The 112,412-nt window shown below is 75.4% G+C and carries 103 protein-coding genes, 1 tRNA gene and 1 pseudogene (1 of these 105 cut by a window edge); 43 read left to right on the top strand and 62 right to left on the bottom strand.

What is annotated here, in order from left to right:
- The 7 genes from LPU61_RS02650 to LPU61_RS02620 form a co-directional block, all read right to left on the bottom strand.
- A protein-coding gene (locus LPU61_RS02650; RefSeq protein ID WP_229403968.1) for a SulP family inorganic anion transporter crosses the window boundary here: on the bottom strand, positions 1 to 1,272 show its 5' portion. 417 nt of this gene lie to the left of the window's left edge; the window shows 1,272 of its 1,689 coding nt (coding positions 1-1,272); its start codon is at positions 1,270 to 1,272; its stop codon lies beyond the left edge, outside the window.
- Entirely contained in the window at positions 1,269 to 1,664 is a 396-nt protein-coding gene (locus tag LPU61_RS02645; protein ID WP_229403966.1) for a helix-turn-helix transcriptional regulator, read from the bottom strand. Before LPU61_RS02645 ends, LPU61_RS02650 begins: the two co-directional genes overlap by 4 nt.
- A 90-nt stretch (positions 1,665 to 1,754) precedes the next feature.
- A complete protein-coding gene (locus LPU61_RS02640) occupies positions 1,755 to 3,770 on the bottom strand; it encodes an FAD-dependent oxidoreductase (protein WP_229403965.1) in 2,016 nt (671 codons plus the stop codon).
- Positions 3,771 to 3,931: 161 nt separating this feature from the next.
- The gene (locus LPU61_RS02635; protein WP_229403964.1) at positions 3,932 to 6,367 is read right to left on the bottom strand and encodes a glycoside hydrolase family 2 protein; all 2,436 of its coding nucleotides are present in this window, start codon (positions 6,365 to 6,367) and stop codon (positions 3,932 to 3,934) included.
- Complete coding sequence (locus LPU61_RS02630) at positions 6,364 to 7,206, bottom strand: carbohydrate ABC transporter permease (protein ID WP_229404550.1); 843 nt, start codon at positions 7,204 to 7,206, stop codon at positions 6,364 to 6,366. Before LPU61_RS02630 ends, LPU61_RS02635 begins: the two co-directional genes overlap by 4 nt.
- A gap of 65 nt (positions 7,207 to 7,271) precedes the next feature.
- The gene (locus LPU61_RS02625) at positions 7,272 to 8,279 is read right to left on the bottom strand and encodes a carbohydrate ABC transporter permease (RefSeq protein ID WP_043962254.1); all 1,008 of its coding nucleotides are present in this window, start codon (positions 8,277 to 8,279) and stop codon (positions 7,272 to 7,274) included.
- 138 nt (positions 8,280 to 8,417) lie between these two features.
- Complete coding sequence (locus LPU61_RS02620; protein ID WP_043962252.1) at positions 8,418 to 9,701, bottom strand: extracellular solute-binding protein; 1,284 nt, start codon at positions 9,699 to 9,701, stop codon at positions 8,418 to 8,420.
- Positions 9,702 to 10,005: 304 nt separating this feature from the next.
- Here LPU61_RS02620 and LPU61_RS02615 point away from each other — a divergent pair, with 304 nt between their 5' ends.
- The gene (locus LPU61_RS02615; RefSeq protein WP_229403963.1) at positions 10,006 to 11,025 is read left to right on the top strand and encodes a LacI family DNA-binding transcriptional regulator; all 1,020 of its coding nucleotides are present in this window, start codon (positions 10,006 to 10,008) and stop codon (positions 11,023 to 11,025) included.
- Between the two features lie 33 nt (positions 11,026 to 11,058).
- On the opposite strand, the gene LPU61_RS02610 is transcribed toward LPU61_RS02615, so the two are convergent.
- Positions 11,059 to 13,710: a GGDEF domain-containing phosphodiesterase gene (locus LPU61_RS02610; RefSeq protein WP_229403962.1), complete on the bottom strand. Its 2,652-nt coding sequence runs from the start codon at positions 13,708 to 13,710 to the stop codon at positions 11,059 to 11,061.
- Between the two features lie 289 nt (positions 13,711 to 13,999).
- Here LPU61_RS02610 and LPU61_RS02605 point away from each other — a divergent pair, with 289 nt between their 5' ends.
- The gene (locus tag LPU61_RS02605) at positions 14,000 to 14,374 is read left to right on the top strand and encodes a PH domain-containing protein (RefSeq protein WP_199485988.1); all 375 of its coding nucleotides are present in this window, start codon (positions 14,000 to 14,002) and stop codon (positions 14,372 to 14,374) included.
- Positions 14,375 to 14,397: 23 nt separating this feature from the next.
- On the opposite strand, the gene LPU61_RS02600 is transcribed toward LPU61_RS02605, so the two are convergent.
- Complete coding sequence (locus tag LPU61_RS02600) at positions 14,398 to 15,324, bottom strand: 2-hydroxyacid dehydrogenase (RefSeq protein ID WP_229403961.1); 927 nt, start codon at positions 15,322 to 15,324, stop codon at positions 14,398 to 14,400.
- A gap of 63 nt (positions 15,325 to 15,387) precedes the next feature.
- Here LPU61_RS02600 and LPU61_RS02595 point away from each other — a divergent pair, with 63 nt between their 5' ends.
- Positions 15,388 to 16,560: a sorbosone dehydrogenase family protein gene (locus LPU61_RS02595; protein WP_043962248.1), complete on the top strand. Its 1,173-nt coding sequence runs from the start codon at positions 15,388 to 15,390 to the stop codon at positions 16,558 to 16,560.
- Positions 16,561 to 16,630: 70 nt separating this feature from the next.
- A complete protein-coding gene (locus LPU61_RS02590) occupies positions 16,631 to 18,157 on the top strand; it encodes a metallophosphoesterase (protein WP_229403960.1) in 1,527 nt (508 codons plus the stop codon).
- A 530-nt stretch (positions 18,158 to 18,687) separates the two neighbouring features.
- On the opposite strand, the gene LPU61_RS02585 is transcribed toward LPU61_RS02590, so the two are convergent.
- From LPU61_RS02585 to LPU61_RS02525, 13 genes are all read right to left on the bottom strand, one after another.
- Positions 18,688 to 21,045, bottom strand: a complete 2,358-nt coding sequence (locus LPU61_RS02585) for a pyruvate dehydrogenase (RefSeq protein ID WP_229403959.1) — start codon at positions 21,043 to 21,045, stop codon at positions 18,688 to 18,690.
- Between the two features lie 116 nt (positions 21,046 to 21,161).
- The gene (gene gatB / locus LPU61_RS02580; RefSeq protein ID WP_043962246.1) at positions 21,162 to 22,658 is read right to left on the bottom strand and encodes an Asp-tRNA(Asn)/Glu-tRNA(Gln) amidotransferase subunit GatB; all 1,497 of its coding nucleotides are present in this window, start codon (positions 22,656 to 22,658) and stop codon (positions 21,162 to 21,164) included.
- Between the two features lie 13 nt (positions 22,659 to 22,671).
- On the bottom strand, positions 22,672 to 24,147 hold the full coding sequence (gatA, locus tag LPU61_RS02575; RefSeq protein WP_043962245.1) for an Asp-tRNA(Asn)/Glu-tRNA(Gln) amidotransferase subunit GatA: 1,476 nt from the start codon (positions 24,145 to 24,147) through the stop codon (positions 22,672 to 22,674).
- Entirely contained in the window at positions 24,144 to 24,449 is a 306-nt protein-coding gene (gatC, locus tag LPU61_RS02570; RefSeq protein ID WP_007075103.1) for an Asp-tRNA(Asn)/Glu-tRNA(Gln) amidotransferase subunit GatC, read from the bottom strand. The genes gatA and gatC overlap by 4 nt, the downstream gene beginning before the upstream one ends.
- A gap of 148 nt (positions 24,450 to 24,597) precedes the next feature.
- A complete protein-coding gene (locus LPU61_RS02565) occupies positions 24,598 to 26,997 on the bottom strand; it encodes a bifunctional diguanylate cyclase/phosphodiesterase (RefSeq protein ID WP_043962243.1) in 2,400 nt (799 codons plus the stop codon).
- A gap of 180 nt (positions 26,998 to 27,177) precedes the next feature.
- Entirely contained in the window at positions 27,178 to 29,313 is a 2,136-nt protein-coding gene (ligA, locus tag LPU61_RS02560; protein WP_229403958.1) for an NAD-dependent DNA ligase LigA, read from the bottom strand.
- A gap of 783 nt (positions 29,314 to 30,096) precedes the next feature.
- Positions 30,097 to 31,110, bottom strand: coding sequence for an ADP-ribosylglycohydrolase family protein (locus LPU61_RS02555; RefSeq protein WP_043962242.1), 1,014 nt, complete (start codon positions 31,108 to 31,110; stop codon positions 30,097 to 30,099).
- Positions 31,111 to 31,158: 48 nt separating this feature from the next.
- Complete coding sequence (locus LPU61_RS02550) at positions 31,159 to 31,527, bottom strand: VOC family protein (protein ID WP_229403957.1); 369 nt, start codon at positions 31,525 to 31,527, stop codon at positions 31,159 to 31,161.
- A 36-nt stretch (positions 31,528 to 31,563) separates the two neighbouring features.
- Positions 31,564 to 32,568 (bottom strand): methionine synthase, encoded by a 1,005-nt coding sequence (locus tag LPU61_RS02545; protein ID WP_229403956.1) that lies wholly within the window; start codon positions 32,566 to 32,568, stop codon positions 31,564 to 31,566.
- Between the two features lie 96 nt (positions 32,569 to 32,664).
- Positions 32,665 to 33,738 carry a tRNA 2-thiouridine(34) synthase MnmA gene (gene mnmA, locus LPU61_RS02540; RefSeq protein WP_229403955.1) on the bottom strand — a complete coding sequence of 358 codons (1,074 nt, stop codon included), beginning with the start codon at positions 33,736 to 33,738 and terminating at the stop codon, positions 32,665 to 32,667.
- Positions 33,739 to 33,768: 30 nt separating this feature from the next.
- On the bottom strand, positions 33,769 to 34,944 hold the full coding sequence (locus LPU61_RS02535; protein ID WP_043962237.1) for a cysteine desulfurase family protein: 1,176 nt from the start codon (positions 34,942 to 34,944) through the stop codon (positions 33,769 to 33,771).
- Positions 34,945 to 35,033: 89 nt separating this feature from the next.
- Positions 35,034 to 35,699, bottom strand: a complete 666-nt coding sequence (locus LPU61_RS02530) for a class F sortase (RefSeq protein WP_229403954.1) — start codon at positions 35,697 to 35,699, stop codon at positions 35,034 to 35,036.
- Complete coding sequence (locus LPU61_RS02525) at positions 35,696 to 36,529, bottom strand: DUF4397 domain-containing protein (protein WP_043964116.1); 834 nt, start codon at positions 36,527 to 36,529, stop codon at positions 35,696 to 35,698. The genes LPU61_RS02530 and LPU61_RS02525 overlap by 4 nt, the downstream gene beginning before the upstream one ends.
- Positions 36,530 to 36,717: 188 nt before the next feature.
- Between LPU61_RS02525 and LPU61_RS02520 the strand changes: the two genes are divergently transcribed.
- Both LPU61_RS02520 and LPU61_RS02515 read left to right on the top strand, forming a co-directional pair.
- Positions 36,718 to 37,374: an RNA polymerase sigma factor gene (locus LPU61_RS02520; protein ID WP_176734048.1), complete on the top strand. Its 657-nt coding sequence runs from the start codon at positions 36,718 to 36,720 to the stop codon at positions 37,372 to 37,374.
- Positions 37,328 to 38,107, top strand: coding sequence for an anti-sigma factor (locus tag LPU61_RS02515; protein WP_229403953.1), 780 nt, complete (start codon positions 37,328 to 37,330; stop codon positions 38,105 to 38,107). The genes LPU61_RS02520 and LPU61_RS02515 overlap by 47 nt, the downstream gene beginning before the upstream one ends.
- A 124-nt stretch (positions 38,108 to 38,231) precedes the next feature.
- Here the strand turns inward: LPU61_RS02515 and LPU61_RS02510 are convergent, their stop codons facing one another.
- The 4 genes from LPU61_RS02510 to LPU61_RS02495 all read right to left on the bottom strand — a co-directional run bounded on the left by LPU61_RS02510 (position 38,232) and on the right by LPU61_RS02495 (position 41,403).
- Positions 38,232 to 39,191 carry an electron transfer flavoprotein subunit alpha/FixB family protein gene (locus tag LPU61_RS02510; RefSeq protein WP_043964114.1) on the bottom strand — a complete coding sequence of 320 codons (960 nt, stop codon included), beginning with the start codon at positions 39,189 to 39,191 and terminating at the stop codon, positions 38,232 to 38,234.
- Between the two features lie 12 nt (positions 39,192 to 39,203).
- Complete coding sequence (locus LPU61_RS02505) at positions 39,204 to 39,983, bottom strand: electron transfer flavoprotein subunit beta/FixA family protein (protein WP_043962233.1); 780 nt, start codon at positions 39,981 to 39,983, stop codon at positions 39,204 to 39,206.
- A 212-nt stretch (positions 39,984 to 40,195) separates the two neighbouring features.
- Positions 40,196 to 40,609 carry a hypothetical protein gene (locus LPU61_RS02500; protein WP_043962232.1) on the bottom strand — a complete coding sequence of 138 codons (414 nt, stop codon included), beginning with the start codon at positions 40,607 to 40,609 and terminating at the stop codon, positions 40,196 to 40,198.
- A complete protein-coding gene (locus LPU61_RS02495; protein WP_043962231.1) occupies positions 40,606 to 41,403 on the bottom strand; it encodes a GNAT family N-acetyltransferase in 798 nt (265 codons plus the stop codon). Before LPU61_RS02495 ends, LPU61_RS02500 begins: the two co-directional genes overlap by 4 nt.
- A gap of 11 nt (positions 41,404 to 41,414) precedes the next feature.
- Between LPU61_RS02495 and LPU61_RS02490 the strand changes: the two genes are divergently transcribed.
- Genes LPU61_RS02490 through LPU61_RS02480 form a run of 3 tightly spaced genes read left to right on the top strand, consistent with a single transcriptional unit; the run spans position 41,415 to position 42,583 of the window.
- Positions 41,415 to 41,837 (top strand): YidH family protein, encoded by a 423-nt coding sequence (locus LPU61_RS02490; RefSeq protein WP_255704076.1) that lies wholly within the window; start codon positions 41,415 to 41,417, stop codon positions 41,835 to 41,837.
- Positions 41,834 to 42,151 (top strand): DUF202 domain-containing protein, encoded by a 318-nt coding sequence (locus LPU61_RS02485; RefSeq protein ID WP_043962229.1) that lies wholly within the window; start codon positions 41,834 to 41,836, stop codon positions 42,149 to 42,151. The genes LPU61_RS02490 and LPU61_RS02485 overlap by 4 nt, the downstream gene beginning before the upstream one ends.
- A 27-nt stretch (positions 42,152 to 42,178) precedes the next feature.
- Entirely contained in the window at positions 42,179 to 42,583 is a 405-nt protein-coding gene (locus LPU61_RS02480; protein WP_043962228.1) for a PLD nuclease N-terminal domain-containing protein, read from the top strand.
- Positions 42,584 to 42,603: 20 nt separating this feature from the next.
- Here the strand turns inward: LPU61_RS02480 and LPU61_RS02475 are convergent, their stop codons facing one another.
- The 4 genes from LPU61_RS02475 to LPU61_RS02460 form a co-directional block, all read right to left on the bottom strand.
- Positions 42,604 to 43,413, bottom strand: coding sequence for an ABC transporter permease (locus tag LPU61_RS02475; RefSeq protein WP_043962227.1), 810 nt, complete (start codon positions 43,411 to 43,413; stop codon positions 42,604 to 42,606).
- Positions 43,410 to 44,402, bottom strand: coding sequence for an ATP-binding cassette domain-containing protein (locus tag LPU61_RS02470; protein ID WP_077936539.1), 993 nt, complete (start codon positions 44,400 to 44,402; stop codon positions 43,410 to 43,412). The genes LPU61_RS02475 and LPU61_RS02470 overlap by 4 nt, the downstream gene beginning before the upstream one ends.
- Positions 44,403 to 44,523: 121 nt before the next feature.
- On the bottom strand, positions 44,524 to 46,146 hold the full coding sequence (locus LPU61_RS02465; protein ID WP_229403952.1) for an acetolactate synthase: 1,623 nt from the start codon (positions 46,144 to 46,146) through the stop codon (positions 44,524 to 44,526).
- A 70-nt stretch (positions 46,147 to 46,216) separates the two neighbouring features.
- On the bottom strand, positions 46,217 to 46,990 hold the full coding sequence (locus LPU61_RS02460) for an enoyl-CoA hydratase/isomerase family protein (RefSeq protein ID WP_043962224.1): 774 nt from the start codon (positions 46,988 to 46,990) through the stop codon (positions 46,217 to 46,219).
- A 99-nt stretch (positions 46,991 to 47,089) separates the two neighbouring features.
- On the opposite strand from LPU61_RS02460, the gene LPU61_RS02455 reads away from it, so the two are divergent.
- The 3 genes from LPU61_RS02455 (at position 47,090) to LPU61_RS02445 (ending at position 49,297) form a co-directional block, all read left to right on the top strand.
- Positions 47,090 to 47,608: a DUF6232 family protein gene (locus LPU61_RS02455; RefSeq protein WP_043962223.1), complete on the top strand. Its 519-nt coding sequence runs from the start codon at positions 47,090 to 47,092 to the stop codon at positions 47,606 to 47,608.
- A 438-nt stretch (positions 47,609 to 48,046) separates the two neighbouring features.
- On the top strand, positions 48,047 to 48,529 hold the full coding sequence (locus tag LPU61_RS02450; RefSeq protein WP_043962222.1) for a DUF6232 family protein: 483 nt from the start codon (positions 48,047 to 48,049) through the stop codon (positions 48,527 to 48,529).
- Positions 48,530 to 48,577: 48 nt separating this feature from the next.
- On the top strand, positions 48,578 to 49,297 hold the full coding sequence (locus LPU61_RS02445) for a hypothetical protein (RefSeq protein ID WP_077936534.1): 720 nt from the start codon (positions 48,578 to 48,580) through the stop codon (positions 49,295 to 49,297).
- Between the two features lie 35 nt (positions 49,298 to 49,332).
- Here LPU61_RS02445 and LPU61_RS02440 read toward each other — a convergent pair whose 3' ends face one another.
- The gene (locus LPU61_RS02440; RefSeq protein ID WP_043962220.1) at positions 49,333 to 50,232 is read right to left on the bottom strand and encodes a ribokinase; all 900 of its coding nucleotides are present in this window, start codon (positions 50,230 to 50,232) and stop codon (positions 49,333 to 49,335) included.
- Between the two features lie 46 nt (positions 50,233 to 50,278).
- Positions 50,279 to 51,121 (bottom strand): ABC transporter ATP-binding protein, encoded by an 843-nt coding sequence (locus LPU61_RS02435; RefSeq protein WP_043962219.1) that lies wholly within the window; start codon positions 51,119 to 51,121, stop codon positions 50,279 to 50,281.
- Between the two features lie 124 nt (positions 51,122 to 51,245).
- Between LPU61_RS02435 and LPU61_RS02430 the strand changes: the two are divergent.
- Together LPU61_RS02430 and LPU61_RS02425 are read left to right on the top strand one after the other, a co-directional pair.
- Positions 51,246 to 52,006, top strand: a pseudogene (locus tag LPU61_RS02430) (ABC transporter ATP-binding protein).
- Positions 52,003 to 53,004 carry an ABC transporter permease subunit gene (locus LPU61_RS02425; RefSeq protein WP_229403950.1) on the top strand — a complete coding sequence of 334 codons (1,002 nt, stop codon included), beginning with the start codon at positions 52,003 to 52,005 and terminating at the stop codon, positions 53,002 to 53,004. Before LPU61_RS02430 ends, LPU61_RS02425 begins: the two are co-directional and overlap by 4 nt.
- A gap of 76 nt (positions 53,005 to 53,080) precedes the next feature.
- On the opposite strand, the gene LPU61_RS02420 is transcribed toward LPU61_RS02425, so the two are convergent.
- Entirely contained in the window at positions 53,081 to 54,256 is a 1,176-nt protein-coding gene (locus LPU61_RS02420; protein ID WP_043962217.1) for an ROK family transcriptional regulator, read from the bottom strand.
- Between the two features lie 162 nt (positions 54,257 to 54,418).
- Here LPU61_RS02420 and LPU61_RS02415 point away from each other — a divergent pair, with 162 nt between their 5' ends.
- The 4 genes from LPU61_RS02415 to LPU61_RS02400 all read left to right on the top strand — a co-directional run bounded on the left by LPU61_RS02415 (position 54,419) and on the right by LPU61_RS02400 (position 57,781).
- Complete coding sequence (locus tag LPU61_RS02415) at positions 54,419 to 55,870, top strand: glycoside hydrolase family 3 N-terminal domain-containing protein (RefSeq protein ID WP_229403949.1); 1,452 nt, start codon at positions 54,419 to 54,421, stop codon at positions 55,868 to 55,870.
- A 195-nt stretch (positions 55,871 to 56,065) separates the two neighbouring features.
- On the top strand, positions 56,066 to 56,632 hold the full coding sequence (locus LPU61_RS02410) for a hypothetical protein (RefSeq protein ID WP_229403948.1): 567 nt from the start codon (positions 56,066 to 56,068) through the stop codon (positions 56,630 to 56,632).
- Positions 56,629 to 57,141, top strand: a complete 513-nt coding sequence (locus LPU61_RS02405; RefSeq protein ID WP_229403947.1) for a thiol-disulfide oxidoreductase DCC family protein — start codon at positions 56,629 to 56,631, stop codon at positions 57,139 to 57,141. The genes LPU61_RS02410 and LPU61_RS02405 overlap by 4 nt, the downstream gene beginning before the upstream one ends.
- Entirely contained in the window at positions 57,083 to 57,781 is a 699-nt protein-coding gene (locus LPU61_RS02400; protein WP_229403946.1) for a TetR family transcriptional regulator, read from the top strand. The genes LPU61_RS02405 and LPU61_RS02400 overlap by 59 nt, the downstream gene beginning before the upstream one ends.
- 210 nt (positions 57,782 to 57,991) lie before the next feature.
- Here LPU61_RS02400 and LPU61_RS02395 read toward each other — a convergent pair whose 3' ends face one another.
- Positions 57,992 to 58,654: a GNAT family N-acetyltransferase gene (locus LPU61_RS02395; RefSeq protein ID WP_199485984.1), complete on the bottom strand. Its 663-nt coding sequence runs from the start codon at positions 58,652 to 58,654 to the stop codon at positions 57,992 to 57,994.
- Positions 58,655 to 58,888: 234 nt separating this feature from the next.
- Here LPU61_RS02395 and LPU61_RS02390 point away from each other — a divergent pair, with 234 nt between their 5' ends.
- Positions 58,889 to 59,083, top strand: coding sequence for a DNA repair protein (locus LPU61_RS02390; RefSeq protein WP_229403945.1), 195 nt, complete (start codon positions 58,889 to 58,891; stop codon positions 59,081 to 59,083).
- A gap of 31 nt (positions 59,084 to 59,114) precedes the next feature.
- On the opposite strand, the gene orn is transcribed toward LPU61_RS02390, so the two are convergent.
- Positions 59,115 to 59,711, bottom strand: coding sequence for an oligoribonuclease (gene orn, locus LPU61_RS02385; protein WP_229403944.1), 597 nt, complete (start codon positions 59,709 to 59,711; stop codon positions 59,115 to 59,117).
- Positions 59,712 to 59,778: 67 nt separating this feature from the next.
- Between orn and LPU61_RS02380 the strand changes: the two genes are divergently transcribed.
- Positions 59,779 to 61,068, top strand: a complete 1,290-nt coding sequence (locus tag LPU61_RS02380) for a glycosyltransferase 87 family protein (RefSeq protein ID WP_043962210.1) — start codon at positions 59,779 to 59,781, stop codon at positions 61,066 to 61,068.
- A 181-nt stretch (positions 61,069 to 61,249) separates the two neighbouring features.
- Here LPU61_RS02380 and LPU61_RS02375 read toward each other — a convergent pair whose 3' ends face one another.
- The 4 genes from LPU61_RS02375 to LPU61_RS02360 all read right to left on the bottom strand — a co-directional run bounded on the left by LPU61_RS02375 (position 61,250) and on the right by LPU61_RS02360 (position 65,092).
- The gene (locus LPU61_RS02375) at positions 61,250 to 61,876 is read right to left on the bottom strand and encodes a hypothetical protein (protein WP_043962209.1); all 627 of its coding nucleotides are present in this window, start codon (positions 61,874 to 61,876) and stop codon (positions 61,250 to 61,252) included.
- Positions 61,877 to 62,031: 155 nt separating this feature from the next.
- Positions 62,032 to 62,760 (bottom strand): YcnI family protein, encoded by a 729-nt coding sequence (locus LPU61_RS02370; RefSeq protein ID WP_229403943.1) that lies wholly within the window; start codon positions 62,758 to 62,760, stop codon positions 62,032 to 62,034.
- Positions 62,761 to 62,774: 14 nt separating this feature from the next.
- Positions 62,775 to 64,436 carry a copper resistance CopC/CopD family protein gene (locus tag LPU61_RS02365; protein ID WP_229403942.1) on the bottom strand — a complete coding sequence of 554 codons (1,662 nt, stop codon included), beginning with the start codon at positions 64,434 to 64,436 and terminating at the stop codon, positions 62,775 to 62,777.
- On the bottom strand, positions 64,433 to 65,092 hold the full coding sequence (locus tag LPU61_RS02360) for a zf-HC2 domain-containing protein (RefSeq protein WP_082106217.1): 660 nt from the start codon (positions 65,090 to 65,092) through the stop codon (positions 64,433 to 64,435). The genes LPU61_RS02365 and LPU61_RS02360 overlap by 4 nt, the downstream gene beginning before the upstream one ends.
- A gap of 108 nt (positions 65,093 to 65,200) precedes the next feature.
- Between LPU61_RS02360 and LPU61_RS02355 the strand changes: the two genes are divergently transcribed.
- From LPU61_RS02355 to LPU61_RS02340, 4 genes are all read left to right on the top strand, one after another.
- Positions 65,201 to 65,815, top strand: coding sequence for a sigma-70 family RNA polymerase sigma factor (locus LPU61_RS02355; RefSeq protein ID WP_043962206.1), 615 nt, complete (start codon positions 65,201 to 65,203; stop codon positions 65,813 to 65,815).
- 68 nt (positions 65,816 to 65,883) lie between these two features.
- A complete protein-coding gene (locus tag LPU61_RS02350) occupies positions 65,884 to 66,405 on the top strand; it encodes a MauE/DoxX family redox-associated membrane protein (RefSeq protein WP_043962204.1) in 522 nt (173 codons plus the stop codon).
- Positions 66,398 to 67,114 (top strand): thioredoxin domain-containing protein, encoded by a 717-nt coding sequence (locus tag LPU61_RS02345; RefSeq protein WP_043962203.1) that lies wholly within the window; start codon positions 66,398 to 66,400, stop codon positions 67,112 to 67,114. The genes LPU61_RS02350 and LPU61_RS02345 overlap by 8 nt, the downstream gene beginning before the upstream one ends.
- Positions 67,111 to 68,268, top strand: coding sequence for a hypothetical protein (locus tag LPU61_RS02340; RefSeq protein WP_229403941.1), 1,158 nt, complete (start codon positions 67,111 to 67,113; stop codon positions 68,266 to 68,268). The genes LPU61_RS02345 and LPU61_RS02340 overlap by 4 nt, the downstream gene beginning before the upstream one ends.
- Here the strand turns inward: LPU61_RS02340 and LPU61_RS02335 are convergent.
- The 4 genes from LPU61_RS02335 to LPU61_RS02320 are packed head-to-tail and all read right to left on the bottom strand — an operon-like array spanning position 68,258 to position 70,957.
- Positions 68,258 to 69,016 (bottom strand): energy-coupling factor ABC transporter ATP-binding protein, encoded by a 759-nt coding sequence (locus LPU61_RS02335; RefSeq protein WP_229403940.1) that lies wholly within the window; start codon positions 69,014 to 69,016, stop codon positions 68,258 to 68,260. The two genes, LPU61_RS02340 and LPU61_RS02335, sit on opposite strands and share 11 nt — an antisense overlap.
- Positions 69,013 to 69,783 carry a cobalt ECF transporter T component CbiQ gene (cbiQ, locus tag LPU61_RS02330; protein WP_043962201.1) on the bottom strand — a complete coding sequence of 257 codons (771 nt, stop codon included), beginning with the start codon at positions 69,781 to 69,783 and terminating at the stop codon, positions 69,013 to 69,015. Before cbiQ ends, LPU61_RS02335 begins: the two co-directional genes overlap by 4 nt.
- Before the next feature lie 11 nt (positions 69,784 to 69,794).
- Positions 69,795 to 70,241 (bottom strand): PDGLE domain-containing protein, encoded by a 447-nt coding sequence (locus LPU61_RS02325; protein WP_229403939.1) that lies wholly within the window; start codon positions 70,239 to 70,241, stop codon positions 69,795 to 69,797.
- Entirely contained in the window at positions 70,238 to 70,957 is a 720-nt protein-coding gene (locus LPU61_RS02320; protein ID WP_043962199.1) for an energy-coupling factor ABC transporter permease, read from the bottom strand. The genes LPU61_RS02325 and LPU61_RS02320 overlap by 4 nt, the downstream gene beginning before the upstream one ends.
- A gap of 330 nt (positions 70,958 to 71,287) precedes the next feature.
- Here LPU61_RS02320 and bcp point away from each other — a divergent pair, with 330 nt between their 5' ends.
- The 4 genes from bcp to LPU61_RS02300 all read left to right on the top strand — a co-directional run bounded on the left by bcp (position 71,288) and on the right by LPU61_RS02300 (position 73,465).
- Positions 71,288 to 71,764, top strand: a complete 477-nt coding sequence (gene bcp / locus LPU61_RS02315; RefSeq protein ID WP_043962198.1) for a thioredoxin-dependent thiol peroxidase — start codon at positions 71,288 to 71,290, stop codon at positions 71,762 to 71,764.
- A gap of 237 nt (positions 71,765 to 72,001) precedes the next feature.
- The gene (locus LPU61_RS02310; protein ID WP_043962197.1) at positions 72,002 to 72,583 is read left to right on the top strand and encodes a pyridoxamine 5'-phosphate oxidase family protein; all 582 of its coding nucleotides are present in this window, start codon (positions 72,002 to 72,004) and stop codon (positions 72,581 to 72,583) included.
- A gap of 80 nt (positions 72,584 to 72,663) precedes the next feature.
- A tRNA-Leu gene (locus tag LPU61_RS02305) sits at positions 72,664 to 72,751 on the top strand.
- A 162-nt stretch (positions 72,752 to 72,913) separates the two neighbouring features.
- A complete protein-coding gene (locus LPU61_RS02300; RefSeq protein WP_229403938.1) occupies positions 72,914 to 73,465 on the top strand; it encodes a GNAT family N-acetyltransferase in 552 nt (183 codons plus the stop codon).
- A gap of 103 nt (positions 73,466 to 73,568) precedes the next feature.
- Here the strand turns inward: LPU61_RS02300 and LPU61_RS02295 are convergent, their stop codons facing one another.
- Both LPU61_RS02295 and LPU61_RS02290 read right to left on the bottom strand, forming a co-directional pair.
- Entirely contained in the window at positions 73,569 to 74,600 is a 1,032-nt protein-coding gene (locus LPU61_RS02295) for an expansin EXLX1 family cellulose-binding protein (RefSeq protein ID WP_229403937.1), read from the bottom strand.
- 69 nt (positions 74,601 to 74,669) lie between these two features.
- A complete protein-coding gene (locus LPU61_RS02290) occupies positions 74,670 to 75,503 on the bottom strand; it encodes a class I SAM-dependent methyltransferase (RefSeq protein WP_229403936.1) in 834 nt (277 codons plus the stop codon).
- A gap of 115 nt (positions 75,504 to 75,618) precedes the next feature.
- On the opposite strand from LPU61_RS02290, the gene LPU61_RS02285 reads away from it, so the two are divergent.
- From LPU61_RS02285 to LPU61_RS02270, 4 genes are all read left to right on the top strand, one after another.
- Positions 75,619 to 76,686 carry an LCP family protein gene (locus LPU61_RS02285; RefSeq protein WP_082106216.1) on the top strand — a complete coding sequence of 356 codons (1,068 nt, stop codon included), beginning with the start codon at positions 75,619 to 75,621 and terminating at the stop codon, positions 76,684 to 76,686.
- A 108-nt stretch (positions 76,687 to 76,794) separates the two neighbouring features.
- Positions 76,795 to 78,105, top strand: a complete 1,311-nt coding sequence (locus LPU61_RS02280) for a histidine kinase (protein WP_043962192.1) — start codon at positions 76,795 to 76,797, stop codon at positions 78,103 to 78,105.
- On the top strand, positions 78,093 to 78,755 hold the full coding sequence (locus LPU61_RS02275) for a response regulator transcription factor (protein WP_043962191.1): 663 nt from the start codon (positions 78,093 to 78,095) through the stop codon (positions 78,753 to 78,755). The genes LPU61_RS02280 and LPU61_RS02275 overlap by 13 nt, the downstream gene beginning before the upstream one ends.
- 66 nt (positions 78,756 to 78,821) lie before the next feature.
- Positions 78,822 to 79,619 (top strand): DUF4253 domain-containing protein, encoded by a 798-nt coding sequence (locus LPU61_RS02270; RefSeq protein WP_229403935.1) that lies wholly within the window; start codon positions 78,822 to 78,824, stop codon positions 79,617 to 79,619.
- 28 nt (positions 79,620 to 79,647) lie between these two features.
- On the opposite strand, the gene LPU61_RS02265 is transcribed toward LPU61_RS02270, so the two are convergent.
- The 5 genes from LPU61_RS02265 to LPU61_RS02245 form a co-directional block, all read right to left on the bottom strand.
- Positions 79,648 to 80,775: an endo-1,4-beta-xylanase gene (locus LPU61_RS02265; RefSeq protein ID WP_229403934.1), complete on the bottom strand. Its 1,128-nt coding sequence runs from the start codon at positions 80,773 to 80,775 to the stop codon at positions 79,648 to 79,650.
- A gap of 94 nt (positions 80,776 to 80,869) precedes the next feature.
- The gene (locus tag LPU61_RS02260) at positions 80,870 to 82,039 is read right to left on the bottom strand and encodes a polysaccharide pyruvyl transferase family protein (protein WP_144420193.1); all 1,170 of its coding nucleotides are present in this window, start codon (positions 82,037 to 82,039) and stop codon (positions 80,870 to 80,872) included.
- Positions 82,029 to 83,360 carry a lipopolysaccharide biosynthesis protein gene (locus LPU61_RS02255; RefSeq protein ID WP_229403933.1) on the bottom strand — a complete coding sequence of 444 codons (1,332 nt, stop codon included), beginning with the start codon at positions 83,358 to 83,360 and terminating at the stop codon, positions 82,029 to 82,031. The genes LPU61_RS02260 and LPU61_RS02255 overlap by 11 nt, the downstream gene beginning before the upstream one ends.
- A gap of 91 nt (positions 83,361 to 83,451) precedes the next feature.
- Complete coding sequence (locus LPU61_RS02250; protein WP_229403932.1) at positions 83,452 to 84,312, bottom strand: glycosyltransferase; 861 nt, start codon at positions 84,310 to 84,312, stop codon at positions 83,452 to 83,454.
- Positions 84,278 to 85,765, bottom strand: coding sequence for a hypothetical protein (locus tag LPU61_RS02245; protein ID WP_229403931.1), 1,488 nt, complete (start codon positions 85,763 to 85,765; stop codon positions 84,278 to 84,280). The genes LPU61_RS02250 and LPU61_RS02245 overlap by 35 nt, the downstream gene beginning before the upstream one ends.
- A 147-nt stretch (positions 85,766 to 85,912) precedes the next feature.
- Between LPU61_RS02245 and LPU61_RS02240 the strand changes: the two genes are divergently transcribed.
- Positions 85,913 to 86,770, top strand: a complete 858-nt coding sequence (locus LPU61_RS02240; protein ID WP_043962186.1) for a glycosyltransferase — start codon at positions 85,913 to 85,915, stop codon at positions 86,768 to 86,770.
- Positions 86,771 to 86,848: 78 nt separating this feature from the next.
- Here the strand turns inward: LPU61_RS02240 and LPU61_RS02235 are convergent, their stop codons facing one another.
- Positions 86,849 to 88,825 carry a trypsin-like peptidase domain-containing protein gene (locus tag LPU61_RS02235; RefSeq protein WP_229403930.1) on the bottom strand — a complete coding sequence of 659 codons (1,977 nt, stop codon included), beginning with the start codon at positions 88,823 to 88,825 and terminating at the stop codon, positions 86,849 to 86,851.
- Between the two features lie 105 nt (positions 88,826 to 88,930).
- Here LPU61_RS02235 and LPU61_RS02230 point away from each other — a divergent pair, with 105 nt between their 5' ends.
- Genes LPU61_RS02230 through hutH form a run of 6 tightly spaced genes read left to right on the top strand, consistent with a single transcriptional unit; the run spans position 88,931 to position 96,822 of the window.
- Positions 88,931 to 89,788 carry a MurR/RpiR family transcriptional regulator gene (locus tag LPU61_RS02230; RefSeq protein ID WP_229403929.1) on the top strand — a complete coding sequence of 286 codons (858 nt, stop codon included), beginning with the start codon at positions 88,931 to 88,933 and terminating at the stop codon, positions 89,786 to 89,788.
- A 13-nt stretch (positions 89,789 to 89,801) separates the two neighbouring features.
- A complete protein-coding gene (hutU, locus tag LPU61_RS02225) occupies positions 89,802 to 91,499 on the top strand; it encodes a urocanate hydratase (RefSeq protein ID WP_043962184.1) in 1,698 nt (565 codons plus the stop codon).
- On the top strand, positions 91,493 to 92,734 hold the full coding sequence (locus LPU61_RS02220) for an allantoate amidohydrolase (protein WP_374199568.1): 1,242 nt from the start codon (positions 91,493 to 91,495) through the stop codon (positions 92,732 to 92,734). The genes hutU and LPU61_RS02220 overlap by 7 nt, the downstream gene beginning before the upstream one ends.
- Positions 92,735 to 92,750: 16 nt before the next feature.
- Complete coding sequence (locus LPU61_RS02215) at positions 92,751 to 94,118, top strand: formimidoylglutamate deiminase (protein WP_229403927.1); 1,368 nt, start codon at positions 92,751 to 92,753, stop codon at positions 94,116 to 94,118.
- The gene (hutI, locus tag LPU61_RS02210) at positions 94,118 to 95,296 is read left to right on the top strand and encodes an imidazolonepropionase (RefSeq protein ID WP_229404549.1); all 1,179 of its coding nucleotides are present in this window, start codon (positions 94,118 to 94,120) and stop codon (positions 95,294 to 95,296) included. The genes LPU61_RS02215 and hutI overlap by 1 nt, the downstream gene beginning before the upstream one ends.
- Positions 95,284 to 96,822, top strand: coding sequence for a histidine ammonia-lyase (gene hutH / locus LPU61_RS02205; RefSeq protein WP_043962181.1), 1,539 nt, complete (start codon positions 95,284 to 95,286; stop codon positions 96,820 to 96,822). The genes hutI and hutH overlap by 13 nt, the downstream gene beginning before the upstream one ends.
- A gap of 73 nt (positions 96,823 to 96,895) precedes the next feature.
- On the opposite strand, the gene LPU61_RS02200 is transcribed toward hutH, so the two are convergent.
- The 11 genes from LPU61_RS02200 to LPU61_RS02150 form a co-directional block, all read right to left on the bottom strand.
- Entirely contained in the window at positions 96,896 to 97,816 is a 921-nt protein-coding gene (locus tag LPU61_RS02200) for an AEC family transporter (RefSeq protein WP_229403926.1), read from the bottom strand.
- A gap of 34 nt (positions 97,817 to 97,850) precedes the next feature.
- Positions 97,851 to 98,468, bottom strand: coding sequence for an RdgB/HAM1 family non-canonical purine NTP pyrophosphatase (rdgB, locus tag LPU61_RS02195; RefSeq protein WP_043962179.1), 618 nt, complete (start codon positions 98,466 to 98,468; stop codon positions 97,851 to 97,853).
- Positions 98,465 to 99,190: a ribonuclease PH gene (rph, locus tag LPU61_RS02190; RefSeq protein WP_229403925.1), complete on the bottom strand. Its 726-nt coding sequence runs from the start codon at positions 99,188 to 99,190 to the stop codon at positions 98,465 to 98,467. The genes rdgB and rph overlap by 4 nt, the downstream gene beginning before the upstream one ends.
- A 147-nt stretch (positions 99,191 to 99,337) precedes the next feature.
- Positions 99,338 to 100,486, bottom strand: coding sequence for a glycosyltransferase family 1 protein (locus tag LPU61_RS02185; RefSeq protein ID WP_043962177.1), 1,149 nt, complete (start codon positions 100,484 to 100,486; stop codon positions 99,338 to 99,340).
- Between the two features lie 98 nt (positions 100,487 to 100,584).
- Positions 100,585 to 101,331: an MBL fold metallo-hydrolase gene (locus LPU61_RS02180; protein ID WP_043962176.1), complete on the bottom strand. Its 747-nt coding sequence runs from the start codon at positions 101,329 to 101,331 to the stop codon at positions 100,585 to 100,587.
- A gap of 265 nt (positions 101,332 to 101,596) precedes the next feature.
- Positions 101,597 to 102,562, bottom strand: coding sequence for a PLP-dependent cysteine synthase family protein (locus tag LPU61_RS02175; RefSeq protein ID WP_043962174.1), 966 nt, complete (start codon positions 102,560 to 102,562; stop codon positions 101,597 to 101,599).
- Between the two features lie 11 nt (positions 102,563 to 102,573).
- On the bottom strand, positions 102,574 to 102,942 hold the full coding sequence (locus LPU61_RS02170) for a MoaD family protein (protein WP_043962173.1): 369 nt from the start codon (positions 102,940 to 102,942) through the stop codon (positions 102,574 to 102,576).
- Positions 102,943 to 103,018: 76 nt separating this feature from the next.
- Complete coding sequence (locus LPU61_RS02165) at positions 103,019 to 103,507, bottom strand: Mov34/MPN/PAD-1 family protein (RefSeq protein WP_043962172.1); 489 nt, start codon at positions 103,505 to 103,507, stop codon at positions 103,019 to 103,021.
- A 54-nt stretch (positions 103,508 to 103,561) separates the two neighbouring features.
- Entirely contained in the window at positions 103,562 to 104,056 is a 495-nt protein-coding gene (locus tag LPU61_RS02160; protein ID WP_198956472.1) for a DUF2017 domain-containing protein, read from the bottom strand.
- Between the two features lie 2 nt (positions 104,057 to 104,058).
- Complete coding sequence (gene clpS, locus LPU61_RS02155; RefSeq protein WP_043962170.1) at positions 104,059 to 104,349, bottom strand: ATP-dependent Clp protease adapter ClpS; 291 nt, start codon at positions 104,347 to 104,349, stop codon at positions 104,059 to 104,061.
- Positions 104,350 to 104,476: 127 nt separating this feature from the next.
- Positions 104,477 to 106,042 (bottom strand): hypothetical protein, encoded by a 1,566-nt coding sequence (locus LPU61_RS02150; RefSeq protein ID WP_229403924.1) that lies wholly within the window; start codon positions 106,040 to 106,042, stop codon positions 104,477 to 104,479.
- 198 nt (positions 106,043 to 106,240) lie between these two features.
- On the opposite strand from LPU61_RS02150, the gene LPU61_RS02145 reads away from it, so the two are divergent.
- The 4 genes from LPU61_RS02145 to LPU61_RS02130 all read left to right on the top strand — a co-directional run bounded on the left by LPU61_RS02145 (position 106,241) and on the right by LPU61_RS02130 (position 112,310).
- Complete coding sequence (locus tag LPU61_RS02145) at positions 106,241 to 108,997, top strand: LuxR C-terminal-related transcriptional regulator (RefSeq protein WP_229403923.1); 2,757 nt, start codon at positions 106,241 to 106,243, stop codon at positions 108,995 to 108,997.
- A 16-nt stretch (positions 108,998 to 109,013) separates the two neighbouring features.
- Positions 109,014 to 110,300 carry a nicotinate phosphoribosyltransferase gene (locus LPU61_RS02140; protein ID WP_043962169.1) on the top strand — a complete coding sequence of 429 codons (1,287 nt, stop codon included), beginning with the start codon at positions 109,014 to 109,016 and terminating at the stop codon, positions 110,298 to 110,300.
- 45 nt (positions 110,301 to 110,345) lie between these two features.
- Positions 110,346 to 110,927, top strand: a complete 582-nt coding sequence (locus tag LPU61_RS02135) for an isochorismatase family protein (protein ID WP_229403922.1) — start codon at positions 110,346 to 110,348, stop codon at positions 110,925 to 110,927.
- 72 nt (positions 110,928 to 110,999) lie between these two features.
- Complete coding sequence (locus LPU61_RS02130) at positions 111,000 to 112,310, top strand: MFS transporter (protein WP_229403921.1); 1,311 nt, start codon at positions 111,000 to 111,002, stop codon at positions 112,308 to 112,310.
- Positions 112,311 to 112,412: the final 102 nt, after the last annotated feature.

Here is a 112,412-nt window from a genome sequence, read left to right as displayed (position 1 = left end):
GGCCACCGCGCGCAGCGCGATGACGATCGCGACGGCGATGCCGACGGCCACGGCGGTCACCAGGTCCCAGATCACGGTGACGGCGAAGGTGAGCACGAGCACCAGCGCGTCGCCCCGGGTGGCGCGCGCCAGCGCCAGGAGCGAGGCGGCCTCGACCATCCGTACGGTGGTGGCGAGCAGCACCCCGGCGAGCGCCGCGAGGGGGATGCGGCCGACGAGCGGCGCGGCGGCGAGCACGATCGCGGCGAGTGCGACGGCGTGGGTCAGCGCGGCCAGCTTCGACGACGCCCCGGCGCGCACGTTCACGGCGGTGCGGGCGATGGCGGCGGTGGCCGGGATGCCGCCGAACAGCGGGGAGGCGAGGTTGGCCAGCCCCTGCCCGAACAGCTCCTTGTCGGGGTCGTGCCGTTCGCCGACGGTCATGCCGTCGGCGACAGTGGCCGACAGCAGGCTCTCCAGGGCGGCGAGGGCGGCGACGGCGAGCGCGGAGGGCAGCAGTACGCCCACCGCGCCGAGGTCGAGGAAGCCCAGCGACGGCGCGGGCAGCCCCTGCGGCAGTGCGCCGATGCGGACCAGGTCGACCGGCGCGGTCTCCGCGAGGATCGTCGCGGCGGCGACCCCGAGCAGGGAGAACGGCACGCCGGGCCGCCAGCGGCCGCCGAGCAGCATCAGCGCCGCGACGCCGAGGGCCACCGCGAGGGCCGCCGGCCGGGGGTGTACGACGAACCGGGCGACCGCGTCGGCGGCCACCGCCCACACCCGGTCGCCGTGCGCGTCGGTCACGCCGAGCGCGGCGGGCACCTGTTGCAGGGCGATGACCACGGCGATGCCGGCGGTGAAGCCCTCGATGACGGGGGTGGGCAGGTAGCGGACGTACCGGCCGAGGCGGGCCAACGCGAGGGCGATCAGGACGAGGCCGGCCAGCGCGCCGACCATCAGCACCCCGGTCGGGCCGAACTGCTGCACCACGGGCACCAGCACCACGGTCATCGCGCCGGTGGGGCCGGAGACCTGGAGGTTGGAGCCGCCGAAGACGGCGGCCACGGCACCGGCGACGACGGCGGTGACCAGCCCCGCCTGTGCGCCGAGCCCGGAGGTGACGCCGAAGGCGAGGGCCAGCGGCAGGGCGACGATCGCCACGGTGAGGCCGGCGAGCAGGTCGCGGCGGGGCGAGCGGCGTACGGCGTGCCAGTCGGCGCGGCCGGGCAGCAGGCCGAGGACGCGCTCGCGGACGGCGACTGCCGCGGAGGTGGCGGCTGTGGCGGCGCTCACCGGGCCGCACCGGGCCGCGAGCCGGTCTCCCCGCTGGCGGCCGGAGCCGAGCCGGCAGCCGGCACGGCGTCGGCGCGCAGCTCGTCGAGGAGGGCGTCGCGGTCGGTGAGGACCGCGCCGAGGATGCGCCGCCCGGCGGCCAGCAGGTCGGCCACGTCGGGGGTGCTGAGGGAGTACATGACCAGGGGGCCGTCGCGGTGGGAGGCGACCATGCCGGCGCGGCGCAGCACGGCGAGCTGCTGGGAGAGGTTGGACGCCTCGACGTCGATGGCGGCGAGCAGGTCGCGGACGGGCTTCGGCCCGTCCTGGAGCAGTTCGAGCACGCGGATGCGGACGGGGTGCCCGAGGGTGCGGAACAGCTCGGCCTTGGCCTGGTACAGCGGCACGGACACCTGGGGACCCCCGGCTCGACGACCCATACGTGAAGACTTTACCACTTGCAGAAGTCTTCAAGTCGCGAGCCGGGGCACCCCGCGCCCCGGTCAGGCCGCCGGGACGAACCGGACCGCGTCGGCCACCACGTACCCGTCGGTGGCCTCCGTGCGGATCAGCACGCTGCCCGCCGAGCCCGCCGCGAACTCGTACGCCCCGAGCGACACCCACTGGCCGCCCGAGCCGCGCTGGTCCACCGTGCGGGTGGTCACGCCCCCGGCGTGCGCCACGTCCACCGGGACGTTGCTCGCCCGGTTCGCGTCGGCCGTCCAGCGCAGGTGGACCGTCCACGTGCCGGCCGCCGGCAGCGCCGGGGTGAACCGCAGCCGGTTGACGCCCTTGCCGGTGTTGCCGTCGTGCTCGTAGTCGGTGCCGTAGTAGCCGCCGACGGCGGTGCTGCCCACCCAGGCGCCGCCCCGGGTCACCCCGGCCGAACGGTTGTCGACCACGATCTCGCCCTCGGTGACGGGCGGCCAGGTGAGGATCTGCCCGTCGGCGCGCAGCCGGGCCTGGAGTGCGCCGACGTCGACCCGCTGCGCCGGCACGCCCGCGTCCAGGGCCAGCTTCGCCGCCGTCGCGGCGGACTGGGCGAGGATCATGAACACCGGCTCCATCCGGATCGAGCCGTACGCGATGTGGCTGGCCGCCAGGCAGACCGGGACGAACAGGTTGGTGCACTGCCCCTGCGCGGGCACGATCGACCGGTAGCTGACCGGGTACGGCCCCGGCACCCCCACCTGCACGTCGCCCTCGTTCTTCACCACCCCGTTCACCACCACGCGCTGGCAGTTGTGCGAGTCCATCGTGTAGCTGGCCAGGCCGACCGAGTCGGCGACCCGCACCGCGCCCCGGCAGTCCCGCTCCGTCATCACGTAGTCGGCGAGCATCCGCCGCGCCTCGCGGACGTACAACTGGGGTGGCCAGCCGCCGGTGGCGGTGAACTCGTCGGCGGCCAGGCCCCAGGCGGCGGTGTCGGCCCGGACCGACGCCGGCAGCCGGGGGTCGTTGGCCAGGAACCACAGCAGGCCCTGCTGGTACGCCCGGTGCTCGGCCACCATGCTGTCCCGCTGCGCCCAGGTGGCCGTCGGATACCCGTGGCTGGCCCCGATGAAGTCGGTGGAGAACGCCCCGGTGTTGTTCGAGTCGGTCTTGCCGCCGCCGACGCTCTGCGTGGTGAAGAACGGGCCGGTGTAGCCGGCCTGCACGTAGCGCAGCAGCAGTTCGTAGTCGGCCGGGTCGTAGCCGGCCGGCTTCGGGAACGGGATCCGGTCGGCGGCCCGGGTGAGGCACATCCGGAAGTTGTACGCCTGGATCCGGTCGTCGCCGGTGCCGTTGGGCGCGACGGGGGCGGCGGAGATGCCGGGGAGCAGGCCGCTCGCCGCGTTGCCCGGCACCACGTACGGGTCGACGGGCAGGGTGAACTGGTGCGCCCCGCGCAGCTGCACCCCGTTGATCGTCTCGCCGTACACCGAGTTGGCCTCCCGGCCCACCGTGTACGACACCCCGGCCGCCGCCATGAGGTCGCCCTCGTAGGTGGCGTCGACGTACATGCCGCCCGCGAAGAGCTGCCCGTTGTCGGTGGCCAGGCCGGTGAGCCGGTCGCCGGCGCGGGTCACGGAGGTGAGCCGGGCGTCGAGGTAGACCGGGATCGCGTGCTCGGCGAGCAGGTCGGCGAAGACGGCGGCGGCGACGTGCGGCTCGAAGACCAGCCGCATCGGGGAGGTGGGGGTGACGGCCGTGCCGGCGTACTTCGCGTGGACCCGGCGGTAGAACTCCCCGGCGAGGCCGCCGATGGCGGCGCTGGTGCCGCTGTCGGTGTAGCCGAGGCCGCCGGTGGTCAGCCCGCCGACGTGGCCGCCCGGCTCCACGATCAGCGCGGTGCGCCCCAGCCGGCGCATCTGCACGGCGGCCATGATCCCGGCCGACGTCGCGCCGTAGATCACGAGGTCGGCGGTGACCGTGGCGGCGGCGAGGGCGGGCAGGCCGAGGCCGGTGGCGGGGGCGGCGACGAGGAGGGTGGCGCCGCCGAGGCGCAGCAGGTGGCGGCGGTCGAACGAGAGCGGCATCGCGCAGGCCCTTCGGGGAAAGGGGAAGGCGCGCGCCGCCGCACCTCGGGAACGCATCGACTCTCATGCATGCGCCTGCCCGTTGTCAAGCACCCCGCCCGGGGTGTTTGGAGGGGCCCCTTCCTATACAGGAAGCGTCAACAGGGGCCCCTCCTTGCACCTCAGTTCACCGTGCGCAGGACCGGGCGCGCGGTGAGGGCCGCCGCGGGCAGCGGGCGCGCAGCCCGCACCGTGAACGTCGCCGACTCCCCCGGCAGCAGCGTCACCAGGGCCTCGTCGACCTCGGCGGCCGGGTCGAGCCGGTCCGGGAACAGGGTCAGGTCGCGCAGGAACGTGCGGGCGGTGACGCGTACCCGCTGCCCGCCGTCGACCTCCTCGACCGTGGCGTCGTACTCGGCCGCCGGCCAGTCGGCGTCGCGGTCCTCGGCGAAGAACCAGAACGCCCGCCCGGCGTCGCCGTCGGCCTCGGCGACCAGCAGCTCCCGCCGGGCCTGCTCCGGCCGGGCCAGGTCCGCCGGCAGCGCCAGCTCCACCGTCGCGTACGCGGGCACGTCGAGGTCGTACGTCGACTTCGCCCTCGGCTCGCCGTCCGCCGTGACCCGGGTGACGGCGGCGGGGGCCCGCCACGGCTGCCCGGTCTCGTTGACGGCCACCAGCGCCAGCCCGCCGTCGCGGGGCTGGACGGTGAGCAGCCGGTCGGCGTACGCGCGGCGCAGCGCGTACCACAGCGGTTTGCGCCGGCCGTCGCCGTCGACGGCCGCCCAGGAGGTGACGGGCCAGCAGTCGTTGAGCTGCCACACGATGGTGCCCATGCACACCGGCCGGTACGAGCGGAAGTGCTCCACCCCGAGCTGGATGGCGCGGGCCTGGTTGAGCTGCGTGAAGTAGTGCCACTCGGCGAAGTCGGCCGGCGGGGGCAGGTGCGCGTCCAGGCCCCGCTGGAGCTTCGCGTCGCCGTCGATGGCCTTCTGGTGGTGGGCCATCCCGGGCGAGTCGGGGGCGAGCGGGTCGTCGGAGATGGCCCGGCGCAGCGTCGCGTACGCCGGGGGCGCCTGGTAGCCGAACTCGGCGACGAATCGGGGCAGGTACTCGCGGTACTTCGTGTAGTCGTCGGTGTTCCACACGTCCCAGATGTGCATGCTGCCGCGCGCCGGGTCGTTGGGGTGGACGTCTTCGCTGCCCGACCAGGGGCTGCCCGGCCAGTACGGGCGGGTCGGGTCCAGCTCGGCGACGACGCGGGGCAGCAGCTCCAGGTAGTAGCCCCGGCCCCAGGTGCGGCCGGCGAGGCGCTCCTGCCAGCCCCAGTCGTGCCAGGCCCAGATGTTCTCGTTGTTGCCGGTCCACAGCACCAGCGACGGGTGGGCGGCCAGCCGGGTGACCTGTTCGCGCGCCTCGGCCTCCACCTCGGAGCGGAACGGTTCCTCCTCCGGATACGCCGCGCAGGCGAACAGGAAGTCCTGCTGCACCAGCAGCCCGAGGGAGTCGGCCAGCTCGTAGAAGTCCTCCGACTCGTACCGGCCGCCGCCCCACACGCGCAGCAGGTTGATGTTCGCCCCGACGGCCTGGTCGAAGCGGTGCGCCAGCCGCGCCCGGGTGACCCGGTTCGGGAACGCGTCGTCGGGGATCCAGTTGACCCCCCGGGCGAACACCGGCACGTCGTTGACGACCAGGGTGAACGCGGAGCCGTGCGCGTCGGGTGCGGTGTCCAGGCGCACGGTGCGGAAGCCGATCCGGCGGGACCAGGCGTCCAACTCCCGGCCGTCGGCGGCGTGCAGGGTCACGTCGAGGGGGTGCAGCGGCTGGTCCCCGTACCCCCGGGGCCACCACAGCGCGGGGTCGCGGACCTCGACGGTCAGCGCGGCCGTGCGCTCCCCCGCCGCGACGACGGTCTCGGCGGCGGACCCGGCCACCGTCGCGCGGACGGTGACGGGCTCGTCGGCGGCGCGCTCGACCTCGACGACCACCTCGACCCGGCCGACGCCGTCGGCGACGGTGACCAGCGGCCGGACCGTCGCGAGCCGGGCCGTGGACCAGGCGTGCAGGCCGATGTCCTGCCAGATGCCGGCGGTGACGACCGTCGGCCCCCAGTCCCAGCCGAAGTTGCAGGCCGTCTTGCGGATGAAGTTGAAGGGCTCGGGGTACGCGTTGGGCCGGTCGCCGAGCCGGTCCCGGTGCGCCTCGGCGTAGCGGTACGGCGAGTCGAACCGGACGGTCAGCGTGTTGGCCCCCGGCCGCAGCGCGTCCGCCACGGCGAACCGGTAGCCCCGGTGCATGTTCTCGGCGCGGCCGACCTCGACGCCGTTGACGGCGAGCGTGGCGACCGTGTCGAGGCCGGCGCAGACCAGGTCGACCCGGTCGGCGTCGCCGGTCGGCGCGTCGAACGTGGTCTCGTAGACCCAGTCGGTGCGCCCGATCCACGCCAGCGCCGTCTCGTTGTCGTCGAGGTACGGGTCGGGGATCAGCCCGGCGGCGAGCAGGTCGGTGTGCACGCAGCCGGGCACGGTCGCCGGGACCGACCGGCCGGCCACCTGCGGCGGCACCTGGCCGCCGGCGACGGCCCGCAGCAGCCAACCCTCGTGCAACGATTGCCGGATCAAGACTTCACCGCGCCTTCCATGATTCCGCGGACGATCTGACGCCCGCCGACGAACAGCATGACCAGCAGGGGGATCGTGGCGACGAACGCGCCGGCCAGCACCCGCCGGTAGATCACGTAGTTGCCGCTGGCCAGGTCGGAGATGGCCACCATCGAGGTGGGGAAGTCGGTGCCGCTGAGCGTGATCAGCGGCCACTGGAAGTCGTTCCAGGTGGCCACGAACGTGAGCAGGCCGAGCACCGCGAGCGCGGGCCGGATCGCCGGCAGCACCATGCTCCAGTAGATCCGCATGGTGGTCGCCCCGTCCACCCGGGCCGACTCGACCAGCTCGTCGGGGACGGAGTTGACGATGAACTGCCGCATGTAGAACACGCCGAACGCGGTGACCAGGCCGGGCGCGATGACGGCGAGCAGGGTGCCGTTCCAGCCGAGCTTGCCCATCACGATGTAGAGCGCCACGATGCCGAGCTGGTTGGGCACGGTGAGGGTGAGCACCACGAACAGCATCAGCCACCCACTGCCCTTGAAGCGCAGCTTGGCGAACGCGAACCCGGCCAGCGAGCAGAAGAACAGCACCGAGGCGGTGACCACGGTGGAGACGATGAAGCTGTTGATCAGGCCGGCGGCGAAGAAGACGTCCTGGAGGGAGAAGACCTCGTCCAGGTTGACCAGGAACTGGTTGCCGGGCACGACCGCCGGGGGGATCTTCGCGAGGGCCTCGTCGTCGCTGGTGGCGATGACGAACATCCAGTACAGCGGGAAGACCGAGAACAGGATCGTCACGGCCAGCAGCAGGTACGTCCCGAGGCCCGCCGGGGTGTCCTGCGGGGCGCGGCCCATCAGCCGGGCCCGGCTGCCCCGGGGCGCGGGGGCCTGCTCCACGGGCCTCGGCGCGGTGTCGACACTCATTTGCGCCCTCCGGACAGGCGGCTCGTCAGCCAGGTGTTGATGCCGGCGACGACGAGGATGATCAGGAACAGGGCCCAGGACATCGCGGCGGCGTAGCCGAGGTTGAGGTCCTTCCAGCCCACCTTGTAGATGAGCTGGGCGATGGTCTGCCACTCGCCGTTCGGGCCGCCGGTGGCCGCCTGCGCGTTGAGGTCGAACAGCATCGGCTCGGTGAAGAGCTGGAGTCCGCCGATGGTGGAGAGCACGACGGTGAACACGACGACCGGCTGGATCATCGGCACGGTGATCCGCCAGAGCTGCTTCCACGGGCCCGCGCCGTCGATGGCCGCCGCCTCGTAGACGTCGCGCGGGATGGACTGCATCGCCGCCAGGTAGAGCAGCGCGTTGTAGCCGATCCACTTCCAGTTGACCATGGTGGCGACGGCGATCCAGGAGTGCAGCTTGTCGGCCCGCCAGTCGATCGGGGCGTCGCCCCCGCCGAACGGGCCGAGCAGCCAGTTGGCCATGCCGAAGTCGCGGGAGAAGAAGACGCTGAACACCATCGTGGAGGCGACGATCGGCGTGACGTACGGCAGCAGGATGCCGACCCGCCACCAGGTCTGGGCGCGCAGCCTGCGGTTGAGCAGCGAGGCGATCACCAGGGCGAGCAGCAGCTGCGGCAGCGAGGAGAGCAGGAAGATGCCGAACGTGTTGTAGAGGGCGTTCCAGAAGTCCTCGTCGCCGGCGAGCCGGGCGAAGTTGTCGAACCCGGCCCAGTACGGCAGCGTCGGGTCGTCCAGCTCGTAGTTGCGCAGCGACACCACGCCGTTGAACAGCAGCGGGAACAGGCCGAAGACGGCGAACAGCAGGAAGAACGGCGCGATCATCAGGTACGGCATGTAGCGCATGTCGAAGCGGTACAGCCGGTTGCGCCAGGTGAGCCGCCGCTCGTCGGCCCCGGATCCGCCGGTGCCGCGCTCGGGCGCGGAGCGGGGGGACGGTGGCGCGGCGCGGGTCGTGGACATGGGGACGCTCCAGGGCCGGTCGGACTGTCGGGGGTGTCGGGGAGGGCGTCGCCCCGGCCCCGCGCCGGGGGGCGACGCGGGGGCCGGGGCGGCGACCGGTGGCGGGGCCGGGCCGCCCCGCCACCGGTCGCCGGGGCGTCAGGACCTGCTGGCCTTCTCGGCCTCCTTGACCGCCTCGGCCCAGGCGGCGTCCGGCTTCAGCGTCCCGTTCTCCACCCGCCGGATGACGTTCTCCACGTTCACCCGCGTCGGGCCGTTCTTCTTGCCCTGGTACTGCGGGGTGAGGCCCTGCGCCATCTTCGGGAAGATCTGCCCGACCGGGGCGTCGTTGAAGAACGGGTTCTTGAACTCGGCGATCGCCGGGTCGGCGTAGAGGGCCGGCTGCGACGGCAGGTTGCCGACCTTCTTGAAGATCTCGATCTGCTGCTCCGGCTGCACCAGCCACTCCAGCAGCTTGTACGCCTCGTCGACGTTCTTGCTCTGCTTGGGGATGGTCAGGAACGAGCCGCCCCAGTTGCCGCCGCCGCCGGGCACGGCCGCGATGTCCCACTTGCCCTCGGTGCCGGGGGCGGTGTCCTTGATGTGGCCGAGCATCCACGCCGGGCAGGCGAGGACGGCGAACGCGCCGCTGGTGAAGCCCTTGTCCCAGTCGGCCTGGAAGCTGACGAGCTTGGCGGAGATGTCGGCCTGCAGCGCCTTGACGGTGTAGTCGAAGGCGACCTTCGGGCCGCCGTCCATCTGGAGCTGCTCCTGCTCGTTGTAGAAGCCGGCCTGCTGCTGGCCGAGGATCGGGTTGAACAGGTTCGTGCCCGAGTCGATGAACTTCTTCTTGGTCTTGCCGGTGTACTGCTGGCCGACCTCGATGAACTTGTCCCAGGTGGGCCACAGCGCGGAGACCTGGTCGCGGTCGGTGGGCAGCCCGGCGGCGGCGAACAGGTCGGTGCGGTAGCACATGGCCAGGCCGCCGACGTCGGTGCCGAGGCCGATCTGGGTCTTGCCGTCGGCGGAGAGCGTCTGCTTCCACTTCCACGGCAGGTACTTGCTCTCGAACGAGCCGGCGCCCTTGTCGAGCAGGTTGACGAACTTGTCGGACTGGCTGCGGAACTGCACGACGTAGCCCTCGTCGATGGCGGCGATGTCCGCCGCGCCCGAGCCGGCGACCAGCTTCTTCTGCAGGTCCTCGTGCTGGGCGTTGTACTCGCCCGAGTTGAGCTGGATCTTGACGTTGGGGTGCTCGGCCTCGTACTTGGTCTTGAGGTCCTGGAGCCCGAAGTCGCCCCAGAAATTGATCTTCAGGGTGACCGTGCCGCCACCCGCGTCGTCACCGCCGGTGGTGCTCCTGCCGCTGCACGCGGCCACCATGGTCAGGCCGACCGCCCCCACGGCGACCGCGCGGGCCCAGTGGCTCCAGGACCGTCTCATGTCTTCCTCCGAGCAAGATGGAAACGCTCCCGACATCGAGAGACGTTGACTGAACCGGATAAGTGACGCCACCGTACGGGCCGACCCCACCAGTGTCAACGGCCGGTTAACTGGGTGCCTGTTCCGTAACCTTTCGGTGCCCTGCGCAGGCTTAACCGCGCAAGCGCAGCCCCGGGGCCGCGCCACGCACGGGGCCCGGCCCCGACCGCCGGCCCCACCCGGTTGCAGTAGCGTGAGGGCCGCCGGCCACCCCGGCACCGTGCACCCGCCCCGGGGCGGGCCGAGCAAGTGGAGGAACACGCCGGTGAAGCGGCCGACCATCGCCGACGTCGCGCGGCGGGCCGGGGTCTCCAAGGGCGCGGTCTCGTACGCGCTGAACGGGCAGCCCGGCGTCTCCGAGGCGACCCGCCAGCGCATCCTGGCCATCGCCGCGGAGATCGGGTTCAGCCCGAGCAGCGCCGCCCGGGCGCTCTCCGGCGCCAGCGCCAACGCCGTGGGCCTCACCCTGTGCCGCCCGGCCCGGATACTCGGCATCGAGCCGTTCTTCATGGAGCTGATCAGCGGCGTCGAGGCCGAGCTGTCCGCCCGCTCGTACGCGCTGACCCTCCAGGTGGTCGCCGACCCCGACGCCGAGATCGCGGTCTACCGCCGCTGGTGGGCCGAGCGCCGCATCGACGGGGTCTTCGTCTGCGACCTGCGCACCGACGACCGGCGGGTGCCGGCGCTGGAGGAGCTGCAACTGCCGGCCGTGGTGATCGGCGGCCCCGGGCACACCGGCGGGCTGGCCCACGTCTGGTCCGACGACGCCACGGCGCTCGTGGAGACCGTGGAATACCTGGTCGCCCTGGGGCACCGCCGCATCGCCCGGGTCGGCGGCCTGCCCTCGCTGCTGCACACCGAGGTCCGCAGCGACGCCTTCACCGAGGTGTGCGCCCGGCTCGGGCTCGACGAGTCGGTCACGGTCTGGTCGGACTACACCGGCGAGGAGGGGGCCCGGGCCACCCGGCGGCTGCTCAGCTCCCCGCACCGCCCCACCGCCGTCATCTACGACAACGACGTGATGGCGGTGGCGGGCCTGTCCGTGGCCCAGGAGATGGGCCTCACGGTCCCCGGCGACCTGTCCATCGTGGCCTGGGACGACTCGCCCCTGTGCCAGCTCGTGCACCCGCCGCTGACGGCGCTGGGCCGGGACATCCCCGCGTACGGCGCGCACGCCGCCCGGCAGCTGCTCCAGGTGATCGCGGGCGAGCCGGTCAGCGGCGTGCAGGGCGAGACGGCGCACCTCACCCCCCGGGGCAGCACGGCACCGCCCCGGGCGCGGTGAGCAGGGCCAGGGCCGACTGAACCGGTTAAGCAGTCACCGGGACGCCGACGGGAACTCCTCGAAGTACGCCTCCACCCGCTCGGCGGTCGCCGGGCGGGCCAGCGCGTGGCCCTGCCCGTACCGGCAGCCGGCCCGCGCCGCCGCGTCCACCTGCGCCGGGGTCTCCAGCTCCGCCGCGACGACCTCCAGACCGAGGCGTTGGCCGAGGCCGACCACCACGTCGGTCAGCGGCGGTCGCACCGGCCCGCCCGCACCGGCCGCGTCGGGTCGGTGCGCGGACGACGCCGCCGGGGCCAGCTTCAACAGGTCGACCGGGAGCCGGCGGAGCTGGGCCAGCGAGGCGTGCTCGGCCCGGAACCCGTCCAGGGCCGTGCGGACGCCGAGCGACCGCAGCCCGGCGAGCCGGGCCACCACCGCCGGCAGCTCCGGGCCGACGCGGGGCTCGGCCACCTCGACCACCAGCCGGTCCGCCGGCACCCCGTGTGTGGCCAGCACCGCCGCCGTGCGGGGCAGGAAGTCCGGCGCGGTCAGCTCCCCCGGGGTGACGTTCACCGACATCCACAGCCGCCGGTCGCCGGCCGACCAGTCGGCGAGCTGACGGCACGCCCGGTCCAGCACCCAGCGGCCCACCTCGCCGATCAGGTCCAGGTCCTCGGCGACCGGCAGCAGCTCGGCCGGCAGCACCGTGCCCAGCACCGGGCTGCGCCAGCGCAGCAGCGCCTCCGTGCCCACCGGCAGCCGGTCGGCCAGCCCCAGCACCGGCTGGTAGACCAGGTCCAGCTCGCCCCGGGCCACCGCGCCGGGCAGCTCCCGCTCCAGGTCGAGCCGGCGCACCAGCTGCTCCTCCAGGTACGCGTCGTACCACTCGATGCGGTCCCGCCCGAGCTGGGCGGCCCGGCGGCGGGCCAGGTCCGCCTGGCGCAGCACGTCGTCGGGCCCCGCGCCGCCGACCTCGGCCAGGCCGACGTTCGCCTGCAACCGGACCGCCTCGTCGCCCGCCATCCGGTACGGCTCCGCCAGCGCCGCCAGCAGCCGGGTGCCCAGCCCGTACGCGAGCACGGGGCCCACGTCGGTGAGCACCGCGAACTCGTCGCCCACCAGACGGGCCACCAGGTCCTCCGGGCCGGCCACCGCGCGCAGCCGGCGGGCCACCTCGACGACGACCGTGTCGCCGAACGCGTGCCCGCGGCCGTCGTTGACCGCGCCCAGGCCGTGCAGGTCGACCACCAGCAGCGCCCCCGACCCGCCCCGGCGGGCGCGCAGCTCGCGCAGCAGCTCCCGCCGGTTGGCCAGCCCGGTGAGCTGGTCGGTCGCGGCCAGCTGGTGCACCGCGCGTTCCAACCGGCGACGCTCGCCGACGTCGCGCACGTGCAGCACGAGCGCGCGGACCTCGGGCACGCCGCGCTGGTCGCTCACCGTCGACTCGGTCTCCCGCCACGCCCCGCGCCCGTCGCGCATCCGCGCCGGCAGCAGCGTCGGCCGGTCGCCGGCGAGCACCCCGTCGAGCAGCCGCGCGATCCGCCCCGCGTCGTCCGGGTGCAGCAGGTCGGCGAAGTGCCGGCCGAGCACGTCGGCGTCGGTGAGGGCGAAGAGCCGGGCCGCCGCCGGGGACTGCCAACGCACCCGCAGCGCGTCGTCCAGCAGCAGGATCAGGTCGTTGCCGCCGGAGACCAGCGCGCGGAAGTGCGCCTCCTGGGCGGCGAGCCGGCCGGCGTACCGGCGGTTGTCGGTGGCGGAGATCAGCTCCCGGACGACCAGCGGGGGAATCACCGCCAGGCCGATCAGGACCATGCCGGTGCTGAACGGGCCGTACGCGGCCAGGTGCCCGGCGGCGGCCAGGGTGGCGATACCCGCGGGCGCGCTGACCCGGGGCCAGACCGGCGGCGGGCCCCCCGCCCGCCTCGGGTCGCCGGCGGCCACCCGCCGGACCCCGGCTGCGGTGAGCAGCACGCCGGCCACCAGCGGCGGCACGGTCGCCAGGGCCGCCCAATCCGGCGCGCCGTAGGCCAGCAGCACGATCAGCGCGAGCAGGCCGAACTGGGCGGCCCCGGTGCCCAGGAGGCAGATCGCCGCGCCCGGGCGGCGGCGCCAGTCGGCCAGGACCGCCACGCCGACCGCCGCGAAGCCGAACCCACCGGACGCCACCGCGATCCGGGCGGCGAGCGGGGCCTGCTCCGTCGGCAGCAGCACCCAGGCGGCGAAGTGCAGGCTCAGGCCCAGGCTGACGATGTCCGTCGCATGGCGCACCCGGGCGCGCGCCGCCAGCCGGGACCGGCCGGGCAGCAGGAGCAAACCGACGGTGTGCAGCACGGCGGCGAGACCGAGCCCCGCCGCGCCGACGGCGACGCGCAGGCCGGCGGCGACCAGCGGCAGCACCGCGACGGTCAGCCCGACGGAGAGCACCGCCGCGTGGAGCAGCCCGGCGGCGGGCCGCACCTGCGGGCCACGCCACGGACCGGGTCGCGCGACGTCGTCCCCGGCGGGGTCACCGCCCCGGGCCGGAACGACCAGCCGGGACAGCCGGGCCCCGGCGAGGGCGCTGCCGGCGGCCCCGGCGAGCGCCACCACGGCCAGCGGCGGGACCGCGCCGACCAGCCCGGCGAGGACGAGCAGCACCACCGCCGCCAGCACCAGCAGGTCGGCGGGGCGCAGGCGGACAACGCCTGAGGGGTACGCGACGGGCACGGCGGTCGCCTTCGTGAGGGGGCACGGGCGGATGCGGTACGGCGGTGCGTCCCGGCACGGTGGTTGCGGTCACCGGGCCGGGATGATCGGCGGTGTCGCCCGGTGGACGGGCCCGCCAGCGGCATGGCATGGCGCGGCGGGTGGACCCGCCCAACACGGGAGAACGATTCATCGTCACCGCCGGACGCGGACGCGGCGGACCGGGTGGGCGTGATTCGGGTCACTGCCCCCCGCCGGCCATCCGCCGCCCGGCCGGCGGATCGCACCGGCCGGGTGGGATCATCTCCGGGTGCGTACCGAGACCGTCCGCTTCCGCCACAACCAGGCGATCCTGGTCGCGGCGGTGATCGCCTTCATCGGGGCCCTGCCGCTGGCCAGCGCCGGGTGGTATTTCGTGCCCGTGCTGCTCGTCCCGCTGGCGATCGGGGTCTGGGCCTGGCGGGCCGGCACCGAGGCCGACGCCCGGGAGCTGCGCCTGCGGGCGCTGGCCGGGCAGCGCCGGGTCGCCTGGGACCGGGTCGTCGAGCTGGGCGCCGACGCCCGGGGCCGGGCGGTCGCCCGGCTCGACGACGGCGAGCTGCTCGTGCTGCCCGGGGTGCGCGGCAGCGAACTGCCCCGGCTCGTCGCGGCCACCGGCCAGAACCTGCCCGGCCGGGCCGCCTGACCCCACCGCCGTGGGCCGGTCGGTCAGTAGCCGTCCGACACCGCGTTCACCAGCGGCTCCCCCGCGGCGAAGCGCCGGACCTGCTCGGCCACCAGCCGGTACGCCCGGGGCAGCAGCCCGCGCACCGAGCCGGCGACGTGCGGGGTCAGCAGCACGTTCGGCAGCTCCCACAGCGGGTGGTCGGCGGGCAGCGGCTCCGGGTCGGTGACGTCCAGCGCGGCCCGCAGCCGCCCGGTCGTCAGCTCGGCGACCAGCGCGTCGGTGCGGGCCACCGGGCCGCGCGCCGCGTTGACCAGCAGCGCGCCGTCGGGCATAGCGGCGAGGAACTTCTCGTCGACCAGGCCGCGCGTCGCGTCGGTCAGCGGCACCAGCACCACCACCACGTCGGCCTCGGGCAGCAGCGCCGGCAGCTCGTCGACCCCGTGCACCCCCTCGGCGGGACGCGGCGTGCGGGCGACCAGGGTGAACGTCACCTCGAACGGGGCGAGCCGGGCCCGCACCGCCGCGCCGATCGAGCCCGCCCCGACGATCAGCACCCGCTTGCCGGCCAGCTCGTCGGTCGGGCAGAGCCGGTCGTAGGCCCACTCGCGGCGGGACTGGGCGAGGGCGAAGGCGGGGAAGCCGCGCACCTGGGACAGGATCGCGGCGACCACCCACTCGGCCGTGCCGACGTCGTGCACGCCGCGCGCGTCGCAGAGCGTCACCCCGGGCGGCACCCGGCCCGCCCAGGCGTCCGCGCCGGCCGAGAGGAGCTGCACCACCCGCAGGTCGGGCAACCTCCCGAGCAGGTCGGTGGCGTCCACGCCGGAGAGGAACGGTGGCACCCAGAACCGGACGCCGGCCACCTCGGAGGGCAGCCGCGACGGGTGCTCGGCCACCTCGACGGTGACCCCGGGCGGCAACTCGCCGAGCAGGGCGCGGCCGGCGGGGTGCGGAATCCATACCTTCACGGACGCCGACGATAGCCGGTGCGGGCCCCGTCACGGCACCGCCGGGCGGCTAGGCTGGGCCGGGTGAGCACCGGAGCCCCGTACCCCCGCAAGAGCCCGCTGCGGGCGGTCGTCGCGGCGTCCTGCGCGGCGCTGCTGCTGGCCGCCGCCGGGTGCAGCTTCGGCGAGCCGGAGCCGGACCCGGCCGGCGAGCCGCCCAACCTGCCCACCCCGTCGGCCTCCGCGCCCGCCGGGGCCGGCCAGCAGGTGGTCACCACGGTGCTGGCCAAGGGGCTGCGGGTGCCGTGGGGCATGGCGTTCCTGCCCGACGGCGGCGCCCTGGTCACCGAGCGGGACAGCGGCCGGATCCTCCAGGTCGGCCCCGGGTCCGGGCGCGACGGGCTGACCGTCACCGCCGTGCGGACCGTGCCCGGCGTGGTGCCCGGCGGCGAGGGCGGGCTCATGGGGATCGCGGTCTCCCCCACCTACGCGACCGACCAGACGATCTTCGTCTACCACACCGCCGAGAACGACAACCGCATCGTCAAGCTGGACCTCGACGGGGCGCCCACCCCGATCCTGACCGGCATCCCCAAGGCCGGCATCCACAACGGCGGCGGGCTCGCCTTCGGGCCGGACGGCTTCCTCTACGCGAGCACCGGCGACGCCGGCAACCGGGAGGCCGCGCAGGACCAGAAGAACCTGGGCGGCAAGATCCTGCGGATCACCACCGCCGGCAAGCCGGCCCCGGGCAACCCGTTCGCCGGCTCGCCGGTCTGGTCCCTGGGCCACCGCAACGTGCAGGGCCTGGCCTGGGACGCCGGCAAGCGGATGTACGCCGTCGAGTTCGGCCAGAACACCTGGGACGAGATCAACCAGATCACCAAGGGCGGCAACTACGGCTGGCCCCAGGTCGAGGGCCAGGCCGACGACCGGCGGTACGCCGACCCGCTGGTGCAGTGGCGCACCACCGACGCCTCCTGCTCGGGCCTCGCGGCGACCGACCGGCTGCTGGTCACCGCCTGCCTGCGCGGGCAGCGGCTGTGGCTGGTCGAGCTGACCGACACCGGCACGGTGCTCGGCCAACCCCGGGAGCTGCTCACCCGCCGGTACGGCCGGCTGCGCGGCGCGATCGCCGCCCCCGACGGGTCGGTCTGGGTCACCACCTCCAACCACGACGGGCGGGGCCAGCCGGCACCTGAGGACGACCGGATCCTGCGGCTGGTCTTCACCGACGGCGGCGCGGGCCGCAGCTGACCCGCCGCCGGACGCAGGCCGGAATCCCGGGTTTGCCAAGATCCTTCACTGGGCAGGTCAGAATCTCAGCATGGACGGGCAGGAGAACGAAGAGCGCAGCGCCGGCGAAGCCGCGCCCCGCACGGCCGGGCGCGGCCGGGTCCGCCGGCTGGGGGTGGTCCTCGCCGTCCTGGTGATCTCCCTGGCCGGGGCGGTCATCGGCACCCTCGCCGGCGGGCGGGTGCACACCGACATCGGGCCGTTCCGCGCGGAGCTGAGCCTCACCCCTTCGCTGGAGGGCGGCACCACCGTCGACATCCCGCCGCTGGGCGCGCTCCAGCTCGACAGCCACGACGGGCCCACCCACCTCACCGTCGGCCTCGGGGCCCTCGACCAGCGGCGCACCGAGGCGCTGATCGACGACCCGGCGAGCATCAGCCGGGCCAGCCAGTCCGCCGTCACCGACGTCCGCAACGGGGTGCTGCGCCTCGGGCTGCGCACCGTCGGCGCGGCGGTGCTGGTCACCCTCGTCCTCGCCGGGCTGGTGTTCCGCGACACCCGGCGCACCGCCTGGGCGGGCGGGCTGTCGCTGCTGGTCACCGCCGGCAGCCTCGGCCTGGCCGCGTCCACCATCCGCCCGCAGGCGATCGAGGAACCCCGGTACGAGGGGCTGCTGGTCAACGCCCCGGCGATCGTCGGTGACGCCCGCCGGATTGCCAACGACTACACCAAGTACGCCGAGCAGCTCCAGCGCCTCGTCGGCAACGTCAGCCAGCTCTACACCACCGTCTCCGCCCTGCCGGTGTACGAACCGGCCCCCGGCACCACCCGGGTCCTGCACGTCTCGGACATGCACCTCAACCCGACCGGGTGGCAGCTCATCCGCACGGTCGTGGAGCAGTTCGGCATCGACGTGGTGATCGACACCGGCGACATCACCGACTGGGGCAGCGAGCCGGAGGCGTCGTTCGTCGGCTCGATCGGCCTGCTCAAGAAGCCGTACGTCTACATCCGGGGCAACCACGACTCGGGCAAGACGGCCGCGGCGGTGGCCCAGCAGCCCAACGCGATCGTGCTGAACAACTCGACCACCACCGTCGCCGGGCTGACCATCGCCGGCATCGGCGACCCCCGGTTCACCCCCGACAAGGAGACCTCCCCGGCCGGCAGCGGCCTCACCAAGCAGGTGGCCGACCAGGTGATCGGGGCCGGCGACCAGCTCGCCGTAACCGTGCGCGAATCGCCCAAGCCGGTGAACATCGCACTGGTGCACGACCCGGCGTCGGCGGGGCCGCTGTCGGGCACCTGTCCCCTGGTGCTCGCCGGGCACACCCACGCCCGGCAGGTCTCCAAGCTGCCGCAGGTGCCGGGCCAGATGCCGACGCAGCTGATGGTGGAGGGGTCCACCGGCGGCGCGGGGCTGCGCGGCCTGGAGGGCGAGAAGCCCACCCCGCTGTCGATGACGGTGCTCTACTTCGACAAGGAGAAACTGCTCCAGGCGTACGACGACATCACCGTCGGCGGCACCGGTCAGGCGCAGGTCAACCTGGAGCGACACGTGGTGCAGAACCCGAAGGCCGGCGACCAGGTGCCGGTCACCCCGACCCCGACCCGCTGACCAGGCTGCCCCCGCCACCCCCGCCTCCGCCACTCGCCCCCGCTGCCCGAACGCCCACGTGGGCCGCCGGTACAGGGCGGCACGGGCCCGACCGGTACGGGGCGGCACGGGCCCGCACGGCCCCCGACCTGCGGGCCGCGAACCTGCCGTGGACCTGCCGCAGGCATACCGCGGACCTGCTGCGGACCTACCGCGGGCCTACGAAGCCACGGTCAACCGTGACGGTGTGCCACCGAGCAGCGCCTGCCGACCCACCCCGTCGCCCCCTTTGCTCTGCACCCATCGACGCAACAGTCACCCTCGGCAATCACCCCACCAGAGGTCGATCGGGGAGTGTCAACCGTTTCCGCTGATCAGCAGCAGTGTTGCGTCGATGGGTGCAGAGCAAAGGGAGGGCAAGGTGAGGTGAGGCCGACGGAGAAGGTCACGGAAAGCTACAGCGGCACTGACCACGGAGCGCAACGAACCGCAGCCGTTGGGCGCAGGACCGGCGCGGGGCAGCGGGCGGCAGCGGGGGGCCGGGGCGGGGGTCAGCGCAGCGAGAGGGCGGCCAGGGCCGCGTTGACGATGCTGCCGGGCAGCAGGTCGTGCAGCTCGTACAGCTCGCGGACGCTGCCCGACTGGCCAAACTCGTCCACGCCGAGCGGCACCGCCGGGGCGCCGACGGCCGAGCCGAGCCAGGCCATCGCGTGCGAGGCCGCGTCGTGCACCGTCACCACCGGCACCCGGTCGACGAACGCCGACCGCAGCGCCCCCGGCACGCTCGGCACGGTGGCCGTCCGCACCCCCTGGCGCAGGGTGCGCTGCCACGCCCGGTAAAGGCGGTCCAGGCTGGTCACGTCCACCACGTGCGCGGCCACGCCCTCCTCGGCCAGCTCGGCGGCGGCGGCCAGCACCTCCGGCAGCACCGCGCCGGAGGCGGCGAGCTGCACCACCGGCGCGTCGGCCAGCTCCGGGTGCGCCGCGTGCGCGTCGACCAGCCGGTACGCCCCGGCGACCGCCTGCCGGCGCAGCACCGCGTCGCCGAGCCGCGCCCTGGCCGCCTCGAAGGGCGCCTGGTCGATCGGGCGGGTGCTGAGCCGGAAGTAGTACGCCCCGTCCTCGACCGGCGCGGCGGTGCTGGCCGGCGTGCCCCCGGCGGCGATCTGCCCGAGGGCGTCGCAGAGCAGCCAGTCGAGGGTGGCCGCGTACGCGGGCTCGACGAACGTCACGCCGGGCAGCTCCAGCCCCACCGACGCGGTGATCGTGGACTGGTGCGCGCCGCCCTCGGGGGCGAGGGTGATGCCCGACGGGGTGCCGGCGACCACGAACCGGGAACCCGAGTAGGTGCCGTAGAGGAACGCGTCGAGGCCGCGCAGCACGAACGGGTCGTAGACGGTGCCGACCGGCAGCAGCGGCTGCCCCGACAGGTCCCACGACAGGCCGAGCTGGCCGAGCAGCAGGAACAGGTTCATCTCCGAGATGCCCAGCTCGATGTGCTGCCCAGCGGGGCTCTCGGTCCAGCGCAGCATCCGGTCCTCCGTCCAGGACCGCTGCTCGGTCGGGGCGAACACCCCCGTCTTGTTGATGAACCCAGCGAGGTTCGTCGAGGTGGCGACGTCGGGCGCGGTGGTCACCAGGTAGGGGGCGACGGCCTCGTCGCGGGCCAGCTCCACCAGCACCCGACCGAAGACCTCCTGGGTGGAGACGGGCCGGTTCGCGCGTACCCTCGTGGTTTCCGGGACGGTGACCGGCAGCGCCCGCCCGGCCGGCGGTCGGGACAGCGCCTCCCGGCGCGCGCCGGCCCGGATGCCGGCCGGCGACGCCGGGGCGAGGCGGTCCCACTCGGTGGCGGGGGTCAGGCCGTGGGCCGCGCGCAGCGCGTCGACCTGCTCGGTGGTGAGCAGCGCCGAATGGTTGCGGGGATTGCCGGCGATGGGCAACCCCCAGCCCTTCACGGTGTACGCGAAGACGACGCTGGGCCGGTCGGTGACCGCGTCGCACTGGGCGTACGCGTCGAGCATCGCCTGCAGGTCGTGCCCGCCCAGGTCGGTGACCAGCGGGGCCAGCTCGTCGTCGGCGACGTCGGCGATCAGCTCCGCGATGCCGGCCGGCGCGCCGTCGCAGAACCGCTCCCGCAGCGCCGGCCCGGCCAGCCCGAACAGCGACTGGTACTGCTCGTTGGGCATCGCGTCGATCCAGTCGCGCAGCGCCTCCCCGCCCGGCCGGGCGTACGCCTGCGCGAGCCGGCGGCCGTACTTGACCTCGACGACGTGCCAGCCGGCGGCTTCGAACTGGCCGCGCCACTGGTTGATCCGCACCCCGGGCACGACCCGGTCGAGGGACTGCCGGTTGAAGTCGACCAGCCACATCACGTTGCCCAGGCCGGTGGTCGCCGGGTCGGCGACGGCCTCCCAGATGTTGCCCTCGTCCAGCTCGGCGTCGCCGATCAGCGCCACGAACCGGGAGCGGGGGCGCGCGCCGAAGTGCGCGTCGACGTACCGGCGGGTGACGGCGGCGAACAGCGGCGCGGCGGCGCCGAGGCCGACGGAGCCGGTGGAGAAGTCGACGCCGTCGGGGTCCTTCGTGCGCGACGGGTACGACTGGAGGCCGCCCCGGGCGCGCAGCCGCGTCAGGTAGGACCGGTCGAGGTTGCCGAGCAGGTATTGAATCGCGTGGAACACCGGGGAGGCGTGCGGCTTCACCGCGACCCGGTCGGCGGCGTCGAGGTGGGCGAACCACAGCGCGGTCATCGCCGTGACCAGCGACGCGCTGGACGCCTGGTGCCCGCCGACCTTCACCCCGTCGCCGGTGTCCCGGTCGTGGTTGGCCGCGTCGACGATGCGGGTGGCGAGCCAGAGCACCCGCCGCTGGATCTCGTCGAGGACGTCGAGGTCGTGCTGGTTCACGGGTTGCTCCATCCGGGCGTCGCCGTTGACGCCCCGCGAGGGGGTGGGGGTGTGGGGGTGTCAGGAGGGGGCCCTTCCTATGCAGAAAGCGTTAGGAAGGGCCCCTTCCTTGCGTCTCAGGCGCCGAGGCGGGAGAGGATCAGCTCGCGGACCGTCTTCGCGTCGGCCTGGCCGCGGGTGGTCTTCATGACCGCGCCGACCAGCGCGCCCGCCGCCGCGACCTTGCCGCTGCGGATCTTCTCGGCGATGTCCGGGTTGGCGGCGATCGCCTCGTCCACGGCGGCGGTGAGCGCGCCGGTGTCGGAGACGACCTCCAGGCCCCGGGCGGTCATGATCTCCGTCGGCGAGCCCTCGCCGGCCACCACGCCCTCCAGGACGCTGCGGGCCAGCTTGTCGTTGAGCTTGCCCGCGTCGACGAGGCCCTGCAGCTCGGCGACCTGCGCCGGGGTGGCCCCGACGTCGGCCAGCTCCACGCCCGTCTCGTTGGCGCGGCGGGACAGCTCGCCCAGCCACCACTTGCGGGCGGCGGCGGGGGTGGCCCCGGCGGCGACGGTCGCCTCGATCAGCTCGACCGCGCCCGCGTTGAGCACCGACTGCATGTCGGCGTCGGACAGGCCCCACTGCTCCTGGAGGCGGCGGCGGTGCAGCCGGGGCAGCTCCGGCAGGGCCGCCTTCAGCTCGGCCACCCAGGCGGCGTCCGGGGCGAGCGGCACCAGGTCCGGCTCCGGGAAGTAGCGGTAGTCCGTCGCGGTCTCCTTCGACCGGCCCGGGGTGGTGTCGCCCGTGTCCTCGTGGAAGTGGCGCGTCTCCTGGGTGATCCGGCCGCCCGCGTCGAGCACCGACGCCTGCCGCAGCATCTCCGAGCGGACGGCCCGCTCCACCGAGCGCAGCGAGTTGACGTTCTTGGTCTCGGTGCGGGTGCCCCACTCCTGACCGGGCAGGTTGAGGGAGGTGTTGACGTCGCAGCGCAGCGACCCCTCCTCCATCCGCACGTCGGAGACGCCCAGCGAACGGATCACGTCGCGCAGCTCGGTGACGTACGCGCGGGCCACCTCGGGGGCCAGCGCCCCGGTCCCGGGGACCGGCTTGGTGACGATCTCCACCAGCGGGATGCCGGCCCGGTTGTAGTCGACCAGCGACTCCGTCGCGCCGTGGATGCGGCCGGTGGCCCCGCCCACGTGCAGGGTCTTGCCGGTGTCCTCCTCCAGGTGCACCCGCTCGATGCCGATGCGGACCAGCTCGCCGCCCACCTCGACGTCGAGGTAGCCGTCGACGCAGAGCGGCTCGTCGTACTGGCTGATCTGGAAGTTCTTCGGCATGTCCGGGTAGAAGTAGTTCTTCCGGGCGAACCGGCACCACGAGGCGATCGAGCAGTTGAGCGCCAGGCCGATCCGGATCGTCGCCTCGATCGCCGCCTTGTTGGCCACCGGCAGCGACCCGGGCAGGCCCAGGCAGACCGGGCAGACCCGGGTGTTGGGCTCGCCGCCGAAGTCCGTCGGACAGCCGCAGAACATCTTGGTGTTCGTGCCCAGCTCGACGTGGGTCTCCAGGCCGATCACCGGCTCGTAGCGGGCGACGACGTCGTCGTACGCGGGCAAGGTCGTCGTGCTCATCGGTGCTCCTGCCTCACAGTGCCGGTGGGGTGAACGTGCCGACCGCGGACTCCAGCGCGGCGGCGACCCGGTACATCCGGTCGTCGGCCATCGTGGGGGCCATGACCTGCAGGCCGACCGGCAGCCCGTCGGAGAGGCCGCACGGCACCGAGATGCCCGGCCCGCCGTACAGGTTGGTCGGGATGGTGTAGAGGTCGGCCAGGTACATCTGGTACGGGTCGGAGGTGCGCGCGCCGATCGGGAACGCCACGAACGGGGTGGTCGGGGAGATCAGCGCGTCGACCCGCTCGAACGCGGCGGTGAAGTCCCGGGTGATCAGGGTGCGGACCTTCTGCGCCTGCCCGTAGTAGGCGTCGTAGTAGCCCGAGGAGAGGGCGTACGTGCCGAGCATGATCCGGCGCTTGACCTCGGGGCCGAAGCCGGCGTCCCGGGTCAGCGACATGACCTCTTCGAGGGACCGGTTGCCGTCGTCGCCCTCCCGCAGCCCGAACCGGACGCCGTCGAAGCGGGCCAGGTTCGAGGAGCACTCGCTCGGGGCGATCAGGTAGTACGCCGGCAGCGCGTACTTGAAGTGGGGGCAGGACACCTCGACGATCTCCGCGCCGAGCTTGGCCAGGGCGTCGACGGAGTCGCGGAACGCCGCCGCGACGCCCGGCTCCGCGCCCTCGCCGGAGAACTCGGTGACCACGCCCAGCTTCACGCCGGTCAGGTCGCCGGTCGCGCCGAGCCGGGCGGCGGCCACCACGTCGGGCACCGGCTGCGGGATGGAGGTGGAGTCGCGCGGGTCGTGGCCGCCGATGGCCGCGTGCAGCAGCGCCGCGTCGAGCACCGTACGCGCGCACGGGCCGGGGGTGTCCAGCGAGGAGGAGAACGCCACCAGGCCGTAGCGGGAGGTGCCGCCGTAGGTGGGCTTCGCGCCGACGGTGCCGGTGACCGCGCCCGGCTGGCGGATCGAGCCGCCGGTGTCCGAGCCGATGGCCAGGGGCGCCTCGTACGCGGCGAGCGCGGCGGCGCTGCCGCCACCGGAGCCGCCGGGGATGCGGTCGGTGTCCCACGGGTTGCGGGTCGGCCCGTACGCCGAGTATTCCGTGGAGGAGCCCATCGCGAACTCGTCCATGTTGGTCTTGCCGAGCATCACCGTGCCGGCGGCGCGCAGCCGCTGCACGATCGTCGCGTCGTACGGCGGGCGCCAGCCCTGAAGGATCTTCGACCCGACGGTGGTCGGCACGCCCTTGGTGGTGAGCACGTCCTTGACGGCGACCGGCACGCCCGCGAGCGGGCCGAGCTCCTCACCGGCGGCCCGGCGCTCGTCGACGGCGCGGGCGGCGGCGAGCGCGCCGTCGGCGTCGACGTGCAGGAAGGCGTTCACCCGGCCGTCGACGGCGGCGATGCGGTCCAGATGGGCCTGGGTCACCTCGACGGCCGAGGTCTGGCCGCCGGCCACGAGGCCGGCGATCTCGACGGCGGTCAGCTTGGTCAGGTCGGTCATGACGCCACATCCTCGTCCAGGATCCGCGGGACGCGGAACCGCTGCTCCTCGGCGTCGGGCGCGCCCGACAGGGCCTCGGCCGGGGTCAGGCCGGGCACCACCACGTCCTCGCGCAGCACGTTGGTCAACGGCACGGAGTGGGACGTCGGCGGGATGTCCGCCGCGGCGACCTCGCCGACCTGGGCGACCGCCTGGAGGATCGTGTCGAGCTGGCCGGCGAAGGTGTCCAGCTCCTCCTCCGTGACGGCGAGCCGCGACAGTCGCGCCAGGTGCGCGACCTCCTCGCGGGAGATGGCGGCCATCAGTGCCCCCTTCTGGCTGTCCTGCTGCATCTGGCGGTGGCTTGCCGCGCGCCGGCAACGACGATGACACGCGGTGACCGCAGCGAGTCTATTGCCCGGCACCGGCCGGGCGTCCCCGACTCCCCCTGCGGCCGGCGCGGCGGCGGGGTCAGCGGGCCTGCGGGGGCCGGCTCTCCGCCTCGCGGGCCGCCGGCCGCAGCGGCCGGTAGCGGGCCAGCCAGTCGGTCAGCTCCCCGGCGGGCATGGGCCGGGCGTAGAACCAGCCCTGCGCCACGTCGCAGCCGGCGGCGTGCAGCAGCCGCCACGTCCGCTCGTCCTCCACGCCCTCGGCGACGACCCGCAGATTGAGCGCCCCGGCCAGCTCGATCATCGACCGGACGATCGCGGCGTCGTCGGCGTCGTCGGCCATCCCGAGCACGAACGACCGGTCCACCTTGACCTCCGACAGCGGCAGCCGGCGCAGGTGCTGCATGCTGGAGTAGCCGGTGCCGAAGTCGTCGAGCGCGATGGCCACGCCGATGGCGTGCAGCCGCGAGATGGTGGCCAGCACCCGCCGGGGGTCGGCCATCAGCGCGCCCTCGGTGATCTCCAGTTGCAGCCGGTCGGGCCGGACGCCGTAGCGGGCCAGCCGGTCGGCGATCTGGTCGGCGATCTCGCCGGTGTGCAGGTCCCGGACGCTGACGTTGAGCGCGGCCCGCAGGGTGATCCCGGCCGCCGACCACTTCGCGAGCTGCTCCACCACGTCGTCGACGACCCGGCGGGTGAGCAGCCGCATCACGGCGCTCTGCTCGGCGACCCGGATCAGCTCCTCCGGGTCGACCATGCCCCGGCGCGGATGCCGCCAGCGCAGCAGCGCCTCGACGCCCACGACCTCGCCGGTGGCGATGGCGACCTGCGGCTGGTAGTACATCGTGATCCGACCGGCGCCGTCGGCGTCGCCGCGCGCCGGCCCGGCCTGCGGCGCCGGCCCCACGGCGTCCGCCCCGCCCGGCTCGACGTCGGGCTCGGCGGCCCGCCGGCGGATCGGGTCGGCGGCGGTGACGATCCGGTTGATCAGGTCGTCGGGGTGGTCCGGCTCCGCGCGTTGCCGGTGCCGGCGGGCCCGCCACCGGCCCGGCCCGGCGGGTGCAGGCCGTCCCGCGTCGACCGGCCCGCCCGCCGCCGCGGGGAGGGCCGCCGGCAGCGCGGCCCCGTCGCCGCCGCGCGCGCCGACCGGCGCGTCGCGCTCCGCCGACCCGACCGGCCCCGCCTCGAGTACGCGCCGCAGGTCGGCCAGGAGCCCCAGCCGCTCGGCCGAGTTGTGGTCGGACTCGGCGGCGTAGACGGCGATGGTGTCGTTGCGGTGCTTGGCGTCGTACATGGCGACGTCGGCGTGGCGCATCAGCGTGGCGAAGTCCTCGCCGTGTTCGGGATACATGGCGATGCCGATGGAGCCGCCGACGTCCAGCGGCAGCCCGTCCAGCGACACCGGCTCGGCGAGCGCGGCGACCAGCCGCTCGGCCGTGGCGCGGGCGGCGTCCACGCCGGCGAGCCCGGTGCTGACGATGGCGAACTCGTCCCCGCCGAGGCGGGCGAGCAGGTCCCGCTCCCCCACCGCGCCGGCCAGCCGGGCGCTGACCTCGATCAGCAGGCGGTCGCCGACGGCGTGGCCGAGCGCGTCGTTGACGTTCTTGAACCGGTCCAGGTCGATCAGCAGCAGCGCGAGCTGGGCGTCCGGTTCGTTGCGCGCGGAGCGCTCGGCGTGCAGGTGGACCTGCTCGGCGACCTCGGCCAGCAGCGCCTTGCGGTTGGGCAGGCCGGTGAGCGGGTCGAGCGCCCCGAGATGCTCCTGCTCGGCGGCGAGCCGGGCCATCCGGTACACCGCGAACAGCGGCACCAGCACCAGCGGGATCAGCGCGGCGCTGGCCCGGGCGGCGGCCACCAGCACCGGGGCGAGCAGCAGCAGCGACCCGGTGGAGATCAGCTCGTACCCCAGGCCGGACCGCACGCCGGGCCACCAGCGGTCCGCGAAGCGCAGCCGGATGGCGGTGCTGACCAGGCCGTAGTTGACCGCGAACCAGACGGCGGTCGCCGCGCCCACCGCCAGCACGTCGACCGCGCGCAGCCGCCCGCCGGCGAAGATGCTCCCCGGCCCCAGGGCGGTGACCGCCGAGGCGGCGGCGAGGGCGCAGGCGTACTGGGCGGCGTTGAAGCCGGAGCGCCACGCGGCGTGCCCCATCCGCCAGCCGGAGACGACCACCGCCACGGTCTGCACGGCGACGGCGGGGCCCAGCCCCCAGCCGAGCAGGATGGCGAAGGTGAAGCAGGTGGACGGGAAGACCGCCGACGACTGCCGCCGCCCGGGCGGCACGAACGGCCGCGCGTCGCAGACGACGGCGAGCGCCGCCATCGTCCAGAACGCCGCCGGCAGCTCGGCGAGCCGGCCCGCCAGCGCGGCCAGCGGCCCGGCGGAGAGCAGCACCGCCAGCGCGGCGACGGCGGCGACGAAACCGAAGAAGGGCGTCGCGCGTCCCGGCGGGACGGAGTTTCGCGGATCGGCGGCCTCCATCGCACCTCCCGGGCAGCGGTCGCGGCGGGCCCTGCGCCCGCCGTGACCACCATGAAACGCCCTGGGTGCCGCTTTTCAGAGATGACAGCCGCGAATCGGTCCTAGTCGTAACTAACTTGGTATACGCGGCCAGGTGCGGTCAAGGTGCACCGGCGGCCGCCCGCTGCGGGCCCGCTCGGGTCACTCGCCGACCTGGGCCACCTCCCGGGCCGCGTCCGGGCCCTGGTCGAGCAGGACCCGGAAGCCGTCCTCGTCGAGCACCGGCACCTTCAGGGTGGCCGCCTTGTCGGCCTTGGACCCCGGGTTGTCGCCCACCACCACGAAGCCGGTCTTCTTGGAGACCGAGCCGGTCACCTTTCCGCCCCGCACCTGGATCGCCTCGGCGGCCTGGTCGCGGGAGAACCCGCTCAGGGTGCCGGTCACCACGACCGTGAGCCCCTCCAGCGGGCGCGGCCCCTCGTCGCCGGCCTCCTCCGCCATCCGTACGCCCGCCTCGGCCCACTTGCGGACCACCTCGCGGTGCCAGTCGACGGTGAACCACTCGACGATGCTGGCCGCGATCGTCGGGCCGACGCCGTCGACCGAGGAGAGCTCCTCCTCGCTGGCGGCCTGGATCGCCGCCATCGACCGGAAGTGCCGGGCGAGGGCCTGGGCGGCGGTCGGGCCGACGTGCCGGATGGAGAGCCCGACCAGCACCCGCCACAGGTCGCGTTCCCGGGCCACGGCGAGGTTGTCGAGAAGCTTGGCGGCGTTGCTGCCGAGGCTGCCGTCCTTGTTGACGAAGAACGGCGACCGGGCCAACTGCTCGGCGTCGAGCCCGAACAGGTCTCCCTCGTCGGTGATGACCTGCGCGTCGAGCAGCGCCGCCGCGCCCTTGTAGCCGAGCACCTCGATGTCGAACGCGCCCCGGCCCGCGAGGTGGAAGACCCGCTCGCGCAGCTGCGCGGGGCAGCTGCGGCTGTTGGGGCAGCGGATGTCGACGTCCGCCTCCTTCTCCGGGCGCAGGGCGGTGCCGCAGGAAGGGCAGTCCGCTGGCATCTCGAACCGCTTGGCGTCGGCGGGGCGCAGGTCGACCACCGGGCCGAGCACCTCGGGGATCACGTCGCCGGCCTTGCGGATCACCACCGTGTCGCCGATCAGCACCCCCTTGCGCTCCACCTCACGGGCGTTGTGCAGAGTGGCGTAGGCGACAGTGGAGCCGGCCACCAGGACCGGCTCGAGCAGGGCTCGCGGGGTCACCCGGCCGGTGCGCCCGACCTCCACCTCGATGTCGAGGAGCTTGGTGTTGACCTCCTCCGGCGGGTACTTGAAGGCGATCGCCCAGCGCGGGGCCCGGCTGGTCGAGCCGAGCCGGCCCTGGATGGAGACCGGGTCCACCTTGACCACGACCCCGTCGATCTCGTGCTCGACGTCATGCCGGTGCTCGGCGTAGTACGCGATGAACTCGGCGACGCCGGCCAGGTTGGGCACGACCCGCCAGCGGTCGCTGGTGGGCAGCCCCCACGAGCGCAGCGCCGCGTACGACTCGGACTGCGCCATCGGGGTGTAGCCGCGCCGGGCACCGATGCCGTGCACCACCAGCCGTAGCGGCCGGGAGGCCGTGATCCGCGGGTCCTTCTGCCGCAGGCTGCCCGCGGCGGCGTTGCGCGGGTTGGCGAAGGGCGCCTTGCCCTGCTCGACGAGGCTCGCGTTGAGGTCGGCGAAGCCGGCGATCGGAAAGTAGATCTCGCCGCGCACCTCGACGAACTCGGGCACGTCGGGGAAATCGTCGGACGGCGTCAGCCGCGCCGGCACGTCGCGGATGCTGCGGACGTTGGCCGTGACGTCCTCGCCGGTGCGCCCGTCGCCCCGGGTGGCGGCCCGCACCAGCCGGCCCTTCTCGTAGGTGAGGTTGATCGCCAGCCCGTCGACCTTGAGCTCGCAGAGGTAGGGCACCGGGCCGCCCGCGTCCCGCTCCACCCGCTCGGCCCAGGCCGCCAACTCCTCGTCGGCGAACGCGTTGTCGAGCGAGAGCATCCGCTCGGCGTGGGTGACCGGCGTGAAGTCGGTGGAGAAGGTGCCGCCGACCCGCTGGGTCGGCGAGTCGGGGGTGCGCAGGGCGGGGAACTCGGCCTCCAGGGCCTCCAGCTCGCGCAGCTGCCGGTCGAAGTCGGCGTCGGAGATGGTGGGGGCGTCCAGCACGTAGTAGCGGTACTGGTGTTCGGTCAGCTCCTGGCTGAGGGTGGCGTGCCGCTCCCGCGCCTCGGGGGTCGGCTCGGGGCCCGCCGCCGCCTCCTGCGCCGGGCTCACCTGCTGTGGAACGGCTTCCTCGGACATGCTGCCGGCTTCGGACACCGTGTCGACCTCCCTGTTCACGCTACCCCCGCACCGTATCGGGACGGTGGGACAATCTGCGGCCTGGGCGGAGCAGCCGGCGTCACGCGAGGGAACATGGGCAGTTGCGGTGCCTAGGGAGCTGAGTCACCAACGACATCACCCCCGCCACCGGTCCACCCGCCACCGGTCCACCCGCCACCGGTCCACCCGCCGCCGAGCCACCCACCGCCCAGGCCGCCCGCCACCAGGCCACCCCCACCCCGCCATGATCGTCTGCTGATTATGGAGACGACACGCCGACGCCCGTCTCCATAATCAGCAGACGATCATCGCTGGCTTCGACACACAGCCTGCCCTGTCGCTGCGTCTCCCCGGGAACGCCGCACTATGTCCGATGCGCTCCGGTCGGCAACGAGTCGGCATCGCGTGTGCGGGTCGGCCTGCGGCCTCCAGCCTGCGCCCGACCCGCCTCAACTGGGATCGGTCGGGACAACGCGAGCAGCGCGTTCACGCCACCACATTGCCCCACCGCCCTACCGCCACAACGCTGCCGGGCCGGTGGCGCACCGTCGAGCATGTCGCCACCCGTGGTCGGGCTGCCTCGCAGGGCGCTGATGTCGTATTCGACTCAGCTCCCTATGTGCCGGCAGCAGTCATCCGCCCTCGACCCGCCGCCGGCTCGCGGGCGGGTCGAGAGGCAGGGGAAGAGAGCAGTCAGGGAAAGAGAGCAGTCAGGGGGAGAGCCGTCGGGGGCGAAGAGAGAGGCAGTCGGCCGGGGAGCAGTCAGTCGAGTCCGGCGGCGAGGGCGGCGAGCTGGTCGGCGTACTCGATGCGGGTGGCCCAGTCGGTCGGCCAGGCCGGCAGGCCGTGCGCCGCGCCGACGAACGCGCCGGCCAGGGCCGCGATGGAGTCGGAGTCGCCGGCGGTGGTCGCGCCGCGCGCCAGCGCACCGACCGGGTCGTCGGCGTGCCACAGCGCGCAGAGCAGCGCGGTCGCCAGCGCCTCCTCGGCCACCCACCCCTCGCCGGTACGCCGGCACGGGTCGTCGCCGTCGTCGGGGCGGGTCAGGGTGGTGGTCAGGCGGCCCAGGGCGCCCAGGCACTCGTCCCAGCCCCGGGCGATGAACTCCTGCGGCGAGTCGACGCCGGGACGCTGCCACAGGTCGCCGAGCCAGTCCGACCGGTAGACCCGGCGCTGCTCCCGGGCCCGGTCGGTGAGCAGCGCCGGGAGCTCGGCCAGCGCCGCGCCGTCGCGCAGCAGGCGGACCGCGTACGCCGTCAGTTCGCTCGCGGCCAGCCCGGTCGGGTGGCCGTGGGTCAGGCCCGCCTGGAGCTGGGCAAGACCGGCCAGGGTGTCCAGGTCGACGGCGAGCAGCCCGACCGGGGTGACCCGCATGTTGGCCCCGCAGCCCTTCGAGCCGGCCACGGTGGCCTCCTGCCAGCGCACCCCCCGGGACAGCTCGGCGCAGGCCCGCAGGCAGGTCATGCCCGGCGCGCGGTTGTTGTCGGGGCTGACCGCCCAGGCCAGGAAGCGCTCGCGGAGCAGCGGCTCGACCGCCGCCGGGGTGAGCGCGGGCGCGTCGTGCAGCGCCCAGGCCACCGCGAGCGCCATCTGGGTGTCGTCGGTGACCAGCGCCGGGTCGCCCTCCAGCTCCCGGGGGCCGGACGGGCCGTAGCGGCGGTGGATCTCGGCGACGGTCAGGAACTCGGTCGGGCGGCCCAGCGCGTCACCGTAGGCCAGGCCGAGCAGCGAGCCGGAGGCCCGCCGGAGCGAGGAGTCGATCACCCGTGTGATCATGCCGCGCCCCGGCGATCCCCGCCATGCGACGGGACACAGGCGGGCGGGTCAGTCCCAGCAGAGGCAGAACGGGTGGCCGGCCGGGTCGGCGTAGACCCGGAACCCCTCCCCCTCGCCGTCGAGCCGGCGCGCGCCCAGCGCCAGCACCGCCCGCTCGGCCGCCTCGACGTCGGTGACGGTGATGTCGAGGTGGAGCTGCTGCGGCCGCTCCGGGTCGGGCCAGGTCGGCGGGCGCAGGTCGGGGGCGCGCTGGAAGGCCAGCCGGGGGTGTTGCCCCACCGGGCCGCCGAGGACCACCCACTCGTCGCCGTCGGAGTCACCCTCCGCCACCGGCAGGCCCGTCAGCTCGGCGTAGAACGCCGCGAGGGCACGCGGATCGGGGCAGTCGATCACGGTGCTGCGCAGTTGTCCGATCATGTGCGTCATCCTGCCCACCGGGTACGACAGGAAACCTCAGTCCTCGGCGAGTCGCCGGCCGGCGTCGCGGCACGCCGCGAGCACCGCCCGGACGTGCTGCGGCGTGGCCCCGGCCAGGCCGCAGGCGGGGGTGACCACCACCTGCTCGGGCAGCCGGCGACGCGGGAAGCCCAGGCGGTCCCAGAGCTGGCGTACCCTGTCGGCGACCTGGGCGGAGGTCGGCGCGCGACCGCCCGGCGGCGGGGTGGCCGGCGCGGCGCCGGCCAGCAGCCCGAGCCCGGCGTCGATCGCCTCGCCGAGCGGGTCCAGGTCCTTCACCAGGGCGAGGTCGAGCGCGACCCCGGCCGCGCCGGCCGAGCGGATCAGCTCCAGCGGCACGTCCGGCGCGCAGCAGTGCACCACGACCGGCACACCGACGGCCTCGACCACCGTGCGCAGCAGGTCCGCCGCGTCGGGCTGCGGCACCGGCCGGTACGTGCCGAAGCCGCTCTCGGTGGGCACCCGCCCGGCCAGCACCGTCGGCAGGGACGGCTCGTCGAGCTGGAGCAGCACCGAGGCCCGGGGCAGCCGGCGGGCGACCGCCGCGAGGTGGGCGCGCAGCCCCTCGGCGAGGGAACCGGTGAGGTCCCGCACCGCGCCGGGGTCGCGCAGCATCCGGCCGCCGATCGGCAGGTCGATGCCGGCGGCCAGGGTGTACGGGCCGGTGGCCTGCACCTTGACCGGGCCGGCGTACTCCTCGGCCTGCTCGGCGAGCTGGTCGAGGTCGCGTTCCATGAGGTCCCGGGCCCGGCGCAGGTCCCGCCCCGGGCGGGGGGCGACCCGCCAGCGGGCCGCGTACAGCTCGACGGGCAGCTCGACCAGCAGGCCGCCGGTGCGGCCGATCAGGTCCGCCCCGGGGCCGCGCGCCGGCAGCTCGGGCAGGTGGGGCAGGGCGGGCAGCTCCCCGAGGACGATCCGCTGCGCCTCCGCGATGTCGGTGCCGGGCAGCGAACCGATGCCGGTCGCCGCGCCGACGGGCCAGGGCCACGCGCTAGCTGTCACGGGCGAAGGGTAGCCGGTCGGCCGCGGGTGGCACGCGGCGATGGTCGCGAAGCCGGGCAGCGCGCACGCGGCGCTGGTCGCGCGGCCGGGACCGCGTCAGCCGGCGATGGTGGCCGAGCCGAGCACCACGTCGCCGGCCGGGTCCGGCCGGTACGCGACGACGGCCTGGCCGGCGGCGACCCCGCGCACCGGGCGACGCAGCTCGGCGCGCAGCGTGTCGCCGGTCAGCTCGACGGTGGCGGGCACCACGTCGCCGTGGGCGCGCAGCTGCACCTCGCACTCGATCGGCCCGGCCGGGCGCTCGCCGCCGGTCCACACGGGACGCTCGGCGCGCACCGTGGAGACCTCCAGCGCCTCGGCCGGCCCCACGGTGACGGTGTTGGTCTTCGGGGTGATGGAGAGCACGTAGCGGGGGCGGCCGTCGGGGGCGGGCCGGTCCAGGTGCAGGCCCCGGCGCTGCCCCACCGTGTACGCGTACGCGCCGGTGTGGCTGCCGACCACCGCGCCGGTGAGCGCGTCGACCACCTGGCCCGGCGCCTCGCCGAGCCGGCCGGCGAGGAAGCCCCGGGTGTCGCCGTCGGCGATGAAGCAGATGTCGTGCGAGTCGGGCTTGTCGGCGACGGCGAGGCCGCGCCGGGCCGCCTCCTCGCGGACCTGGGCCTTGGTCGAGTCGCCGAGCGGGAAGACCGACCGGTCGAGCTGGGCGCGGGTCAGCACCGCGAGCACGTACGACTGGTCCTTGGCCGCGTCGACGCTGCGGCGCAGCAGCCCGTCGGGGCCGAGCCGGGCGTGGTGGCCGGTGACCACCGCGTCGAAGCCCAGCGCCACGGCCCGGTCCAGCACCGCCGCGAACTTGATCTTCTCGTTGCAGCGCAGGCAGGGGTTCGGGGTGCGGCCGGCCGCGTACTCGGCGACGAAGTCGTCGACCACGTCGGCGTGGAACCGGTCGGCCATGTCCCACACGTAGAACGGGATGCCGAGCACGTCTGCGGCGCGGCGGGCGTCCCGCGAGTCCTCCAGCGTGCAGCACCCGCGCGCCCCCGTGCGGTACGTCTGCGGGTTGCGGGCCAGCGCCAGGTGCACGCCGGTGACGTCGTGCCCGGCCTCCACGGCCCGCGCCGCCGCCACGGCGGAGTCGACCCCGCCGGACATGGCCGCCAACACCCTCACCGCGTCACGCTCCCTTCCCCGGCTTCGAGCCTACCGGGGAGCGCGCAGGGCGGCGGCGCGGCGGGCCCGCTCCACCGCCGCCGGCAGGGCCGCCACGAGCGCGTCGACGTCGGCCTGGCCGCTGGTGTGGCCGAGGGTGAAGCGCAGCGAGGAGCGGGCCCGGTCGTCGTCGGCGCCCATCGCGATCAGCACGTGGGAGGGCTGGGCCACCCCGGCCGAGCAGGCCGAGCCGGTGGAGCAGGCGATGCCCTGGGCGTCGAGCAGCAGCAGCAGCGCGTCGCCCTCGCAGCCGGGGAAGGAGAAGTGCGCGTTGCCGGGCAGCCGGTCGTCGGGGTCGCCGTTGAAGACCACCTCGGGTACGGCGTGCCGGACCCGCCGCACGAGGTCGTCACGGAGGGCGGCGACGCGGGCCGCGTACTCCTGCTGGCCCTTCACCGCCGCCTCGACGGCGACCGCGAAGGCGACGATGCCGGCGGTGTCGAGGGTGCCGGAGCGCACGTCGCGTTCCTGGCCGCCGCCGTGCAGCAGCGGGGTGGCCGCGACGTCGCGGGCGAGCAGCAGCGCGCCCACCCCCGCCGGGCCGCCGAGCTTGTGCCCGGTGACCGTCAGCGCGGAGACGCCGCTGGCGGCGAAGTCGACGGGCACCTGGCCGACCGCCTGGATCGCGTCGGTGTGGAACGGCACCCCGTGCTCGGCGGCGACGGCGGCCAGCGCGGCCACCGGCTGGAGGGTGCCGACCTCGTTGTTGGCCCACATCGCGGTGACCATGGCGACGGCGTCGCCGTGGTCGGCCAGCTCGGCGCGCAGCGCCTCCGGGTCGAGCCGGCCGGCGGCGTCCACCGGCAGCCAGCCCACCTCGGCGCCCTCGCGCTCGGCCAGCCAGTCGACGGTGTCGAGGACGGCGTGGTGCTCGACGGCGCTGGAGACCACCCGGCGGCGGGCCGGGGAGGCGGCCCGGCGGGCCCAGAAGATGCCCTTGACCGCCAGGTTGTCGCTCTCCGTCCCGCCGCCGGTGAAGATCACCTCGGAGGGGCGGGCGCCCAGCGCGGCGGCCACCCGCTCGCGGGACTCCTCCACCCGACGGCGGGCGCGCCGGCCCGCCGCGTGCAGTGACGACGCGTTGCCGACCTCGCGAGCGGCGGCCACGTACGCCTCCAGTGCCTCGTCGAGCATCGGAGTCGTCGCCGCGTGATCCAGGTATGCCATCGCCGTTCAGCCTACTGACCGGCCTCGCGCCGGCCCGACTCCGGAGGTCACCCGCGCCCCGGGGCGGCAAGACCCCGGGGCGTGACCGCTCACACCGGGACGGCGGTGACGACGATGTTGTCCCGGTATCGGCGGGTCTGCGGGTCGAACGGGCCGCCGCAGGTGATCAGGGTGAGCCGGGGGCTGCCGTCGCGGGCGAAGTACCGGTCCAGCGGGATCTTCGTCTTGGCGTACTCCTCGCGGGCGACGACCCGGTACTCGCGCGTCGTCCCGTCGCCGCCGGTGGCGGTGACGGTGTCGCCCCGGTCCAGCTCCCGCAGCCGGAAGAACGCCCCCTTGCCCTGTTCGGCGCTGTCCACGTGGCCGGCGATCACCACCGACCCGGCGTCGGCGGACAGGCCGGGGCCGTACCGGTACCAGCCGATCCGGTCCACGCTGGGCGGGACCTCGAACTCGTCGGTGCGCGGGTTGACCCCGACCGGGTCGACGCGGGCGGTGACGTCGATCGCCGGGATGCGCAGCCGCACCGGCGGCACGGTCGCGTCGCCGGAGGGCAGCTCGCCGGCCGTGACCGGCACCGACGGGCCGCCGGGGGCGCTCGCGCCCGGCGACGGGGTGGCCACGGCCAGGGCCGCCGCGTCGTCCGCGCCGACGTCCTCGGCGGGCTGCGAGCCGCAGGCGACCACGGCGGCGACGGTGAGCGCGGCAGCGCCGGCGGCCATCGCCGCCAGCGCGCCGCGGTTGCGCACCGTCACCGGCGGGACGTCCGGGCCGTGGCGGCCACCCGCGCGCCGCCGCCGACCAGCAGCAGGACGCCGGCACCGGCCAGCACGTACCACCAGGTCTGCACGCCGGTGCCGGCCTGGCCGCCGGTGCCGCTGGGCACGCCGCCCGGGGCGGAGTGCAGGCCGGTGATGGTCTGCGCGACCAGGTCGAGGTTCTTGGCCTCGGCCGAGCCGATCGCGTAGACGATGGTGGCGGTGCCCTCCTTCAGGTCCAGGTCGGCGGGGCCGATCGCCACGGTGTCGGTGCCGGCGAGCACCACGTCGGCGGAGACGGTGCCGGCGTCGACGTCGGCCTTCGCCTCGTTCGGGTTGGTCAGGTCCTCGAAGACGGGCTTTCCGCCGGCCCGCACGTCCACGGCCGGGGCGGCGGCGGTGTGCCGGACGATCAGCCGGGCCTTGCCGGCGTCGACCTTGGCGGTGTCGTTGGCGAACGGCGTGATCTTGGGCTTGCCGGCCTCGTCGAGGTGCGCGGCGAGGCTGATGTTCGCCCCGCCCGGCACCTCGGCGTCGTCGACGGTGAGGATCGCCTTGTCGAGCGCCTCGCCGGGCTTGGTCAGGGCGATGTCGTACGCGCCCTGCTCCAGGTCGAGCGGGCCGGCCACGTCGCCGGGCTTGAAGTTGTCGAGGGTCTTCTTGCCGTTGACGTACACGTCGACGGGGGTGTCCGGGATGCCGTGCACGACGGAGACCTTGCTGGTGGCGGCGTAGGCCGGCGTGGCGGTGAGGGCACCGGCGCCGGCGAAGGTCAGCGCGGCGACCGCGCCGCCCGCGGCGACCCGACGGAAGTACGAGAGCTGCATGTCTGCCTCCTGGTGGTTCGTGCTGGTTCGTCAGGCCTGGCTTGCAGAACGGGTTACGCCGGCTCCCGCCGCCCCGGATGCGCCCTCCGGCGACTTCTTTTTCTTTCCGGCGGGCGCATCCACGGGGGCCCTCGGCAGCGAAGAGCAGGTGAGACAGGTGCGGACGCACGAGGCGCGAAGGTGGGGCGATGACGGCGGGGGTTACAGTCGGGCATGCTCCACGGAAGGCGAACCGCCCGGTGACAGCGGTGCAACAGGAACCCGAGCCACCACCCCAGGACGACCTCGCCGAGCGGTTCCGCGCGGGTGACGAGGCCGCCCTGCGCCAGGCGTACGACCGGTACGGCCGGGCGGTGCTGCACCTGGCCACCAGCACGCTGGCCAACCGCAGCGACGCGGAGGACGTGACCCAGGCGACCTTCGTCGCGGCCTGGCTGGGGCGGGACACCTTCGATCCGTCCCGGGGGTCGCTGATCGGCTGGCTGCTCGGCATCGGCCGGCGCAAGGTCGTCGACCGGCTGCGCGCCTCCGCGCGGGAGAACCGCGTGGTGGAGACGGTGCGGCAACTGCCCGATCCGGCCCCGACCGGCCCGGACCCGGACACGGTCGTCGACCGGCTGGTGGTGGCCGACGAGCTGGCCCGGCTTCCCGACGACCAGCGTCGGATGCTGGAGTTGGCGTTCTACGACGACCTGACGCACCAGCAGATCGCGACGGTGACCGGCGTGCCGCTGGGGACGGTCAAGAGTCACATCCGGCGAGGTATGGCGAGCCTGAAACGCAGATGGGAGGTGGACGGTGCAGCACCTGGACCACGACCGGCTGGTCTTCCTGGCGCTCGGTGAGAGCGAGGCGGACGACGGTGAGGCCCGCCACCTCGACGCCTGCGCGCACTGCCGGGCCGAGGTGGACGGCCTGCGGCACGTCGCCGGCCTCGGTGCCGGCACCCAAGGGCTGGGCGACCTGCCCGACCCGCCCGAGCACGTGTGGCAGGGGATCGTCGCGGAGGTCGCGGCGGCCGAGGCGCTGCCGTCGCTCGGCGACCGCCCCGACGCCGGGCCGCCGGCGACCGCCCCGACGCCGGAGACCGGCGCGGCCCGGCCCGGCCGGGCCGGTGGGCGGCGTCGCCGGTTGCCCCGCTGGGCGGTCACGGCGGTGACGGCGGCGGCCGCCGCCGCGGTCGGCGTGGTGGGCACCTTCGCCGTGCTGTCGGGCTCCGCCGACGAGCCCCGGCCACCGGAGCGCGTGGTGCTGGCCAGCGGGTCCCTGACCGCGTACGGGACGACGCCGCGCGACGCCAGCGGCGACGCCCGGGTGTTCACCGACAACCAACTGCACCTGCACGTGGCGAATCTCCCGGCGGTACCGGGGTACTACGAGGTCTGGCTCATCGACCCGGCGACCATGCGGATGTTCTCGGTCGGCGTGCTGAATGCCGGCACGGGGGACGCGCTGCTACCGTTGCCGCCAAACGTCGACCTCCGGACCTACTCGGTGGTGGACGTCTCCGCCGAGCAGTACGACAACAAGCCCGCCCACTCCGGCGACAGCCTGCTGAGGGGCACCCTGACGGGCTGATCGGCGGGCCGGATCAGCTCCCCGGCCCGCCGATCAGCTCCCCGTAGACAGGCAACTGCGGAAGGGGGCCACCCGATCCCGGGTGGCCCCCTTCGGCGTTGCGCCCGGGTCGCCCCGGGGTGGCTCACTTGCGCTTGCGGATCTCCTCGGCGGCCTGCGGCACGACCTTGAACAGGTCGCCGACCACGCCGAAGTCGGCCAGCTCGAAGATCGGGGCCTCGCCGTCCTTGTTCACCGCGACGATGGTCTTCGAGGTCTGCATGCCGGCCCGGTGCTGGATCGCGCCGGAGATGCCCAGCGCGACGTAGAGCTGCGGGGAGACCGTCTTGCCCGTCTGGCCCACCTGGAACTGGTGCGGGTAGAAGCCGGAGTCGACGGCCGCCCGGGACGCGCCGACGGCCCCGCCGAGCAGGTCGGCCAGCTCCTCGACCAGCTTGAAGTTGTCCGCGTTGCCGACACCACGGCCACCGGAGACGACCACCGACGCCTCGGTGAGCTCGGGGCGGGAGCCCTTCTGCTCGGCGACGCGGTCGACGACCTTGGCCAGCTTGTCGGCGTCGCCCACGGTCACGGTGAGCTGCTCGACGGCGGGGGTGGCGGGGGCCGGGGCCGGGGTGAGCGAGTTCGGCCGCACGGTGACCAGCGGCAGGCCCCGGGTGACCTTCGACGTGACGATGGTCGAGCCGGCGAACGCGACCTGCGTGGCGGTGCCGTCCGCGGCGAGGGCGACCACGTCGGTCAGGATGCCGTTGTCCAGCTTGACGGCCAACCGGGCGGCGATCTCCTTGCCCTCCTGGGCGGAGGCGAGCAGGACGGCGGCCGGCTGCACCCGCTTGACGAGGTCGGCCAGCACGGTGGCCTTCGGGGCCACCAGGTAGCCGTCGATCTCCTCGCTCTCGGCGGCGTAGATCTTCTCCGCGCCGTACTCGCCCAGCTTCGCGCTCAGCGCCTCGGCCGCGCCGGGACCGCCGAGCACGACCGCGCTGGGCGTGCCCAGCTCGCGGGCGAGGGTGAGCATCTCCAGGGTGACCTTCTTGACGCCGAACTCGCGGGTGGCTTCGACGACGACGAGAACCTCAGACATGACCTGCACCCCTCACACGAACTTCTCGGTGGCGAGGAACTCGACCAGCTGCGCGCCGCCGGAGCCCTCGTCGGTGACCTTCGCGCCGCCGGAGCGCGGCGGGCGCTTGCTGTGCTCCAGCACGGTGCTGGTCGCGCCGTCGAAGCCCACCTCGGCCGGGGCGACGCCGAGGTCGGCCAGGGACAGGGTCCGCACCGGCTTCTTCTTGGCGGCCATGATGCCCTTGAAGGACGGGTAGCGCGGCTCGTTGATGGTGTCCCAGACGGAGACGACGGCCGGGGTCGAGGCGGTGACCACCTCGTAGCCCTCCTCGGTCTGCCGCTCGACGGTCAGGGTGGAGCCGTCGACGGTGAGCTTGCGCGCGCCGGTCAGCGCGGCGACGCCCAGGCGCTCGGCGATCATGTGCGGCATGACCTGGACCCGGCCGTCGGTCGACTCGGCGCCGCAGATCACCAGGTCGGCGTTGAGTTGACCGAGGGCGGCGGCGAGCACCTTCGAGGTGGCCACGGCGCAGGACCCGTGCAGGGCGTCGTCGACGACGTGCACGGCGGCGTCCGGCCCCATCGACAGCGCCTTGCGGATCGACTCGGTCGCCCGGTCCGGACCCATGGTCAGGACGGTCACCTCGCCGCCGTGCGCCTCCTTGATCTTCAACGCCTCCTCGATGGCGTACTCGTCCATCTCGTTGATGACGTTGTTCGCCGAACCGCGGTCGACGGTGTTGTCGTCAGGACGCAGGTTGCGGTCCGCGCCCGAATCGGGCACCTGCTTGACGAGTACGACGATGTTCATCGCGCTTCGACGACCCCTCCTGTTGGTGTGGCGATCCCTCGCCAGGTCACGGGCGCAGCCTCCCGCGAAACTTAACGATCGGTCAACCACGGACTGCTGTGCACTTGCCCACGCGCCAATGTTACCCACAAGTAGCATCGGCTCCCGGGGGCCTCAGGGTGACACAGCTCACCGCGCGCCCGGCCTCCGGGGCGCACCGGACACGCGCGGACTCAGGCCGGCTCGGCCAGCGCGCCCCGGATCCGGTCGATCACCTCGGCCTCGGCCGGCGTCACCCCCCGGTGCGCCCGCGCCACCTGGTCGGCGGCGGCCAGCACCAGCGACCGGTACGCCGCCACGTCCCCCGGCGACTTCGCGCGCAGGATCTCCACCGCCCGGCCCAGCGCCGGCAGCACCACCGCCTCGACCTCCAGGGCCGAGTCCCGGGGCAGCCTCGGCAGCGGGCCGGTCGTCAGCGCCTCCTTCACCGGGCCGCTCGCCCCCGCCATCGCCCCGGACGCGGCGAAGCTCTCCCGCAGCATCGCGAACATGCCCGGGTCGGCGTTCGACACCAGGAAGACCGCGCCGAACGCGCCCGTCTTCAGGGTGAGTCGTTCCTCGTCCGTCAGCGGCTGGCTCATGGTCACGGAGTGTAGATGTAGGGCGTGGTGGTGGTGACCGGGACGAGACCCAACCGCTGCAGGATCGGCCGGCTGTCCTCGGAGGCGTCCACCTGCAGCAGGGTCCGGCCCCGCTGGGCGGCGAGCCGCGCCCGGTAGCCGACCAGCGCCCGGTAGATGCCCCGGCGTCGCCACTGCGCGAGCGTCGAGCCGCCCCACAGCGTCGCGAAGCCGGTGCCCGCCACGTAGCGCACCCAGCCGGCGCTGACCACCGTCTCCCCCGCCTCGGCGACCACCACCGTGATCGACTGCGGGTCGGCCGCGATCTCCTTCTCCAGCCCGTCGGCGAGGTGATCCCGGCTCTCGCCCCAGACCTCCTCCTCCATGGCCATGATCCGGTCCAGGTCGGCGCGGGCCGTGACCTCACGCAGGCGTACCCCCTCGGGGGCCACCGGGAGCGTGGCCGCCAGCGGCGCGACCGGGCCGATCACGACGGTCTCCCGCTCCTGCGGCACGAACCCGGCGGCCCGCAGCCGGTCCGGCAGGTCGGCGGGCTCGTCGTGGCCGTGCAGCTTCCACTCCACCGACTCGCCCCGGGCCCGGAACAACTCCACCTGGCGGGCGATCAGCGCGTCCAGCGCCGCCCCGGTCAGGCCACCCAGGTCGCGGTACGTCAGGAAGCCCCCGTGGTCCAGGCCGAGGACGCGCACCAGCGGCCCGTCCCGCTCCACCGTCACGCCCTCCGGCAGCGGGTCCGGGGCCCACGCCTTGAGCTGGTTGTCGTACGCCTCGCGCAGCGTGGTCGCATCAAGATCAGTCACCCGTCCAACCTATGCCCTGGACAAAGCGGATAATCGGCTGCGTGTGGGAGACGGTACGGCGGTGGTTCGACCCGCGGGAGCTGCGGTCGGTGGGCAGCACGCCCGACTACCGCTTCTCCCTGGCCAACGAGCGGACGTTCCTGGCCTGGCTGCGCACCGGGCTGGCCCTGGTGGCCGGCGGGCTGGCCGCCGCCCAGTTCCTTCCGCCGCTGCCGCTGGCGCACCTGCGCGAGGCGATCGCCGTCGCGCTGCTGCTGCTCGGCGGCACCGTCGCCGTGCGGGCCGTGGACCACTGGGCCCGCACCGAACGCGCCATCCGGCTCGGCGAGGAACTGCCGGCGTCCCGCTTCCCCGCCGTGCTCGCCCTCGCCGTGGGGCTGGGCGCGGTGCTGCTGGTCATCGCGGTGCTGGCCCGCGCGATCGGCGGCCGGTGACGGTCGGGCCGGGCCCGGCCGGCGACCCGGGGCTGCAACCCGAACGCACCCGCCTGGCCTGGCGGCGCAGCCTGCTCGCGCTCACCGCCGTCACCGTGCTGACCGTCCGGCTGGCGCTCACCGGGGACGCCACCGGGGCGGTGCTGGCCGGCGCGGCGGTCGCCGGCTGGGCGGCGGCCCTCGCCCTGTGCTGGGGCCGGGCCGTCGGGTCGGGCCCGGTGCGCGCCACCTCCCGCACCATGCCGGCGCTGGCCCTCGCCGCCGCGTGGCAGGCCACGCTGGGCGTGCTGCTGGTCCTGCGCGGACTGGGGTGACGGGCGCGGGTGCGCCATGATGGGGAGATGGCCCGCCTGTACGTCCTGCTCTTCCTGGTCCAGATCGCGCTCGCGGTGTGCGCGCTGATCAGCTGCCTCTCCGCCGAGGAGGGGGCGATCCGTGGGCTGCCCCGGATCGCCTGGGTGCTGATCATCCTGTTCTTCCCGCTGGTCGGCTCGATCGCCTGGTTCATCGCCGGCCGGCAGCGCCCTGCCCCAGGGCCGGGCGCGACCCGGTCGGCCCCCGGCGGCCCGCGCCGGCCGCTCGCCCCGGACGACGACCCGGAGTTCCTCGACTCCCTGGCCGAACGCACCCGGCGGCAGGACGCCGAGCTGTTCCGCCGCTGGGAGGAGGACCTGCGCAAGCGCGAGGACGACCTGCGCCGCCGCGAGGGCGACCCGCCCCGGGAGGAGAACCGCCCCGAGGTGTGACCGGGCCGCCCCCGCAGGCGTCAGACGCGACGCCGCAGCGCCCGGACCGCCAGCGGCGCGAAGACGGCGGCGAGCGCGACGGCCCAGATCATCGCCTGGATCGCCGGGCCGACCACCGGGCCGCCCACCAGCAGGCCGCGCAGGGCGTCGGCCAGGATCGTCACCGGGTTGACCTCGACCCAGTGCTGGAGCCAGCCCGGCATCCGGTCGGTGGGGACGAAGACGTTGCTGGTGAAGGTGAGCGGGAAGATCACCGTGAACCCGAAGATCTGCACCTTGTCGGGCTCGCTGACCAGCACCCCGACCAGCACCGAGATCCACGCCGCGGCCAGCGAGAACGCGAGCAGCAGGGCGAACGCGCCGAGCAGCCCGAGCACCCCGTTGCCGAGCCGGAAGCCGAGGATCGCCCCGACGCCGATCAGCAGCGACACCGACCACGCCTGCTTCACGGTGTCGGCGAGGATCCGCCCGGCCAGCGGGGCCCAGCGGGCGATCGGCAGGGCGCGCAGCCGGTCGAACACCCCCTTGGTGAGGTCGTTGTTGAGCCCGAACCCGGTGGTCATCGTGGCGAACAGGGCGTTCTGCACGATGATGCCGGGCAGGGCGAACGTGAGGTACTCCCCCGGCGAGCCGGAGATCGCCGTGCCGAAGACGTACGTGAACAGCAGCACGAACATCACCGGCTGGATGCTGAGGTCGAGCAGCTCCATCGGGTTGTGCTTGATCTGCACCAGGCTGCGCCAGGCCAGGGTGAGGGTGTGCCGCACCCCGGCGCCCACGCCGAGGCGGCGGGCCGGGGTGAGCGGGGCGGTGACGGTGGCGGCGGTCATGCCGGCGTCCTCTCCAGGTCGGCCCCGGACGGGGTGTCGTCGCCGGTCGGCGCGTCGGGCTCGGCACGGTGGCCGGTGAGGTGCAGGAAGACCTCGTCGAGGCTGGCGCCCCGCAGGGCCAGCTCGGCCACGGGGATCTCGGCGTCGTCGAGGCGGCGGACCACGGCGGGCAGCACCCCGGGGCCGTTGACCGCGACGGTCACGGTGCTCTGGGCCACCTCGGGACTGGCGGCGGCGGCCTCCCCCGCGATGGCCACCACGGTCGCCAGGTCGGCCGGGTCCGCCGGACGGATCGCGAGGACCTGGCCGCCGGTCTTGGCCTTCAGCTCCTCCGGGGTGCCCTGGGCGATCACCCGCCCGTGGTCGACCACGGCGATCTCGCTGGCCAGCTGGTCGGCCTCCTCCAGGTACTGCGTGGTCAGCAGCACCGTCACCCCGTCGGTGACCAGGCCGCGCACCGTGTCCCACAGGTCGTTGCGGCTGCGCGGGTCGAGCCCGGTCGTCGGCTCGTCGAGGAACAGCACCTGCGGGCGGCCGACCAGGCTGGCGGCCAGGTCGAGGCGGCGGCGCATGCCGCCGGAGTAGGTCTTCGCCGCCCGGTCGGCGGCGTCGGCGAGCTGGAACCGGGCGAGCAGCTCCCGGGCCCGGGCCCGGGCGTCGGCCCGGGACAGCCCGAGCAGCCGGCCGATGAGCAGCAGGTTCTCCGTGCCGGTGAGCGCCTCGTCGACCGAGGCGTACTGGCCGGTGAGGCCGATGAGCTGGCGCACCCGGTGGGCGTCGCGGCGCACGTCGTACCCGCCGACGGTGGCGTGGCCGGAGTCGGCGGCGAGCAGGGTGGCGAGCACCCGCACGGTGGTGGTCTTCCCGGCCCCGTTGGGCCCGAGCAACCCGTACACGGTCCCGCTGGGGACCGCGAGGTCGACTCCGGCGAGGGCCGTGGTGGCGCCGAAGCGTCGCACCAGGCCCTCCGCCCGGATCGCGTACGTCATGGAAACTCCCGTCGTCTGTGCATGTGTCACGCCAACTGGCCGACGGCACTGACAAACTGCCGAGCCTCGGCTGACGTTACGACGACAGACGCCGGGAGTCCCCCGAATTAAGCGGTGGCGCTCAGGCCAGGTTCGACGAGCGGGGGTACGCGTCGGCCGGGTCGGTGAGCACGTTGACCAGGTACGGCACGCCCGAGGCGAAGGCCCGCTCCAGGGCCGGGGCGAGGTCGCCGGCCTTCTCCACCGTCTCGCCCGCCCCGCCGAGGGCCTCGACGACCTTGTCGTAGCGCAGGCCGGGCTGGAGGTCGGCGGCGACGTCGTAGCCGTACATGGCGCGCATCGGGTGCTTCTCCAGCCCCCAGATGCCGTTGTTGCCGACCACGATCACGACGGGGAGCTTCTGGCGCACCAGGGACTCCACGTCCATCAGCGAGAAGCCGGCCGCGCCGTCGCCCATCAGCACGCAGACCTGCCGGTCGGGGTGGCTGACCCGGGCCCCCATCGCATAACCCAGGCCGGTGCCGAGGCACCCGTACGGGCCCGGGTCGAGCCAGGTGCCGGGCTGCGCGGGCTCCAGGTACTTCCCGGCGTACGAGACGAAGTCGCCGCCGTCGCCGATGGTGATGGCGTCGGGGGCGAGCACCCGGCGCAGCTCGCCGTAGACGCGGGCCGGGCGGATCGGGTCGGTCTCGGCGGCCATCGCCTCGGCGTCGCGGGCCTTCGCGGCGTCCTCGGCCTCGCGCAGCCGCGCGACCCAGTCGTCATGGTCGGCCCGGTCGCCGGGGTGCTCGGCGAACGCGGTGAGGATCAGTCGCAGGTCACCGGCGGGCGAGGCGGCCGGGGTGACGTGGGTGGCCCGCTGGCTGGGCGCGTCCACCACGTGCACGACCCGCGCGTCGCCGAAGTCGCCGAAGGCGAGCCGGAAGTCCAGCGGGGTGCCGACCACGACGACGACGTCGGCGCCGGACAGGGCGACCCGGCGGGCCTTGGCGAAGGCCAGCGGATGCGACGGGGGCAGCGCGCCGCGCCCCATCCCGTTGGTGAACACCGGCACCCGCAGCGCCTCGGCGGCGGCCCGCAGGGCGTCGACGGCGTCCCCGGCGTACACGTCGGAGCCGGCGATGATCACCGGGCGGTGGGCGGCGGCGATCAGCCCGGCGGCCCGGGTCACCTCCTCCGGGTCGGCCTCGATCGGGGCGGGCGCGACCGCCTCGGGCAGCTCGGCGTCGCCGACGGAGAAGATCGCCTCCAGCGGGAAGTCGAGGAAGACCGGGCCCCGGTGCGGGGTGAGCGCGGTGGTCAGCGCCGCGCCGACCGCGCGCGGGATGTCGTCGGCGCCGAACACCGTCTCGGCATGCTTGGTGACGGGGGCGACCAGCGGCAGGTGGTCCATCTCCTGCAGGCTGCCGGAGCCCCAGCGGAACTGCGGGGCCCGGCCCCCGAGCACCAGCACCGGCGAGGCGTTGAAGAAGGCGCTGGTCAGCCCGGAGACGCCGTTGGTGACGCCGGGGCCGGCGGTGAGCACGGCGAGGCCGGGGCGGCGGTTGAGCTTGGCCACCGCCTCGGCCGCGAACACCGCCGACTGCTCGTGCCGCACGTCGTAGAGCGGGAAGCCGGCGGTGTGCGCCGCGTCGTAGAGCGGGAAGACGTGCCCGCCGGAGAGGGTGAACATCTCGCGTACGCCGTGCGCGCGCAGCGCCGCGAGCGCCAACTGTCCGCCGTGACCCTCGACCCGCTCCGTCATCGCCGCTCCCCTCACCGTGGCCGGAGTCACACGCTACTGGCCGGTAGGCGGAATGTGAACCGGGCTCGGGTCAACGGCCGGTGAAGTCGGGCTTCCGCTTCTCGACGAAGGCGGCCATGCCCTCACGCCGGTCGTCGGTGGCGAACAACGCCGCGAAGAGCTGGGTCTCCCAGGCCAGGCCCGAGGTGAGATCCATGTCCAGGCCGGCGTCGACCGCCAGCTTCGCCGCCCGCAGCGCCTGCACCGGCCCGTTCAGGTACGGGGTGACCAGCTCGACGGCGGCGGCGTACACGTCGGCGGCCGGCACGACCCGGTCGGCCAGGCCGATCCGCAGCGCCTCCTGGGCGTCCACCATCCGGCCCGACATGATCAGGTCCTTCGCGCGGGCCGGGCCGACGAGCCGGGCCAGCCGCTGAGTGCCGCCCGCGCCGGGGATGACACCCAGCTTGATCTCCGGCTGGCCGAGCTTCGCGTCCTCGGCCACCACCCGCCAGTCGCATGCGAGGGCCAGCTCGCAGCCGCCGCCGAGGGCGTAACCGGTGATCGCGGCGACCACCGGCTTGGGGATCCGGGCGAACGCGCCGAGCGCGCTGGACAGGTCCGCCGCCCGCTCCGCCATGTCCACGTAGGACATGACGGCCATCTCCTTGATGTCCGCTCCGGCCGCGAAGACCTTCTCGCCGCCGTACACGATGACGGCGCGGACCTCGGGGTCGGCGGTGGCCTCCGCCGCGGCGGCGCGCAACTCCTCCTGGACCTGCTTGTTCAGCGCGTTCATCGGCGGCCGGTCCAACCGGATGGTGCCGATGCCGTCCTTGGTCTCCAGCCGCACGAACTCGCTCACACTTGCCCTCACTTCCTCGTCGAAGTCGCGTGCCAACCTTACGGCCCGGATCGTTGGGGCAGATAGTCTGATGTCCGCCCCGCCCCACCGGAGTCCGCCATGGTCACGTACTACGACGACAGGTCGGTGCAGGTCACCTCCACTTCCGTGCGGGTGGACGGCCGGACGTACCCGCTGGCCGAGATCAGCATGGTCTGGCACCTGCGCGGCAGCCGGTCCTGGCGGGTGCTCGCCGGCCGCGGCGCGATCGGCGCGGCGCTCGCCGGCCCGCTGGTCGCCGCCGCGCTGGGGGTGGCGCTCGCGCTGTGGCTGCACCGCTCGCTGACCGTCACGATCGCCATCGTGGGAGCCTCCGTGCTGGTCGGGCTCGCCGTCGGGCCGGTCGCCGACTTCCTCTTCGAGCACCTGGACCGCTCGTACGCCCGGGGCAGCCGCCAGTTGGAGCTGTGGGCCCGCTGGCGGGGCCAGCCGGTGCGGCTGGTGTGCACGGGCGACGCGCTGCGCTTCGGGCAGATCTACCGGGCGGTGCAGCGGGCGGTGGAGGCCAGCCCGGCAGGGCAGGCGGAGCGGTTCGGTCAGACCGGCGGCCGCCCGCCGGGGAACGCCGTCAGGCCGTAGCGCCCGGCCCGCACCGCACCTCGCCGGCCGGGGGGAGGCGGCTCCCGCGCCGCCCCGGACCCCCAGCAGGGGCTTCAGCCCGACTAGCGAGCTGATGTCGTGGATGGATCAGGCCCGGGGCGGGCGGCGCTGTGCGGCGTTGTGTGGTGCCGTGCCGTGCGGTGCGGTGGGGTGGGGTGGGGTGCCGTGCGATGCGGGGCGGGACTGTGCGGTGGGGTGCCGTGCGATGCGGGGCGGGGCTGTGCGGGGCGGTGCTGCGTGGGGCGGGGCTGTGCCGTGCGGTGCTGCGTGGTGCGGTGCAGTGCGGTGCAGTGCGGTGTCCGACCGGGGAGGGATGCCGTGCCCGGGCGGGCGATGTCGTGGATGACTCAGCTCCCTAGGACCCGAACGTCCCTCGCCGGGCTGGGCGAGCGCGCCCGGCGGCGGTTAGGCTTGGTGATGGCCATCTATTACCAGGACGACGCGGTGCAGGTGACCTCCGAGTCGATCCGGGTGGGTGGCCACACCATCGCGCTCGCCGACGTCACGTACGTCTGGCACGCGCGCGGACGCACCACCCTCGCCGTCCGCGGCCGGGTGATCGGCCGGGGCGTGCTGGTGCTCCTGCTGTCGCTGCCGCCGCTGGTGGCGCTGGTCTGCGTGGTGTCGCTCGCCTGGTCGGCGCAGGACCGGGGCAACTGGACCCTCGCCCTGATCATCCTGGCCGCCTGCGCGGTCGGTGCGTTGGCCCTGGTTCCGTTCCTGGAGCTGCCGCTCGGCTGGCTGGACCGCTCGTACGAGCGCGGCAACCGGGTCAACGAGCTGTGGGTGCAGCACCACGGGCGGGAGGTGATGTTGCTGAGCACGCCGGACGCGCTGCGGTTCGGGCAGATCTACCGCGCCGTGCAGCGGGCCGTGGAGCAGCAGGGCGACAGGGGCTGACCGGGGCTGACCGGGCGGCACTGGTCCGTCCGACGCACACTGGGAGGCATGGTGATTCCCCTCCCCCGGCCGTCCGCCGTCGTCGGCCTCACCCGCACCGCCCTCGACCAGGCGCTCGGCTCGGCCGCCTCGTTCGCCGCCGTCCCGGCCCGCGCTTTCGCGGTACTGGACGGGGTGGAGGCGCTGCTGCACCGGATCAACGGGGTGGTGGACCGGATCGAGGGGACGCTGGACCGCACCGACCGGGTGCTCGACGACGCCGAGAGCGCCGTCCGGGAGGTCGCCGTGATCAGCGCCGCCGCGACCACCGCGATCGACACCGCCACCGAGGTCGCCGCCGCCGCGGCCGTGGTCGTCGGCGAGGCCGAGCGGGTCTCCGCCGCCGCCGGCACGGTGGTCGCCGAGGCCGACGCGGTGGCCCACCGCGCCGCGGGGACCGTGACCGCCGCCGCCGAGGCGGCCGGCACCGCCGCCGAGCTGCTGGCCGCGTACGAGCCGGCGCTGCGCCGGGGCGCGCCGATGGCGACCCGGTTCGTCGAGCAGCTCAGCCACGAGGAGGTGACCGCGGCCATCCGCCTCGTCGACGAGCTGCCCAAACTCAAGGAGCACCTGACCGCCGACATCCTGCCGATCCTGGCGACGCTGGACCGGGTGGGCCCCGACCTGCACGACCTGCTCGACGTCACCCGGGACCTGAAGCTCGCCGTGGCCGGCATCCCCGGCCTCGGCATGCTCCGCCGCCGGGGCGAGAAGCTGACCGACGAGTGAGTCGCCCCGGCGGGTGAACCGGCCGGGCGGTCAGCTCAGGCCGGCGGGGCGTAGAGCTGGTCGATCTCGGCCCGGCTGGGCAGGGCCACGGACGCGCCCAGCCTGCGTACGCAGGCCGCGCCGGCCGCCGCCGCCCAGTGCACCGCCGCCCGCAGGTCCCGCCCCTCGCCCCAGGCCACCGCGAGCGCGGCCGTGAACGCGTCCCCGGCGGCGGTCGAGTCGACCACGTCGACCCGCACCGCCGGGACGTGCACCGGCGCGGCGTCGCGCTCGACGTACCAGGCGCCCTCGCCGCCGAGGGTCAGCACCGCGCGGGGCACCAGCGTGAGCAGGGCACCCGGGTCGTCGCGCCCGGCGCCGGTGAGCGTCCGCGCCTCGTTCTCGTTGACCACCAACAGGTCCACGGCGGCGAGCAGCTCGGCCGGCACGTGCCGGGCGGGCGCGGCGTTGAGGATCACCCGGGTGCCGGCGGCCCGGGCGGCCAGCGCGGCCTCCGTCACCGTCGCCACCGGGATCTCCAGCTGGGCGACCAGGACGTCCGCGTCGCGTACGGCGGTCAGCTCGCCCTCGGTGAGGCCGGTGAACGCGGCGTTCGCCCCGGGGGTGACCAGGATGGCGTTCTCGCCGTCGGCGCTGACCATCACCAGGGCGACGCCGGACGCCCCGTAGACCACCCGGAGGTGGCCCGTGTCGACGCCGGCCGCCGTGATCCGGGCGCGCAGGGTCACCCCGAACGCGTCCGAGCCGATCGCGCCGAGGAAGGCGCAGGACGCACCGGCCCGCACGGCGGCGACCGCCTGGTTGGCCCCCTTGCCGCCGGGCACCATGACGAAGTCGCTGCCGAGCACCGTCTCCCCGGGGCGGGGCAGGGCCCCGGCGGTGGCCACCAGATCCATGTTGGCGCTGCCCACGACGGCGACGCGGGTCTGCCGCACGGTTGCCTCCCTTGCTCCGGCCGCTCCGATGCGCCCAACTCGCGACTCAGGCGGCGCGGGCCGTCCAGCGGGCGCCGTGCCGCTCGACCGTCAGCGGCAGGCCGAAGGTCTTGGCGAGATTGTCGGCGGTGAGGGTGTCGCCGAGCAGTCCCTGGGCCACCACGGCGCCCTCGCGCAGCAGCAACGCGTGGGTGAAGCCGGGCGGGATCTCCTCGACGTGGTGGGTGACCAGGACCAGCGCCGGGGCGTCCGGATCGTGCGCCAGCTCGGCCAGCCGGGCCACCAGGTCCTCGCGCCCGCCCAGGTCGAGCCCGGCGGCGGGCTCGTCGAGCAGCAGCAGCTCGGGGTCGGTCATCAGCGCGCGGGCGATCTGCACGCGCTTGCGCTCCCCCTCGGACAGGGTGCCGAAGGGCCGGTCGGCGAGGTGCCCGACGCCGAGCTGACCGAGCAGGGCGCGGGCCCGCGCCTCGTCGCCGGGGTCGTAGCTCTCCCGCCAGCGCCCGACCACCGACCAGGCGGCGGTGACCACCACGTCGGCGACCCGTTCCTCGGCGGGCACCTGCCCGGCGAGGGCGGCGGTGGACAGGCCGATGCGCATCCGCAGCTCGTTGACGTCGGTGCGGCCGATGCGCTCGCCCAGCACGTGGGCGACGCCGGTCGTCGGGTGCAGCCGGCCGGCGGCCAGGTTCAGCAGCGTGGTCTTCCCGGCACCGTTCGGGCCCAGCACGACCCAGCGTTCGTCCAGCTCGACCCGCCAGTGCACGTCGTGCAGCAGCGCGGTGCCGGACCGGCGTACGCCGACACCGTCCAGGCTGACCACCAGATCCGCGTCCACGGGGGTGGCGGCGGGGGCGGCGCCCGGGGCGCCGGGGATCAGGTCACCAGTCACCCGCCCATCCAACCACGCACCGCCGCACCGCCCCCCACGGGCAGCGTCCACACCCTAGGGTGGGGCGCCGTGTCGTTGGTCACCGCACGGGGGAGGCGCGGATGTCACACCGGGAGCACATCGGATGAGCGCGGTCATCGAGATCGCGGGGCTGCGCAAGGCGTTCCACGGCCCGTACCGGAGCCGGCACGTCGCCGTGGACGGCTTCGACCTGCTGGTGGGGCGGGGTGAGATCCACGGCTTCCTCGGGCCGAACGGCTCGGGCAAGACCACCACGCTGCGCGCCCTGCTCGGCCTGGTCCGGGCCGACTCCGGCCGGATGCGGCTGTTCGGCGAGGACGTCCCGCGTGCGCAGGCGCGGGTGGCCGCCCGGGTCGGCGCGATCGTGGAGACCCCGCAGTTCTTCGGCAACTTCACCGGGCACCGCACGCTGCGGCTGCTCGCCCTGGCCGGTGGGGTGCCGACCCGGCGGGTCGACGAGGTGCTGGCACAGGTGGGGCTGCTCGACCGGGGCGAGGACGACGTGCGGGGCTACTCGCTGGGCATGCGGCAGCGGCTCGCGGTGGCCTCGGCGCTGCTCAAGGAGCCGGAGCTGCTGATCCTCGACGAGCCGGCGAACGGGCTGGACCCGGCCGGCACGAGTGGCTGGTCCGCGTGCCGGAGCCCGACCGGGCGGCGGAGCTGCTGCGCGCCGCCGGCCTGGCGGTGGACGAGCGCCCCGAGCACCTGGTGGTCGGCGGGGTGTCCGACGCCGGCGAGGTCAGCCGGCTGCTCGGCGAGCAGGGGCTGTGGGTACGCGAGCTGGTCCCGCTGCGGCCGGACCTGGAGAACGTCTTCCTGGAGCTGACCGACGGCGGCGTGCGGGACGAGGAGGCGGGGGCGTGAACCTGGTCCGGGCCGAGTGGGAGCGGCTGGCCACACGCCGCTTCGTGCGACTCATGCTGGTGCTGCTGGTGCTGGCGTTCGCGGTCACGGCGGTGACCACGCTGGTGGGTTCGCACCGGCCGTCGCCGGACGAGATCGTCGCGGCGCAGCAGTCGGCGGCGCAGCAGCGGCAGGCGCTGGAGGACACGTTCCAGCAGTGCCTGGCGGCCGTACGCGGGACGCTGCCGCCGGAGGAGGCCCAGGACTACCCGCCGAACTGCTCGGTGTTCGACCCGGGCCAGCGCGACCGGCTGCCCGTGGCCGCCGACCATCTGCAGGGGGTGTTCACCTTCGCCGACCAGGCCCGGCCGCTGCTCTACTTCCTCGTCGCGTTCCTGGTGCTGTTCGGGTTCCTGGTGGGGGCGTCGTACATCGGGGCGGACCTGTCCACCGGCGGGGTGGTGAACCTGCTGATCTGGCGGCCCCGGCGGCTCGCCGTGCTCGGCGCGAAGCTGGGCACCCTGCTGGGGGCGCTGACGCTGCTGTCGGTGCTGGCCTCGGCGGCGTACCTGGGGGTGTTCTGGCTGATCGGGCAGGGCGCCGGGCTGCCCGGGGCGACGGGCGGCGACTTCTGGCCTGGGCTGGGGCTGATCTGGCTGCGCGGGCTGGTGCTGCTCGCCGCGGCGGCCGGCTTCGCCCTGGCCACGCTGGGCCGGCGGACGGCCGCCGCGCTCGGCGCGGTGACCGCGTACGCGGTGGTGTGGGAGCTGGGCCTGCGGGTGGTGGTGGAGGTGGTGCGCCTGCCGCGCGGCGAGGACTGGATGCTCTCCACGTATCTCGACGCGTGGCTGACGGGCGAGGCCCGGCTCTCCGACGCGACCGCCTGTCGGGGGGTGAGCGGCTACTGCGACGGCAACTACCAGATCGGCTGGGTGCTCGGGCTGGCGGTGCTGCTGACGCTCGTCGGCGTGCTTACCATGGCGGCGTTCGGCGCGTTCCGCCGCCGCGACCTCATCTGAGCTGCCGCAAGGTCAGGCAACACCTTGCAGCACCCCGCGCGGTGGTGAAGAATTCCTTCACATGAGCCGCGCGGGGTCAGCCCACGGTGCTGCCGAAGACCTCGTCGCGCACCGCGTCCAGGGCCGTGCGCAGGGCACCGTGCAGGATCGGCTCCTCGGTCAGCCCGGTCGGCACCACCCGGGGGCGCACCAGGGTGATCGCGGCCACCTCGTGCTGCACCCGCTCGGCGAGCGCCGCCCCGCCGGCCTGACCGACCTCGCCCGCGAGCACCACCAGCGGCGGGTCGAGCACCACGCAGGTGCTCGCCACGCCCAGGGCCAGCCGGCGGGCCAGCTCGTCGAGCAGCGGGCCGCCTGCGGTGCCGGCGGCGATGGCCGCGCGCACCGCGTCGGCCGCCGAGTCGGCCGGCAGCCCGTGTTCCCGGGCCACCGCGAGCACCGCGTCCGCCCCGGCGAGCTGCTGGAAGGCCGGCTTGGCGCGGCGCGACACGTCGCGCGGGATGGGCACGCCGGGCACCGGCAGGTAGCCGATCTCGCCGGCCGCGCCGCTGCTGCCGTGGTGCAGCCGGCCGCCGAGCATGATCGCCAGGCCGACGCCCGCGCCGACCCAGACCAGCACGAAGTCGCGGTTCTCCCGGGCCGCCCCCGACTGCGCCTCGGCCACGGCGGCCAGGTTGACGTCGTTCTCGAAGACCACCGGCGTGGCCAGGTCCTCGCGCAGCGCGGCGAGCAGGCCCCGGTGCCAGCGCGGCAGGTTGAACGCGAACGTGATGTCGCCGCTGGCCGGGTCGACCAGGCCGGGGGTGCCCAGCACCACCCGGCGCACGCTGGACAGCTCCGCGCCGGCACCGCTCGCGGCCTGCACGACGGCGTTGTGCACCACCCCGACCGGGTCGTCGGTGTCGCGGGTGGACTGCTCCACCCGGGAGACGACCGCCCCGGTGATGTCCGCGCAGGCGGCCACGACCCGCTCGGCGCCGACGTCCACCCCGACGACGTACGCCGAGCCCGGCCGGACGGCGTACAGCTGGGCGTTCGGGCCCCGCCCGCCGGCCTGCTCGCCGACCCGGGCGACCAGGCCGCGTTCCTCCAGCCGCTCGACGAGCTGGGAGGCGGTGACCTTGGACAGCCCGGTCAGCTCGCCGAGCCGGGCCCGGGTCAGCGGTCCCTGCTCCAGCAGCAGCTCCAGCGCCGCGCGGTCGTTGAGCGCCCGCAACAGGCGGGGGGTGCCGGGCAGCCGGGTCGCACTCATGCCACGTCCTCAATTTTTCGTAAACTTTGCTAACCAAACCGACACGCGGGTGACCGTAGCGTAACGGCCACCCCGAACCTGGGTACTCGGACGACCCGGCACCGGCCGACGCCTCCGGTACGACGGCCGCGCCCGACCGGGCACGGCAGAGGGGAGACCTCCGTGGGGACCGATCCTGGACTGCGCCGGCTCGCGCTGGGCACGCTGCTCGCCGCGTACCCGGGGCCGGTCCCGCCCGGCTGGGCGGTCGACCTGGTCGCCGAGGGGCTCGCCGGGCACACCCTGTTCGGCACGAACGTGCACGACCCGGCCCAGGTGGCGGCGAGCACCGCCGCGCTGCGCGCCGCCCGCCCCGACGTGCTGGTCGCGATCGACGAGGAGGGCGGGGACGTGACCCGCCTCGCCCACGCGACCGGCAGCCCGTACCCGGGCAACGCCGCCCTCGGCGCGGTCGACGACCCGGCGCTGACCGGGCGGGTGTACGCGGCGATCGGCGCCGAGCTGGCCGCCCTGGGGATCACCGTGGACCTCGCCCCGACGGTGGACGTGAACACCGCCGACGAGAACCCGGTGATCGGCACCCGCTCCTTCGGCGCGGACCCGGCCAGGGTGGCCGTCCACTCGGCCGCCGCCGTCGCCGGCCTCCAGTCGACCGGGGTCGCCGCCTGCGCCAAGCACTTCCCCGGCCACGGCGCGACGGTCGCCGACAGCCACCACGAGCTGCCCACCGTAGAGGCGTCCCCGGCGGTGCTGCGCGAACGCGACCTGCCCCCGTTCGCGGCGGTCGTCGACGCCGGCGTCGCGTCGATCATGACCGCGCACATCCGGGTGCCCGCGCTCACCGGCGCCGGCCCGGCCACCTTCAGCCGCGCGGTCCTGGTCGACCTGCTCCGCCGTGAGCTGGGCTTCACCGGGGCGGTGATCACCGACGCGCTGGAGATGAAGGGCGCGGCGCTGGCCGCCGGCGGGGTCGGCCCGGCCGCCGTCCTGGCGCTCGCCGCCGGGGCGGACCTGCTCTGCATCGGCGCGCGGGTCGACGCCGGCCTGGTCGAGCGGGTCGCCGCCGAGATCGTCGCCGCGCTGCGCGACGGCCGGCTCGACCGGGCCCGGGTCGAGCAGGCCGCCGGCCGGGCCGCCGCGCTCGCCGCCGCGACCCGGGCCGCCGGCCCGTCGCCGATCACCCCCACCGACCTGGGGTACACCGCCGCGCGGCGCGCCGTCCGCGTGGAGGGCGACGTCACCGGGCTGGGCCGGCCCCTCGTCGTGCGGCTGGACGCCGCGACCACGATCGCGCAGGGGCGGGTGCCGTGGGGCCTCGGCCCGCACCTGGCCGGGTCGGAGGAGATCCTGGTGCCGGCCGCCGAGGCGGACGCGGCGGCCCTGCGTGCCCGCGCCGGGGAGCGACCGATCGTGCTGGTCGGCCGGCACCTGCACCGGCTGCCGGGCGGCGCGGCGCTGGTGGACGCGCTGGCCGCCGCCCACCCGGTGGTCGTGGTCGAGATGGGCTGGCCGGGGCGGTGGCGGCCGGCGGGCGCCCGCGCGTTCGTCACCACGTACGGCGCGAGCCACGCCAACGGCCGCGCCGCGGCACAGGCCCTCGGCCTGACCCCCTGACCGAGCCACCGCCACCGGGACCAGGCCGGGGGCGGAGGGCCATGATCGTCTGCTGTTCCGCGAGAGAAGCCGCGGCGTGTCGTCTCACCAACCGACAGACGATCATCGACTCCACGGCCCACTCTTGAACGTGTTCAAAGTGTGCCCTACGCTGAGGGCGACCTGAATTTGAACGTGTTCAAGGAAGGTGCCGGGATGGACGTCAAGGTCTGGATGTACCTGGTCTACCTCGCGGTCAGCATCGGCCTGACCGTCTGGGTGGCGCGGTCGCTGTCCCGCAACGGGCTGGTCTTCCTGGAGGAGGTCTTCGCCGACGAGCGGCTGGCCCGCGCCGTGAACAGCCTCCTGGTGGTCGGCTTCTACCTGCTCAACCTCGGCTACGTGACGGTGGCGATGCGGCACCGCGACCCGGTCACCGGCACCAGCCAGGCGATGGAGGAGCTGTCCCTGAAGGTGGGGCTGGTGCTGCTGGTGCTCGGCGCGCTGCACTTCTTCAACGTGTTCGCGCTCGGCCGCTACCGCCGGGGCCGGCTGCGCCAGCTCGCCACGCACCCCCCGGTGGCACCCGTCGCCCGGCTCGCCCCACCGCCCGCCCAGCCGGGCCCGCACGCGCCGTACCCGGTCGCCCCGCACCCCGCCGCTCCGCACCCCGCCGGCCCGCACCCCGCCGGCCCGCACCCCGCCGGCCCGCGGCCTGCCGGGCCCCCGGCCGCTCCGCACGGTGGCGCGACGGGCGCCGGCCCGGTCCCGCCGGCCCGATGAGCGGGCACCCGGCCGTTCCGGCGGGCGACGCCGGTCCCACCGCACACGGGGGCGGTGGGATCGGCGGCCTCACCGTCCTCTACGACGCGCACTGCCCGCTGTGCCGGGCCGCCCGACGCTGGCTGGCCACGCGCGCCCAGCTCGTACCCCTGGAGTTCGTGCCGGCCGGGTCGGTCGAGGCCCGGCGGCGCTTCCCCGGCCTCGACCACGACGCCACGCTGCGCGACCTGACCGTGGTGGCCGACACCGGCGAGGTGTACGCGGGCGACGGGGCCTGGTTCGCCTGCCTGTGGGCGCTGGCGGACCACCGGGCCACGGCCGAGCGGCTGGCCCGGCCGCACCTCATGCCGCTGGCCCGGCGGGTGGTGGCCGCCGCCTCGTCGGTCCGCGGGCTGGTCCGCGAAGAGTGGGACGGATCGGTCGGCCCCGACCCGGGATACGGTGACGACGATGACCGAGCAGACTGCGCCGACGACCGCTGCGGGCGAGGCGGCGACCGTCCGGGGTGAGCAGACGCGGCGGCTGATCCTGGACACCGCGCTGCGGATGTTCCGCGAACGCGGCTACGCCCGCACCACCATGCGGGCCATCGCCCAGGAGGCGGGCGTCGCGGTCGGCAACGCGTACTACTACTTCGGGTCCAAGGACCACCTGATCCAGGAGTTCTACGCGGGCACGCAGGTGGAGCACCGGGCCGCCGCGGCGGCGGTGCTGGCGCAGGAGACCGAGTTCGGGCAACGGCTGGCCGGGGTGCTGCACGCCGGCATCGACGTGCTCACCCCGTACCACGAGTTCGCCGGGACGTTCTTCAAGACCGCGGCCGAGCCGACGTCGCCGCTGAGCCCGTTCTCCGCCGAGTCCGCCGCGCCCCGGCAGGCGTCGGTGGCGCTGTTCCGCGAGGTGCTCGACGGCTCGACCGCGAAGGTCGACCCCGAACTGCGCCCGGAGCTGCCCGAGCTGCTCTGGCTGGCGTACCTGGGGGTGGTCCTCTACTGGGTGCACGACCGCTCCCCCGGGCAGGCGAAGACCCGGCAGCTCGTCGACGGGGCGGTGCCGCTGGTCGACCGGCTCGTCGGCCTGTCCCGGCTGCGGGTGCTGCGGCCGGCCACCCGCCAGGCGATCACCCTGATCCGCACGCTGCGTCACTGACGCTCGATCCGGCGCCACGCCAAGTCGCAGGTCAAGTCCACTAGACGACACCGCCGACCCGCCGACTACCCTTGCCCACCGCCGATCTCATTACGTAGCGTCATGGGCGGGACGGCGGCCGGCGGGAGCGACCGGCCGCGCCGAGGGAGGACCTGGGGGGAGGCCGCGCGGACCGTGGATCCGGCCCGGGATCCACGGTCCGCGCCCGGCTCACGGGGGATAGACCCCGTACGACCGCCAGCCCCGGTCCGGGAAGCCGGCGGCCTCCGCCACCCGCGCCGACGCGCCGTTGGCCGGGTCGTGCCGGTAGGTCGGCACGGCCCCCTCGTCGAGCACCCGCCGGGCGGCCTGGGCCACCAGCCGCCGGGCCAGCCCTCGGCCCCGGGCCGCCCGCACGGTGCCGACGGCCAGCTCGTGGCCGTGCGCGTCGTGCCGCTTGATCGCCACGCCGGCCAGGTACCGCCCGTCGGCGTCCCGCACCACCAGCACCTCGCGGTCGAACAGCCCCAGCCACCGGGGCAGTCCCGGCTCGGTCGGCGCGATCCACTCCCCCACCTCCGGCAGCGGGGCGGGGGCCAGGGTCCACCGGAACACGTCGTCGTTGGACACCCAGCGGGGGTGCGCGACGGCGACCGGCAGGCCGGCGAGCAGCCGCCGGTGCGACCGGGCGGCGAGCGCCCGGACCTCCGGGACGTGCCGGGGCGCGACCGAGAGCACCGTGCCGCGCCCGTCGCCGACCGCGATCGCCGGGCGGAGCCGGCCGTCCCAGGCGGGTAGGTCACGCCGGTACGAGCCGACCACGTGCAGCCCCGGGCCCGGCGGCCACTGCCCGAGCCAGGTCACCAGGTGCAGGTACAGCCGCCGGTCGCCCACCGGTCGCCTCCCTCCGCAGCGCCCGCCGGGGGGCGCCGACATGATCACGGTACGCCGGTGGGCTCGCGATGGTGCGCGGGTTGGTTGAGGCCCGGGGCGGACGGGTAGACGTGGGGCGGCACCGCCGCCGGCCGGCGGTGCGTCGTCACGCTGCCGACGGCGGGAACCTGAGGCGCTCCGACCACGTCATATCTATTTCCATACATGTACAACTTTATTTGGGACGGTATGGTCATGCCGAAACTGCCTGAGGACCGACACGAGCAGGACGCCGAGCGGCGCTGGCGGGGTGCGCGCGGGTGGTTCCCGGCACAGCCGGCATACCGGGAGGCCCGCAACGTGCGCGGCGTGCGGCCGGCGCTGTCCTGGGCGGAGCTGAACCGGCTGCCGGCCGGCTTCTCCACCCGGCGCGGCCTCACGGCCCGCTGACCCGCCCCGAACCGACGCGGGCCGGGTGGGCTCAGAGCTGGGCGGCGATGGCCTTCGCGCTGTCCACGTCCGGGCCGGGCAGCGGGACGAAGACCGTCCGCCGGTAGTACTCCAGCTCGCGGATGCTCTCCCGGATGTCGGCCAGCGCCCGGTGGGCCAGCCCCTTCTTGGGCTGCCCGAAGTAGACCCGCGGATACCAGCGCCGGCACAGCTCCTTGATGGAGGAGACGTCGATCATCCGGTAGTGCAGGTGGGCGTCGAGGCGCGGCATGTCCCGGGCGATGAAACCCCGGTCGGTGGCGATCGAGTTGCCGCACAGCGGCGCGGAGCGGGCCTCCTTCACATGGCTGGTGACGTAGTCGAGCACCAGGTCCTCGGCCTCGGCGAGGGTCACGGTGGAGCGCCGGACCTCCTCGGTCAGCCCGGACTTGCCGTGCATGGTCCGGACGATCTCCGGCATCGCCGCCAGCGCCGCCTCGTCGGCGTGGATCACCACGTCGACCCCGTCGCCGAGCACGTTGAGGTCGGGGTCGGTGACCAGCGCGGCGACCTCGATCAGGGCGTCCCTGCCGAGGTCCAGCCCGGTCATCTCACAGTCGATCCAGACGAGGAGATCAGCCACGCGCACAGCCTACGCGCAGCCCACACCCTCGCGCCTCGGCACCGTACGCGGGATGGACCGCTAGGGTTTCCCCGTGCCAGCTGAACCGATCGCGCCACCCTCCGTGACCGTCGCCGAACCGGGCGGCCGCCGGGTCCGCCGGCTGGTCACGGTGCTGGCGCTGGCGGCCGTGCTGCCCGCGCTGTACCTGCCGGGCCTGAAGCACGACTTCCTCGATCTCAAGATCTACATGCGGGCGATGGACTGGTGGGCCGCCGGCCACCCGCTCTACGACTACGTGCAGCCGGACCGGGTGCAGGGCGAGCTGTACTTCACCTACCCGCCGGTGAGCGCGCTGCTGCTGCGCCCCTTCGCGCTGCTGCCGCTGGGGCTGACGATCGCGGTCTTCACGGTGCTCACCGTGCTCGGCGTGGTGGTGACCACGCGGTGGCTGCTCGCCCCGGTCGTCGCCCGGCACGGGCTGCCCCGGGTGTTCACCGTCACCGTCGGCGTGCTGCTGGTCTTCGCCGTGGAGAGCACCCGGGAGACGATCACCTTCGGCCAGATCAACATGCTGCTGGTCGTGCTGATCCTGGCCGACCTGCTGTTCGCCGTGCCGCAGGGGCGGCGCTGGGCGGGCGTAGGCGTCGGGCTGGCCACCGCGCTGAAGCTCTACCCCGGCATCTTCATCGTCTACCTCCTGGCCACCCGGCGGTGGCGGGACGCGGCCGTGGCCTCGGCGACCGCCGCCGGCGCCACGCTGCTCGCCGCGGCCGTGGCACCGGCGGACTCGTGGCGGTTCTTCACCCACGAACTGTGGGCGACCGACCGGGTCGGGCGCACCGACTACACCGGCAACCAGTCGCTGTTCGGTCTGCTCAGCCGGCTCACCGCGCCCGCCGAGCCGAGCCGGGTGCTGTGGCTGGCGCTGGCCCTGCTGGTCGCCGGGTACGGGCTGTGGCGGGCCGCCCGCGCCGCCCGCGCCGGGGACGCGCTGACCGGCCTGACGCTGACGGGCCTGGTCGGGGCGCTGGTCAGCCCGATCACCTGGACCCATCACATCTACTGGTTCGTGCCGGCGGTGGTGCTGCTGGCCGACGCGGCGCTCGGCACGGACCCGACGACGCCGGCCGGGGCGCGGCGGCGACGGTGGCTGGCCGGCCTGGCCGTCGGCACCGGCGCGCTGATCGTCTACGGGGTGGTGTCGTTCCACGACTGGGGGGTGGCCCCGGTGCCCACCGACTCGCCCGGGGAGTTCCTGGCGCGCAACACGTACGTGCTGCTGAGCCTGCTGCTGGTGGTGGCCCTGCCCGTCGCCCGCCCCGCCCCGGCGTCCGCCCACCAGGGCGAAAAATCGCGCCAAATGGACACTTCTCCCGAGTAGCGTCGTTACCGGTTAATCTTACCCATACCTCGGGCATCCCCCGTGGCACCGATCCCCCGGTGCAGGCGGCCCTCCGTGTCGGCAGCACGGAGGGCCGCTCGCTTGCCGCGCAAGGAAGGGCCCCGCTTGACGTCCACGGTCGAGAGGGGTTCCCCTCTCACCTCCCCGCGAAGCCCCCGGATCAGGGGTGCCGGCGGCGGGCGCTGGGCGCGGCGGGGCGGATGCGGCGCGGCTCGACGCGTACCGGACGGGTGGTGGCCTCCGGCGCGGCCGGCGGCCAGGCCGGCGGACCCGCAGGCGCCGACGACGCCGGCCCCGAGGGCGACGCCGGGCGGGCCGGGGCCAGGTCGGCGAGGGTGACCGGGCGGCGGGCCGGTGCCGGCCCCAGCGCGGGGCGGGGCCGCTCGGCCGACGCACCCACCGCGACCAGTTGCCGGTCGGCGACGACGGCCGGGGCCGGCACGGGGCGCGCGCCCAGCCCGCTGAGCGAGGTCACCCCGAGCCGGTCGGCGAGCACCGGGACCTGGTCGGGCTCGACCACGAAGACCACCTCGCGCGGTCGCGCCGGGCGCAGCAGCAGCGCGGCGGACGCCACCAGCAGGACGCCGAGGACGCCCAGCAGCCAGGCGGCCGCCGGGAACCAGTCGGCGGTCGCGCGCGCCTGGAGGGCGACCACCCCGAATCCCACGGTGAACCCGCCGGCGGCGTCGGAGTGCCGGGACAGGACGCCGAGCACACCCGCGGCCAGTAGCGCCGGGAGACCGATGGTGAGCAGCAGCATGCCGGCGAGCGCGCGAGCGATCCGCATCCGTGTCGTTCCCTTCCGTGGCCTGAGTACCCGGCCGACCTTACCGGCGCAAAAGGCGCAATCGGCCCGATATCAGCAGCAACGGCGTACGACGGGGGCCGGAAACGGGCCGGCCCGCCGGGTGGACCGGCGGGCCGACGGGCGGGAGCCCGGGGTCAGCTCGTCGCGGCAGGACTCCGCCGGGTGCGGGCGAACGCGAGCCCGCCGAGGACCAGCCCGGCCAGCCCGGCGACCAGCCCCGCGACGCCGAACGCGAGGCCCGCCCCGCCCTCGGAGTCGTCCTCGTCGTCCGCCGCCGCCGCGGGCGCCGCCGGAGCCGGGGCACCCTCCGTCGGGGCGGCAGCGGTCAGGGTGAGCACCGGGGCCGGGTTCTCCGGCTCCTCCGCCCCGGCGGTCGGCTCCTCGATCCAGCGCACCACCGTGCCGTCGGAGTAGGTCTGGAGCGCCTTGAACACCATCGTGTCCACCTGCGGCAGCGGCCCCATCGACACCGGGAACTCCTGGAACTGGCCCGGCTTCACCGCCGCGTCCCCGGTCGCCGTCCAGGTGATCTTCGCCACCGCCTCGGTGACCTCGCTGCCGTGCACCTGCACCGGCGGGTCGACCTTGCGCTTCTCCACCGCCACCGTCCAGCCCGGCACCGGCATCGTCGACACCGAGCCGACCGGCGCGTTCTCCGGCAGCACCACCTCGACCTTGGTCGTCGAGGCCTCGTCGCCCTCGTTCGGCACCCGGAACGCGAACCGGCCGTAGCCGCCCTGCGTCGCCTCCTTCGGGTTGACCGAGACGTGCGCCGAGGCGGGCGCGGCCACGCCGAGCACGACGGCGGCGACAGCGCCGAGGGCCAGGGCGGCGGCGGTTACGGAACGCCGGTGACGGAGCATGGGAATACCTTTCGTTAACGGATCGGCACGGTGGCGCTCACCGTGGCCTGGTCGATGTCCGAGATCCGGACGGTGAAGCGGAACTGCCACTCCCCCGAGGCGGGAAGGTTGATCTCCCCGGACGCGTGGTTGTCGGTCAGCGGCAGCAGCGGGATGTCGATCGGCTCGATGCCCGCCGACGGCAGCGCGGCGGTCGCCTTCCACTCGGCCACCGGCTGCGGCCGGTTGTCCGACGTGTACGCGTACAGGTGCATCGAGTTGTTGCCCCGCCCGGCCGGGTCCAGCTCCACCTGGAGCGAGTAGATCGGGCTGGACAGCGTGGTGGTGAAGAACGTGTCCGGCGTACCGGCCACCTCGGCGGCGCTGCGGGCCGGCGGGGTCTGCACCAGGGTCGCCGTCACGCCGAGCACCACGGCCGTGATCGCCAGCTCGACCCAGACCGCCCGGCGCACCGGGGCCGGGTGGGCCGCGGCGGTGCGCCGGCGCACCAGCGCCCGGGAGTACGCGGCCACGCCGATCACCAGCGCGAACAGCACGATCTTGGCCAGCACCAGCCGCCCGTACGTGGTGTCGACCAGGGCCGACGGGGTGGCCACCTCGATCAGCGCCTGCACGGTGCCGGCGAGCAGCAGCGCCGCGACCGACAGCGCCGCCCAGCGCGACCAGACGGGCAGGATCGCGCCCAGCTCCCGCTCGTCGGCCAGGCGCAGCAGGAAGCCGCCGAGCATCACCAGCCCGCCCAGCCACACGGCCATGCTGCCCAGGTGCACCGCGTCGACCACCACCGACACCGCCGGTGCGGGCGAGGCCGCCGGGTGCCCGGCCAGCGGCCAGGTGAACAGCGCCGCGCCGCCGAGGACCGCCAGGATGATCGCGTCGGTGCGCCCCACCGGGCCGGCGAAGAGCGGGCGGAGCAGGAACGCCGCCGCCGCGAGCAGGCCGAGCCGGACCAGGTGCGCCGTGCCGTACGTGCCGCCGAGCACGTCGCCGAAGCCCGCGCCGGTCACGTCGAACAGCCCGCCGCCGGCGGTGTAGGGCACCTGGAGCCACAGCTCGGCCAGCGTGGCGAACGCCAGCACACCGAGCCCCACCCAGGCGAGCCGGGCCGGGCCACGACGGTCGAGCCGGCGCGGCCACAGCGCGCCGAGCACCAGCGCGGGGCCGACCAGCAGGAGCAGGCCGGCGTAGCCCAGGTACTTGGCGACCTTGACGCCGGTCTCCACCACCGGGTCGGCCCGGGTGTCCGACCCGCTGTCCGTCGGCGGGGTCGACGGCGCGCCCACCGACCAGGTGAACGCGCCGGAGATCGGGTGGTTGTCCGCCGAGATCACCCGGTAGCTGATCAGGTACGTCCCGCGCCCCGCCGACGGGTCCACCGGGATGGTCACCACCGTGTCGGAGAACGACGGCTCGCCCCGGTCGGCCCGCGCCCCGTCCGGGGCGATCACCCGGATCTTCCCGGCCACCTTGCGCACCGGCTCGCTGAACGTCAGCACCACCTCGGACGGCGCGCTCGGCACCACGGCGGAGGCGGCCGGGCTGCTGCTCACCAGCACGGCGTGGGCGCTCGCGGGGGTGGCGGGGGCCAGCAGCAGGGCGACGACGGTGACGAGCAGACCGGCGAGCGCGCCGAGGCGCGCGAGCCGGCGGTGGGGCCGGAGAGTGGCAGCAGTCATGCCGGCCATGCTCGCCGATGAACCGGCCGATCGGCGAGCCCCAGCGGGCGGTTCGGCTCGCCGCCGACGCGCCCCAGGGCCCACAGCAGGCCCGCCTGCACGACGGCCGCCAAGTGCCCGGCCTCGTGCACCAGGGCGGTGGTCGAGTTGGCGATGTCCAGCGCGCTGGTGGCCGCCAGGCAGAGCGCCAGCACCAGGGCCACCGGCAGGAAGGCCCGGGCCCGCTCCGGCCGCCACGCCGCGAGGGCGAAGCCCACCGCGAGCGCCACGTCGAACGAGGCCATCTCCCGGCCGGTGTGCGCGTCCGCGCCCACCCCGAAGCCGCCGACCAGGACGGGCAGCGCCACGGCGAGCTGGGCGACCGCGGCCACCGCCACGGCCACCCGCAGGAGCTGGCGTCGGGCGCGCACGGTCGCGGCGGCGGCGGCCCGTGCCGTGGCCCGCTCGGCGGCGACCGCCGCCAGCACGGACGCGGTGAGGTCGGGCACCCGCACCGGGCGCAGCCGGGTGAGGCGGGTCACCTGCTCGGCGCTGGCCAGCCAGGACCGGCAGTCGGGGCAGGAGCCGGTGTGTGCGTCCAGCGCCGCCGGCGACGCCTGCGGGTCCTCGCCGTCGAGCCGCGCCGACAGCGCCACGCGGACGTCGTCGCAAGTCATAGGAGGGTGGTCGGGCAGCGCACCGAAAAAGTTCCCGGAGTGTGCCACGTCATCGGAAGGGTCGAAGGACCCTGCCCACCGCCGGCACGCCGCGTACCGTGGTCTGACGTGATCCCCGCGCCGCGCGAGCCCGCCGCCGACGGTCCCACCGACCCGGCCCGCGGTCGTGCCCCCGACCCGGCGACCGCACGCGAGCCCGACCCGGCGACCGGCTGGGCGCTGGCCGCGCGCGACGGCGACCCGGCCGCCCAGGCGGCGTTCGTCCGGGCCACCCAGGCCGAGGTGTGGCGGTTCGCCGCCGCGCTGGTCGACCCCGACACCGCCGACGATCTCACCCAGGAGACCTACCTGCGGGCGTTCCGGGCGTTGCCCGCCTTCGCGGGGCGGTCCAGCGCCCGCACCTGGCTGCTCGGCATCGCCCGCCGCGCCTGCGCCGACCACCTGCGCGTCGTGGTCCGCCGCCGCCGGCTCGCCGAACGGCTGGCCAGCCACGCCCACACCGACCTGCCGCACCCGGACCCCGCGGGGCAGCTCGGCGCGGCCGACCTGGTGCGCCGGCTGCCCGCCGAGCGGCGGGGGGCGTTCGTGCTCACCCAACTGCTCGGCCTGTCGTACGCCGAGGCCGCCGCCGTGGAGGGGGTGCCGGTCGGCACCATCCGCTCCCGCGTGGCCCGGGCCCGCCACGACCTGGTCGAGGCGGCCGGCGACGCGCTGGCCGGATGACCGGAAACGCCGGCCGTGACCGGGAACTCCTGCGCGACGGGGAACCTCCGTCGGGCCCGGGACGACCAATGACCGTGACCGCATCGAACACCGGGGCCGCCCGTTGGGCCGCCGTCCGGCCCTGGCTCGGCGTCGCCGCCCGGCTCGGCCTGGCCGCCGTCTGGCTGATCGCCGGCGGGGCCAAGGTCGGCGACCTGGCCGCCTCCGGGCGTGCCGTCAACGCGTACCAGGTCATGCCGTACGACGTCGCGACGGTGATCGGCGCGGCGTTGCCCTTCGTCGAGCTGGCCCTCGGGGCGCTGCTGCTGTTCGGCCTGGCCACCCGCCTGGCCGCCGGGATCTCGGCGACCCTGCTGGTCGTCTTCGTCGCCGGCATCGCCTCGGCCTGGTCGCGCGGCCTGGCCATCGACTGCGGCTGCTTCGGCAGCGGCGGGCAGCTCGCCGCCGGGCAGGCGCCGAGCTACCTCCCGGAGATCCTCCGGGACCTGGGATTCCTGGCCCTGGCCGGGTTCCTGCTGATCTGGCCCCGCACCCCCGTCTCCGTCGACGGCTGGCTCGCGGGCCCACCGGTGGAGGACGATGATGAGTAGTCGCAAGGGGCAGAAGGACGCCGCCCGGGTGGTCCGCGAGCAGCTGGCCCGGGAGCGCCGGCGCAAGCGCACCCTCTGGACGTCGCTGGTGGCGGTCGCCGTGCTGGTCATCGCCGGCGGGATCGGCTGGGCCGTCTGGTCCAGCCAGCGCTCCGACACCTTCACCGCCCCGCCGGGCGCGAACGAGGCCGGCACCGGCATCGCGTACGGGACGGGCCCGGTCACCATCGACCTGTACGAGGACTTCCTCTGCCCCGCCTGCAACCAGTTCCAGCAGACCAGCGGCGCGACGATCGACCAGCTCGTCAGCGAGGGCAAGGCGCGGGTGGTGTTCCACCCCGTGGCCTACCTCAACCGGTTCTCCACGACCGAATACTCCACCCGCTCCTCCGCCGCCTCCGGCTGCGCCGCGAAGGGCGGCAAGTTCCAGGAGTACGCGAAGGCGCTGTTCGCCAAGCAGCCGCCCGAGGGCGGCGCGGGGCTCAGCGACGACGAGCTGGTCGACATCGGCGCGGGCGTCGGGCTGAACCGGGACGACTTCGCCTCCTGCGTCTCCGACGGGACGTACAAGGCGTGGACCGAGCACGTCACCGACGACGCGAGCCGGGCCGGCGTCACCGGCACGCCCACCGTCAAGGTCAACGGCGCGGAGGTCGCCGACCGGTCGCCCGCGGGCCTCACGGCGGCGGTGGCGGCGGCCAGCAAGTGAATCCCGCCCCGCCCCGCAGCGCCGGGCTGGGCCGCCCGGCCGGGCTGGACCGCCGCGCCGGCGCGGCCGGGCCGGCCGTCGTCGCCCGGCTGGCCGGCGTGCTCGCCGGGCTGGCCGCCGTCCTCGCCACGGCGACGCCGGCCGCCGCGCACGGCGGGGAGTCACCCGACGGCACGGACTACCGGGCCGAGGTGACCGGCGTCGCGCCGGCCCGGCCCGGGTTGACCGCCCGCGTCGTGGAGGGCGGGGCGCGGCTGGAGCTGGTCAACCGCACCGGGCGGCCGATCGAGGTGATCGGCTACACCGGCGAGCCGTACCTGCGCGTCGGGCCGGACGGGGTGTACGAGAACAGCCGCTCCCCGGCGACGTACCTCAACCGGACCCTCGCCGGGGACACGGCCCTGCCCGCCCAGGCGGACCCGGCCGCCGCCCCGGACTGGCGGCGCGTCGGCGACGGGCCGACGGCCCGTTGGCACGACCGGCGGGCCCGCTGGCAGGAGTCGGCCCCGCCGGCGGCGGTGCGCGCCGACCCGACCCGTGAGCAGCGGGTGCGGGACTGGGTGGTGCCGCTGCGCGACGGCGCCGAGCCGGTGGAGATCCGGGGCACCCTCGACTGGGTGCCGCCGCCCGACGCGTACCCCTGGTGGGTGGCGGCCACGCTCGGCTTCCTGCTGGTCGGCTCCGCCGGGCTGCTGGCGGCCGGCACCCCGCTCGGGGCGCGGGCGCTCGCCGGCGCCGGCGCGGCGCTGGCGGCGGGCGGGGTCGCGGCGATCGTGTTCACCGTGGGCCGGGAGCTGGACGCGGGCGCCACGGGCGTCGGCGGAGTGCTGCTGGGCCTGCTCGGCGGGCAGATCTGGGCGCTGCTCACCGGCCTCGGCGCGCTCGCGGCGGGCGGGTACGCGCTGGCCCGCCGCCCCGCCGCCGACTTCGCCCTCGCGCTGGCCGGGGCGTGCCTCGCCCTGTTCGCCGGGGTCACCAACGTCGCCGTCCTCGCCCGCTCGGTCCCCCCGCTCCCCTGGCCCGGCGGGCTGGCCCGCACCCTGCTCGTCCTGATCCTGGCCACGGGGGCCGGCGCCACGGCGGCCGGCCTGCTCCGCCTCCGCGCCGCCGCCCACCCGGCCGTCCCCGCCCCGGCGGAGCCGGTCAGGGGGTGAAGCCGTAGGGCAGCTCCAGGCGGTGCGCCGCCAGCAGCTCCCGGTCGGCCAGCAGCTCCCGGGTGTCGGCGTCGGCGACGATGCGCCCGCCGTCGAGGATCACCGACCGGTCGCACAGCTCCAGCGCGTACGGCAGGTCGTGCGTGACCATCAGCAGGGTCACCGGCAGGCCACGCAGGATCTCGGCCAGCTCCCGGCGGGCCGCCGGGTCGAGGTTGGACGACGGCTCGTCCAGCACCAGGATCTCCGGGTGCATGGCCAGCACGGTGGCCACCGCCACCCGGCGGCGCTGCCCGAACGACAGGTGGTGCGGGGCCCGGTCCCGGTGCTCGCCCATCCCCACCGCCGCGAGGGCCTCGTCGACCCGGGCGGCCAGCTCGGCCCCGCGCAGGCCCAGGTTGGCCGGGCCGAACGCCACGTCCTCGGCGACCGTGGGCAGGAAGAGCTGGTCGTCCGGGTCCTGGAAGACGATCCCGACCCGGCGGCGGATCTCCGCGAGGGTGTCCCGGTCGCGGCTCACCGTCAGCCCGCCGACGCTCACCGCGCCCTCGGCGGCGGTGAGGATGCCGTTGAGGTGCAGCACCAGCGTCGTCTTGCCCGCGCCGTTGGGCCCGAGCAGCGCCACCCGCTCGCCGCGCGCCACGGTCAGGTCGACCCCGTGCAGGGCGACGTGCCCGTCCGGGTACGCGTACCGGACGCCGCGCACGTCCAGGGAGGGGGGAGCCGGGTTCTGCACGTCCCCGATCATGTCAGGGCGACGGCGGTCGCGGCGATCCCGGCCGCGACCAGCGGCACCGTCGCCCCGACCAGCCACTGCCCCGCGCTCGCCGCGCCCGCGCCCTGCCACACCGCCGGCATCCGGCCGGAGTAGCCGCGCGACAGCATCGCCAGGTAGACCCGCTCCCCGCGCTCGAACGCGCGCAGGAACAGCGCGCCGACCCCGGCGGCGAAGCCGCGCAGCTGCCACAGGAAGCGCGGGTCGTCGCCCCGGGAGACCCGGGCCACCCGCATCCGGCGGGCCTCGCCGACCAGCACGTCCAGGTAGCGGAGCATGAACGTGGCGATCTGGGTGACGATCTGCGGGCAGCGCAGCCGGTCCAGGCCGACGATCAGGTCCCGCGTCGTCGTGGTCGCGGCCAGCAGGAGCGACGCGAGCACCCCCAGCGTGCCCTTCGCGACGATGTTCCAGCCGCCGAGCAGCCCGTCGACGGACAGGGCCAGCCCGGCCACCTCGACCCGCTCGCCCGCACCGAGGAACGGCAGCGCGACCGCGAAGAGCACGAACGGCAGCTCGATCGCCGCGCGGCTGAGCAGCCAGCCCGGCCCGACCCGGGCCAGCGCGGCCACGGCGGCGACCAGCAGGGCGTACCCGCCGAACGCCCAGAACGCCGTGCGGGGGGTGGCCACCACGGCGAGGGTGAACAGCACCATCGCGGCGATCTTCACCTCCGGCGGCAGGCGGTGCACCGGGGAGGTCGCCTCCCGGTAGAGCACGTGCGCGTGACCGGCCCCCATCGTCGGGTCGCCTACCGGGACCGCGCGACGCGCGACGCGTCGGCGGCCGGGCTCTCTGCGGCCCGGCCCTGCGGCCGGTCGGCGGCCGGCTCGCCGCCGGACACGTCGGCCGTCGGCGGCTGTGGGCCGCGGCGGCGCAGCAGCCAGAAGACGCCGCCGCCCACGGCGAAGGTGAGCAGCACGCCGAGCACCCCGGACAGCCCGGTGGAGAGGAAGTCGTTGTCGAGGCCGCGGACGCCGTAGTCGGCCAGCGGGCTGTCAGCCAGCTCGTGGTCGCGCTCCTGCTGGGCGGGGCAGCTGCCGCCCGTGATCTCCCCCTCGGCGTCGACCGTGCAGCCCTTGAGCAGCGACGAGTCCAGCCCGTCGGGATGCGAGGAGGCGTAGTTGCTCACCACGCCCGCCAACAGCAGGGCGACCAGCAGCCCGCCGACGACGAAACCCCAGGGACGCTTGCTCATCGGGCACCTCCGGCGACCGGGACGACGGGAGCCGGCGCGGCCGGCCTGAGGGCGCGCAGCGCGTACACCAGATCGGGGCGGACCTTGGCGACGGTGACCACCGTGGTCGCGGTGATCAGGCCCTCGCCGATGCCGATGAGCAGGTGGACGCCGGCCATCGTGCCGGCCAGGCCGGCGAGGTTGCCGCCCAGGTCGGTGGTGCCGCCCAGCCAGTACTGGAGCACGAAGCCCTGGGACGCGACCACGACGCTGACCAGCGCCGAGACGAAGGCCGTCACGGCGAGGCCGGCCGGGGTGCGCGGCAGCACCCGCAGCAGCAGGGCGATCAGCAGGTACGCCGCCGCGGTGCCGAGGACCGCCATGTTGGTGACGTTCAGGCCGAGCATCGCCACCCCGCCGTCGCCGAAGACCAGCGCCTGCACGACCAGCACGACCGCCACGCAGAGCGCGCCGACCCACGGGCCGACCAGCAGCGCGGCGAGCGCGCCGCCGAGCAGGTGGCCGCTCACCCCGGCGGTGAAGATCGGGAAGTTGAGCATCTGGACGGCGAAGATGAACGCGGCGACGAGCCCGGCCATCGGGGCGAGCCGGTCGTCGAGGTCGCGCCGGCCGCGCAGCACGCAGAGGGTCAGCACGGCCAGGGCGAACGCGGCGAAGACGGCGGCGACCGGGCCGTTCACGATGCCGTTGGAGATGTGCATCGCCAGGGTTTCCACTCGACCTCCCGGAGGCCCGGCGGGAGCGTCCACGCCGGCTCGGCCCAGCCTATTTCCATGGATGGGCTGTTGCCAATCCCTGGCAACAGCGTCGAGGCGCTGATCACCGCCCGGCCGGGACCGCCGCGCGGGGCCGGGACGCGCGCGGGGCCGGGGCCGCCGCGCGCGCCCCGCCCGCCATGTCGGCGACATGGGGCCATCACCTACCCCGGGATCCCGCGATGTCGGCGACATGGCGGGCGGCGTCGGACCGGCAGCCCGGGGCGGCGTCGGACCGGCAGCCCGGGGCGGCGTCGGACCGGCAGCCCGGGGCGGCGGTAGGGTTCGGCCATGACCGCGCCAGCCCGCCTCAGCCCCGGTGACCCCGCGCCCGAGTTCAGCCTGCCGACCGACACCGGCGAGACCCTCTCCCTGGCCGACCTGCGCGGCCGGACGGTGATCCTGTACGCCTACCCCGCCGCGATGACCCCCGGCTGCACCAAGCAGGCGTGCGACTTCCGCGACTCGCTCGCCTCGCTCCGGTCCGCCGGCTACGAGGTGGTCGGCATCTCGCCGGACAAGCCGGAGAAGCTGGCGAAGTTCCGCGAGCGGGACGCCATCACCTTCCCGCTGGTCGCCGACACCGACCGGGCGGTGCTCACCGCCTACGGCGCGTACGGCGAGAAGCAGTCCTACGGGCGCACGGTGACCGGGGTGATCCGGTCCACCTTCGTCATCGACCCCGACGGCAAGATCGAGCGGGCGCTCTACAACGTCAAGGCCACCGGCCACGTCGCCAAGCTGCGCCGCGACCTCGGCCTCGACTGAGCAGCCCGGCGGCCGGGTGACCCGGCGACGCCCCCGCCGGAGGCCCGACACCCCCACGCCCCGCGCCGCACGTCGGGTCACAACGGCAAGCAGCGAGATGGCCGGGGCGCCACCCGCCGTCGATACTTTCCTGGTAGCGATCAGACTACGGCCGGTCACGCCGGGGATCGCGGGCCCGTCGCACGTGGGCACCGGGACGAGGACGGCTGCCGGCATCCGCGCGGGGAAGGGGCAGCTGTGGACTACGCCGAAATCGTGCACCTGGTGAACACCGATCCGGTGGCCCAGACGTTGCTGGAGTCGCCGGTCGCGATGCGGCTCGGCTACGTGGGCCTGGACGGTCACCCGCGCACGGTGCCGGTCGCGTACCTGTGGAACGGCGAGGCGTTCCAGTTCGCCAGCCCGACGACCGCGTACAAGGTGCGGGCGATCGCGGCGCATCCGCAGGTCTCCTTCAGCGTCGACACGTACTCGGCGGAGGTGCGGCGGAAGGTCGCGGCGCAACTCGGCCCGACCGTCTCCGACTACACGCCCGTCGTCATGCTGGTGCGCGGCACGGCGTCCATCGAGGTCCACCCCGGGGTCCCGGACGTGCACGTCAAGGCGTCCTGGCGGATGTTCGCGGACAAGAGCCTGGCCCCGGGCTGGGAGCAGCAGAAACGCGCGCACACGACCGACATGGCGGTGATCACCATCAAGCCGACCCACGTCACGCTGTGCGACTTCGTGACGCGGTTCCCGCCGCCGGTCGAGATCAACGCGCCCGCCCACGACCCGGCGCACGGCGGCAGCGGCGGCGCGCCGGTCCCGGTCACCTGAGTCCGGGCGGGATCCGGGCGGTCCGCCTGCCGGACGGTGCTAACACGAGGGACGCCGAACCCTCTAGACTCCTCGGGCAGGCGGGAGTGGTGGAATTGGGTAGACACGCAGGATTTAGGTTCCTGTGTCCGTGAGGACGTGGGGGTTCGAGTCCCCTCTCCCGCACCACGGGTTCCATCACGCGCGTCATCGCGGTCGACGGGTCGGTCGATGCTCCGGCCGGCTCCGTCGCGACCCGCCGGCCCCAGTAACCCGTCCGGCACCTGGTGCGGCTGTTGTGCGTGTCACGATCGTGCGGCCGGCGGGTGACGGCGGGGCCAGGATGGCGACGTGAGCCTGCGTTTCGTCCTCGACCCCGACCTCACCGCCGAGCTGCGCGCACAGATCGTCGCCCTGTGGGTGGACGTCACCAACGCCGGCGGCGCGGTCGGCTTCGTGCCGCCGGTCACCGCGGCCGACGTCCGCCCCGTCGCCGAGGCGACATTCGCCGGCATCGTCGGCGGCCCGGACCGGCTGCTCGTGGGCTACGACGGTGACCGGCCGCAGGCCGTGCTGGTCTTCGCCGACAACCGGTTCGACCTCAAGGCCCACTGGTGCGTGCTGAAGCGGGTGATGGTGCACCCGGGCACGCAGGGCCGGGGGTACGGGTCGGCGCTGATGCGGGAGGCGGAACGGCTCGGCCGGAAGCTGGGCCGGGAGGCGCTGCACGTGACCGTGCGGGGCGGGCTGGGACTGGAGCGGTTCTACACGCGGCTCGGGTACCGGGAGGTGGGCCGGCTGCCGGGGGCGCTGCGGGTCGCCCCGGGCGACGACCGCGACGAGATCCTGATGTGGCTGGACCTCACCGCCGGCGGCCCCGCTCCTGGGAAGGCGTCGCGGTAGTCCGATCAATGGCCGGTTGCGGTGCAATCGCGGCGGCGTGTCGGGTAGCGGAGCCAGCCAACATCCCCGCCCGGCCAGGTGGGGACGCCGACGAGACTCCGGGTCAGTTGCCGCAGCCGGCGGCGGGCGCTTCGGCGGCGAGCGGCACGACGGGCGCGTCCGGGGCCGACGGGCTGGATGAGGCCGGGGCGGCCGACGGCGACGGGCGCGGGGACGTCGCGCGGGGCGTCGGCGAGGCGCTGGGCCGGGGCGACGCCGAGCGGGCGGCCGGTCGACCGCCGCCGGCCGGCGCGCCGCCGCCGTACATCCTGACCGTGCCGCGCTGGACCTGCCCGGGTGCCAGCCGGATGCCGCCTGCCGTGACGCGGTGGCCGTAGACGTCGGTGACCCGGATCGAGTACGGGCCGGGGCCGGCACCGGACTCGATCAGCCAGTAGTTGTAGTCCTGCCGGGCGGCGGCCCGCCACCCGCCCGAGTCGCCCTGGCGCACCTCCACGGCGCGCAGCGGGTTGCCGTGGTCGGCGACCAGCACGGCGAACCAGTACCGCGAGGCGCCCTCCTTGATCCGGAACGTGAGCGGGCCGGGCAGCGGCGGGTCGACCACCGCGCGGTAGCTGACGGAGACGATGCCCTGCACCGGGTCGGCGATCCGCGCGAACGCCTCGCGGGAGAGGTCCAGGTGACCGGGCGCGCACTCGGGGCACTGGTCCATGACGAGGACGCGGACCGTGCCCTTCGGGCCCGTCACGTCGAGGTGGCCACCGCAGGCCGCGCCGGCGGCGTACTCCGTCGGGCCGAGCGCCACGTAGAGCCGGTTCGCCGGGGCGCTCGGGTAGGAGCAGTTGCCGCCGGCGCCTTTGGAGTCGTAGAAGGTGGCCTTGCCCTTGTGGACGGTCCCGCCGACCGGCGGCGCGGCGGCGACCGGCGCGGCGACACCGAGCGGGACGGCGGCGGGCGGGGCGGCGCAGGCCGGGGTGGCGCCGGCGCGCAGGGCGAGGGTCAGGCCGAGGACGCCGGCGAGGACGGCCACCCCACCGGCGGCGAGCCAGCGGGACCGGCCGGGACGCGGGGCGCGGCGGCGGCCGGGGCCGCCGGCGGGATGGGGGGCGTCCGTGGGCGCGCTTCCGTCGGTCACGCCGGTCGATGCTGCCGGACCCCCGGCGTCGGGGACAAGCCGGCTAAGCCAAAGCTAAGACGCCGGGCGTCACCAGGCGGCCCCGATGCCGTCGCCCGGATACCAGTGCCGGGCCGGGGTCTCCCGGTAGGCGAGGAACCGCCGGCCGGTGCGTTCGGCGTGCTCGGCGAGGACGTTGGTGGTGGTGACGTTGTCGGTGAGCAGCAGCGCGCCGGGGGCCAGCTTCGGCTCGACGGCGTCGAACTCGCGCTTCTCGTGGGCACGGCTGTGGTCGCTGTCGTGCAGGAAGAGGTCGACGGGCCGGTCGAGCGCGCCGATCGAGGCGACGGAGTCCCCGACCACCAGGTCGACGACCCCGGACCAGGGTGCGGTGCGGGCCAGGTAGCCGGCCTCGGGGTTGATGTCCAGCGAGGTGACCCGGCCGGGGTGGCCCTCGTCGGCGTTGCGCAGCAGGGCCGCCGCCAGCACGCAGCTGCCCAGCCCCTTGTCGACGCCGGTCTCCACGACGTGGGCGGGACGGGTGGCGCGGACCATCGCGTACCAGCCGATCCGGCGCGCGTAGCGGACCTCGCGGTCGGCCAGGCCCCGGCGGGACGCCTCCGCGGTGGCCCGCTCGATGTGCCGGCGCAGCTCGTCGTCGCCCTCGATCTCGGCGAACCAGCCACGCACCCGGCCCACCGGCACGTCGCAGACGACGCTGACGAACCAGGACAGGTGGTGCCGGCTCAGCTTGGTCAGCTCGTACGTGTAGTTGTGGTGCTCCCGGGAGGTGACCAGCCAGCGGGCGGAGGCGCGCAGCACCTTGGCGTCGTGCCGGGCCACCCGGGCGAGCCGCTTGGGGAAGGCGGCGACCGGGGCGAGCCGGGTGCGGGCGATGGCCCGCCGGAGCTTCGTTGCGTCCACGGGAGGGTTGTACCAGGTCCGGGGAAACAACGGGTGGCGAACTTCACGGTCGCCCGGCCCCGGACCGGCCGGTACGGGCACGTGCGGGGCGCGGCGCGTCGATAGCATCGCCGCCATGTCCCGTCCCGAGCAGGTGGCCGCACCGACCCCGGGCGGCCCGCCCGACCCGCCCGCCGCAGCGTCCACGCCGGAGGGTGCCGGGGCGCGCCCGAAGCGCCGCCGGTGGGGGCGGATCGCGCTGGTCGCGCTGCTCGCCGTGGTGCTGCTGGGCGCGGGTGGCGCGGTCGCCGGGGCGCTGTGGCTGCGGTCGGTGGAGCGCGGCGTCGACCGGGTCGACGCGTTCGCCGAGGTGCCGGAGCAGGAGCGGCCGGCGGCGGTGGCCCGGGGCGCGCTGAACGTCATGGTCCTGGGCAGCGACTCGCGGGACCCGGACGGCACCCAGGGGTCGCGCACCGACACGATCATCGTGGCGCACCTGCCGAAGGACCGGTCGAGCGCGGAGCTGATCTCGATCCCCCGGGACACCTGGGTCCCGGTCCCCCGCTCGGCCGACGGCCGGCACGGCGGCCGGGAGGCGAAGATCAACGCCGCGTACGCCTGGGGCGGGGTGCCGCTGATGGTGCGGACGGTGGAGCAGTTCACCGGCGTCCGCATCGACCACGTGGTGCTTGTCGACTTCGCGGGGTTCCGGGAGATCATCGACGCCCTCGGCGGGGTCGAGATCACCTCGGAGAAGACGTTCACCTCCATCCACCCGCCGTTCCGCACCTTCCGGCAGGGGCCGCAGCTCATGGACGGCGAGACGGCGCTGGACTACGCCCGACAGCGCAAGCAGTTCGCCGACGGCGACTTCGCCCGGATCCGGCACCAGCAGCAGGTCATCAAGGCGATCCTCGACCGGGCCGCGTCCGGCGGCATCCTCGCCAACCCCGGCCGGCTCAACGCGTTCGTGCGGGCCACGTCGGATTCGGTCTCCGTCGACCGGGGCATGTCGCTGCTGGACATGGCGACCCAGCTGCGCGGGCTGCGCGGCGGCAACCTGTTCTTCTTCACCTCGCCCAGCCGGGGCACAGGCACCGTCGGCAGCGAGAGCGTCGTCTTCGCCGACGACCGCCGGGCGCGCACCCTCTACGACGCCGTCCGCCGCGACGCCGTCAAGGAGATCGTCGCCGCCGGCTCGTGACCGCCCCGGCGGAAGGGGTGGACCGGCCGGAAAAGGTGGGGCTGGGCCTACCCTCGGAGTGGACCCAGCCGGCTGGGTCGGCCGCTGCCGCCGCCCTAGCGTGACGGCATGACGACGAACCGATCCCCGCACCTGGCGGCGGCGCTGCGCCGCCCCGGATACCTGGTCTCCTGGTGGCCCTGGCGGGCCCTGGCCTACGCCGGCACGACCGTGCCGGTCGCCGGGGTGCTGGCGCTCGGCCTCGGCGTCGTCGTGGCCCCGGCGGTGGCGGTGCTCAACGCGGTCCGCCAGGGTCGCCCGGTCGAGCTGCCCGTCGTCGTCTTCCTCGCCGTGGCGGGGCTGGCCCTGGCTGCCGTGGCCCCGCTGGTGAGCGCCCCGGTGGCCGGGTTCGAGCGGTGGCGCCTCGGCGTGGTCGACTCCCGCCCGCTGCCCGCCCGGCGGCCGTTCTCCGGCGACGTCGTGGGCACCCTGGCCGCCCGGTACACCGACGCCGCCGCCTGGCGGGAGGTGGCGTACGCCTGCTGGCTGGGCGCGGTGGTGCCGGCGGCGTACTGGACGTTCGCGGTGCTGGCCCTGCTCGACCTCACCCTCCTGGCCAGCCCTTGGCTGGTCGACGGCACGAACGACGTCGTCGTGGTGTGGACGACGGTCGACACGCCCCGCGAGGCGGTGCCGTACGCGATCGGGGCCGCCCTGTTCCTGCCCGTGCTCTGGTATCTGGCCGGGCTGCTCGTCGCCGGCCAGGCCACGGTCGCCCGCCGGCTGCTCGCCGGCCCGCCCGCCGAGCCGGCGGCGCTGCGCGAGGTCACCCGCTCCCGGGCCCGCCTCGTCGACGCGTACGAGGCGGAACGCCGCCGCATCGAACGCGACGTGCACGACGGGGCGCAGCCCCGGCTGACCAGCCTCACCGTCCAGCTCGGACTGGCCCGGCTCGACGTACCCGACGACTCGCCGGCCGCCCGGCCGCTGGCCGTGGCGCACGAGCAGGCCAAGGAGCTGATGGTCACGCTGCGGCAGATCGCCCAGGGCATCCGCCCGCAGCAGCTCACCGAGCTCGGCCTGGCCGGCGCCGCCCGGCAACTGGCCGGCGAGGCCGCCATCGGAGTGGACGTGCACGCCGACCTGCCCCGGCCGGTCCCGGAGCCGGTCGAGACCACCGCCTACTACGTGGTGTCCGAGGCGCTGGCCAACGTCGCCTCGCACGCCGACGCGGCCCACGCCGAGGTGCGGCTCACCCAGACCGACCGGCACCTCGTCGTCGAGGTCGAGGACGACGGCCGGGGCGGCGCGGACCCGGCCCGGGGAACCGGGCTGACCGGCCTCGCCGACCGGGTCGCGGCGGCCGACGGGCGGCTGCTGCTGGCCAGCCCGGCCGGCGGACCCACCCTGGTCCGGGTGGAGCTGCCGTGCCGACCGTGACCCGCGTCGTGCTCGCCGAGGACGAGGTCCTGCTCCGGGAGGGCCTCGTCGCCCTGCTGGGCCGGTTCGGCTTCGAGGTGGTCGCCGCCGTCGGCTCCGCTCCGGCCCTGCGGGACGCGGTCGAGGCCCACCGGCCGGACCTGCTCGTCACCGACATCCGGATGCCGCCGCACCACCGCGACGACGGGCTGCGCGCGGCGGTCGCCCTCCGGGGCGGCCGTCCCGGGCTCGCCGTCGTGGTGCTCAGCCAGTACGTGCAGTCCGAGTACGCGTCGGCGCTGCTCGACAGCGGCGACGGCCGGCGGGTGGGATACCTGCTCAAGGACCGGGTGGCCGACGTCACCGAGTTCGCCGGGACCCTGCGCCGGGTCGTCGACGGCGGCACCGCCATCGACCCCGACGTGGTCCGGCACCTGCTGCACCGCCCGCGCGACCCGCTGGCCGCCCTGACCGCCCGGGAACGTGCGGTCCTCGCGCTCGTCGCCGAGGGGCACTCCAACGCGGCGATCGCCGCGCGGCTGCACGTCACCGAGGCGGCGGTCGGCAAGCACGTCGGCAACATCCTGGCCAAGCTCGACCTGCCGCCCAGCGACGACACCAACCGCCGGGTGCTGGCCGTCCTGGCCTACCTGCGCGGCACCCCGTCCTGACCGGCTCCGCCCCGGTCGCGCCGCCGGGGCCGGGGAACGTCGGACCCGGTCCGTAGGCTGCCGCCCATGCCCGACGACCTGCCCCGGCTGCTGGCCGCGCTGCCCGCCGGAAAGCTGCCCCCCGGCCGCCTGATCACGCCGCAGGCGGGCGGGCCGCCGCGCTACTGGCTGAGCGACGCTGCGGCCGAGCCCGAGATGTGGGCGCAGTTCCGGCGCAACCACCCCGGCACGGGGCTGTGGCCGCTGCTGCTGAGCGGCCTGGGCGGCCAGCCGCACCGCCCCTGGGTCGACGGGGAGGTGGCCCCGGCCCGCCGGCCGCCACGGGGCGGCCACGACCCGGCGGAGCTGCTGGCGCACTGGTGGGACGGCTGCGTGTCCGAGGACGACGACCCCGAGCTGGCCGAGGCCACCGCCCCGTTCGGCCGGCACTGGCCCGGCCTGGCCGCGTCCGGCGAGCCGGGGGAGCCGGCCGGCGACGTCGCCGACGACCTGGTGGACTTCCTGCTCAGCGACACCGAATACCTCGGGGAGACCCGGCTGGGGCTGGTGCCGGCCGCCGGCGGCGCGGACGCGCCGGCCGCCACCGGCTGGACGGGGCCGGTGCACCACCTCGACGCCGGTGGCCAGCTCACGGCGGTGCTGCGCAGCTGGGCGGAGCGCTTCGGCGCGCTGGTGGTCGGGGTCGGCTTCGACACCCTCCACCTCAGCGTGGCCGCCCCGCCCACCACGCCCGAGCACGCCCTGCGGGTCGCCGCCGAGCACCTCGCCTTCTGCCCCGACAACGTCCGGCAGGGCAGCGGCTCGCTGGCCGCGTACGCGGAGGAGATCCGGGGCATGCAGAGCTGGTCGTTCTGGTGGGACTGACCGTCGGCGGCCCACGTCCCGCGCGGCGTCAGCCGCCGGTGCGCCGCCGGGCCACCAGCTCGTCGAGCAGCGCCGCGTGGGCCGGCTTCGGCCGGAAGTCGGCGTCGAAGAGGCAGGCCGCGCCGAAGCCGACGTGATAGCCGGGGATCCAGCTGCGGGCGTCGGTGAAGCCCCACACGGTGACCGATGCGCAGGCGGCCACGTCCAGGCAGGCGCGCAGCACCTCCCGGTAGACAGCCGCCTGGCGGCGCAGCCCCTCCGCCGTCGCGGGGAGCCGCACCCGCACGTCCAGCTCGGTGACGGCGACGCGCACGCCCAGCGCGGCGAAGCGGCGCAGGTTGCCCCGGACGTCCTCGGGCGGACGCTCGGCGTCCAGGTGCCCCTGGAAGCCCACCCCGTCGACCGGCACGCCGTCGGCCCGCAGCCGCCGCACCAGGTCCAGCAGCGCGTCGGCCTTCGCGGTCCGCCCCTCGGTGCCGTACTCGTTGACGAACAGCCTGGCGTCGGGGTCGGCCTGCCGGGCCCAGCGGAACGCGTCGGCGACGTAGCCGGGGCCGAGCTTGCGCAGCCAGAGGGTGTCGCGCAGGGAGCCGTCCTCGGCGAGCACCTCGTTGACCACGTCCCAGGCCCACACCCGGCCCCGGTAGTGCGCGACGACGGCGGTCACGTGCCGGCGCAGCACCTCCCGCAGCCGCTGCGCCGGCCAGTCCGGGGACACCCAGTCCGGCACGTCGTTGTGCCAGACCAGGGTGTGCCCGTAGACGGCCTGGCCGTTGCGGCGGGCCAGGTCGACGATCTGGTCGCCGCCGGCCCACGCGTACACGCCGGGCGAGGGCTCCAGGTTGCGCCACTTCATCGCGTTCTCGGCGGTGACCGCGTTGAACTCGGCGGCGAGGACCCCCGGGTAGGCGGGGTCGAGGTTGAGGCCCCTCGGGTCGACGGCCGTGCCGATCAGCGTCCCGGCCGGGGCGAGGCCGCGCAGCGTGCCGGCCGCCGACGGGGTGTAGGCCGGGGCGGACCGGGCTGCCCCGGCCCCGCCCGGGTCCCCGGCGCGGCCGGTGCCGACGGCGGCCATGCCGGCGAGCAGCACGGTGGCGACGACCAGCGCCGCCGCCACCAGCAGGCCGGCGGCGGTGAGCGGGCGCGGCCGGGTCACCGCCGGAACCGGCCGGGGCCGGGTGGGCGCGCCGGCCACGGCCCCGGCGTCGTCAGGGTGGGGCAGCGACGCCCGATCGAGGCTCCGGCCGCCGTCACCCACGGGCCCAGGGGGCGGCTGTGAAGTTGCGCCGGGCGCGCTCGGCGTAGATCGCGCGGGGCAGCTCCGGCACCTCCTCGGTGGTGAGCAGGCCGGTCAGCGTGCGGGTCACCGCCGCCGCGTCGCCGGGCACCCGGGGCGTGCGCAGCGCCGCCGGCTGCCCGATCTCGTCGAGGAAGTCGTCGCACTTCTGCTGGTACGGCACGAGCGTGAACGGTACCCCCGCCAGGTAGGCGAAGACGGCCCCGTGCAGCCGCATGTGCAGCCCGAGGTCGCAGCGCTTCATCTCGTCCCAGCAGGCCCGCACGCCGTCGCGGGCGGTGACGACCCGCACGTCGCAGTGCCCGGCGACGGCGGCCCGCAGCCGCTCGCCGACCCGCTCGTCGCCGTGCAGCGGGTGGGTGTTGAACACGAACACGGTGACGTCGACGGGCTCGGCGCGCACCAGCGTGCGTACCCCCTCGACCAGGGCGTCCTCGCGGCGGCGCACGTCGGCGTCGGCGGCCTCGTGGTCGACGCCGAGCAGGGTCACGCCGAGGCGGGCCCGGCCGGTGGGGCGCGGCCGGCGCGGCGGGACCGGCTCGCCGAGCGCCTCGGGCAGCAGGCCGGCGAGGTCACCGGCGGGCACCAGCACGCCCGGGTAGCCGGCCCGTTCGAGGACCTCGGCGGAGGCGATGTCGCGTACGCCGATGAAGGCGACCCGGCGCAGGACGCGCAGCAACCGGCGCTCGGAGGCGGCGGAGACGAACGGGCCGACGGAGACCCCGACGGCGGCCATCGGGTGCCCGGACACCCCGGAGAAGAGCGAGAAGACCTTCTTCTCGCTCAGCGGCCCCATCTCGCGGAACACCGACCCGCCGCCGAAGACCAGCATGGTGGAACGGCGCAGCAGGGCGGCCTTGTTGAGCACCCAGCCGGCCCGGTCGGCGGTGCCGCGCGAGCGGTACCAGCGCGGGTCCATGCCGGTGCGCTCCGGCGGCAGGTCCACCATGGGCGGCGCGGCGAAGACGGGCTCCTCGGCTCCCCAGTAGACCCGCGTCGCCCAGTCCATGACGACGCAGAACGCGTTGTCGCCGACGTTCTCCATGCCGTAGTAGCCGACGACCAGGGGCCGGCGGGCCACGGCGGCCGGCGCGGGACGGGTGGGTGCCGGTTCAGGACGCACGGGGAGCCTCCCTGCTCAGGCGCCTGCGCAGGTCGCGCCAGGTGGGCAGCGGGGCGTCGCCCACGACGCCCCGCCGGGCGGCGACCCAGAGCAGGCAGCAGAGTACCGCCTCCGCCAGCACGGTCGCCCCGGCGGCACCGCGCACGCCCCACACCGGGACGGCCACCGCCAGCGCCGCCAGCAGCACCACGGCGCCCGCGGCCTGGTACACCACCTTGCGGCGCAGCAGCCCGCCGCTGGTCAGCAGCGCGGCCACGGCGGCGCCGCCGAACCGGAACGGCACCGCCAGCGCCAGCACCGCCAGCACCGGCGCGGCGTCGCGGTATGCCGGGCCGAACACCAGCGGCAGGGCCACCAGGCCGCCGACCGCCACCGCCGCCGCGACGACCGCGCCGAGCGCGACCATCCCGGCGCTGCCCCAGCGGTACGCCAACAGCACCGCCTCGGCGTCCGAGCCGGCCCACCGGTGCAGCTTGCCCAGCAGGTACTGCTGGTAGACGACCCGGGGGACCAGGTAGACGGCGGTGAGCACGGCCATCGGCACGGCGAGCAGGGCCGCCTCCGCCCCGCCGAGCAGCTCGGCGGCGAGCACCGTGCCGAAGTGGATGCCGAGCAGGTAGCAGACGTTGCCGAGCACGTACGGGGTGGCCGCCCCCAGCAGCTCGCCCGGCCGGGGGCCGGCATCGACGTCCCCGGACCGGGCGGCGGGGGCGGCGGGGGCCGGGTGGCCCTCCAGCGGCATCGCGCCGCGCCGGAACTCGCGGGAGGCCAGCAGGCAGGCGGCGACCGTCGCCACGGCGACGACCGCGTACCCGGCCGCCGCGGCGACGACCGACAGCCCGGCCGCCCAGACCGCCGCGGTGACCAGCACCCGGCCCAGGTGGGGGGCCAGCTGGAGGGCGGACAGCCCTCGGTAGTCGCCGCGCAGCTGCCGCACCGAACCGGCCAGGGCGAGCGCCGCCTGGGCCACCACGACGGTGGCGAGCAGGGCCCGCACCGCCGCCGCCGTGGTGTCGGGCAGCTCGGCGACGCTCCAGGCCAGCACGCCGAGCAGCAGCGCCGCGCAGGCCGCGCAGGCCAGCCGCAGCGACGGCCCCACCCAGCGGTACGCCCGCGCGCCCTCCTGCCCGAACACCTGCAACCACAGCTCGGACACGCCGAAGACGGCCACCGGGGCGGTCAACGACACCACGGCCAGCACGGCGGTGAACGAGCCGAAGTCCTCCCGGGTGAGCGTGCGGGCGAGCAGCACCTGGCTGCCGAACGCGGCGACGGTGACGCCGGCCTGACTCAGCCCCAGCAGGCCGACCTGGGCCAGCATGGTGGCCGCCCGACCGCCCCCGGGCTTCGGGTGCGGCCCGGGGCCGGAATCCGGCTCCCGCCCGCGCTGCGGCTCTCCGCCGCGCCCCGAGTCAACGGCCGAGGCTGACAAGCCACTTGCCCGTCTCGCTGAGGGTGCGCAGCGCCTTGATGCCCAGCGCCACGCCGGGTGCCCGCGACGGGCGGTACATGTCGACCAGCCGGAACCAGAAGACCAGCCCGCCGAGGCGGCCCCGGGTGATGTTGCCGTCGTGCCGGCGGAACCGGACCACCGGGTGGGGCAGGTGCCGGGGGTGCACGCCGGCGCGCAGCGCCCGCAGCATCAGCTCCACGTCCTCGAAGAGCCGGAAGCTCTCGTCGTACCCGCCGATGTGCTCCAGCACCCGCCGGTCGATGGTGGTGCCGGAGTGCTTGAACGGCAGCCGGGGGCGGGTCAGCACGCCCAGCAGCATGGTGCGCGCCGAGGCGTACTCGGGCAGCCGGATGCGCCGGGAGGCGTCGCCGCGCACCTCGTGGTAGTCGACGTAGACCCAGCCGCCGCCGGTGGCGGTGAGCAGGTCGTGCAGCCGGCCCAACGCGTCGGCGGAGAGCTCGTCGTCGGAGTCCAGCACCGTGATGTACCGGCCGGTCGCGGCGCGCAGGGCGACGTTGCGGGCCCGGGCGATGCCGCTCGGCGGCAGGCTGAGCACCCGGACCCGCCGGTCGGCGGACACGCCCGCCTCCGCCAGGACCCGGGTGACCGGGACGGCCGAGCCGTCGTCGACGACGACCAGCTCGAAGTCGCGGTGATGGTTGGCGAGCACGCTGCGCACGGCGTCGACCAGCAGTTCGGCGCGGTCGCGGACCACGATGCAGACCGAGAACGTCGGCACCACGGCCGCGTCGTCGCCCGCGTGCGGTGCCCCGTCCGCGTCCTGCTCACCCTGGACGGACGCCGGCAGTGGATGCCTCATCGAGCCGCCCCTCCTCCCCCCGTTCGACATCGGCCGTGACCGTGTCGTCGCCCGACGGCGCGCCCGGCGCGCCGCCCAGCGACAGGATCACCAGCTGCCCGAAGAGGAACAGCCACATGAAGTACGGGTACGCCATCGGCTTCTGCGTGAGCCCGAAGAGCACGAAGACCGCGTACAGCACGCCGAGCGCCCAGCGCTGCGCCGGATCGACGCACCGCCGCCGGACGACGACGTAGAGGCCGGCGACGATCCCGACGACCGCGACGAGGCCGACGACGCCCCAGACGACGAGGACGCGCAGCAGGTCGTTGTGCATGTCCCACGGCTCGTAGCCGAACCCGAAGAGCCAGACGTCCGGCGTGGACCGGTGCAGGACGCGGGCGACGTCGTTCCAGATGGCACCCCGGCCGTGCATGAACGTGTCGGAGCGCACGTCCAGCGAGCCGACCTCGGTCAGCGCCACCCCGGCCCGTTCCCGGACGGCGTCGCCCGCGAGCGCGACGGCGACCCCGCCGGCCGCGACCAGGCCGGCGGCCACGGCCACGACCCGCCGCCGGCCGACGCGGGTGCGCAGCGTGGCCCGCAGGGCCCCCAGCCGCCGCGCCTCGAAGGCGGCCACGATCACCAGCAGGCAGCCGATGGTGAGCCGGTGCAGCGACACCGCGCCGGTGGCCACGAAGAGGCCGACCAGCGCGTACCGGCGCAGCGGGGTCAGGCGCAGCCGGCCGCCGGGCAGCCCCAGCCGGTCGCCGAGCACATAGCAGAGGAAGACCGAGAACATCAGCAGCCGGCCGAGCGACATCGGGTGGTAGTAGCCCCCCGACGCCCGGCCGATCTTCTGGCCCGGCAGCTCGAAGTAGAACGAGTAGGGCACGACGCCGGCGACCTGGAGCCAGGCCAGCGCGCAGTGGACGACCGCGCCGGCCAGCACGACGGCCGCCACCACGGCCAGGCGGCGGACGGGGAACCGGGCCGGGCGCATCAGCGCCATCCCGATCAGCGCCACGGGGGCGAAGCTGACCAGCAGGCGCACCGCCTCGGCGGGGATCGCCGTGGCGGGGTCGAGCCGCGGGCCGTAGATGGGGTAGCGGCGGATGTCGAACAGGGCCAGCAGGTCGGCGCGCGGTCCGGCCGCCAGGTAGCTGAACCCGGAGACGACCAGCAGCAGGGCGAGGGCGAGCAGCATCGCCTGCACGGGGCGCGGCGGCAGCCGGCGGGCCGCGAGCACCGCCGCCGCGAGGGCCGCCAGCATGCAGCCCGCCCCGACGGCGCTGAGTAGGACGCCCAGGTCGACGCCGCCGCCCGCGTCCCGCTCGCCGATGTCGAGCAGGGGCTTGACCGCGATCAGCGCCAGCGCGGCGGTGGCGAGGTGACCGGCGGCCCGGTCGAGCCGCTCCGGCGCGCCGCCCCGAAGCCGGGTGCCGGGGGCGGTGAGCGGCGCGGGACTGTCCACCTTGTCCAACCGTCGGTAAGGAGCAAAACACCAGGACGATACCAACGCGGGGGCCCCGCCCGCTGACCCCACGGCCGTCCGGCGGGGCGCGCGGGCGACGCGACCCCGCCTTGCGGCGCGGTGTCCCGTCCGGCAAGCTGGTCAGCCGTGTCGAGCCCCCCACCCCGCCCCGGCCCGATCGGTGTGGTGATCGCCGCCCACGACGAGGCGAACGTCATCGGCGGCTGCCTGGACGCGCTGCTCGCCGACGCGGGCACCGACGCCGGCGTCGAGCTGGACGTCGTCGTGGTGGCCAACGGCTGCACCGACGACACGGCGCGGGTGGCCGCCGCGCGGCCCGGCGTACGGGTGGTGGAGCTGGCCGAGGCGGGCAAGGCGGGCGCGCTGAACGCCGGGGACGCGGTGGTGCGCGGCTTCCCCCGGTTCTATCTGGACGCCGACGTGGTCCTCGGCCCCGGCGCGCTGCGGGCGATGGCCGCCGCGCTGACCGCCCCGGTGGACCCGCCGCTGGCCGTGACGCCCCGCCGGGAGATGGTCACCACCGGCCGGCCGCTGCTGGTGCGCGCCTACTACGCGATCAACACCCGGTTGCCGATCTTCGCGGACGCGCTGTTCGGCCGGGGTGTGCTGGGCGTGTCGGCGGCGGGACGGGAGCGCTTCGACCGGTTCCCGGCGGAGATCGCCGACGACCTCTTCCTGGACTCCCGGTTCGCCTCGGCCGAGAAGCGCGAGGTGTCGGCGGTGGCGTCGCTCGTGCAGACCCCCCGGACGCTGCGGGACCTGGTCCGCACGCTGGCCCGGGTGCGGGCCGGCAACGCCATGCTGCGCGCCTCGCATGCCGGGATCCGGCCGTCGGTCCCGTCGTCCTGGCTGCGCGACGTGGTGCTGCCCCGCCCCTGGCTCGCGCCGGCCGCCGTGGTCTACGTGGCCGTCACGCTCGCCGCCGCGCTGCGCGCCCGCCGCCACCCGCGCGGCGCGTGGGGCCGGGACGCCTCGACCCGCTGACCGCCCTGGCGCGACGGCACGGGGCGCGGCCGGCACGGCGGCGCGGCGGGCCTGGAGCGCACCCGGCGCTGCGGCGGTTCAGCGGCGCGATCGGCGCCTCGCCAGCAGCACCACGCCGATCGCGAGCGCGGCGAGCAGTGCGCCGCCGAGCCCCGAGAAGAGCACCGTGGGCAGGTTGGACTGCTCCGGTGCCGCCGCCGTGAGCTGCTGCCGGTCGGCCGCGCTCCGCCGGTACGCCTCGGCCAGTTCGTTGCCGTTGCCGCCCCGGGCGACGGCGTCCAGTTGGGACACCGCCGTGGCGTCCCGTCCGGTGAAGTACGCGTCGAGCCCGCGCCGGTAGAGCCGGTCGGCGTCGCCGAGCGTGGGCGCGACCCCGGCCTCGGCGAGCAGCTCCCGGGCGGCGGTGACCGGCACGACGGCCCGGTTGGCCCCGCCCGCCCCGGACCGGTCGTTGGTGAGCACGCCGACGACCCGGCCGGCCGGGTCGAGGGCGACGCCGCCGTGGGAGTAGATGCCGATGTCGTCGCCGATCCGGAACAGCGGCACGGTGCCCTGGCCGGTGTCGGTGGCGGTGACCTGCACGGTCTTCGAGCGCAGCGTGTAGGTGGCGTCGCGGAAGTCGGCGTCGACGGTGTGGTAGCCGGCGACCACCACCACGCCGCCCGGCGTCAGCGCGGCGGCGTCGCCCAGCTCGACGCCGGGCAGGTCGGGCCGGGCGACCTTGACCAGGGCGAGGTCCCCGGCGTCGGCGGCGCGGGTGCGGACCACCTCGCCGGCGATCGCGGGGGTGCCGGTCAGCCCGCCGGTGGCCTGGTTGAGCTGCACGAAGACCTGGCTCGACGGGGGGCGGTCCGGCTCCTTGCCGGTGAACCGGGTGCCGGCCGTCCGCGACCGGACCCAGCCGTCGAGCGCGCCCGAGGTGAGCTTCTTCCCGGCGACGAGGATCCGGCCGAGGGTGTAGAGGGCCCGCTCCCGGGCGACCGGCTCGTCGGGGGCGACGCACTGGCCGTTGGTGAGCACGTGCCCGGCGGGGTCGACCACGAAGCCGCTGCACCGCCGCTGGAACGTGACGGGCGTCGGGTTGAGCAGCGCCCCGGTCCGCCCGTCGCGCAGGTATCCGTTGAAGACGGCCTCGACGAAGACGAGCCCCGGCGCGGCGGTGGCGAGCGCCCGTTCCTGCGCGCTGTAGGGGGCCGCCTGGCTCCACGGGCGGAAGCCGGCGGCGGGGGTGGCGGTCGGGAACGCCCCGGCGGGGCCGGCCGGCGGCGGCGCGTCCGCGCCCCGGGTGACGGCCCAGACGGCGAGCCCGCCGCCTGCGGCGAGCACGGCCAGGGCCAGCGCCGCGACGCCGAGCCGCAGCCCGGTGCGCGGGCGGGACGGCGGGGACGGCTGGATGCGCCGGGCGGGCGACGCGAACGGGTCGTGCGGCGGCCCGGGGTCGGCGGGCCCGGGGTGGGCGGCCGGCGGGTCCGCCGGTGGGGTCGCGACGACCGGCGAACCGGTGGCGTGCGCCGCCCAGACCGGCGGCGCCCCCGAGCTGGGCGCACCGGACACGGGCACCCCGGAGCTGGGGATCCCCGAGCCGGGCGGGCCCGAGATCGGGACGCCCGAGGCGGGGATACCCGAGGCGGGCTGGCCGGAGGCGGGCACGGCCGAGCTGGGCACGCCCGAGGTCGGGGTGGCCGGGGCGACCGGGGTGGTCGCCGGCATCGCCCGGGTGGCCGGGTCGCCGACGGGCTCCAGGTGGGGCGAGCGCAGCGGCATGCCGAGCAGCCCGAAGAGCTTGTCGGCGGCGTTCTCCACCTCGGCCGGATAGGCCACCCAGGGGCGGGCGGCGGCGAAGTCGGCGTTGACGTAGCGGGGGCCGCCCGGGGTCTGCGCGAGGGTGTCCGCCGCGTTGGTGAACGCCTCCCGCCAGGGCTGGTCGGCGGCGGCGGCGCCCTCCAGCACGGCGACGGTCAGCAGCCGGTCCTGACTGTCCACCGCCCACCAGGCGCTGCCGACCTGGCAGACGCCCGACGCCTCGGTGAACCTGTACGGACCTTCCGGCTGCATGCCCCACTCCTCTGTTCACCCGCCGTGCGGATAGTACCGAGGCGGCACGACGCGGGAGGCCGTCGCGGGGTTGCCCCTGAAAGTTTTCATGCATAGGGTCGAGACATGAATGAAGGAGGCACGGTCGGGGCGTCCGCCGACCGGGTGCTCGACCTCTTCCAGGGCGTCCGGCTCACCCCGACGCAGCGGCGCATCGCGCACAGCCTGGTGCAGCACGCCGCCGCGGCGGCGTACCTGTCGGCGGCCGAGGTGGCCGAGCTGGCCGGCGTCAGCCAGCCGTCGGTGACCCGGTTCGCCGTGGCGCTCGGCCACGACGGCTACCCGGCGCTGCGCCGCCGGCTGCGGGAGCTGACCGGCGCCGCCGGCGCCGGCGAGCCCTCCGGCGGCGGCAACGAGCTGCAACGCGCCGTCGGCACCGAGGTGGCCAACCTGGAGCGGCTGGCCGGCGAGCTCGCCGACACCGACCGGATCGCCGCCGTCGGCAAGCTGCTCGCCGCGAGCCGCCCCCTGCCGGTGCTCGGGCTGCGGGCCGCCGCGCCGCTGGCGGCGTACTTCGCGTTCTTCGCCGCGAAGGTGCACCCCGACGTGCGGGTGCTCGACGACGGCGGCAGCCTGCTCGCCGACCGCCTGGAGCAGGCCGCGGCGGCCGGCGCGACCGCCCTGCTGGCCTTCGTGCTGCCCCGCTACCCCCGGGAGACCCTCGACGCGCTGGCCGAGGCGCGGGCCGCCGGGCTGACGGTGGTGGCGATCACCGACTCACCGGTCAGCCCCGCGACCGAGCACGCCGAGGTGGTGCTCCCGGCCGCCGTCGGCACCGACCTCGTGTTCGACCTGCACACCGCACCGATGACCCTGGCGATGGTGGTCCTGTCGGCCATCTGCGACGCCGCCCCCGCCGAGACCCAACGCCGGCTGGAGGCGTTCGAGTCCTCCGCCGCCCGCCGCCAGTTGTTCCTCGGCTGAGAGGAGAGACGAGATGCCCCAGCCCGTCCGCGCCGCCCGGGGGGCCGCGCTCACCGCCCGGGGGTGGCCGCAGGAGGCCGCCCTGCGGATGCTGATGAACAACCTCGACCCGGAGGTGGCCGAGCGCCCCGACGACCTGGTCGTCTACGGCGGCACCGGGCGGGCGGCGCGGGACTGGCCGTCGTACCACGCGCTGGTGCGCACGCTCACCGACCTGCGCGACGACGAGACGATGCTGGTGCAGTCCGGCCGACCGGTCGGGGTGCTGCGCACCCACGAGTGGGCCCCCCGGGTGCTCCTGGCCAACTCCAACCTGGTCGGCGACTGGGCCACCTGGCCGGAGTTCCGCCGCCTGGAGTCCCTCGGCCTGACCATGTACGGGCAGATGACGGCCGGTTCGTGGATCTACATCGGCACCCAGGGCATCCTCCAGGGCACCTACGAGACGTTCGCGGCCGTCGCCGCGAAGTTCGCCGGCGCCCGCGGCGACGGGCAGCAGCACGGAGGCGGCACCCTCGCCGGCACGCTGACGCTCACCGCCGGCTGCGGCGGGATGGGCGGGGCGCAGCCCCTCGCGGTCACCATGAACGGCGGCGCGTGCCTGATCGTCGACGTCGACCGGTCCCGGCTGGACCGCCGGGTGCGCGACCGCTACCTCGACGAGGTCGCCGACTCCCTCGACGACGCTCTCGACCGGGTGCTCGCCGCGAAGCGGGACCGCCGGGCGCTGTCGGTCGGCGTCGTCGGCAACGCGGCCACGGTCTTCCCCGAGCTGCTGCGCCGGGGCGTGGCGATCGACGTCGTCACCGACCAGACCAGCGCGCACGACCCGCTGTCGTACGTGCCGGAGGGGGTGGAGCTGGCCGACGCGCCCGACTACGCGAAGGCGAAGCCGGCCGAGTTCACCGACCGGGCGCGGGCGTCGATGGCCAAACACGTCGAGGCGATGGTCGGCTTCCTCGACGCCGGCGCGGAGGTCTTCGACTACGGCAACTCGATCCGGGGCGAGGCGCGCCTCGGCGGGTACGAGCGGGCGTTCGACTTCCCGGGCTTCGTGCCCGCGTACATCCGGCCGCTGTTCTGCGCGGGCAAGGGCCCGTTCCGCTGGGCGGCGCTCTCCGGCGACCCGGCCGACATCGCCGCCACCGACCGGGCGATCCTCGACCTGTTCCCCGAGAACGAGTCGCTGGCCCGGTGGATCCGGCTGGCCGGCGAGCGGGTCGCGTTCCAGGGCCTGCCGGCGCGGATCTGCTGGCTCGGCTACGGCGAGCGCGACCGCGCCGGGGTGCGGTTCAACGAGATGGTCGCCTCCGGCGAGCTGTCCGCGCCGGTGGTGATCGGCCGCGACCACCTCGACTGCGGCAGCGTCGCCAGCCCCTACCGGGAGACCGAGGCGATGGCCGACGGCTCCGACGCGATCGCCGACTGGCCGCTGCTCAACGCGCTGGTCAACACGGCCAGCGGGGCGTCCTGGGTGTCCATCCACCACGGCGGCGGGGTCGGCATCGGCCGGTCCCTCCACGCCGGCCAGGTCTGCGTCGCCGACGGCACCGCCCTGGCCGGGCAGAAGATCGAGCGGGTGCTCACCAACGACCCGGCGATGGGCGTCATCCGGCACGTCGACGCCGGCTACGACGCCGCCCGCGAGGTCGCCGCCCGCACCGGCGTCCGCGTCCCGATGGCCGAGGCGCAAGGAGGGGCCCCTTGTTGACGCATCCCGCAGGTGAAGGGCCCCCTCCTAACCACCACCACGGCAACGAACGCCGGTTCCGCGAGCTGTGGGACGAGATCGCGCCGATCGGCCGCGACGCCGGCAGCGGCGGCTACCTGCGGTACGCGTTCACGACCCCCGAGCTGGCGCTGCGCGACTGGTTCCGGGCGCAGGCCGACCGCCGGGGCATGCCGGTGACCGTGGACGGCAACGGCAACCTCTTCGCCCGCTGGGGCGAGCCCGCCGCGCCCGGGGCGGTGCTGACCGGCAGCCACTTCGACTCGGTGCCGCACGGCGGCGCGTACGACGGGCCGCTCGGCATCGTCAGCGCGTTCCTCGCCGTGGACGAGCTGCGCGCCGCGGGCGTCACCCCGTCCCGGCCCCTCGTGGTGGCCGCGTTCGCCGAGGAGGAGGGGGCCCGGTTCGGCGTACCCTGCCTGGGGTCGAGGCTGCTCACCGGCGCGCTCGACGCCGACCGCGCGGCCGGGCTGCGCGACGCCGACGGGGTGAGCCTGGCCGAGGCGCTGGGCGACCGGCCGGCGGGCCCCCGCCCCGACCTGCTCGGCGGCTGGTCGTGCTTCGTGGAGCTGCACGTCGAGCAGGGCCGCGCGCTGGTCGACCAGGGCGCGCCCGTCGCGGTCGCCAGCGCCATCTGGCCGCACGGCCGCTGGCGCTTCGACTTCCACGGCGAGGGCAACCACGCCGGTACGACCCGGATGGCCGACCGCCGCGACCCCATGCTCACGTACGCGTTCACGGTGCTCGCGGCCAACAAGGAGGCCCGGCTGCGCGGCGCGCACGCCACGGTGGGCCGGGTCCGGGTCGAGCCGAACGCCACCAACGCGATCCCGGCGCGGGTGACCGGCTGGCTGGACGCCCGCGCCGCCGACCCGGAGACCGTCGCCGGCCTGGTCGAGGCGGTCCGCGCGAAGGCCGCCGAGCGGGCCGGGCGCGACGGCACGGAGGTGACGGTGACCGAGGAGTCGGCGACCCCGCTGGTCGGCTTCGACGGCGACCTCGGCGGGCGGCTCGCCGCGCTGCTCGACGCGCCGGTGCTGCCCACCGGGGCGGGCCACGACGCGGGCATCCTCGCCGGGCACCTGCCCACGGCGATGCTGTTCGTGCGCAACCCGACCGGGGTGTCGCACTCCCCCGCCGAGGCGGCCACCGACGCCGACTGCGCCGCCGGGGTCACCGCCCTGGCCCGGGTGCTGGCGGAGCTGACGTGCCGATGACCGGGGAGCCGCGCCGATGACCGCCACCCGCTGGCTCGCCGAACACGCGTGGCTGCCCGACCGGCCCGGGCCCACCGCCGACGTGCTGATCGAGGCCGACGGCGGCCGGATCACCGCCGTCACCCCGCTGTCGGCCGGCGGCGCGCCCACCGCCGGGGTCGAGGTGCTGGCCGACGCCGTACGGCTGCCCGGGCTGACCCTGCCAGGCCTGGCCAACGCCCACTCGCACGCGTTCCACCGCGCCCTACGCGGGCGCACCCAGGGCACGGACGGCGGGCCGGGCGGGCGGGGCGACTTCTGGAGCTGGCGCGACCGGATGTACGAGGTGGCCGCCCGCCTCGACCCGGACAGCTACCTGGCCCTGGCCCGCGCCGCGTACGCCGAGATGGCCCTCGCCGGGTTCACCTGCGTCGGCGAGTTCCACTACCTGCACCACGGCCCCGACGGCACCCGCTACGCCGACCCGAACGCGATGGGCGCGGCCCTGATCGAGGCCGCCGCCCAGGCCGGCGTCCGGCTCACCCTGCTCGACACGCTCTACCTGACCGCCACCGTGGACGGCGCGCCGCTCGCCGGCCCACAGCGGCGCTTCGGCGACGGCGACGTCGACGGGTGGTCCGACCGGCACGACCGGCTGGCCGCCGCGCCGCACGCCCGGATCGGGGCGGCGCTGCACTCGGTGCGGGCGGTGCCGGCCGACCAGATAGCCACCTTCGCCGCCCGCAACGAGGGGGTGCCGCTGCACGTGCACCTGTCCGAGCAGCCGGCCGAGAACGACGCCTGCCGGGCCGCGCACGGGGTCACCCCGACCCGGCTGCTGGCCGACCGGGGGGCGCTCACCCCGGCCACGACCGCCGTGCACGCCACCCACCTCACCAGCGCCGACGTGACGCTGCTCGGCGACGCCGGCACCGGCGTCTGCCTCTGCCCGACCACCGAACGGGACCTGGCCGACGGCATCGGGCCGGCGCGGCGGCTCGCCGACACGGGCGTCGCCCTGAGCCTGGGCAGCGACAGCCACGCCGTCGTCGACCCGTTCGAGGAGGCGCGGGCGGTGGAGCTGGACGAGCGGCTGCGCACCCGCCGCCGGGGGCACTTCGCCCCGGCGGAGCTGCTGACCGCCGCGACCGCCGCCGGGCACGCCGCGCTGGGCTGGGCCGACGCCGGCCGGCTCGCCGTCGGGGCCCGCGCCGACCTGGTGACCGTGCGCCTGGACAGCGCCCGCACCGCCGGGGTGCCGCCCGTCGGTGCGTTCTTCGCGGCGACCGCCGCCGACGTCGCCTCGGTGGTCGTCGACGGCCGGCAGGTCGTCGCCGACGGGCGGCACCTCACCGTGGACGTGCCCGCCGAGCTGCACGCCGCCATCGGGGCGGTGACCCGGTGATCGGCAGCCTGCTGGTCGACGACATCGGCGAGCTGGTCACCAACGTCGCCGGCACCGGCGACGGCGGCCCGCTCGGCCTGCGCCGCGACGCCGCCGTGCTGATCGAGGACGGGCGGGTCGCCTGGGTCGGGCCGGCGCGCTACGCGCCCGCCGCCGACCGCCGCATCGACGCGCAGGGCGGCGCGGTCCTGCCGGGCTTCGTGGACAGCCACGCCCACCTGGTCTTCGCCGGGGACCGGGCCGCCGAGTTCGCCGCCCGGATGGCCGGCGAGCCGTACACGGGCGGCGGCATCCGCACCACGGTCGGCGCGACCCGCGCCGCCTCCGACGGCCAACTGCGGGCCACCGTGCGCCGGCTGGTCGGCGAGGCGATGCGGCAGGGCACCACCACGATCGAGACCAAGAGCGGGTACGGCCTCACCGTCGCCGACGAGGCCCGGTCGCTGCGGATCGCCGCCGAGGTGACCGGCGAGACCACGTTCCTCGGCGCGCACGTCGTCCCCGCCGAGTACGCGGGCCGCCCCGACGACTACGTGGGCCTGGTCTGCGGGCCGATGCTCGCCGCCGCCGCGCCGTACGCCCGCTGGGTCGACGTGTTCTGCGAGCGGGGCGCGTTCGACGCCGACCACGCGCGGGCGATCCTCACCGTCGGGCAGGCCGCCGGGCTCGGGGTGCGGCTGCACGCCAACCAGCTCGGCCCCGGCCCGGGGGTGCAGCTCGGCGTCGAGTTGGGCGCGGCCAGCGTCGACCACTGCACCCACCTGTCCGACGCCGACGTCGACGCGCTCGCCGGCTCGACGACCGTGGCCACCCTGCTGCCGGGGGCGGAGTTCTCCACCCGGTCGCCGTACCCGGACGCGCGGCGGCTGCTCGACGCGGGCGTGACCGTGGCACTCGCGACGGACTGCAACCCCGGGTCGTCGTACACCTCGTCGATGCCGTTCTGCGTCGCGCTCGCCGTACGCGAGATGCGGATGACCCCGGCGGAGGCCGTGTGGGCCGCGACCGCCGGGGGCGCGCGGGCGCTGCGCCGCGACGACGTCGGGGTGCTGCGGCCCGGCGCGCGGGCCGACCTGATCGTCCTCGACGCCCCGTCCCACCTGCACCTGGCCTACCGGCCCGGTGTTCCCCTGATCCGCCAGGTCCTGCACAACGGAGTGCCGCAATGTCGATCGTGACCGTCCAGCCCACCGGGGTCTCCCCCGCCGACGTGCTCGCCGTGGCGCGCGGCGCCGCGAAGGTCGTCCTCGACCCGTCCACCGTGGCGGCGATGGCCACCAGCCGGTCCATCGTGGACGGCATCGAGGCCGCCGGCCGCCCCGTGTACGGCGTCTCCACCGGGTTCGGGGCCCTGGCCAACACGTTCGTCGCCCCCGATCGGCGGGCCGAGCTGCAGCACGCGCTGATCCGCTCGCACGCCGCCGGGGTGGGCGCGCCGATGCCGCGCGAGGTGGTCCGGGCGATGATGCTGCTGCGGGTCCGCTCGCTGGCGCTGGGCCGCTCCGGGGTCCGCCCGCTCGTCGCCGAGGCCCTGGTCGACCTGCTCAACGCCGACGTCACCCCGTGGGTGCCGGAGCACGGGTCGCTCGGCGCGTCCGGCGACCTGGCCCCGCTCGCGCACTGCGCGCTGGTGCTGCTCGGCGAGGGCTGGGTGCTCGGCCCGGCCGGCGAGCGGCTGCCCGCCGCCGAGGCCCTGGACGCGGCCGGGCTGGCCCCGGTCGAGCTGGCCGCGAAGGAGGGGCTGGCGCTGATCAACGGCACCGACGGCATGCTCGGCATGCTGCTGCTGGCGATCCGCGACGCGGCCCACCTGTTCACCATGGCCGACGTGACGGCGGCGCTGGCCATCGAGGCGATGCTCGGCTCGGAGCGGCCGTTCCTGCCGGAGCTGCACGCGATCCGGCCGCACCCCGGCCAGTCCGTGTCGGCCGCGAACATCCACCGGCTGCTCCAGGACTCCGCCGTGATGGACTCGCACCGCGACGACCTGGCGCACGCCGTGCAGGACGCGTACTCGATGCGCTGCGCGCCGCAGGTGGCCGGGGCGGCCCGCGACACGCTCGACTTCGTGCGGGCGGTGGCCGACCGGGAGCTGGTGTCCGTGGTGGACAACCCGGTGGTGCTGCCCGACGGCCGGGTCGAGTCGACCGGCAACTTCCACGGCGCGCCGCTCGGCTTCGCCGCCGACTTCCTGGCCATCGCCGCCGCCGAGGTCGGGGCGATCGCCGAACGGCGGGTGGACCGGCTGCTCGACGTCACCCGCAACCGGGACCTGCCGGCGTTCCTCTCCCCCGACGCCGGGGTCAACTCGGGGCTGATGATCGCCCAGTACACGGCCGCCGGGATCGTCGCGGAGAACCGCCGGCTCGCCGCGCCCGCCTCGGTGGACTCCCTGCCGACCAGCGGCATGCAGGAGGACCACGTGTCGATGGGCTGGGCGGCGACCAAGAAGCTGCGCACCGTGCTGGACAACCTGACGAGCCTGCTCGCCGTGGAGCTGCTGGCCGCCGTGCGGGGCCTCCAGCTGCGCGCCCCGCTCACGCCGTCCCCGGCCGGGCGGGCGGCCCTCGCGGCGCTCGGCGGGGCCGCCGGTGAGCCGGGGCCGGACGTCTTCCTCGCCCCGCTGATGGAGGCCGCCCGCGCCGTGGTGGCCGGGCCGGAGCTGCGGGCGGCGATCGAGCGGCAGATCGGCCCGCTGGGCTGAGCGTCGCCGTCCCGCCCGGCGGCCCGCCGTCCCATCCCGCCCGCCCAGCGCCCCGCCCCCGCCCCGCGCCGCCTCAGCTCCCGAGGATCGCCACGCCGATCAGGACCGGCACCGCCGCCACGGTGGACAGCAGCACCGCGTCCCGGGCCAGCACGACGCCCCGGTCGTAGCGGACCGCGTAGACGAAGACGTTCTGCGCGGTCGGCAACGCGGCCGTGACAGTGCAGGCCAGCACCGTCGGCTGCGGCAGCCCCAGCGCGTGCCGCGCCACGAGGTACGCGACGACGGGCTGGGCCAGGGTCTTCAGCGCGACGGCCAGCCACACGTCCCGCCCGGTGTCCCCGGAGCCGGGCCGGGGCGCGCCGTGCAGCGACAGCCCGTACGACAGCAGGGCGGCGGGCACGGCCATCGCCGCCACCAGCTCCACCGGCCGCAGCACGGGCTCCGGCGGCAGCCAGCCGGTCAGGTTGACGGCCAGGCCCAGGGCGCAGCCCACCGTGACCGGATTGGCCAGCGGCGCGACCACCGACCGGGCCACCGACCGCCGACCGCCGACCGCCGTGTCCAGCACGGCGAAGGCGACCGGTGCCATCACGACGAGCTGGAACATGATGACCGGCGCGATGAACGACGCGTCGCCAAGGACGTAGACCGCGACGGGGATGCCGATGTTCGCCGCGTTCACGTACGACGACGTGAGCGCCCCGATCGTGGCCTCCGCCGTCGGACGCCGCCACAGCAGCCGCGCGACCAGCACGAACACCGTCGCCACGACGGCGGTGCCCGCGACCGTGACGACCAAGGCGGCCGAGAAGACCTCGCGCAGGTCGGCGTGGGCGACCGTGTCGAACAGCAGTGCCGGGGTCGCGACGAAGAACGCCACCCGGGACAGCACGGTGGACGCCCCCGGCCCGAGCACGCCGAGGCGGCCCACCAGGTAGCCGACGCCGATGACGGCGCCGATGACGGCGAAGCCCGTCAGCACACCAGGCACGTCGCCACCCGGCCGACCGCCGCCCGCCCCGCCGTCAGGCCGCCGGCGGCAGCACCTTCGCGACCAGCTTCGCCAGCTCGCGCAGCGCCTTGCCCCGGTGGCTGATCGCGTCCTTTTCCTGCGGGGTCAGCTCCGCGTTGGTGCGGTCCTGGCCGTCGCCGAGGAAGATCGGGTCGTACCCGAAGCCGCCCTCGCCGCGCGGCGCGCGCAGCAGCCGACCGGCCTGGCGGCCGTCGACCAGGTGCTCCTTGCCGCCGGGCAGCACCAGGGCCACCGTGCAGACGAAGGACGCGCCCCGGTGCTCGTCGGGCAGGTCGGCGATCTGGTCCAGCACCAGCTCCAGGTTGGCCCGGTCGTCACCGTGCTTGCCGGACCAGCGGGCGCTGAACACCCCCGGCATGCCGTTGAGCGCGTCCACGGCGAGGCCGGAGTCGTCGGCGATGGTCGGCAGGCCCGTGCGCCGGCAGCCCTCCCGCGCCTTGATCAGCGCGTTCTCGCCGAAGGTCAGGCCGGTCTCGGGCAGCTCCGGGTATTCCTCGACGTCGTCGAGGCCGAGCAGGGCGACCCGGTGCGCGCCGAGCGCGCCGTCGAGGATCCGCTGCAGCTCGACGAGCTTCTTGCGGTTACGGGTGGCGAGCAGAACCTTCGTCATGACAGTGCCTTCCGCTGGGCCTCGGCCAACTCCGCGCAGCCGGCGACGGCCAGGTCGAGCAGGGCGTCGAGCTGGTCGCGGGCGAAGACGCCGGACTCGCCCGTGCCCTGCACCTCGACGAACTCGCCGGTCCCGGTGCAGACCACGTTCATGTCGACCTCGGCGGCCACGTCCTCTTCGTAGCAGAGGTCCAGCCGGGCCTCGCCGGCGATCACGCCGACGCTGACGGCGGCGACGGAGCGGTGCATCACCTTCTCCGGCTTGCCGGCCAGCGCCTTGCGGGCGGCCAGCCAGGTCACCGCGTCGTGCAGCGCCACGTACGCCCCGGTGATGGCCGCGGTGCGGGTGCCGCCGTCGGCCTGGAGCACGTCGCAGTCGAGGACGACGGAGTTCTCGCCGAGGGCCTTGAGGTCGATGGCGGCCCGCAGGCTGCGGCCGATCAGCCGGGAGATCTCGTGGGTGCGCCCGCCGACCTTGCCCCGGACGCTCTCCCGGTCGGAGCGGGTGTTCGTGGCGCGGGGCAGCATCGCGTACTCGGCGGTCACCCAGCCGAGCCCGGAGCCCTTGCGCCAACGGGGCACCCCCTCGGTGACGCTGGCGGTGCAGAGCACCCGCGTCCCGCCGAACTCGACGAGCACGGAGCCCTCCGGGTGGGTGCTCCAGCCCCGGCTCAGGGTCACCGGTCGGAGTTGGTCGGGCCGCCGCCCGTCAGGTCGCGCCATCCCTGCACCCTATGCGGTGCGGCGGACGGGTCCGCCGCGGGTCCCGCCCTGCGCGCTCGCGTCGGCGCACGCCGGATCGGCGCGCTCGCCGGCCCAGCGGTTAGGAGGGCACCCTGTACTACAGAGTGCGTTAACAGGGGCCCTTCCTTACATCCAGGCGGCCGGCAGGACGCCGGCCGGCTCCCCGGCGGACCGCACCGCCCGGTAGTGGCCGATCAGCTCGTCGCCGACGGCCGACCAGCTCCGCCGCGCGACGAGGGCCCGCGCGGCGGCCCCGTACGCGGCCCGACGGGCGGGGTCGGCGGCCAGTTCCGCGACGGCGTCGGCCAGCGCCACCGGGTCGCCGGGCGACACCAGCAGGCCGGTGACGCCGGGCTGGACGAGGTCCACCGGGCCGCCGCTGGCGGGTGCGACGACCGGCACCCCGCTGGCCGCCGCCTCCTGGATCGTCTGGCCGAAGGTCTCGTGCGGCCCGGTGTGCACGAACACGTCGAGGCTGGCGTAGAGGCGGGCCAGCGCCGCGCCCTGCTGCACGCCGAGGAAGGTCACCCCGGGCAGGGCCCGTTCGAGGTGCCGGCGGGCCGGGCCGTCGCCGGCCACCACCACGCGCACTCCGGGCAGCCGCGCGGTGGCCGCGAGCAGGTCCACCCGCTTCTCCGGGGCCAGCCGGCCGACGTACCCGACGAGGACCCGGCCGTCCGGGGCGAGCGACCGGCGCAGCGCCGGGCAGCGGTGGTCCGGCCGGAAGCGCTCCGCGTCGACGCCGCGCCGCCACAGCCAGATCCGCTCGACGCCGTTGGCGATGAGGTCGGCGGCGGCCCGGGTGGACGGGGCGAGGGTCCGCCCGGCCGCGTTGTGGATCTCCCGGAGCCGACGCCAGGCCGCCGCCTCACCCCAGCCGACCCGGTACGCGCGGGCGTACGCGGCGACGTCGGTCTGGTAGACGGCGACGGTGGGCAGCCCGTGCCGGGCGGCCAGGGTGGCGGCGCGGGCCCCCAGCACGAACGGGCTGGCGAGGTGCACCACGTCCGGCCGGTGGGCCAGCAGCGCCTCCGCGAGCCGCCCGCCGGGCACCCCGAGCCGGAACCCCCGGTAGCGGGGCAGCGGCACGCTCGGGATACGCACCACGGGGTACGGCTGGCGGTCGGCCGCCGCCCGGCGCGCGGCCGGCGGGGCGGGCGCGATGACCAGCGGCTGGTGCCCCCGGTGCAGCAGGTGCTCGGCGCTGCGCACGACGGAGTGCGCCACGCCGTTGACGTCCGGGGGAAACGACTCGGTCACGATGGCGATCCGCATGGCCTCACCGTGCGGGCGGCACGGATGCGCCAGGCGACGGGCCGCTGACGGCCCGGCGAACAGTACGGCACAACCCGGCGGCGGTGCCGCCCGGCGGGTCAGACGTCGTAGCAGGCGCCCGCGCGGACCACTTCCAGCGGCCCGTCGTACGCCGTGCCGGCCGCCTCGACGGTGAGCGCCTCGCTGCCCCACGCGGCGACCAGGTGGGTCAGCAGCAGCCGCCCCACGCCGGCCTTGGTGGCCGCCTCGCCGGCCTCCCGGCCGGTCAGGTGCAGGTCCGGCGGGTTCTCCACCCCGTCGAGATAGCTGGCCTCGCAGAGGAAGAGGTCGGCGTCCTGGGCCAGCCGCAGCAGCGCCTCGCAGGGCGCGGTGTCGGAGGAGTAGCAGAGCACCCGGCCGTCGTGCTCCAGCCGCACGCCGTACGTCTCGATCGGGTGGTTCATCCGGTCGACGGTGACGGTGAACGGGCCGATCGGGAAGGTGCCGGGCTGGAGGCCGTAGAACTGGTAGACGTCCTCGACGGTGCTGTCCTCCTGGCCGTAGGCCAGGGCGAGCCGGTCCGGTGCGCCGGAGGGGGCGTAGACGGGCAGGGCCGGGTACGGGCCGTCCGGGGCGTACCGCCGCACCACCACGTACGAGGCGGCGTCGAGCATGTGGTCGCAGTGCAGGTGGGTGAGGAGGATGGCGTCCGGGGCGTGCAGCCCGGCGTAGCGCTGGAGGGTGGAGAGCGCGCCGGAGCCGAAGTCGACCAGCAGCCGGAAACCCTCGGCCTCGACCAGGTAGGCCGAGCACGGGGAGTCTGGTCCGGGAAAGCTCCCGGCACAGCCGAGGACGGTCAGTCTCATGGAGTCGTCCCGCTGTCACATACCGTAGTCGTCACGTCGGCCGCCGCTCCGTCGATGATCTTTACCGACGCGTACGACACGCTGCGCAGCCTACGCTGACGCACCCCGGGGCAAGAATCATCTGCTGGAAGTTGTCACGAACGTGACACCCCCGGCCCGCCTCCGGGTCAGTGACGACGAACGGGCCGCGCCGGTCACCCGGTCACGGCCCGTCAGCGTCGACACGCCCGTCAGCGCCCCGTCGGGCCCGTCGGCTGGCCCGTCGTCACGCCCAGAGCTGCCCTTCCAGGGCCTCCTCGGCGTCGGCGAGGGTGCCGCCGTACGCGCCGGTGCTCAGGTATTTCCAGCCGCCGTCGCAGACCACGAACGCGACGTCGGCGCGGCGGCCGTCGCGGACCGCCTCGTGCGCCACCGCGAGGGCGGCGTGCAGGATCGCCCCGGTGGAGAAGCCCGCGAAGATCCCCTCCACCTCGACGAGCTGCCGCGTGCGCAGCACGGCGTCCCGGGTGCCGACGGAGAACCGCCGGGTCAGCACCGTGGCGTCGTAGAGCTCCGGGACGTAGCCCTCGTCGATGTTGCGCAGCCCGTAGACCAGCTCGCCGTAGCGCGGCTCGGCGGCGACGATCTGGATGCCGTCGACCTTCTCCCGCAGGTAGCGGCCGGTGCCCATGAGCGTGCCGGTGGTGCCCAGCCCCGCCACGAAGTGGGTGATCGTGGGCAGGTCCTGGAGCAGCTCCGGGCCGGTGGTCTCGAAGTGCGCCCGGGCGTTCGCCTCGTTGCCGTACTGGTAGAGCATCACCCAGTCGGGGTGCTCGGCGGAGATCTGCTTGGCGGTGGCGACGGCCTGGTTCGAGCCGCCGGCGGCCGGCGAGAAGATGATCTCCGCGCCGTACATCCGGAGCAGCTGGACCCGCTCGGTCGAGACGTTCTCCGGCATGACGCAGACCAGCCGGTAGCCCCGCAGCTTGGCCACCATGGCCAGGGAGATGCCGGTGTTGCCGCTGGTCGGCTCCAGGATCGTGTCGCCGGGGCGCAGCCTGCCGTCGGACTCCGCCCGGCGGACCATGAACAGGGCCGCCCGGTCCTTGATGCTGCCGGTCGGGTTCCGGTCCTCCAGCTTCGCCCACAGCCGCACCGGCGGTGCCCCCTCGGGCACCACCGGCGACAGCCGCGGCAGCCCCACCAGGGGCGTGCCGCCGCAGGCGTCCAGCAGGCTGTCGTAGCGCGCCATCGCCGGCCGCCTCAGCGGACGACGGCGCGCGGGGTCACCGAAGGCGGAACGACCGCCGCCGCGGCGCTGTGCGAGGCGATCGCCGCCGCCGCCGCGAAGCCGAACGCGCCGCCGGCCACGGCCGGCAGGATGGTGACGCTGTCGCCGTCGTTGAGCTTGGCGTCGAGCGCGCCGAGGAAGCGGACGTCCTCGTCGTTGACGTAGACGTTGACGAACCGGTGCAGCGCGCCGGCGTCGGTGACCAGGCGGGCCCGCAGGCCGCCGTGCCGGGAGTCCAGGTCGGTCAGCAGGTCGCCCAGGGTGTCGCCGGCGCCCTCGACGACCTTCGCGCCGCCGGTGTACGTGCGCAGGATGGTAGGGATGCGAACCTCGATGGCCATGGTGTCTCGTACTCCTTGTTCGGGTGTGCGGTCTGCACGGTGACGGGAAGAGAGGGAATGTCGCGGGGCCGCTGGGTCAGCGGTCGGAACACTCGTAGTCGACCGTCGCCGGGCTCTGCCCGAACATGTAGGACTGGACGGCGTGCGGGTCCACGGCGGCGTCCACGATCTCCACCGGCTCCTCGGTCACCACGCCGTCGACGATCCGGAAGGAGCGGATCTCCTCGGTGTCGGGCTCGCGGGTGGAGACGAGCAGGTAGTGCGCCCCCGGCTCGCCGGCGAAGGAGATGTCGGTGCGGGAGGGGTAGGCCTCCGTGGCGGTGTGCGAGTGGTAGATCACCACCGGCTCCTCGTCACGGTCGTCCATCTCCCGCCACACCCGCAGGTGCTCCATCGAGTCGAACTCGTAGAACGTCATGGAGCGGGCGGCGTTCTCCATGGGGATGTGCCGGGTCGGGGTGTCACTGCCGGCGGGACCGGCGACCACGCCGCACGCCTCGTCCGGGTGGTCCCGACGCGCGTGGGCGACGATCGCGTCGATGATCGACCGGTCGATGCTCAGCACGCCGCCCAGCCTAGCCCCTCGCCGACGCCCGCAGCGAGGTGGCACGGGTCACGGTCAGTCGATCATGGCGTTGAGCAGGGATTCCTGGAGATAGCCGAGATAGGCGTAGACCGAAAGCTGGAACACCCGGCTCGACGACGGGTCGGCGGCGACCGCCTCGTCCAGCTCCGCGCCCAGGTCCGTGCCGTCCTTGATCTCCAGCCGGACGCCCATCGCGAGGCGGGCGTCGTTGAGGGCCCGCAGCCACGCCTCGGCCGCCTCGGCGTCGAGCTGCACCTCTCCACCGGCGGAGTCGGGCAGCGCGGCGAGGATCGCCCCGGCCTGGTCGATCTTGCCGGTCTTCAGGTCGCCCTCGGTGTACTTGCGGAACTCCGCCGTGCCCGCCGAGTCGTCCGGGTAGACCTCGGGGAAGAGCCGGCCGACCACCGGGTCGGTGTGGTCGAAGCCCTCGGTGAGCAGCCCCACCACCTCGGAGGCCACCTTGCGCAGCACCCGGACCTCGTCAACGGCCAGCGTGGCGACGTATCGCTCGCCCCGGCGACGGAACATGCTCACGACCTCTCCACCGTGGCCCACAGCCCGTACGCGTGCAGCTGCGCCGCGTCGTGCTCCATCCGCTCCCGGGCCCCGCTGGAGACCACCGCCCGCCCCTTGTGGTGCACGTCCAGCATGAGCTTCTCGGCCCTCTCCCGGCTGTAGCCGAACAGCTTCTGGAAGACCCAGGTCACGTACGACATCAGGTTGACCGGGTCGTCCCACACGATCGTCACCCATGGCCGGTCGGAGACCGGCACCTCTTCGGTGTCCGGGGTCTCGACCGGCGCAACCTGCGGAGCCGCCATGCCCCCCATCGTGCCACCGGTCGCGGGGAAGCGATGAACCGGAACGCCGGACGGGCCCGGATCGGCCGCCGGGCCGGCGCACCGGGCCGGCCCGGCCGGGCACCGCCGCCGCGCGGCGGGCCCGCCGTCAGGCGAGCAGGATGCCGTGGTCGAGGGCATCGGCCAGCACCGTGGCGAGCGAGAGGCGGACCGCCTCGAACCGCCGGGACACCTCCCGGGTCAGCTCCAGCTCGACCTCGCGCAGCGCCCGCTGCGCCCAGGCCCGGGCACCGCCCGGGTCGTCGTTGCCGGGGCCGCGCCAGCGCTGCCAGCACGGGCCGGAGAGCGCCACGGCGACCGGCGGGAGCACCTCGGCGCGCTCCGCGCCCGGGTAGCCGCGCAGCGCGTCGGCCGCGCCGAGGCCGGCCAGCTCCGCCACCGCGGCGGTGCTGGTGACCAGCAGCACCCGGTCGAGGCCCCGGCCCGCCGAATGGTCGTCGAGCCCGAACCGCACGGCCTCGACGATCCGCCGCCGTACGCCGTCGGAGACCGGGCCGCCGAGGACCCGCTCGGCGGCGTCGTCGCAGATGCCCCGCACAGCCCGGTCGCACAGGGCGGTGGCGAGCAGGGAGAGCGCCTCCAGCTCCCGGTCGAGCAGTTGCGGCAGCCCCGCGCACCCGACCCCGAAGACGATCTCCTGCACCACCCGCAGGTGCGTGTCGGCCAGCTCCAGGGCGACGTCCTGCCGGATCCGCTGGGCGCAGGAGCGGGCCTGCCGCTCGAGCTGCCCGGCCCAGTCGGTCGCCTCCGCGCCGGGCAGCACCGGCACCCGGTCGTGCGCGCCGGGCGGCTCCGGCGGCTGGGCGCTGCCCCGGCGCAGCCCCTCGTCGGCGGCCCACCCCACGATGGCCCGGCGCAGCGCATCGATGTCGTCCGGGCGGGCCGGGTGCCACCGCGCCCGGGCCAGCCCGGGCACGGCGGCGAGCAGCGCGGCGCGGTGCGCGGCGACCACCGCCCCGGCCGGATCCACCGGCCCGGCCAGCTCGGACGGCCCGGCCAGCTCAGCCAGCTCGGGCGGCCCGGGCGGCTCGGGCGAGTCAGCCGGCGCGGGCGGCGCGGCCCAGCCCGACAGCCCCGGGGTGACGACGACGAAGACCTCTGCCGACGAGCCGGCGACCTCGGCCAACAGGTGCCGCTCGGCGGCGGTGAACGCCTGGTCGGCGGCGATCACGAAGAGCAACGCCCCGGCCCGGCCGACCGCGTCGAGCAGCAGCCGCCCGCCGGCGAGGCCGAGGGTCCCGGTGTCGGGCGTGTCGACCACGGCGAAGCGCCGCAGCAGCGGCTCGGCGACGGTCAGCTCGACCCGGCGCGGCGGTCGGGCCAGCGCCGGGCCCGCCGCCGAGCCGTCCGGCGCGTACGCGTGCGGCTGCCGGTAGCCCGGCACGTACGCGGCCCGCGTCGACACCCGGGCGTGGTCGACCAGCAGCCAGCTCCCGGGTGGCACGGCGAGCCGCTCCGGGGCGAGCCCCAGCAGGGCGGCGAGCACGTCCCGGCGCGCGGCGCCGGCCGGGCCGGCGGCGACCACGGCGATGGGCTCGCCCGCCGGCGGCTCGGTGACCCCGAGCCGGGTGGGCAGCGGGGCGCGGCGCGGCGGGGCGGCGGGACCGCCCGGCTCGTCGGGCACGTCGACCCCGGGGAGAGGGCCCGGCTTCATCAGCGGCCTCCCGGTGCGGGCGGCCGCGGGGGACCTGGCCGCGTGGATCATCCGGCGGTGGCACCCGGATGCGGGAAGATTACGCCTTTGGGACAGCCCGACCGCGCCCGTCGGATACTCACCGGTAATCGACAGGTTACTCAACTTCTCCGCGTGACGGTGCCCGCACGGACGGATGACGGTCGATATGCTGCCCGGATGAGTCGGTGGGACTTCGTCGGCCGCCGCGCCGAGCTCGACCACCTGCTGGTCGCGGCGACCGGCGCGGCCGAACGCGGGCTCTTCCTCAGCGGCTCCGCCGGGGTCGGCAAGAGCCGGCTGCTGCGCGAGGCGCTCGCCGCCGTCCCCGCCGACGGGCACGCCGTCTGGTCGGTCTCGGCCAGCGCCACCACCGCTGCCCTGCCCTTCGGCGGCATGGTCCAGGTGCTTCCCGCCGAGCCGCCGCAGGGGCTCTCCCCCGCCGGCGTGCTGCGCTGGGCGGTCGGCCAGCTGCAACAGCAGGCCGCCGGGCGTCGCATCGTGCTGGCCGTCGACGACGCGCACCTGCTCGACCCGCCCTCGGCCGCGCTGGTGCACCTGGTCGCCCGCGCCGAGAACACCACGGTGATCGGGACGCTGCGCGACGGCGAGCAACTGCCGCTGCCCATCCGGGCACTGTGGACCGACGGCCTGGTCGACCACGTGGAGCTGGCCCCGCTGGGGCGCTCCGACACCGTCGGGCTGCTCGCCGCCATCCTCGGCGGCCCCGTCGACGCGGGCTCCGCCGACCGGCTGTGGCGGCTCTCCGGCGGCAACCCGCTGCTGCTGCGCGAGCTGGTCATGGCCGCGCCGGCCGACGAGCTGACCCGCACGTACGGCGTCTGGCGGTGGACCGGGCGGCCGGCGCTGGCCCCCAGCCTCACCGACCTCATCGACACCCGCATCGGGCGGCTCACGCCGGGGGTGCGGGCGGTGCTGGAGCTGGTCGCCTTCGGCGAGCCGCTCGGGCTGCACCTGCTCGACCAGGCGGTGGAGCCGGCCGACGTGGAGACCGCCGAGGAGCGCGGGCTGATCGCGGTAAAGCACAACGACCGCCGGATCGACGTGCGGCTGGCGCACCCGCTCTACGGGGAGATGATGCGCCGCCGCTGCCCCGTCAGCCGCACCCGCCGCCTGCAGGCCCGCCTGGCCGAGCTGCTGGAGGCGGTGGGGGCCCGCCGGCGCGACGACCTGCTGCGGGTGGCCGTCTGGCGGCTCGACTCCGGCACCGCGCAGGACCCGGCGCTGCTGCTCGGCGCCGCCGCGCAGGCGTTCGCCCGGTACGACGTACCCCTGGCGACCCGGCTGGCCCGGGCGGCGCTGGACGCCGACGGCGGCTTCGACGCCGCGGAGCTGCTGGCCACCCTCCTGATGTTCGCCGACCGGCCGGAGGAGGCGATCGCGATGCTCGACTCCGTCGCGCCGGACGCGAAGGAGCAGGCGAGGTGCGTGCGGTGGCTGACCGTCCGCGGGATGGTCAGCTACTGGGGGCTCAGCCGGGAGTCCACCGTCGACGAGATCGCGGCGCGCGGCGCGGAGCTGGGTGACGCCGCCGGCCAGGCCCGGGTGCACGCCTTCGAGGCGATCATGCGGCTGCACCGGCTGGACACGGCGCGGGCGGTGCGGCTGGCCCAGGCGGTGCTGGACCGCCCGGCCGCCGGCGTGGCCGCCCGCGAGCTGGCCCGCTGCACCCTCGCCCACCTCCAGGCCGCGCAGGGGCAGTTCGCCCGCAGCGGCGCGGCCATCGGGCAGGTGCAGGCCGAGGCGGCCCGCTGGCGCGGCGACATGCCCTACCTCCAGCTCGCGCTGGAGCTGGCCCGGGGCACCCGGCTCGCGCTCGCCGGCGACCTGGCCGGCATCGACGCCATCGTGGCCGACGAGTTCGCCGACCTGGCCGGGGCGGGTGACTTCCGGCTCGGCACCGGCTATCTGGCGATCCTCCGGGCGTACGCGGCACGGCTGCGCGGCAGCAGCGGCACGGCGCTGAAGACGGCCCTGGAGGCGTGCGCGGTGCTCGCCACCAGCCGGGTGTACGCGGGCCTGGCGCACGCCGAGCGGGCGCAGGCGGCGGCGCTGCGGGGCGACGCCGCGCACGCCGCCGAGGCGATGGCCGAGGCGGACCGCACCCACGCCCCCGGGATGGCGGTGCTCTACCCCTGGCTGGAGCAGGCCCGGGGCGCGGTGCTCGCCGTGGGCGGCGACCCGGCCGGCGCGACCAAGCACCTCGCCGCCCTCGCCGACCGGCTCCGCGACGACGGGCTCATCGGCCACGAGCTGCTCGTCCTGCACGACCTGGTGCGGTTGGACGCCGCAGCCACGCCCGTGGGGCCGACCTGCACCGACGGCGGCCGGCGGACGGTCGCCCAGCGGCTCGCCGAGCTCAGCGAACGGGTCGACGGCCCGCTGCCGCCGCTGCTGGCCCGGTACGCCCGGGCCGCCGTCGCCGGCCCGGCCGACGACCTGCTCGCGGTCGCCGACGGCCTCGCCGCGCTGGACCTGCGGGTCTGGGCCGCCGAGGCGGCCGCGACGGCGGTGCACCGGCTGCGCGCGGGCCGCTCCGGCGCGGCGGTCGCCGCGCACGAGCGCCTCGGCGAGCTGCTCGGGCTGTGTGACGAGGTCGACACCCCCGCGCTGCGGCTCGGGGAACCCGCCCTGACCGAGCGGGAGTGGGAGGTCGCCCGGCTCGCCGCCGAGGGGGTCACCAGCCGCGCCATCGGCGAGCGGCTCTTCCTGTCCAGCCGCACGGTGGACAACCACCTGCACCGGATCTACCACAAGCTCGGCGTGACCGGCCGGGCCGAGCTGCGTGCCGCCCTGCGCTGGCTGCCCGGCTCCGCCGGCGGGCGGATCTCCCCGGGCTCCGTCGGCGGCCAAACCCTCCCCGGCCCCGACGGTGGACGGCCCTTCCCGGGCCAGGAGGGCGAGCCGGGGAGGTGAACTCTAGGCTGGGCAGGTGAGCACCTTTCGCCCCGCGCTGCTGACCGACCACTACGAGCTGACCATGGTCAGCGCCGCCCTGGCCGACGGCACCGCCGACCGCCCGTGCGTCTTCGAGGTCTTCAGCCGTCGGCTGCCCACCGGCCGCCGCTACGGAGTGGTGGCAGGCACCGCCCGGCTGATCGACATGATCCGCGACTTCCGCTTCTCCGCCGACGAGGTCGACTTCCTGCGCCGCACCGGCGTCGTCGACGACACCGGCGCCGACTGGCTGGCCCGTTACCGCTTCACCGGCGACATCGACGGATACGCCGAGGGCGAGCTGTTCTTCCCCGGCTCGCCGATCCTCACCGTCTCCGGCGGCTTCGCCGAGTGCGTCGTGCTGGAGACGCTGGTGCTGTCGGTGCTCAACTACGACTGCGCGGTCGCCGCGGCCGCCGCCCGGATGGTCACCGCCGCGCGGGGCCGCGCGCTGATCGAGATGGGCTCCCGGCGGGCCCACGAGGAGGCGGCCGTCGCCGCGGCGCGGGCCGCGTACCTCGCCGGGTTCCGGTTCACCTCCAACCTGGCCGCCGGCCAGCGCTACGGCATCCCGACCGCCGGCACCGCCGCGCACGCGTTCACCCTGCTGCACGACGACGAGCGGGCCGCGTTCGCCTCGCAGGTCGCCACGCTGGGCAAGGACACCACGCTGCTGGTCGACACGTACGACATCAGCCAGGGCATCCGCAACGCCATCGCCGTGGCCGGGCCCGAGCTGCGGGCCGTCCGGATCGACTCCGGCGACCTCGCGGTGATCGCCCAGCAGTCCCGCGAGCTGCTCGACTCGCTCGGCGCCACCGAGACGAAGATCATCGTCTCCGGCGACCTCGACGAGTACGCCATCGCCGCGCTCGCCGCCGAGCCCGTCGACATGTACGGGGCGGGCACGGCCGTCGTCACCGGCTCCGGCGCGCCCACCGCCGGGCTGGTCTACAAGCTGGTCGAGGTGGCCGGGCGGCCGGTGGTCAAGCGCTCCGAGCACAAGGCCACCATCGGCGGCCGGAAGGTCGCGGTACGCCGGCACAAGCCCACCGGCACGGCGACCGAGGAGGTCATCGTGCCGCAGGGCGTGCCCGACCGGCAGCCGCACGACCGGCTCCTGCAGCGGACGTACGTGGCCGGCGGCGAGCCGGTCGAGCCGCCCACGCTGGACGAGTCGCGGGAACACCTGCGGCAGTGCCTCATCTCGATTCCCTGGGAGGGCCTCAAGCTCTCCGCCGGTGACCCGGCGGTCCCGGTGACCGTCGTCCCCGCCGGCTGACCGCCCCGCCCGCCACCGATCTACTAGCGAAGGAGCACCCCTGGCATGGCGAACGCGCTGATCATCGTCGACGTGCAGAACGACTTCTGCGAGGGCGGCTCCCTCGCGGTGGCCGGCGGCGCCGGCGTCGCCGCGGGGATCTCCCGGCTGCTGGCCGCCGAGCCCAACCGCTGGGACCACGTGGTGGCGACGAAGGACTACCACGTGGACCCGGGCGTGCACTTCGGCAACCCGCCCGACTACATCGACTCCTGGCCCGCGCACTGCGTCGTCGGCACGCCCGGCTCGGAGTTCCACCCCGAGCTGGCCACCGACCGGATCGAGGCGATCTTCCACAAGGGCGAGCACGCGGCGGCATACTCCGGCTTCGAGGGGCACGCCGCAGACGGCGAGCGCCTCGCCGACTGGCTGCGCGCCCGCGGGGTCGACCGGGTCGACGTGGTCGGCGTCGCCACCGACCACTGCGTCCGGGCCACCGCCCTGGACGCCGCCCGGGAGGGGTTCGCCACCACCGTGCTGCTCGACCTCACCGCCGCCGTGGCACCCGAGACCCTGGACGTCGCCCTGCGGGCGATGGACGGCGCCGGGGTGGCGATGACCGGCACGCCGGTGATCACGGCCACCTGAGCGGGTAAACCACTGGCGGGTGTCACACCCCCGGTCGAGGATGTCGGGCGGAGGTGTCCCACCGTCGTGAACATGTCGCCCTACCGGCAGGCGCTCGCCCTGCCCGGCCTCCGGTCGCTGCTGCTGGTGTCCGTGCTCGCCCGCGTCCCGCTCACCGCGACCGGGGTGACCATCACCTTCCACGTGGTGCTCGACCTCGGCCGGGGCTACGGCGCGGCCGGCCTGGTCGGTGCGGCGATGACCGTCGGCGCGGCGCTCGGCGGCCCGCTGCTCGGCCGGCTCGTCGACCGGCGCGGCCTACGGCCGGTGCTCGTGCTGACCACCGTCGCCGAGGCGATCTTCTGGTCCACCGCGCCGACGCTGCCGTACCCGGTGCTGCTGCCGGCCGCGTTCGTCGCCGGCCTGCTCGCCCTGCCGATCTTCTCGGTGATCCGGCAGTCCATCGCCGCGCTCGCGCCGCCCGAGCACCGCCGCCCGGCGTACGCGCTGGACTCGATGTCGGTGGAGCTGTCGTTCATGGTCGGCCCGGCCCTCGCCGTGGCGATGTCCACCGCCGTGTCCGCCCGGGTCACCCTCTACGCGGTCGGCGCGGGCATCGTCGCCGCCGGCGTCACCCTCTGGCTGCTCGACCCGCCCACCCGCGCCGCCGACGAGCCCGCCACGCAGCGGCGACGCGTGCCCCGCCGGGAGTGGCTGACCGGCAGGCTGGTCGCCGTCCTCGCCGTGAGCCTCGCCACGACCCTGGTGCTCGGGGGCACCGACGTCGCGGTGGTCGCCGTGCTGCGTGCCGGCGGCGAAGTCGGCTGGACCGGGGTGGTGCTCGCCGCGTGGGCGGTCGCGTCGCTGGTCGGCGGCTTCGCTTACGGCGCGGTCAGCCGCCCGGTCTCGCCCCTGGCCCTGGTCACGGTGCTCAGCCTGTGCACCATCCCCGTCGGGCTCGGCGGGGCGCACTGGTGGCTGCTCTGCCTCGCCCTCGTCCCGGCCGGGATGCTCTGCGCGCCGACGCTCGCCGCGACGGCCGACACGGTCAGCCGGCTCGTCCCCGCCGACGTGCGGGGCGAGGCGATGGGCCTGCACGGTTCGGCGGTGACGGTCGGCATCGCCCTCGGTGCGCCGCTGGCCGGCGCGGTCATCGACGCTTCCGCCCCGCCGTGGGGCTTCGTGGTCACCGGCGCGATCGGGCTGCTGGTCGCCGCCGCCGTGCTCCCCGCCGAACTGCGCCGCCGCACCACCCCGACCGTGGCCACTCCGGCCGTGACCACTCCAACGGTGGCCGCCCCGGCTCCCGCGGCGGACCCGATCCCGCCGCTTCCGGCCGAACCGGTCCCCGCGTCACCGGCTCCTGCTGCACCGGCCTCCGCCGCCACCGGCGTCACCGGTTGACCCGCTGGGCACGGTGACACGGCGTGCACGGTGACACGGCGTGCACGGTGACACGGCGTGCACGGTGACACGGCGTGCACGGTGACACGGCGTGCACGGTGA

Origin of the sequence: Micromonospora sp. NBRC 110038, assembly GCF_020884815.1 — a bacterium.
Classification (GTDB): domain Bacteria; phylum Actinomycetota; class Actinomycetes; order Mycobacteriales; family Micromonosporaceae; genus Micromonospora; species Micromonospora haikouensis.
This window is presented reverse-complemented; position numbering and strand designations above follow the sequence as displayed.

What these genes read in the sequence shown, in the direction of transcription:
- LPU61_RS02235 (WP_229403930.1), bottom strand. Translation starts at nt 88,825, where the DNA reads ATGCAGCCGGAAGGTCCGTACAGGTTCACCGAGGCGTCGGGCGTCTGC.
- LPU61_RS02130 (WP_229403921.1), top strand. Translation starts at nt 111,000, where the DNA reads ATGTCGCCCTACCGGCAGGCGCTCGCCCTGCCCGGCCTCCGGTCGCTG.
- LPU61_RS02135 (WP_229403922.1), top strand. Translation starts at nt 110,346, where the DNA reads ATGGCGAACGCGCTGATCATCGTCGACGTGCAGAACGACTTCTGCGAG.
- LPU61_RS02455 (WP_043962223.1), top strand. Translation starts at nt 47,090, where the DNA reads ATGGTCACGTACTACGACGACAGGTCGGTGCAGGTCACCTCCACTTCC.
- LPU61_RS02250 (WP_229403932.1), bottom strand. Translation starts at nt 84,312, where the DNA reads ATGAGGCATCCACTGCCGGCGTCCGTCCAGGGTGAGCAGGACGCGGAC.
- LPU61_RS02145 (WP_229403923.1), top strand. Translation starts at nt 106,241, where the DNA reads ATGAGTCGGTGGGACTTCGTCGGCCGCCGCGCCGAGCTCGACCACCTG.
- LPU61_RS02525 (WP_043964116.1), bottom strand. Translation starts at nt 36,529, where the DNA reads ATGCAGCTCTCGTACTTCCGTCGGGTCGCCGCGGGCGGCGCGGTCGCC.
- LPU61_RS02465 (WP_229403952.1), bottom strand. Translation starts at nt 46,146, where the DNA reads ATGACGGAGCGGGTCGAGGGTCACGGCGGACAGTTGGCGCTCGCGGCG.
- gatA (WP_043962245.1), bottom strand. Translation starts at nt 24,147, where the DNA reads ATGACCGACCTGACCAAGCTGACCGCCGTCGAGATCGCCGGCCTCGTG.
- LPU61_RS02360 (WP_082106217.1), bottom strand. Translation starts at nt 65,092, where the DNA reads ATGACTTGCGACGACGTCCGCGTGGCGCTGTCGGCGCGGCTCGACGGC.
- LPU61_RS02640 (WP_229403965.1), bottom strand. Translation starts at nt 3,770, where the DNA reads ATGCCGCTCTCGTTCGACCGCCGCCACCTGCTGCGCCTCGGCGGCGCC.
- LPU61_RS02175 (WP_043962174.1), bottom strand. Translation starts at nt 102,562, where the DNA reads ATGGCGCGCTACGACAGCCTGCTGGACGCCTGCGGCGGCACGCCCCTG.
- LPU61_RS02445 (WP_077936534.1), top strand. Translation starts at nt 48,578, where the DNA reads ATGGTGATTCCCCTCCCCCGGCCGTCCGCCGTCGTCGGCCTCACCCGC.
- LPU61_RS02590 (WP_229403960.1), top strand. Translation starts at nt 16,631, where the DNA reads ATGGACGGGCAGGAGAACGAAGAGCGCAGCGCCGGCGAAGCCGCGCCC.
- LPU61_RS02565 (WP_043962243.1), bottom strand. Translation starts at nt 26,997, where the DNA reads ATGGAGGCCGCCGATCCGCGAAACTCCGTCCCGCCGGGACGCGCGACG.
- LPU61_RS02170 (WP_043962173.1), bottom strand. Translation starts at nt 102,942, where the DNA reads ATGGCCATCGAGGTTCGCATCCCTACCATCCTGCGCACGTACACCGGC.
- LPU61_RS02350 (WP_043962204.1), top strand. Translation starts at nt 65,884, where the DNA reads ATGACCGTGACCGCATCGAACACCGGGGCCGCCCGTTGGGCCGCCGTC.
- LPU61_RS02420 (WP_043962217.1), bottom strand. Translation starts at nt 54,256, where the DNA reads ATGAGTGCGACCCGGCTGCCCGGCACCCCCCGCCTGTTGCGGGCGCTC.
- LPU61_RS02405 (WP_229403947.1), top strand. Translation starts at nt 56,629, where the DNA reads ATGAGCGGGCACCCGGCCGTTCCGGCGGGCGACGCCGGTCCCACCGCA.
- LPU61_RS02270 (WP_229403935.1), top strand. Translation starts at nt 78,822, where the DNA reads ATGCCCGACGACCTGCCCCGGCTGCTGGCCGCGCTGCCCGCCGGAAAG.
- LPU61_RS02255 (WP_229403933.1), bottom strand. Translation starts at nt 83,360, where the DNA reads ATGCTGGCCCAGGTCGGCCTGCTGGGGCTGAGTCAGGCCGGCGTCACC.
- LPU61_RS02180 (WP_043962176.1), bottom strand. Translation starts at nt 101,331, where the DNA reads ATGAGACTGACCGTCCTCGGCTGTGCCGGGAGCTTTCCCGGACCAGAC.
- LPU61_RS02280 (WP_043962192.1), top strand. Translation starts at nt 76,795, where the DNA reads ATGACGACGAACCGATCCCCGCACCTGGCGGCGGCGCTGCGCCGCCCC.
- LPU61_RS02410 (WP_229403948.1), top strand. Translation starts at nt 56,066, where the DNA reads ATGGACGTCAAGGTCTGGATGTACCTGGTCTACCTCGCGGTCAGCATC.
- LPU61_RS02630 (WP_229404550.1), bottom strand. Translation starts at nt 7,206, where the DNA reads ATGGGCCGCGCCCCGCAGGACACCCCGGCGGGCCTCGGGACGTACCTG.
- LPU61_RS02620 (WP_043962252.1), bottom strand. Translation starts at nt 9,701, where the DNA reads ATGAGACGGTCCTGGAGCCACTGGGCCCGCGCGGTCGCCGTGGGGGCG.
- LPU61_RS02450 (WP_043962222.1), top strand. Translation starts at nt 48,047, where the DNA reads ATGGCCATCTATTACCAGGACGACGCGGTGCAGGTGACCTCCGAGTCG.
- gatB (WP_043962246.1), bottom strand. Translation starts at nt 22,658, where the DNA reads ATGAGCACGACGACCTTGCCCGCGTACGACGACGTCGTCGCCCGCTAC.
- rdgB (WP_043962179.1), bottom strand. Translation starts at nt 98,468, where the DNA reads ATGACGAAGGTTCTGCTCGCCACCCGTAACCGCAAGAAGCTCGTCGAG.
- LPU61_RS02335 (WP_229403940.1), bottom strand. Translation starts at nt 69,016, where the DNA reads ATGATCGGGGACGTGCAGAACCCGGCTCCCCCCTCCCTGGACGTGCGC.
- LPU61_RS02150 (WP_229403924.1), bottom strand. Translation starts at nt 106,042, where the DNA reads ATGAAGCCGGGCCCTCTCCCCGGGGTCGACGTGCCCGACGAGCCGGGC.
- LPU61_RS02285 (WP_082106216.1), top strand. Translation starts at nt 75,619, where the DNA reads ATGTCCCGTCCCGAGCAGGTGGCCGCACCGACCCCGGGCGGCCCGCCC.
- LPU61_RS02365 (WP_229403942.1), bottom strand. Translation starts at nt 64,436, where the DNA reads ATGACTGCTGCCACTCTCCGGCCCCACCGCCGGCTCGCGCGCCTCGGC.
- LPU61_RS02490 (WP_255704076.1), top strand. Translation starts at nt 41,415, where the DNA reads ATGCCCTGGACAAAGCGGATAATCGGCTGCGTGTGGGAGACGGTACGG.
- cbiQ (WP_043962201.1), bottom strand. Translation starts at nt 69,783, where the DNA reads ATGGGGGCCGGTCACGCGCACGTGCTCTACCGGGAGGCGACCTCCCCG.
- LPU61_RS02550 (WP_229403957.1), bottom strand. Translation starts at nt 31,527, where the DNA reads ATGATCGGACAACTGCGCAGCACCGTGATCGACTGCCCCGATCCGCGT.
- bcp (WP_043962198.1), top strand. Translation starts at nt 71,288, where the DNA reads ATGACCGCGCCAGCCCGCCTCAGCCCCGGTGACCCCGCGCCCGAGTTC.
- gatC (WP_007075103.1), bottom strand. Translation starts at nt 24,449, where the DNA reads ATGGCCGCCATCTCCCGCGAGGAGGTCGCGCACCTGGCGCGACTGTCG.
- LPU61_RS02520 (WP_176734048.1), top strand. Translation starts at nt 36,718, where the DNA reads ATGACGGCGGGGGTTACAGTCGGGCATGCTCCACGGAAGGCGAACCGC.
- LPU61_RS02230 (WP_229403929.1), top strand. Translation starts at nt 88,931, where the DNA reads ATGAATGAAGGAGGCACGGTCGGGGCGTCCGCCGACCGGGTGCTCGAC.
- ligA (WP_229403958.1), bottom strand. Translation starts at nt 29,313, where the DNA reads ATGTCCGAGGAAGCCGTTCCACAGCAGGTGAGCCCGGCGCAGGAGGCG.
- LPU61_RS02480 (WP_043962228.1), top strand. Translation starts at nt 42,179, where the DNA reads ATGGCCCGCCTGTACGTCCTGCTCTTCCTGGTCCAGATCGCGCTCGCG.
- LPU61_RS02390 (WP_229403945.1), top strand. Translation starts at nt 58,889, where the DNA reads ATGCCGAAACTGCCTGAGGACCGACACGAGCAGGACGCCGAGCGGCGC.
- LPU61_RS02375 (WP_043962209.1), bottom strand. Translation starts at nt 61,876, where the DNA reads ATGCGGATCGCTCGCGCGCTCGCCGGCATGCTGCTGCTCACCATCGGT.
- LPU61_RS02535 (WP_043962237.1), bottom strand. Translation starts at nt 34,944, where the DNA reads ATGGCATACCTGGATCACGCGGCGACGACTCCGATGCTCGACGAGGCA.
- LPU61_RS02215 (WP_229403927.1), top strand. Translation starts at nt 92,751, where the DNA reads ATGACCGCCACCCGCTGGCTCGCCGAACACGCGTGGCTGCCCGACCGG.
- LPU61_RS02555 (WP_043962242.1), bottom strand. Translation starts at nt 31,110, where the DNA reads ATGATCACACGGGTGATCGACTCCTCGCTCCGGCGGGCCTCCGGCTCG.
- LPU61_RS02185 (WP_043962177.1), bottom strand. Translation starts at nt 100,486, where the DNA reads ATGCGGATCGCCATCGTGACCGAGTCGTTTCCCCCGGACGTCAACGGC.
- hutU (WP_043962184.1), top strand. Translation starts at nt 89,802, where the DNA reads ATGCCCCAGCCCGTCCGCGCCGCCCGGGGGGCCGCGCTCACCGCCCGG.
- LPU61_RS02510 (WP_043964114.1), bottom strand. Translation starts at nt 39,191, where the DNA reads ATGTCTGAGGTTCTCGTCGTCGTCGAAGCCACCCGCGAGTTCGGCGTC.
- LPU61_RS02160 (WP_198956472.1), bottom strand. Translation starts at nt 104,056, where the DNA reads ATGTTCCGTCGCCGGGGCGAGCGATACGTCGCCACGCTGGCCGTTGAC.
- LPU61_RS02345 (WP_043962203.1), top strand. Translation starts at nt 66,398, where the DNA reads ATGAGTAGTCGCAAGGGGCAGAAGGACGCCGCCCGGGTGGTCCGCGAG.
- rph (WP_229403925.1), bottom strand. Translation starts at nt 99,190, where the DNA reads ATGGCGCGACCTGACGGGCGGCGGCCCGACCAACTCCGACCGGTGACC.
- LPU61_RS02400 (WP_229403946.1), top strand. Translation starts at nt 57,083, where the DNA reads ATGACCGAGCAGACTGCGCCGACGACCGCTGCGGGCGAGGCGGCGACC.
- clpS (WP_043962170.1), bottom strand. Translation starts at nt 104,349, where the DNA reads ATGGCGGCTCCGCAGGTTGCGCCGGTCGAGACCCCGGACACCGAAGAG.
- LPU61_RS02625 (WP_043962254.1), bottom strand. Translation starts at nt 8,279, where the DNA reads ATGTCCACGACCCGCGCCGCGCCACCGTCCCCCCGCTCCGCGCCCGAG.
- hutH (WP_043962181.1), top strand. Translation starts at nt 95,284, where the DNA reads ATGTCGATCGTGACCGTCCAGCCCACCGGGGTCTCCCCCGCCGACGTG.
- LPU61_RS02475 (WP_043962227.1), bottom strand. Translation starts at nt 43,413, where the DNA reads ATGACCGCCGCCACCGTCACCGCCCCGCTCACCCCGGCCCGCCGCCTC.
- LPU61_RS02370 (WP_229403943.1), bottom strand. Translation starts at nt 62,760, where the DNA reads ATGCTCCGTCACCGGCGTTCCGTAACCGCCGCCGCCCTGGCCCTCGGC.
- LPU61_RS02325 (WP_229403939.1), bottom strand. Translation starts at nt 70,241, where the DNA reads ATGAGCAAGCGTCCCTGGGGTTTCGTCGTCGGCGGGCTGCTGGTCGCC.
- LPU61_RS02505 (WP_043962233.1), bottom strand. Translation starts at nt 39,983, where the DNA reads ATGAACATCGTCGTACTCGTCAAGCAGGTGCCCGATTCGGGCGCGGAC.
- LPU61_RS02470 (WP_077936539.1), bottom strand. Translation starts at nt 44,402, where the DNA reads ATGACGTACGCGATCCGGGCGGAGGGCCTGGTGCGACGCTTCGGCGCC.